At 72.2% G+C, this 101,514-nt stretch carries 96 protein-coding genes (1 of these 96 running past the window's edge); 49 read left to right on the top strand and 47 right to left on the bottom strand.

Features of this window, described 5'->3' with window-relative positions; translation table 11 throughout:
* Window positions 1-132: 132 nt before the first annotated feature.
* The 11 genes from ACFQUZ_RS09125 to ACFQUZ_RS09075 all read right to left on the bottom strand — a co-directional run bounded on the left by ACFQUZ_RS09125 (window position 133) and on the right by ACFQUZ_RS09075 (window position 12,094).
* Window positions 133-507, bottom strand: a complete 375-nt coding sequence (locus ACFQUZ_RS09125; RefSeq protein WP_377440049.1) for a type II toxin-antitoxin system VapC family toxin — start codon at window positions 505-507, stop codon at window positions 133-135.
* Window positions 504-761, bottom strand: a complete 258-nt coding sequence (locus ACFQUZ_RS09120; RefSeq protein ID WP_377440046.1) for a type II toxin-antitoxin system Phd/YefM family antitoxin — start codon at window positions 759-761, stop codon at window positions 504-506. Before ACFQUZ_RS09120 ends, ACFQUZ_RS09125 begins: the two co-directional genes overlap by 4 nt.
* Window positions 762-783: 22 nt before the next feature.
* Window positions 784-2,508 carry a lysine--tRNA ligase gene (gene lysS / locus ACFQUZ_RS09115; RefSeq protein ID WP_377440043.1) on the bottom strand — a complete coding sequence of 575 codons (1,725 nt, stop codon included), beginning with the start codon at window positions 2,506-2,508 and terminating at the stop codon, window positions 784-786.
* 70 nt (window positions 2,509-2,578) lie between these two features.
* Complete coding sequence (locus ACFQUZ_RS09110; RefSeq protein WP_377440040.1) at window positions 2,579-4,072, bottom strand: CoA-acylating methylmalonate-semialdehyde dehydrogenase; 1,494 nt, start codon at window positions 4,070-4,072, stop codon at window positions 2,579-2,581.
* A gap of 5 nt (window positions 4,073-4,077) precedes the next feature.
* A complete protein-coding gene (locus ACFQUZ_RS09105; protein WP_377440038.1) occupies window positions 4,078-5,118 on the bottom strand; it encodes a Gfo/Idh/MocA family protein in 1,041 nt (346 codons plus the stop codon).
* Window positions 5,115-7,088 carry a 3D-(3,5/4)-trihydroxycyclohexane-1,2-dione acylhydrolase (decyclizing) gene (iolD, locus tag ACFQUZ_RS09100; protein ID WP_377440035.1) on the bottom strand — a complete coding sequence of 658 codons (1,974 nt, stop codon included), beginning with the start codon at window positions 7,086-7,088 and terminating at the stop codon, window positions 5,115-5,117. Before iolD ends, ACFQUZ_RS09105 begins: the two co-directional genes overlap by 4 nt.
* Window positions 7,085-8,023 carry a 5-deoxy-glucuronate isomerase gene (gene iolB, locus ACFQUZ_RS09095; protein WP_377440032.1) on the bottom strand — a complete coding sequence of 313 codons (939 nt, stop codon included), beginning with the start codon at window positions 8,021-8,023 and terminating at the stop codon, window positions 7,085-7,087. The genes iolD and iolB overlap by 4 nt, the downstream gene beginning before the upstream one ends.
* Window positions 8,020-8,988 carry a 5-dehydro-2-deoxygluconokinase gene (gene iolC / locus ACFQUZ_RS09090; protein ID WP_377440029.1) on the bottom strand — a complete coding sequence of 323 codons (969 nt, stop codon included), beginning with the start codon at window positions 8,986-8,988 and terminating at the stop codon, window positions 8,020-8,022. Before iolC ends, iolB begins: the two co-directional genes overlap by 4 nt.
* A 4-nt stretch (window positions 8,989-8,992) precedes the next feature.
* Window positions 8,993-9,940 (bottom strand): TIM barrel protein, encoded by a 948-nt coding sequence (locus ACFQUZ_RS09085; RefSeq protein WP_377440026.1) that lies wholly within the window; start codon window positions 9,938-9,940, stop codon window positions 8,993-8,995.
* A 61-nt stretch (window positions 9,941-10,001) separates the two neighbouring features.
* Window positions 10,002-11,345 (bottom strand): 6-phospho-beta-glucosidase, encoded by a 1,344-nt coding sequence (locus ACFQUZ_RS09080; protein ID WP_377440023.1) that lies wholly within the window; start codon window positions 11,343-11,345, stop codon window positions 10,002-10,004.
* On the bottom strand, window positions 11,336-12,094 hold the full coding sequence (locus ACFQUZ_RS09075; RefSeq protein WP_377440020.1) for a DeoR/GlpR family DNA-binding transcription regulator: 759 nt from the start codon (window positions 12,092-12,094) through the stop codon (window positions 11,336-11,338). Before ACFQUZ_RS09075 ends, ACFQUZ_RS09080 begins: the two co-directional genes overlap by 10 nt.
* Window positions 12,095-12,294: 200 nt before the next feature.
* On the opposite strand from ACFQUZ_RS09075, the gene ACFQUZ_RS09070 reads away from it, so the two are divergent.
* From ACFQUZ_RS09070 to ACFQUZ_RS09050, 5 genes are all read left to right on the top strand, one after another.
* A complete protein-coding gene (locus ACFQUZ_RS09070; RefSeq protein WP_377440017.1) occupies window positions 12,295-13,497 on the top strand; it encodes a carbohydrate kinase family protein in 1,203 nt (400 codons plus the stop codon).
* A 39-nt stretch (window positions 13,498-13,536) separates the two neighbouring features.
* Window positions 13,537-14,934 carry an ABC transporter substrate-binding protein gene (locus ACFQUZ_RS09065; RefSeq protein WP_377440015.1) on the top strand — a complete coding sequence of 466 codons (1,398 nt, stop codon included), beginning with the start codon at window positions 13,537-13,539 and terminating at the stop codon, window positions 14,932-14,934.
* Window positions 14,906-15,886 carry a carbohydrate ABC transporter permease gene (locus ACFQUZ_RS09060; RefSeq protein WP_377440013.1) on the top strand — a complete coding sequence of 327 codons (981 nt, stop codon included), beginning with the start codon at window positions 14,906-14,908 and terminating at the stop codon, window positions 15,884-15,886. Before ACFQUZ_RS09065 ends, ACFQUZ_RS09060 begins: the two co-directional genes overlap by 29 nt.
* Complete coding sequence (locus ACFQUZ_RS09055; protein WP_377440009.1) at window positions 15,883-16,707, top strand: carbohydrate ABC transporter permease; 825 nt, start codon at window positions 15,883-15,885, stop codon at window positions 16,705-16,707. Before ACFQUZ_RS09060 ends, ACFQUZ_RS09055 begins: the two co-directional genes overlap by 4 nt.
* Before the next feature lie 72 nt (window positions 16,708-16,779).
* Window positions 16,780-19,524 (top strand): sugar-binding protein, encoded by a 2,745-nt coding sequence (locus ACFQUZ_RS09050; RefSeq protein ID WP_377440006.1) that lies wholly within the window; start codon window positions 16,780-16,782, stop codon window positions 19,522-19,524.
* Window positions 19,525-19,666: 142 nt separating this feature from the next.
* Here the strand turns inward: ACFQUZ_RS09050 and ACFQUZ_RS09045 are convergent, their stop codons facing one another.
* The 5 genes from ACFQUZ_RS09045 to ACFQUZ_RS09025 form a co-directional block, all read right to left on the bottom strand.
* Window positions 19,667-20,128 (bottom strand): hypothetical protein, encoded by a 462-nt coding sequence (locus ACFQUZ_RS09045; protein WP_377440088.1) that lies wholly within the window; start codon window positions 20,126-20,128, stop codon window positions 19,667-19,669.
* A gap of 686 nt (window positions 20,129-20,814) precedes the next feature.
* A complete protein-coding gene (locus tag ACFQUZ_RS09040; RefSeq protein ID WP_377440003.1) occupies window positions 20,815-22,500 on the bottom strand; it encodes an ABC transporter permease in 1,686 nt (561 codons plus the stop codon).
* Window positions 22,497-23,387 (bottom strand): ATP-binding cassette domain-containing protein, encoded by an 891-nt coding sequence (locus ACFQUZ_RS09035; protein WP_377440000.1) that lies wholly within the window; start codon window positions 23,385-23,387, stop codon window positions 22,497-22,499. The genes ACFQUZ_RS09040 and ACFQUZ_RS09035 overlap by 4 nt, the downstream gene beginning before the upstream one ends.
* Complete coding sequence (locus tag ACFQUZ_RS09030) at window positions 23,387-24,127, bottom strand: hypothetical protein (RefSeq protein WP_377439997.1); 741 nt, start codon at window positions 24,125-24,127, stop codon at window positions 23,387-23,389. The genes ACFQUZ_RS09035 and ACFQUZ_RS09030 overlap by 1 nt, the downstream gene beginning before the upstream one ends.
* Before the next feature lie 110 nt (window positions 24,128-24,237).
* Window positions 24,238-24,822 (bottom strand): NADPH-dependent FMN reductase, encoded by a 585-nt coding sequence (locus tag ACFQUZ_RS09025; RefSeq protein WP_377439995.1) that lies wholly within the window; start codon window positions 24,820-24,822, stop codon window positions 24,238-24,240.
* 122 nt (window positions 24,823-24,944) lie between these two features.
* On the opposite strand from ACFQUZ_RS09025, the gene ACFQUZ_RS09020 reads away from it, so the two are divergent.
* Both ACFQUZ_RS09020 and ACFQUZ_RS09015 read left to right on the top strand, forming a co-directional pair.
* Complete coding sequence (locus tag ACFQUZ_RS09020; protein WP_377439992.1) at window positions 24,945-28,445, top strand: BTAD domain-containing putative transcriptional regulator; 3,501 nt, start codon at window positions 24,945-24,947, stop codon at window positions 28,443-28,445.
* Between the two features lie 5 nt (window positions 28,446-28,450).
* Window positions 28,451-28,984 carry a GNAT family N-acetyltransferase gene (locus ACFQUZ_RS09015; protein WP_377439989.1) on the top strand — a complete coding sequence of 178 codons (534 nt, stop codon included), beginning with the start codon at window positions 28,451-28,453 and terminating at the stop codon, window positions 28,982-28,984.
* A 46-nt stretch (window positions 28,985-29,030) separates the two neighbouring features.
* On the opposite strand, the gene ACFQUZ_RS09010 is transcribed toward ACFQUZ_RS09015, so the two are convergent.
* The 3 genes from ACFQUZ_RS09010 to ACFQUZ_RS09000 all read right to left on the bottom strand — a co-directional run bounded on the left by ACFQUZ_RS09010 (window position 29,031) and on the right by ACFQUZ_RS09000 (window position 31,192).
* Window positions 29,031-29,597, bottom strand: coding sequence for a dihydrofolate reductase family protein (locus ACFQUZ_RS09010; RefSeq protein WP_377439986.1), 567 nt, complete (start codon window positions 29,595-29,597; stop codon window positions 29,031-29,033).
* A gap of 226 nt (window positions 29,598-29,823) precedes the next feature.
* Window positions 29,824-30,453, bottom strand: a complete 630-nt coding sequence (locus ACFQUZ_RS09005; protein ID WP_377439983.1) for a LysE family translocator — start codon at window positions 30,451-30,453, stop codon at window positions 29,824-29,826.
* Between the two features lies 1 nt (window position 30,454).
* Window positions 30,455-31,192 carry a metallophosphoesterase gene (locus ACFQUZ_RS09000; protein ID WP_377439980.1) on the bottom strand — a complete coding sequence of 246 codons (738 nt, stop codon included), beginning with the start codon at window positions 31,190-31,192 and terminating at the stop codon, window positions 30,455-30,457.
* A gap of 74 nt (window positions 31,193-31,266) precedes the next feature.
* Between ACFQUZ_RS09000 and ACFQUZ_RS08995 the strand changes: the two genes are divergently transcribed.
* Window positions 31,267-31,923 carry a CGNR zinc finger domain-containing protein gene (locus tag ACFQUZ_RS08995; RefSeq protein WP_377439977.1) on the top strand — a complete coding sequence of 219 codons (657 nt, stop codon included), beginning with the start codon at window positions 31,267-31,269 and terminating at the stop codon, window positions 31,921-31,923.
* 73 nt (window positions 31,924-31,996) lie between these two features.
* On the opposite strand, the gene ACFQUZ_RS08990 is transcribed toward ACFQUZ_RS08995, so the two are convergent.
* Window positions 31,997-33,466: an MFS transporter gene (locus tag ACFQUZ_RS08990; protein WP_377439975.1), complete on the bottom strand. Its 1,470-nt coding sequence runs from the start codon at window positions 33,464-33,466 to the stop codon at window positions 31,997-31,999.
* Window positions 33,467-33,738: 272 nt separating this feature from the next.
* Between ACFQUZ_RS08990 and ACFQUZ_RS08985 the strand changes: the two genes are divergently transcribed.
* The 4 genes from ACFQUZ_RS08985 (at window position 33,739) to ACFQUZ_RS08970 (ending at window position 37,755) form a co-directional block, all read left to right on the top strand.
* Window positions 33,739-34,224: a type II toxin-antitoxin system PemK/MazF family toxin gene (locus ACFQUZ_RS08985; RefSeq protein ID WP_377439972.1), complete on the top strand. Its 486-nt coding sequence runs from the start codon at window positions 33,739-33,741 to the stop codon at window positions 34,222-34,224.
* A 49-nt stretch (window positions 34,225-34,273) separates the two neighbouring features.
* Window positions 34,274-34,690, top strand: coding sequence for a nuclear transport factor 2 family protein (locus ACFQUZ_RS08980; RefSeq protein ID WP_377439969.1), 417 nt, complete (start codon window positions 34,274-34,276; stop codon window positions 34,688-34,690).
* Between the two features lie 90 nt (window positions 34,691-34,780).
* Complete coding sequence (gene mtnA / locus ACFQUZ_RS08975) at window positions 34,781-35,785, top strand: S-methyl-5-thioribose-1-phosphate isomerase (protein ID WP_377439966.1); 1,005 nt, start codon at window positions 34,781-34,783, stop codon at window positions 35,783-35,785.
* 8 nt (window positions 35,786-35,793) lie between these two features.
* The gene (locus ACFQUZ_RS08970) at window positions 35,794-37,755 is read left to right on the top strand and encodes a bifunctional aldolase/short-chain dehydrogenase (protein WP_377439964.1); all 1,962 of its coding nucleotides are present in this window, start codon (window positions 35,794-35,796) and stop codon (window positions 37,753-37,755) included.
* A gap of 31 nt (window positions 37,756-37,786) precedes the next feature.
* Here ACFQUZ_RS08970 and ACFQUZ_RS08965 read toward each other — a convergent pair whose 3' ends face one another.
* Window positions 37,787-38,383, bottom strand: a complete 597-nt coding sequence (locus ACFQUZ_RS08965; RefSeq protein WP_377439962.1) for a dihydrofolate reductase family protein — start codon at window positions 38,381-38,383, stop codon at window positions 37,787-37,789.
* Window positions 38,384-38,589: 206 nt separating this feature from the next.
* Here ACFQUZ_RS08965 and ACFQUZ_RS08960 point away from each other — a divergent pair, with 206 nt between their 5' ends.
* Entirely contained in the window at window positions 38,590-39,756 is a 1,167-nt protein-coding gene (locus ACFQUZ_RS08960; protein WP_377439959.1) for a DUF418 domain-containing protein, read from the top strand.
* Between the two features lie 30 nt (window positions 39,757-39,786).
* Here the strand turns inward: ACFQUZ_RS08960 and ACFQUZ_RS08955 are convergent, their stop codons facing one another.
* Window positions 39,787-40,212: a PaaI family thioesterase gene (locus tag ACFQUZ_RS08955; RefSeq protein WP_377439957.1), complete on the bottom strand. Its 426-nt coding sequence runs from the start codon at window positions 40,210-40,212 to the stop codon at window positions 39,787-39,789.
* A 51-nt stretch (window positions 40,213-40,263) separates the two neighbouring features.
* A complete protein-coding gene (locus ACFQUZ_RS08950; RefSeq protein WP_377439955.1) occupies window positions 40,264-40,977 on the bottom strand; it encodes a molybdopterin-dependent oxidoreductase in 714 nt (237 codons plus the stop codon).
* A gap of 113 nt (window positions 40,978-41,090) precedes the next feature.
* On the opposite strand from ACFQUZ_RS08950, the gene ACFQUZ_RS08945 reads away from it, so the two are divergent.
* Window positions 41,091-41,699, top strand: a complete 609-nt coding sequence (locus tag ACFQUZ_RS08945; protein WP_377439953.1) for a TetR/AcrR family transcriptional regulator — start codon at window positions 41,091-41,093, stop codon at window positions 41,697-41,699.
* A gap of 61 nt (window positions 41,700-41,760) precedes the next feature.
* Complete coding sequence (locus tag ACFQUZ_RS08940; RefSeq protein WP_377439951.1) at window positions 41,761-42,396, top strand: alpha-ketoglutarate-dependent dioxygenase AlkB; 636 nt, start codon at window positions 41,761-41,763, stop codon at window positions 42,394-42,396.
* Here ACFQUZ_RS08940 and ACFQUZ_RS08935 read toward each other — a convergent pair whose 3' ends face one another.
* From ACFQUZ_RS08935 to ACFQUZ_RS08915, 5 genes are all read right to left on the bottom strand, one after another.
* Window positions 42,397-43,371 (bottom strand): glycosyltransferase, encoded by a 975-nt coding sequence (locus ACFQUZ_RS08935; RefSeq protein ID WP_377439949.1) that lies wholly within the window; start codon window positions 43,369-43,371, stop codon window positions 42,397-42,399.
* On the bottom strand, window positions 43,368-45,017 hold the full coding sequence (locus tag ACFQUZ_RS08930) for an HAD-IIIA family hydrolase (protein WP_377439947.1): 1,650 nt from the start codon (window positions 45,015-45,017) through the stop codon (window positions 43,368-43,370). Before ACFQUZ_RS08930 ends, ACFQUZ_RS08935 begins: the two co-directional genes overlap by 4 nt.
* Complete coding sequence (locus tag ACFQUZ_RS08925) at window positions 45,017-46,207, bottom strand: glycosyltransferase family 2 protein (protein WP_377439945.1); 1,191 nt, start codon at window positions 46,205-46,207, stop codon at window positions 45,017-45,019. Before ACFQUZ_RS08925 ends, ACFQUZ_RS08930 begins: the two co-directional genes overlap by 1 nt.
* Before the next feature lie 8 nt (window positions 46,208-46,215).
* Window positions 46,216-47,940 carry a carbamoyltransferase gene (locus tag ACFQUZ_RS08920; protein WP_377439943.1) on the bottom strand — a complete coding sequence of 575 codons (1,725 nt, stop codon included), beginning with the start codon at window positions 47,938-47,940 and terminating at the stop codon, window positions 46,216-46,218.
* A gap of 87 nt (window positions 47,941-48,027) precedes the next feature.
* On the bottom strand, window positions 48,028-48,633 hold the full coding sequence (locus ACFQUZ_RS08915; protein WP_377439941.1) for a flavodoxin family protein: 606 nt from the start codon (window positions 48,631-48,633) through the stop codon (window positions 48,028-48,030).
* 296 nt (window positions 48,634-48,929) lie between these two features.
* Between ACFQUZ_RS08915 and ACFQUZ_RS08910 the strand changes: the two genes are divergently transcribed.
* Entirely contained in the window at window positions 48,930-50,180 is a 1,251-nt protein-coding gene (locus ACFQUZ_RS08910) for a DUF222 domain-containing protein (RefSeq protein ID WP_377439938.1), read from the top strand.
* Window positions 50,181-50,423: 243 nt separating this feature from the next.
* Here ACFQUZ_RS08910 and ACFQUZ_RS08905 read toward each other — a convergent pair whose 3' ends face one another.
* Window positions 50,424-51,374 (bottom strand): GNAT family N-acetyltransferase, encoded by a 951-nt coding sequence (locus tag ACFQUZ_RS08905; RefSeq protein ID WP_377439936.1) that lies wholly within the window; start codon window positions 51,372-51,374, stop codon window positions 50,424-50,426.
* 38 nt (window positions 51,375-51,412) lie between these two features.
* On the opposite strand from ACFQUZ_RS08905, the gene ACFQUZ_RS08900 reads away from it, so the two are divergent.
* Complete coding sequence (locus ACFQUZ_RS08900; RefSeq protein ID WP_377439933.1) at window positions 51,413-52,237, top strand: arginase family protein; 825 nt, start codon at window positions 51,413-51,415, stop codon at window positions 52,235-52,237.
* A gap of 82 nt (window positions 52,238-52,319) precedes the next feature.
* Window positions 52,320-53,486 (top strand): alkaline phosphatase PhoX, encoded by a 1,167-nt coding sequence (locus ACFQUZ_RS08895; protein ID WP_377439930.1) that lies wholly within the window; start codon window positions 52,320-52,322, stop codon window positions 53,484-53,486.
* Window positions 53,487-53,514: 28 nt separating this feature from the next.
* Here ACFQUZ_RS08895 and ACFQUZ_RS08890 read toward each other — a convergent pair whose 3' ends face one another.
* From ACFQUZ_RS08890 to ACFQUZ_RS08880, 3 genes are all read right to left on the bottom strand, one after another.
* Window positions 53,515-54,264, bottom strand: a complete 750-nt coding sequence (locus ACFQUZ_RS08890; protein WP_377439928.1) for a hypothetical protein — start codon at window positions 54,262-54,264, stop codon at window positions 53,515-53,517.
* Window positions 54,265-54,410: 146 nt separating this feature from the next.
* Window positions 54,411-54,785 carry a hypothetical protein gene (locus ACFQUZ_RS08885; RefSeq protein WP_377439926.1) on the bottom strand — a complete coding sequence of 125 codons (375 nt, stop codon included), beginning with the start codon at window positions 54,783-54,785 and terminating at the stop codon, window positions 54,411-54,413.
* 480 nt (window positions 54,786-55,265) lie between these two features.
* Window positions 55,266-55,862 (bottom strand): TetR/AcrR family transcriptional regulator, encoded by a 597-nt coding sequence (locus ACFQUZ_RS08880; RefSeq protein ID WP_377439924.1) that lies wholly within the window; start codon window positions 55,860-55,862, stop codon window positions 55,266-55,268.
* Between the two features lie 88 nt (window positions 55,863-55,950).
* Between ACFQUZ_RS08880 and ACFQUZ_RS08875 the strand changes: the two genes are divergently transcribed.
* Window positions 55,951-57,432 carry an amidase gene (locus tag ACFQUZ_RS08875; RefSeq protein WP_377439921.1) on the top strand — a complete coding sequence of 494 codons (1,482 nt, stop codon included), beginning with the start codon at window positions 55,951-55,953 and terminating at the stop codon, window positions 57,430-57,432.
* Between the two features lie 59 nt (window positions 57,433-57,491).
* Window positions 57,492-58,031: a DinB family protein gene (locus ACFQUZ_RS08870; protein ID WP_377439919.1), complete on the top strand. Its 540-nt coding sequence runs from the start codon at window positions 57,492-57,494 to the stop codon at window positions 58,029-58,031.
* A gap of 57 nt (window positions 58,032-58,088) precedes the next feature.
* Here the strand turns inward: ACFQUZ_RS08870 and ACFQUZ_RS08865 are convergent, their stop codons facing one another.
* From ACFQUZ_RS08865 to ACFQUZ_RS08830, 8 genes are all read right to left on the bottom strand, one after another.
* Window positions 58,089-60,137, bottom strand: coding sequence for a hypothetical protein (locus ACFQUZ_RS08865; RefSeq protein WP_377439917.1), 2,049 nt, complete (start codon window positions 60,135-60,137; stop codon window positions 58,089-58,091).
* A gap of 122 nt (window positions 60,138-60,259) precedes the next feature.
* Window positions 60,260-61,189, bottom strand: a complete 930-nt coding sequence (locus tag ACFQUZ_RS08860) for an acetamidase/formamidase family protein (RefSeq protein WP_377439915.1) — start codon at window positions 61,187-61,189, stop codon at window positions 60,260-60,262.
* 5 nt (window positions 61,190-61,194) lie between these two features.
* Entirely contained in the window at window positions 61,195-62,691 is a 1,497-nt protein-coding gene (locus tag ACFQUZ_RS08855; RefSeq protein WP_377439912.1) for a PLP-dependent aminotransferase family protein, read from the bottom strand.
* Window positions 62,692-62,701: 10 nt separating this feature from the next.
* Window positions 62,702-64,459 carry an MOSC domain-containing protein gene (locus ACFQUZ_RS08850; RefSeq protein WP_377439909.1) on the bottom strand — a complete coding sequence of 586 codons (1,758 nt, stop codon included), beginning with the start codon at window positions 64,457-64,459 and terminating at the stop codon, window positions 62,702-62,704.
* Window positions 64,460-64,530: 71 nt separating this feature from the next.
* Window positions 64,531-65,733: an ABC transporter permease gene (locus ACFQUZ_RS08845; protein ID WP_377439906.1), complete on the bottom strand. Its 1,203-nt coding sequence runs from the start codon at window positions 65,731-65,733 to the stop codon at window positions 64,531-64,533.
* A complete protein-coding gene (locus ACFQUZ_RS08840; RefSeq protein ID WP_377439904.1) occupies window positions 65,730-66,422 on the bottom strand; it encodes an ABC transporter ATP-binding protein in 693 nt (230 codons plus the stop codon). The genes ACFQUZ_RS08845 and ACFQUZ_RS08840 overlap by 4 nt, the downstream gene beginning before the upstream one ends.
* The gene (locus ACFQUZ_RS08835; protein WP_377439902.1) at window positions 66,419-67,510 is read right to left on the bottom strand and encodes a peptidoglycan-binding protein; all 1,092 of its coding nucleotides are present in this window, start codon (window positions 67,508-67,510) and stop codon (window positions 66,419-66,421) included. Before ACFQUZ_RS08835 ends, ACFQUZ_RS08840 begins: the two co-directional genes overlap by 4 nt.
* A complete protein-coding gene (locus ACFQUZ_RS08830; protein WP_377439899.1) occupies window positions 67,507-68,016 on the bottom strand; it encodes a hypothetical protein in 510 nt (169 codons plus the stop codon). Before ACFQUZ_RS08830 ends, ACFQUZ_RS08835 begins: the two co-directional genes overlap by 4 nt.
* A 240-nt stretch (window positions 68,017-68,256) precedes the next feature.
* Here ACFQUZ_RS08830 and ACFQUZ_RS08825 point away from each other — a divergent pair, with 240 nt between their 5' ends.
* Complete coding sequence (locus ACFQUZ_RS08825; RefSeq protein ID WP_377439897.1) at window positions 68,257-68,913, top strand: response regulator transcription factor; 657 nt, start codon at window positions 68,257-68,259, stop codon at window positions 68,911-68,913.
* On the top strand, window positions 68,913-70,073 hold the full coding sequence (locus ACFQUZ_RS08820; protein ID WP_377439895.1) for a sensor histidine kinase: 1,161 nt from the start codon (window positions 68,913-68,915) through the stop codon (window positions 70,071-70,073). The genes ACFQUZ_RS08825 and ACFQUZ_RS08820 overlap by 1 nt, the downstream gene beginning before the upstream one ends.
* On the opposite strand, the gene ACFQUZ_RS08815 is transcribed toward ACFQUZ_RS08820, so the two are convergent.
* Window positions 70,066-72,270 carry an MMPL family transporter gene (locus tag ACFQUZ_RS08815; RefSeq protein WP_377439893.1) on the bottom strand — a complete coding sequence of 735 codons (2,205 nt, stop codon included), beginning with the start codon at window positions 72,268-72,270 and terminating at the stop codon, window positions 70,066-70,068. The genes ACFQUZ_RS08820 and ACFQUZ_RS08815 overlap by 8 nt on opposite strands.
* A gap of 230 nt (window positions 72,271-72,500) precedes the next feature.
* Here ACFQUZ_RS08815 and ACFQUZ_RS08810 point away from each other — a divergent pair, with 230 nt between their 5' ends.
* On the top strand, window positions 72,501-73,196 hold the full coding sequence (locus ACFQUZ_RS08810; protein ID WP_377439891.1) for an SDR family NAD(P)-dependent oxidoreductase: 696 nt from the start codon (window positions 72,501-72,503) through the stop codon (window positions 73,194-73,196).
* Window positions 73,197-73,243: 47 nt separating this feature from the next.
* Window positions 73,244-74,860 carry an MFS transporter gene (locus tag ACFQUZ_RS08805; RefSeq protein ID WP_377439889.1) on the top strand — a complete coding sequence of 539 codons (1,617 nt, stop codon included), beginning with the start codon at window positions 73,244-73,246 and terminating at the stop codon, window positions 74,858-74,860.
* Here the strand turns inward: ACFQUZ_RS08805 and ACFQUZ_RS08800 are convergent.
* Window positions 74,821-75,693 (bottom strand): MFS transporter, encoded by an 873-nt coding sequence (locus tag ACFQUZ_RS08800; RefSeq protein ID WP_377439887.1) that lies wholly within the window; start codon window positions 75,691-75,693, stop codon window positions 74,821-74,823. The two genes, ACFQUZ_RS08805 and ACFQUZ_RS08800, sit on opposite strands and share 40 nt — an antisense overlap.
* Here ACFQUZ_RS08800 and ACFQUZ_RS08795 point away from each other — a divergent pair.
* The 3 genes from ACFQUZ_RS08795 (at window position 75,616) to ACFQUZ_RS08785 (ending at window position 77,834) form a co-directional block, all read left to right on the top strand.
* A complete protein-coding gene (locus ACFQUZ_RS08795) occupies window positions 75,616-75,807 on the top strand; it encodes a CGNR zinc finger domain-containing protein (protein WP_377440085.1) in 192 nt (63 codons plus the stop codon). The genes ACFQUZ_RS08800 and ACFQUZ_RS08795 overlap by 78 nt on opposite strands.
* A gap of 69 nt (window positions 75,808-75,876) precedes the next feature.
* Entirely contained in the window at window positions 75,877-77,187 is a 1,311-nt protein-coding gene (locus ACFQUZ_RS08790; protein WP_377439885.1) for a sensor domain-containing protein, read from the top strand.
* Complete coding sequence (locus ACFQUZ_RS08785) at window positions 77,175-77,834, top strand: LuxR C-terminal-related transcriptional regulator (RefSeq protein ID WP_377439884.1); 660 nt, start codon at window positions 77,175-77,177, stop codon at window positions 77,832-77,834. The genes ACFQUZ_RS08790 and ACFQUZ_RS08785 overlap by 13 nt, the downstream gene beginning before the upstream one ends.
* Before the next feature lie 23 nt (window positions 77,835-77,857).
* Here ACFQUZ_RS08785 and ACFQUZ_RS08780 read toward each other — a convergent pair whose 3' ends face one another.
* Complete coding sequence (locus ACFQUZ_RS08780; protein ID WP_377440082.1) at window positions 77,858-78,565, bottom strand: prepilin peptidase; 708 nt, start codon at window positions 78,563-78,565, stop codon at window positions 77,858-77,860.
* A gap of 567 nt (window positions 78,566-79,132) precedes the next feature.
* Here ACFQUZ_RS08780 and ACFQUZ_RS08775 point away from each other — a divergent pair.
* From ACFQUZ_RS08775 to ACFQUZ_RS08720, 12 genes are all read left to right on the top strand, one after another.
* A complete protein-coding gene (locus ACFQUZ_RS08775) occupies window positions 79,133-79,699 on the top strand; it encodes a hypothetical protein (RefSeq protein ID WP_377439882.1) in 567 nt (188 codons plus the stop codon).
* Entirely contained in the window at window positions 79,693-80,598 is a 906-nt protein-coding gene (locus tag ACFQUZ_RS08770) for a hypothetical protein (RefSeq protein WP_377439880.1), read from the top strand. Before ACFQUZ_RS08775 ends, ACFQUZ_RS08770 begins: the two co-directional genes overlap by 7 nt.
* Window positions 80,595-81,257 carry a flagellar biosynthesis protein FlgA gene (locus tag ACFQUZ_RS08765; protein ID WP_377439878.1) on the top strand — a complete coding sequence of 221 codons (663 nt, stop codon included), beginning with the start codon at window positions 80,595-80,597 and terminating at the stop codon, window positions 81,255-81,257. Before ACFQUZ_RS08770 ends, ACFQUZ_RS08765 begins: the two co-directional genes overlap by 4 nt.
* A 3-nt stretch (window positions 81,258-81,260) precedes the next feature.
* Window positions 81,261-82,061: a ParA family protein gene (locus tag ACFQUZ_RS08760; RefSeq protein WP_377439875.1), complete on the top strand. Its 801-nt coding sequence runs from the start codon at window positions 81,261-81,263 to the stop codon at window positions 82,059-82,061.
* Complete coding sequence (locus tag ACFQUZ_RS08755) at window positions 82,051-83,595, top strand: CpaF family protein (protein ID WP_377439873.1); 1,545 nt, start codon at window positions 82,051-82,053, stop codon at window positions 83,593-83,595. Before ACFQUZ_RS08760 ends, ACFQUZ_RS08755 begins: the two co-directional genes overlap by 11 nt.
* Before the next feature lie 121 nt (window positions 83,596-83,716).
* The gene (locus ACFQUZ_RS08750; protein ID WP_377439870.1) at window positions 83,717-84,619 is read left to right on the top strand and encodes a type II secretion system F family protein; all 903 of its coding nucleotides are present in this window, start codon (window positions 83,717-83,719) and stop codon (window positions 84,617-84,619) included.
* Window positions 84,619-85,485, top strand: a complete 867-nt coding sequence (locus tag ACFQUZ_RS08745) for a type II secretion system F family protein (protein ID WP_377440079.1) — start codon at window positions 84,619-84,621, stop codon at window positions 85,483-85,485. Before ACFQUZ_RS08750 ends, ACFQUZ_RS08745 begins: the two co-directional genes overlap by 1 nt.
* A 23-nt stretch (window positions 85,486-85,508) precedes the next feature.
* Window positions 85,509-85,718 (top strand): hypothetical protein, encoded by a 210-nt coding sequence (locus ACFQUZ_RS08740; protein ID WP_377439867.1) that lies wholly within the window; start codon window positions 85,509-85,511, stop codon window positions 85,716-85,718.
* A gap of 92 nt (window positions 85,719-85,810) precedes the next feature.
* A complete protein-coding gene (locus ACFQUZ_RS08735) occupies window positions 85,811-86,182 on the top strand; it encodes a TadE/TadG family type IV pilus assembly protein (protein WP_377439864.1) in 372 nt (123 codons plus the stop codon).
* A gap of 20 nt (window positions 86,183-86,202) precedes the next feature.
* Window positions 86,203-86,754 carry a TadE/TadG family type IV pilus assembly protein gene (locus tag ACFQUZ_RS08730; RefSeq protein ID WP_377439862.1) on the top strand — a complete coding sequence of 184 codons (552 nt, stop codon included), beginning with the start codon at window positions 86,203-86,205 and terminating at the stop codon, window positions 86,752-86,754.
* The gene (locus ACFQUZ_RS08725; protein WP_377439859.1) at window positions 86,751-87,188 is read left to right on the top strand and encodes a hypothetical protein; all 438 of its coding nucleotides are present in this window, start codon (window positions 86,751-86,753) and stop codon (window positions 87,186-87,188) included. Before ACFQUZ_RS08730 ends, ACFQUZ_RS08725 begins: the two co-directional genes overlap by 4 nt.
* A 13-nt stretch (window positions 87,189-87,201) precedes the next feature.
* Entirely contained in the window at window positions 87,202-88,392 is a 1,191-nt protein-coding gene (locus ACFQUZ_RS08720; RefSeq protein ID WP_377439856.1) for a LysM peptidoglycan-binding domain-containing protein, read from the top strand.
* Between the two features lie 14 nt (window positions 88,393-88,406).
* Here the strand turns inward: ACFQUZ_RS08720 and ACFQUZ_RS08715 are convergent, their stop codons facing one another.
* Window positions 88,407-89,258, bottom strand: a complete 852-nt coding sequence (locus ACFQUZ_RS08715) for a Rieske 2Fe-2S domain-containing protein (protein ID WP_377439853.1) — start codon at window positions 89,256-89,258, stop codon at window positions 88,407-88,409.
* Window positions 89,259-89,343: 85 nt separating this feature from the next.
* Between ACFQUZ_RS08715 and ACFQUZ_RS08710 the strand changes: the two genes are divergently transcribed.
* The 3 genes from ACFQUZ_RS08710 to ACFQUZ_RS08700 all read left to right on the top strand — a co-directional run bounded on the left by ACFQUZ_RS08710 (window position 89,344) and on the right by ACFQUZ_RS08700 (window position 92,223).
* A complete protein-coding gene (locus tag ACFQUZ_RS08710; RefSeq protein ID WP_377439852.1) occupies window positions 89,344-90,393 on the top strand; it encodes an NAD-dependent epimerase/dehydratase family protein in 1,050 nt (349 codons plus the stop codon).
* Between the two features lie 62 nt (window positions 90,394-90,455).
* Window positions 90,456-91,442, top strand: coding sequence for a DMT family transporter (locus tag ACFQUZ_RS08705; RefSeq protein WP_377439850.1), 987 nt, complete (start codon window positions 90,456-90,458; stop codon window positions 91,440-91,442).
* Window positions 91,443-91,446: 4 nt separating this feature from the next.
* Window positions 91,447-92,223 carry a crotonase/enoyl-CoA hydratase family protein gene (locus ACFQUZ_RS08700; RefSeq protein ID WP_377439848.1) on the top strand — a complete coding sequence of 259 codons (777 nt, stop codon included), beginning with the start codon at window positions 91,447-91,449 and terminating at the stop codon, window positions 92,221-92,223.
* Window positions 92,224-92,285: 62 nt separating this feature from the next.
* Here ACFQUZ_RS08700 and ACFQUZ_RS08695 read toward each other — a convergent pair whose 3' ends face one another.
* Entirely contained in the window at window positions 92,286-93,647 is a 1,362-nt protein-coding gene (locus ACFQUZ_RS08695) for a dihydrolipoyl dehydrogenase family protein (protein ID WP_377439846.1), read from the bottom strand.
* A 124-nt stretch (window positions 93,648-93,771) separates the two neighbouring features.
* Between ACFQUZ_RS08695 and ACFQUZ_RS08690 the strand changes: the two genes are divergently transcribed.
* Genes ACFQUZ_RS08690 through ACFQUZ_RS08680 form a run of 3 tightly spaced genes read left to right on the top strand, consistent with a single transcriptional unit; the run spans window position 93,772 to window position 94,977 of the window.
* On the top strand, window positions 93,772-94,092 hold the full coding sequence (locus ACFQUZ_RS08690) for a hypothetical protein (protein WP_377439843.1): 321 nt from the start codon (window positions 93,772-93,774) through the stop codon (window positions 94,090-94,092).
* Window positions 94,093-94,109: 17 nt separating this feature from the next.
* Window positions 94,110-94,838, top strand: coding sequence for a hypothetical protein (locus ACFQUZ_RS08685; RefSeq protein ID WP_377439840.1), 729 nt, complete (start codon window positions 94,110-94,112; stop codon window positions 94,836-94,838).
* A gap of 4 nt (window positions 94,839-94,842) precedes the next feature.
* Window positions 94,843-94,977: a hypothetical protein gene (locus ACFQUZ_RS08680; protein WP_377439837.1), complete on the top strand. Its 135-nt coding sequence runs from the start codon at window positions 94,843-94,845 to the stop codon at window positions 94,975-94,977.
* 14 nt (window positions 94,978-94,991) lie between these two features.
* Here ACFQUZ_RS08680 and ACFQUZ_RS08675 read toward each other — a convergent pair whose 3' ends face one another.
* Both ACFQUZ_RS08675 and ACFQUZ_RS08670 read right to left on the bottom strand, forming a co-directional pair.
* Complete coding sequence (locus tag ACFQUZ_RS08675; RefSeq protein WP_377439834.1) at window positions 94,992-96,299, bottom strand: cryptochrome/photolyase family protein; 1,308 nt, start codon at window positions 96,297-96,299, stop codon at window positions 94,992-94,994.
* Entirely contained in the window at window positions 96,296-97,213 is a 918-nt protein-coding gene (locus tag ACFQUZ_RS08670; protein WP_377439831.1) for a phytoene/squalene synthase family protein, read from the bottom strand. The genes ACFQUZ_RS08675 and ACFQUZ_RS08670 overlap by 4 nt, the downstream gene beginning before the upstream one ends.
* A 121-nt stretch (window positions 97,214-97,334) precedes the next feature.
* On the opposite strand from ACFQUZ_RS08670, the gene ACFQUZ_RS08665 reads away from it, so the two are divergent.
* The 4 genes in view from ACFQUZ_RS08665 to ACFQUZ_RS08650 are tightly spaced (at most 26 nt apart) and all read left to right on the top strand, a layout consistent with a single transcriptional unit that may run on beyond the window.
* Complete coding sequence (locus ACFQUZ_RS08665; protein WP_377439828.1) at window positions 97,335-98,573, top strand: polyprenyl synthetase family protein; 1,239 nt, start codon at window positions 97,335-97,337, stop codon at window positions 98,571-98,573.
* Window positions 98,574-98,599: 26 nt separating this feature from the next.
* A complete protein-coding gene (gene crtI, locus ACFQUZ_RS08660) occupies window positions 98,600-100,081 on the top strand; it encodes a phytoene desaturase family protein (RefSeq protein WP_377439825.1) in 1,482 nt (493 codons plus the stop codon).
* Window positions 100,078-100,707: an isopentenyl-diphosphate Delta-isomerase gene (idi, locus tag ACFQUZ_RS08655; protein WP_377439822.1), complete on the top strand. Its 630-nt coding sequence runs from the start codon at window positions 100,078-100,080 to the stop codon at window positions 100,705-100,707. Before crtI ends, idi begins: the two co-directional genes overlap by 4 nt.
* Window positions 100,697-101,514, top strand: the 5' portion of a protein-coding gene (locus tag ACFQUZ_RS08650; RefSeq protein ID WP_377439819.1) for a MerR family transcriptional regulator. Its footprint extends 142 nt past the window's final position; 818 of the gene's 960 nt are visible here — the first part of the coding sequence; the start codon lies at window positions 100,697-100,699; its stop codon lies beyond the right edge, outside the window. The genes idi and ACFQUZ_RS08650 overlap by 11 nt, the downstream gene beginning before the upstream one ends.

Genomic DNA, 101,514 nt, shown 5'->3' with positions numbered 1-101,514 from the left:
CGCCCGCATCCGCAGCGAACGACAACGACGATGGGGCCAACCCGCCACCCGCGCAGCCTGAACCCAACACCCCGAACGTTGGTGGTCACGGCACTAGAGGCCACGCCCGCTGCCCGAGGGCGACTCCCCCGGTCAGATCGGAAGTACGGGGACCTCGTACTTCCGGATCCCGGCATCCCGGGTGGCGATGGTGAGTCCCTCGCACCGCGCCTGTGCCACGAGGATCCTGTCGAACGGGTCGCGATGGATCATCGGAAGCCGACCCGCGGCGATGGCGTGCTCTGACCGAATCGGAAGTTCCCGGAACGCGCTGTTCCGGATCCGCTCCGCGAGGTCGGCCGGCTCCTTCAGCTTGCCGATCGCTTGCTTGATCGCGACCTCCCACACCGTCGCGGCGCTGACGTAGATGTCGGGCTCGTGGTCAAGCTGGTCCTTGAAGTCTTCCGACAGGGTCGTGTCGTCGACCAACCACCAGATCACGACGTGGGTGTCCAGCAGCAGGCTCACGAAGGCGCCCCGAAGTCCCGAGCGATCTCCTCGTTCGTCTCGGTCGAATCCCAGTCCTCGGTGGCCACCAGCCGGTCACGGAGAGAGCCGCGACCTTTACGATCCACCCGCCGGATCAATGGGACCACCTTCGCCACCGGGGTGCCCGCGCGACTGATGACGATCTCCTCGCCGTGCTCGACCCGATCGATGATCCGGGACAGGTTGGTCTTGGCGTCGTGGATGTTGAACTGGGCGGCAGCTTCAGCGGACATGGGCACCCCCTTAGCTAACAGGTTAGTCCATGGCGGGCGGGCTGAGCAGCCGCCGCACCCGATCGGCGCCGACGGCGAGCAGCAGCGTGGGCAGCCGAGGGCCGGTGTCCCGGCCGGTCAGCAGCCGGTAGACCAGCACGAAGAAGGTCCGCTGGGCCACCTTCAACTCCGGCGTCGGCTTCGTGTCCAACGGCAGGCCGAGCATCCGCTTCGGTACGCCGTAGACCAGCGCCGTGAGCCCGTCCAGCGACCAGTGGTCGTCCAGCCCGTCGACCAGCAGCCGCAACGACTCCCGCTGCGGCTCGTCGAGACCGGCGAGCAGCTCCGCGTCCGGTTCGTCGCGGACCCGGGTGCGCTGCTCGGCCGGCACCTGGGTGGCCACCCAGTATTGGGCCCGGTCGAGCCGGGGACGCACCTCGTCGAGCGAGCCGATCGGCTGCTCCGGGTCCAGGTCGGCGAGGATGCGCAGCATCTGCGCCTCGTCGCCGGTGGTGATGTCGGCGACCGAGGCGAGCGTCCGGTACGGCACCGGCCGCGCGGTGCGCGGCAGCGTCCGGGACGCGGTCCGCACCGCCCGGTCGTACGCGACGGCGTCAGCGGCCGGTGCGGTGCCCTCGCTCACCTTGCGGCCCAGCGAGTCCCACTCGTCGTACAGCCGCTGGATCTCCTGGTCAAAAGAGATCTTGAACGACTGGTTGGGCCGGCGGCGGCTGTACAGCCAGCGCAGCACCGGCGCCTCCATGATCCGCAGGGCGTCGGCGGCGGTTGGCACCTCACCCCGGGAGCTGCTCATCTTGGCCATGCCGGCGATGCCGACGAACGCGTACATCGGGCCGATCGGCGGCTCGGCGCCGAACACCTCGCGGACGATCTGACTTCCCACCACGAACGACGAGCCGGGTGAACTGTGGTCGACGCCGGACGGCTCGAAGACCACCCCTTCGTACGCCCAGCGCATCGGCCAGTCGACCTTCCACACCAGCTTGCCCCGGTTGTACTCGGCGAGCAGCACCTTCTCGTCGTGCCCGCAGGCGCAGATGTACGTCAGCTCGGTGGTCTCGTCGTCGTACCCGGTGACGCTCGTGGTGTCCCGCTCGCAGACCGAGCAGTACGGCCGGTAGGGGAAGTACCCGCCCGCGGCGCTGCCGTCGTCCTCGGTCGCCGCCCCCGAACCGGCGGCGGCCTCGACCGCGGCGGCCGTGTCGTCGGCGTCCCCGGCCCGCTGCGGCGCCGGCTTCGGCTTGGTCCGGTAGCGACCCAGCACCGCGTCGATCCGGTCCCGCTCGCGCATCGCGAGCAGCACCTGGTCCCGGTACGCCCCCGAGGTGTACATGGCCGTCTGGCTGATGCCCCGGTATTCGACGCCCAACTCGGCCAGCGACTCGATCAACGCGGCCTTGAAGTGCTCGGCCCAGTTCGGGTACGCGCTGCCGGCGGGGGCGGGCACCGAGGTGAGCGGCTTGCCGATGTGCTCGGCCCACGCCGGGTCGACACCGGCCGGCACCTTGCGGAACCGGTCGTAGTCGTCCCAGGAAATGATGTGCTCGCACTCGTGGCCGCGCCGGCGGATCTCGTCGGCGACCAGGTGCGGAGTCAGCACCTCGCGCAGGTTGCCCAGGTGGATCGGGCCGGACGGGCTGATGCCGGAGGCGCAGACGATGGGCTTGCCCGGGACCCGACGCTTCGCCTCGGCGATGACCTCGTCCGCGAAGCGGTGCACCCAGTCGGCCTCGACGCTGCTGGTCACGGCGCAGCACATCCCTTCGAACACAGTCTGTCAACCCGCCGGCTGAAGCCTAGCGTCCCGATGATCCGCCTCAGTCGGTGCGGGGGAAACCGAGATTCAGGCCGCCGTGGCTCGGGTCGAGCCAGCGGGCGGTGACCACCTTGCCGCGGGTGAAGAAGCGCACCCCGTCCGGCCCGTACGCGTGGGTGTCGCCGAACAGGCTGTCCTTCCAGCCGCCGAACGAGTAGTACGCCACCGGCACCGGGATCGGCACATTCACGCCCACCATCCCGACCCGAACCTCCCGCTGGAAGCGCCGGGCGGCACCGCCGTCGTTCGTGAAGATCGCTGTGCCGTTGCCGTACCGATTGGCGTTGATCAGCTCCAACCCGGCGTCGTACGACGGCACCCGGACCACCGACAGCACCGGCCCGAAGATCTCCTCACGGTAGATCGACATGTCCGGTGTGACGTGGTCGAACAGCGTCGGACCGAGCCAGAAGCCACCGGAGTCGCCGTGGAACGGGCCGGTCCGGCCGTCCACCACCAGCGCCGCGCCGGCCTCGACCCCGGCCGCCACGAGCCCGGCGACCCGGTCCCGGTGCGCGGCCGTGACCAGCGGCCCCATGTCGCAGCCCGTGCTGCCGTCGCCGGTGCGCAACCCGCGCATCCGCTGCTCGATCCTCGCCACCAGCGGGTCGGCGACCGGTTCCACGGCGACCAGCGCCGAGATCGCCATGCACCGCTCGCCCGCCGACCCGAAACCGGCGTTCACCGCGGCGTCGGCGGCCAGGTCCAGGTCGGCGTCGGGAAGCACCAACATGTGGTTCTTGGCGCCGCCGAGCGCCTGAACCCGCTTGCCGTGCGCGGTGGCCGTCTCGTAGACGTACCGGGCGACAGGTGTGGAGCCGACGAACGACACGGCCGCCACATCGGGCCCGGTGAGCAGCGCGTCGACGGCCTCCTTGTCGCCGTGCACCACGTTCATGACGCCGTCGGGGAGGCCGGCCTCGGTCCACAGCCGGGCCACCGCCACCGCCGCCGACGGGTCCTTCTCGCTGGGCTTGAGGATTACCGCGTTGCCGCAGGCGATGGCGATCGGCACGAACCACAGCGGCACCATGGCCGGGAAGTTGAACGGGGAGATGACCGCGACCACGCCGAGCGGCTGCCGGATCGAGTACACGTCGACGCCCGTGGACGCGCCCTCGGTGAAGCCGCCCTGGAGCAGGTGCGGGATGCCGCAGGCGTACTCGGCCACCTCCAGGCCGCGGGCGACCTCGCCGAGCGCGTCGTCGAGCACCTTGCCGTGCTCGGCGGTGATCAGGGCGGCGATCTCCTCCTTGCGCCTGTCGAGCAGCTCGCGGAAGGCGAACAGCACCCGGGTGCGGCGGGCCAGCGAGGCGTCGGCCCAGGCCCGCCCGGCGACCGTCGCGGCGGCGGCCACCTCGGCGACGAGATCCGCCGAGGCGAGGTCGACCCGACCGGTGACGGTCCCCGTGGCGGGGTTGTGGACGGCACCGGTCCGCCCGGCCGTGCCGGTCCAGTCCCGGCCGCCGATCAGGTGGGTGATCCGGGTCGGCATGCGACTCACGCTCCTTGCTCTGGACAGAGGTGGCGGGCCGCGGCCCGGTCGGCCAACTCGACCCGGACCGGCCGGCCGGTGGCCAGCGACGCCACCCCGGCCTCGGCCACCGCGGTGGCGGCGTACCCGTCCCAGGTGGTGGGCCCGACGACCGTGCCTCGGCGGCAGGCCCGGACCCAGTCCTGGACCTCGATGTCGTACGCCCGCGCGAAACGCACCCGGTAGTCGTCCGGGATGTGGCCGCCGTAGCCGTTGTCCCGGCGGACCAGCAGGTTCTGGCCCAGCCCGATGGTGGCGCTGCCGAGTTCGGCCACCGCCTCGCAGCGCACCTCGTAGCCGACGTGCGAGTTGACGAAGACCTCGGTGGTGGCCATGCCGCCACCGGCCAGTTGGAAGATCGCGACCTGCGGGTCACGCAGCCCCACCGGTGCCCGGCCGCTGGTGGCCGGGGTGAGCACGGTGATCGTCTCGATCTCCTCGGCGAACAGCCACCGGCACACGTCCACCTCGTGCACAAGCGAGTCGTTGACGATCGACGACGAGTCGCGGAACCAGGGCGGCGAGGTCTTGTTGCGGTGGATGTTGTGCAGCACCAACAGCCGGCCCAGCCGGCCGGAATCGATCAGGTGCTTCAGCTCGACGTACTCCGGATCGAAGCGCCGCATGAAACCGACCTGGACGAGCGGTCGGCCGACCTTGTCCCGTTCGGCCTCCACCAGCCGCAGCGCGGACGCGCTGTCGGTGGTCAGCGGCTTCTCGCACAGCGTGTACTTGCCGTGCGCGAGGCAGGCGAGCACCTGCTCCTCGTGCGCGAACCCGGGCGAGGCGATCAGCACCGCGTCCACGTCGTCGGCGGCGATGAGGTCGAAGGCGTCGGCCGTGGCGCGTACCCCAGGATGGCGCGCCGCCACCTCGGACGCGTGGTCGACGTCGGCGTCCGCGACGGCGACGAGGTCCGCGCCGGCGATCCTGGACGCCAGCCGTTCGGCGTGGTCGGCGCCCATGATGCCGACCCCCACCACCCCGACCCGCAGCGGCGCGGTCACCGCTCCTCCCCGCCGGGCGCCAGCAGCGGTCGCTGGGCCGCCTTGTGTTCGACGTACGCCCGGTGGGCGTCGCGGGTGCTGTCCAGGTCGCTGACCTGGCTGACCGGGACGTCCCACCACGACTCGCTGTCCGGTGCGGGGACGTGCGGGTCGGTCTCGACGTGGATGACGATCGGCCCGCCATCGGCCGGCGCGGCCTTGGCGTGCTTGATCGCCTGTGCCAGCCCGGTCCGGTCGCGGGCCTCGATCACGGTCGCGCCGAGGCTGCGCGCGTTGGCCGCGAGGTCGACGGGGAGTTTGTCGCCGTCCAGCCGCCCGGTGGCCGGGTCGCGATAGCGGTAGCCGGTGCCGAAGCGCTGCGAGCCCAGCGACTCCGACAGCGATCCGATCGATCCGAATCCGTGGTTCTGCACCAGCACCACAATGATCTTGACGCGTTCCTGCACGGCGGTGACCAGCTCGCCCGGCATCATCAGGTACGACCCGTCGCCCACCAGGACGAAGACGTCCCGGTCCGGGTCCGCCCAGCGCACCCCGATGCCGCCCGGGATCTCGTAGCCCATGCAGGAGTAGCCGTACTCCACGTGGTACGCCTTGCGATCCCGCACCCGCCACAGCTTGTGCAGGTCGCCGGGCATCGACCCGGCCGCGCACACCACCACGTCCCGCGGCTCGGACAGCTCGTTCACGCAACCGAGCACCGTGCCCTGGGTCAGCACCCCGGCGGCGAGCCGGCCGGTCACCTCCGCCGGCGGGTCGTACGCGGCGGTCACCCGCGCGTCCCAGGCCCGGACCAGCTCGGCCTGCTCGTCCCGGTACGCCGGATCGACGGCGTACCCGGCCAGCGCGTCCGTCAGCGCCGTCAACGCCTCCCGGGCGTCCGCCACCAACGGCACCCCGGCCAGCTTGCCGGCGTCGAACCGGGTGATGTTGACGTTGACGAACCGCACGTCGGGATGCTGGAACGCGGTGCGCGACGCGGTGGTGAAGTCGGCGTACCGGGTGCCGATCCCGAGCACCACGTCGGCGCTGCGGGCCAGGGCGTTCGCGGCCGAGGTGCCGGTCGAGCCGACCGCGCCCATCGACCGCGGATGCCCGTACGGCAGCGCACCCTTGCCGGCCTGCGTCTCCGCCACCGGGATGCCGGTGGCGTCGCAGAACGCCCGCAGCGCGTCCTCGGCACCCGAGTAGTGGACCCCACCACCCGCGACGAGCAACGGCCGCCGGGCCGCCCGGAGCACCGCCGCGGCCCGCTCCACAAGCGCCGGCTCCGGCAATGGCCGCGGGACGTGCCAGGTCCGCGGCGCAAACAGCTCGACCGGCCAGTCGTACGCCTCGGCCTGCACGTCCTGCGGCAACTCGACGGTGGCCGCTCCGGTCTCCACCGGGTCGGTGAGCACCCGCATCGCGCCGAGCAGCGCCGACGGCAGGTGTTCCGGGCGATCCACCCGGTCGAAGAAGCGGGACAACGGCCGGAACGCGTCGTTGACCGTACGGTCCCCGGTCTCCGGCGCCTCGATCTCCTGGAGCACCGGCCGGGCCACCCGGGTGGCGAAGGTGCCCGACGGCAGCAGCAGCACCGGCAGCCGGTTGACGGTGGCCAGCGCGGCGCCGGTGAGCATGTTCGTCGACCCCGGCCCCACCGACGCGGTGCACGCCCACGTCTGGAGCCGGTCCCGCTGCCGGGCGTACGCCACCGCCGTGTGCACCATCGCCTGCTCGTTGCGGACCAGCACGTACGGCAGCCGATCCTCGCCGCCGCGCAGCTCGTCCTGCAACAGCGCCTGGCCGAGGCCGGCGACGTTGCCGTGGCCGAAGATGCCCAGGCAGCCGGCGAACAGCCGGTGCCGCCGGCCGTCCCGTTCGGTCCACTGGTTGCCGAGGAAGCGCACCACGGCCTGCGCCACGGTGAGCCGCACGGTCGAGGTGCCAGCCGGCCTGTCGGTCAAGATCGGCGGGTCGGTCGTCATCGGTAGCCTCCGTTCAGCAGTCGGGGGTCCACGGCCTGCCCGTCCCAGGTGCCACGGACCCAGGCGTGCGCCGGGTCGTCACAGATCAGCCAGGCCCGCTCGGCGCCCGGCCCGGCCATCACGTTCAGGTAGTAGAGGTCGTAGCCGGGCGGCGCCATCGCCGGACCGTGCCAGCCGTGCGGCACCAGCACCACGTCGCCGGTGCGCACCTCGGCCAGCACGTCGAGCGGTCGCCCTTCGGTGCCGTAGACCCGTTGGTACGCCACCGGATCGGCACCGGAGGCCGCCGGACCCGCCGCCGCGACGGCGCCCGGCTCCGCCCGCAGCTCGAAGTAGTAGATCTCCTCCAGCGCGGTCTCCAGGCCGGGCCGTTCCTCGTCGTGCTTGTGTGGCGGATAGGAACTCCAGTTGCCGGCCGGCGTGACCACCTCGCAGGCGATGACCGAGTCGGCGGCCAGCACCTCCGGTACGCCGAAGTTGCGCACCAGCCGGGACGCCGTTCCGGCGCCGCGCAGCTCCACCGGGACGTCGGTGGCGGGCAGGTGCCGGAACGGCGGGGTGGCCCCCCGCCCGGCGACCGCGCCGCACAGCGCCACCCGGGCCGGCGTGTCGCCGTCGTTGCGCACCGCGAGCCGCGACCCGGGCGGGACGTACGCGACATCGGTGGGGCCGGCGAACACGTCGGCCCGACCGGCGAGCCGCGTCTCGTGCCGCCGGCCGGCGCCGTCCACGGCGGTCACCAGGCAGCCGCCGGACAGCGGCACCACGACCACCTCGCTGCCGTCCAAGTCGAGGCGTGCCGTTTCGCCGGGAGCCAGCTCGGCCACCCGCAGGCTGGTGTGCCGCCAGCCCGGGACCGCGTCGGTGACGGCCACCGGGAACCCGGCCTCGGTGGCGCTGCCGTACGGGCGTACCCAGGTCTGGTTGTCCGTCATGGCCGACCCGCCAGCGCGGCCTCGACCTCGTCCTCGGTCGGCATCGCGGTGGAGCACTCCAGCCGGCCGGCGACGATGGCGCCGGCCACGTTTGCGAATCGCAGGACGCGGGCCAGTTCCCACCCGCCGAGCAGCCCGTGGACGAGGGCACCGCCGAACGCGTCCCCGGCACCCAGCCCGTTGACCACCGGCACCGGGAACGGCGGCACCTCCACCCGCTCGTCGGCGGTAGCGGCGAGCACACCGTCCGGCCCGCGCTTCACGACGGCCAGCTCGACCCCGAGGTCGAGCAGGGCCCCGGCCGCCCGGTGCGGGTCGGTCTCGCCGACCGCGATCTCGCACTCCTCGCGGTTGCCGACCGCGACGGTGACGTGCTCGATCGCGGCCCGGATCGCGGTCCGGGCCTCGGCCGCGTCGGGCCAGAACATCGGCCGGTAGTCCAGGTCCAGCACGGTGTGGGCACGGCGCCCGCGGGCCTGCCACGCCGTGTGGTGGGCGGACCGGGACGGCTCCCGGGACAACCCGGTGCCGGTGGCCCAGAAGACCCGGGCGGCCTTGATCGCGTCAAGTGGCAGCTCGTCCGCCTCGATCATCAGGTCGGGGGCGGTCGGATACCTGTAGAAGTACAGCGGGAAGTCGTCGGGCGGGAACACCTCGCAGAAGGTGACCGGGGTGGGCGGCCCGTCGACGGCGCTGACGAACCGGTCGTCCACGCCGAGCCGGCGCAGTTCCCGGCCGATGTAGCGGCCGAACGGGTCCCGGCCGGTCCGGGTGATGATGGCGGAGCGCCGGCCGTGCCGGGCGGCGGCGACGGCGACGTTCGTCGCGCTGCCGCCGAGGAACTTCTCGAACCGGGTCACGTCCTCCAGCGGTACGCCGTGGTCGAGCGGGTAGATGTCCACCCCGCAGCGGCCCACGGCCACCAGGTCGTACGGGGGCCGGTCGTCAGGGCCTGGTGCCGACATCGCCTCAGCTCCCGGCCAGGTCGAGCAGGTACGCCCGGCTCGCCCGCACGTCCGCCACCGGACCGGCTGCGGACCCGCCCGACGGCCCTGACCCGTCCGGCGATCCGGATCCGTCCGGCGACCCCGACCCGCCGGGCGGACCGGTGAGCACGGTGTCCTGCTCCAGGACGTACCAACCCCGGTATCCGGCCCTTTCCAGCGCGGTGACGATGGCCGCGACGTTGACGTCACCATCGCCCAGGGGCGCGTACATCCCCCCAGCCACGGCCTCGCTGTAGCTCACCTCGCCGGTGCGCACCCGGTCCGCCCAGTCGGCGCGGACATCCTTGAGGTGCACGTGCGCGATCCGGTCGGGTCGGTCGCGCGCCACCGCCACCGGGTCGCCACCACCGACGAGCAGGTGGCCGGTGTCCAGGCACAACCCGATCCGGCTGCCGTCGAGCACCCGGGCCGTCTCGTCGCCGGTCTCCACCATCGTGCCCACGTGCGGGTGCAGCGTGGCCACCAGGCCGTGGCCGGTGGCCAGCGCGTCGATCCGGTCGAGGTTGGCCAGCAGTGTGGCCCAACCGGCGTCGTCCAGCACCGGCCGGTCGTCGTACCCCTCGGTGCCGGTGGCGGCTGCGATGACCACCGTGGACGCCCGCGCGGCCACCAGCCCGGTGATCGCCCGCTCCACCTCCGGCAGCGGGTCGTGGTCCGGCGCGTGCAGCACCACGGGCACGAACTGGCCGACCGCGGTGAGGCCGTACTGGGCCAGCGTGGCGGCCTTGGCCGCGGGGTCGTCGGGGAGGAACCCGTCGGGCCCGAACTCGGTGGCCACCAGGCCGAGTTCCCGCATCTGCCGGAGCACGGTGTCCGGGTCGAGCTGGTAGCCCCAGCCGGGCACCTCGCATACCCCCCAGGAGATGGGAGCGCCGGCCACCCGGTCGGCGAGTGCGGACGGCTGCGTCATCGCTTCCTCCTCTTCGGGTCGGGGCTCCCCGGTCGTCCCGGCGCCGGACAACCGAGGCCGGTCAGCGCAACAGATCGGCCAGGCCCGGCAGCCTCTCCCGGTAGCCGGCCAGCAGCTGGCGCGCGGTGTGCACCGAGTCGACGAGCGGGTGCAGGGCCAGCGCCTTGACCGCCGCCGCAGCGGACCCGCTGGCCGCGGCTTCGATGCCGAGCTGTTCCACCGCCTTGACCTGCTGGACCAGGCCGAGCATCGAGCCCTCCAGCGGCTCGGTGGCGATCGGCCGGGCCCCGGCGGCGTCCACCACGCAGGGCACCTCCACCACGGCGTCGGCCGGCAGGCCCGGTACGGCGGATCCGTTGCGCACGTTGAGGATCATGGTCGAGGCGCGACCGCCGGAGATCCCCGCCATCAGGTCGAGCGCCACCCGCTGATAGCCGCCCCCGGCGACGTCCTCCTGCCGCCGCTCCCCGGCTCCGGCGCTGTCCCGGCTCTCCGCCATGTAGGTCGAGTCGCGCTCCGCCCGGGTCCGCGTCCAGATTTCCAGAGCGGCTCCGGGGCGCCGGGCCACCGCCGCGTAGAAGCCCTCCTGCTGCTGGCGCAGGAACTCGCCACGGGTCGCCGGCGCCTCCCGGATCGAGGCGACGGCCTCCCGGTTGAAGTAGTAGTAGTACAGGTACTCGTTGGGGATCGCGCCGAGTGACCGGACCCAGTCCGGGCCCAGCAGCCGTGCCTCCTCCACCCGCCCCAGCGCCGCGTCGTCGGCCAGCAGATCGGGCAGCCGGTCGACGCCGTCCACCCGCAGCCCGCGCAGCCAGCCGAGGTGGTTGAGCCCGACGTAGTCCATGGTGACCCGCGCGACGTCCAGGCCCAGTGCGCGGGCGGCCCGTTCGCCGAGCCCGATCGGGGAGTCGCAGATCCCGATGACCCGATCGCCCAGCCGGCGCCGCATCGCCTCGGTGACCATGCCGGCCGGGTTTGTGAAGTTGATGACCCAGGCGTTCGGGGCGCGTCGCGCCACCCGGTCGGCGAGGTCCAGACAGACCGGGATGGTGCGCAACGCGTACGCGAGACCGCCCGGTCCGGTCGTCTCCTGGCCCAGCACACCGAGGTCGAGCGCGACCCGCTCGTCCACCGTCCGGCCGGCCAGTCCGGCCACCCGGATCGCGGAGAAGACGAAGTCGGCGCCGTCCAGCGCCTCGTCCAGGTCGGTCGTCGTGCGGACCTTCGGCGCGTCGGGCCGGTCGGCGGCCATCTGCTCCAGCACGGCGTGCACCGCGGCCAGCCGACCCTCGTCCAGGTCGTGCAGCACCACGTCGCGTACGTCCGGGCCGGGCTCCTGGGTGAGCAGTTGCCGGTAGATCAGCGGCACCCGGAAGCCGCCGCCACCCAGAACGGTCAGTCGCACGCCTGGATGACCTCCGTGTCCGCCTCGGCGAACGCCGTCAGCGTCCCCGGATCGACGGCATCGTTGGTGACGATCACGTCGACGTCGCCGGGTCCGCACACCGGGAGCAGCCCCGACCCGGGGAACTTGCCCCGGTCGGCCAGCAGCACGGTCTGCTCGGCGGCCGCGATCATCGCCTTCTTGACCGGCACCTCGACAAGCGTGGTGTCCATGACCTGGCCGTCCCGGCGGATGCCGCTGGTGCCGAGGAAGAGCCGGTGCGCCCGGAGTTGGCGAAGCGCCTCCTCGGTCAGCATCCCCACCATGGACAGGTAGTTGCGTCGCAGGATGCCGCCGAGCACCAGCAGCTCGACAGCCTCGTCGTCGCGTAGTTCGTCGACGACGGCCAGGCTGCTGGTGATGACGGTGATCCGGCGGCCGCGCAGGTGTCGGGCGAGCCGGGCCGTCGTGGTGCCGATGTCCAGCAACAGCACCTCGCCGTCGCGGACGAGATTCGCGGCGCGGCGGGCGACGGCCTCCTTCTCGTCCGGCGCGACGGCGGCCACCTCGGCGAAGGGCACCTCCTCCACCTGGACGGTGCCCGCCCCGCCCCGGATGCGCCGCAACGCACCGTGGGCGGTCAACACCTGCAGGTCCCGCCGGATGGTGGAGGCGCTGACTCCCAGGTCAGCCGCGAGCGTGGAAACCGAGACGACTCCGGAGGACCGGACCCGGCGCACGATCTGCTCGTGCCGACTGACTGGAAGCACGGGTAGAAGCTAACACCGGCGTACGCACCGGACAACCAACAACGATCAGTCGTACGCAGTTGTGCGCAGAACCGCGCACAAAGGGGCTTGCCTTCCCCGGCTCGGCGGAGCACCATGCACAGGCAAGACAGGTGAGACCTGGACACGGACCGATGAACGAGCTTCCCGCAGCAGGCACACTCATCCGGAAGTGAGCAGAAGTGAGCAGGGCAGTACGCAGCGCCGCTGACGCCCCGAGTTCTCCGCAGGACACCCCCTCGGCCGACGCGCCCGCGCACGACCGGCCGTCACCGGACAAGCCCCGGTGGGATCCGCTGGCCGGGATCCGGCAGCGCGACCTCGCGGCGATGGATGTCTTCATGGCCGGCACGGTGTTTCTCGACATCGTCTTCACCGGGCTACCCAGCGCGCCGAAGCCCGGCACCGAAGTGTGGGCCGCCGGGATGGGCTCCGCACCCGGCGGCATCGCCAACCTGGCCGTGGCTGCCGCCCGGCTCGGCCTGCGCACCGGCCTGGCCGCCGGCTTCGGCGACGACGCCTACGGCGACTTCTGCTGGCGCACCCTCCGGCAGGAGGGCGTGGAACTCACCGGCTCCCGGCGGTTCACCCACTGGCACACCGCGGTCACCGTGTCCATGGCGGTCGACCGCGACCGCAGCATGGTCACGCACGGTCATGAGCTTCCCGTACCGGTCGACGAAATGATCGGCCGACCGCCCCGCTCCCGCGCCGTGGTGGCCAGCCTCGGTGACGTCGCGGGCGGCATCGAGTTGCCCGGCTGGGCCCGGCGGGCGCGGGCGGACGGCGCCCTGGTGTTCGCCGACGTCGGCTGGGATCCGTCCGGCACCTGGAACCCGGGCCTGGCCGATCAGCTCGCCGAATGTCACGCGTTCATCCCCAACGCGGTGGAGGCGATGTCGTACACGCACGCCCGCACCCCCGAGGCGGCCCTGCGCCGCGTCGCGGACTGGGTGCCGCTGGCCGTCGTGACGCTGGGGGGCGACGGCGCCATGGCGATCGACGCCACCACCGGCGAGGAGGAACGGGTGCCGCCGCTGCCCACCGTCGCCCTCGACCCCACCGGCGCCGGTGACGTGTTCGGAGCGGGGCTGGTGCTCGGCACCGTCGCCGGCTGGCCGCTGCGGGAACGGCTGCTCTTCGCCGGCCTGTGCGCCGGGCTCGCCGTCCAGCACTTCGGCGGTTCGCTTGCCGCACCCGGCTGGGGCGACCTGCTCGACTGGTGGCGGCACACGACCGAGATTGCCGCCACGGGCGACCCGACGGCCGTGGAACTGGCCAACCGGTACGGTTTCCTCCCCCATCTGCTGCCCTCGGGGCCGGTGTGCGAGGTACGGCGCGCGCATGCGACGCTGGCCCGCTACTCCGACCATGACGCCGGGTGACAGAACGAATACCCTATCCGCCCCCAAAAGGAGCAATCCATGTCTCGATCACCGAAACGGCCGCGCCGGCCACGAATACCGGCCCGGCTGCGGGTCGTCGCCGGACTGGTCACCGCGCTGGGCGTGCTCGGCGCGGCGGCCTGCGCACCCGGGTCGGACTCCGAGAAGCCGTCCGGCGGCGGTGACGACCGGGCCGTGCAGACCGATGCCGCGAAGCTCGGGGACGTCACCCTGACCGTCTGGGACCAGGAGGTCCGGGGCGGCCAGGACGAGCAGATGAAGACGCTCAACGAAGCCTTCCACGCCAAGTACCCGAACATCACCATCAACCGGGTGTCGCGCTCCTTCGACGACCTCGGCGCCACGCTGCGCCTCGCGCTGTCCGGGAACGACGCTCCGGACGTCGTACAGGCCAACAACGGCCGCGCCGACATGGGCACGTTCGTGCGGGCGCAGCAGCTCGTCTCGCTGGAACCGTGGGCCAAGGCGTACGGATGGGCGGACCGCTACCCGGACAGCGTCCTCCAGTACTCGCGCTACTCGCCCGACGGCAAGACCTTCGGCGAGGGCAACGTCTACGGGCTGCCGCAGGTCGGGGAGATCGTGGGCATCTTCTACAGCAAGGACAAGCTGAACACGCTCGGCATCCAGCCGCCGAAGACGTGGGCGGAGTTCACCGCCGCACTGGCCACCGCGAAGCAGCGCGGCGAGATCCCGTTGCAGCTCGGCAACCTGGACAAGTGGCCGGCGTTGCACGTCTTCGGCACCATCCAGGGCCAGCACGTCCCAGCCGACACCATCACCACCCTGGGCTTCGGGCGCTCCGGCGCGTCCTGGACCACGCCGGAGAACACCAAGGCCGCTGAGGAACTGGTCACCTGGGTGAACTCGGGCTACTTCAACGACAGCCCGAACGGCACCGACTACGACAAGGCGTGGCAGAACTTCGCCGCCGGTCAGGGCGTCTTCCTCATCGCCGGTTCCTGGCTCGGACCGGACCTCGGCAAGGCCATGGGCGACAAGGTCGGCTTCGTCGCACCGCCGCCCGGCCCGGACGGCAAGGTCGCCGCGACCGGCGGCACCGGCCTGCCCTTCACCGTCACCAGCAAGGCGAAGAACCCGGACGCCGCCGCCGCGTACATCAACTTCATCACCAGCTCGGAGGCGATGTCCACGCTCACCAAGACCGGCAACATGCCGGTGGTGGAGACCGCCGAGCAGCAGAAGCCCGGCGGCGTCCAGGGGGACGTCTTCACCGCCTTCGGGAGCACCACCGAGTCCGGCCGGCTGGTGCCGTACCTGGACTACGCCACCCCGACGATGGGCGACACCCTCGGCGCGGCCCTGCAGGACCTGATGGCGAAGAAGATCAACCCGCAGCAGTTCCTCCAGAAGCTGCAGGACGACAATGCCAAGTTCCTCGACGGAAACGGCTGACACCGCGGCACGGGGCGGGACGGTCCCCTCAGGACCGTCCCGCCACCACGGACGCGGTAATCGTGCCCAGCGCCGACCCGGGAGACGGTCGGGCTGGTTACCCCTGGCGTACCTGCTGCCCGCGTTCGCGGTCTACGCGGCCTTCCTGCTCTACCCGCTGATCCGCTCCGCGCAGTTCTCCCTGTACGAGTACGACGGGGCCACCCTCGGCACGTTCGTCGGCCTGGCCAACTACGCCGACGTGCTCGGCGACCCCGACCTGCGGGCGTCGTTCGGGCATGCGCTGGTGCTCATCGGCTTCTACGCGGTGCTGCCGGTGCTGCTCGGCCTGCCGCTGGCCGCCCTGCTCACCCGCGCCAAGGTACGCGGGCTGGCCTTCTTCCGTACCGTCGTGTTCCTGCCGCAGGTCGTGGCCATGGTCGTGGTGGCCGTGGCCTGGCGGCGGATCTACGACCCGGACGGGCCGCTGAACGGCGCGCTGCGCGCGATCGGGCTCGACGGCCTCACCCGCGGCTGGCTCGGCGACTACACGCTCGCCCTGCCGGCCGTCGGTCTGATCGGCACCTGGGTGCAGCTCGGCCTGGTCACCGTCCTGCTGATGGCCGGCATGAGCCGGATCCCGTCGGAACGGTACGAGGCCGCCCGCCTCGACGGTGCCAGCCCGGCGCGCGAGTTCTTCGCGGTCACCCTGCCGGCCGTGCGCGGCGAGGTGGCGGTCGCGCTGACCCTCACCATCATCGCCGCGCTGAAGACCTTCGACCTGATCTACGTGACCACCAGCGGCGGGCCCGGCAACTCGACCTCGGTGCCGTCGTACGAGGTCTACCGCCGGGCGTTCGAGCTGGGCGAGGTGGGCTCGGCGACCGCCGTTGCCGTGGTGCTGACCGCGCTGATCTTCCTGATCAGCCTCGGGGTCAACCGGATCGCCGACCGGGAGAGTGGCTCAGAATGATCTCCAGGGGTGAGCGGGCCGCCAACTACCTGATCCTGTTCGCCTTCGCCGCGTACGCGCTCTGGCCGGTGCTGACCATCCTGATGGCGGCGCTCGGCCCGGACGACAGCGCCACCGGATCGGCAGGTGCCGGCGTGCTCGGCGTACACCCGGAGAACTTCACCGCCGCGTGGCGGCAGGGCCGGTTCGGGCAGTCGATGCTCACCAGCGTCACGGTCTCCGCCTTCGTGGTGACCTGCGCGACGGTGTTGTCGGTGATGAGCGGGTACGCCTTCGGCACCATGCCGTTCCGCGGCCGCAACGTGCTGTTCTACCTGTTCCTGCTCGGCATCATGGTGCCGGCCGAGGCGATCGTGGTGCCGCTCTACTTCGACCTGCGCACGCTCGGGCTCACCGACACCTTCTGGGCGATCGCGCTGCCCCAGGTGGCGCAGTCGGTGGCGTTCGGCACCTTCTGGATGCGCGCCTACTTCCGGGCCAGCCCGCCGTCGATGGTCGAGGCGGCCCGGCTCGACGGCGCCGGCTCGTGGACGATCCTGTGGCGCATCCTGGTGCCGCTCGGCCGGCCGGCGGTGACCACGCTTGTCGTGCTGACCTTCATGTGGACCTGGAACGAGTTCCTGATCCCGCTGGTCATGGCGCCCAGCGGGGAGTTGCTGACCGCACCGCTCGGGCTGGCCTTCTTCCAGGGCCAGTACACCTCCGGCTTCACCCTGCTCGCCGCCGGCGCGGTGCTCGTCGCCGCCCCGGTGGTCATCCTCTACCTGTTCCTGCAACGCCGCTTCATCCAGGGCATGCTCGAGGGCGCTGTCCGCGAGTAGGCCCGGGATTTCGGCACCGGCACCAGCGCACCACCAGTACGGGCACCAACTCCCCCACATACTGGAGGCAGCATGCGAGTCCGCTCATCCCGAACCGGCCGGGCCACCGCCGTCCTGACCGTGGCGGCACTGGCGGCGGGAACGTTCCCCGGCGCACCGGCCACCGCCGCCGGACCGCTTCCACCGAAGCCGTCCACCTCGGCCGGTACCCCGGTCGACCTGGACGTCCTGTTCGTCGGGGCACACCCCGACGACGAGGCCGGCACCCTGTCCACCCTGGGGCAGTGGCGGGAAACCAATGACATCCGTACCGGCGTCGTCACCATCACCCGGGGCGAGGGCGGCGGCAACGCCGTCGGCCCCGAGGAAGGTCCGGCCCTCGGTCTGCTCCGCGAGGGCGAGGAACGGCGGGCCGTCGGCAAGGCTGGCATCACCGAGGTGTTCAACCTCGACAAGGTGGACTTCTACTACACCGTCTCGGCCCCGCTGAGCCAGCAGGTCTGGGACGAACGCGACACGCTGGCCCGGGTCGTCCGGCTGGTCCGGCAGACCCGGCCGGAAATCCTGATCACCATGGACCCGGCGCCGTCACCGGGCAACCACGGCAACCACCAGGAGTCCGCCCGGCAAGCCATCGCGGCCTACTACGCCGCCGCTGACCCGAACGCGTTCCCCGAACAGCTCCGCGACGAGAGACTCAAGCCCTGGGCGCCGGCGAAGATCCTGCTGAACCGGGCCCGTGGGACCGGCCCGACCGGACCGTCCTGCGTGGACACCTTCGAGCCGGTCGACCCGTCGCAGGACATCTACGGCGTCTGGTCGGGCGCCGTTTCCCAGCGGCAGGGCCGCACCTGGGCCGCCATCGAACGGGACGCCCAGCGGGAGTACGCCTCGCAGGGCTGGGCCGGCTTCCCCGACGTACCCACCGATCCGGCGCAGCTCGGCTGCGACCGGTTCACGCTCGTCGACTCCCGGGTGCCGTACCCGCTCGCCGGCACGCCGGCCGCCGCCGCCCCGACCGCCATCCTGGACGGTGCGCTCACCCGGCCGGCCGGGACCGTGCCGCTGGGCACCACCTTCTCCCTCGACGCCCCGTTCGACGTCCGTCCGGGCGAGCCGCTCACCGTCACCGCGACGGTGACCGCGGCCAAGGCCGGGAACCTCGGTCGGTCCACGGTGGAGTTGACGGTGCCGGACGGGTGGACGGTCAGCGGTGACGGTGCGCTCGGGCGGGTACGCCCCGGTGCCACGGCCACCGCGACCTTCACCGTCACGCCACCCGCCGGCGCCGAACCGGGCTCCCGGGCCCGGATCGAGGCAACGCTGGCCACCGCCGCCGGTGCCGGGCACACCGCCCACCAGGTGGAGATCACCCCCGATGTACGGGTCCAGCAGCAGCTACTGCCGCAGGTGGGCGAGTTCGAGTCGTGGGCGGCCGAGGTCGGCGTGGCCCAGTTGCGCGGCTTCGTGCTGCCGGTGCTCACCATCGGCTCCGGCGGTTCCCGGTCGATCGCGTACACCGTGACGAACCACAGCGACACCGCCCGGTCCGGCACCGTCACACTGGACCTGCCGGACGGGTTCACCGCCGACGCGGCGAGCAGGCCGTTCACCGGGCTGGCGCCCGGCTCCTCGGCCACCGTCACGTTCGTCGTGACGAACACCGACGCCGCGCTGCCGACCAGCAACACGGGGGGCGACTACGCGTACACGGTCACGGCCACCACCGAGGGCGGCGGGACGTCTGTCACCAGGCCGGCCCTGGAACTCGTCCCCACCACCACGATCGAACCGGCGGGGACGGCTCCGGTCGTCGACGGGGTGCTCGGCGACGGCGAGTATCCCGGTGACCCGCTGGACATCTCCCGCGTCTGGGAGGGCAGTGCGTGTGACTCGGCCGCCGACTGTTCGGGCACCGCGCGGCTGACCCGCAGCGGCGACACCCTGCACATCGCGGTTCAGGTCAACGACGACGTGCGAGGCACCGCCCTGGCCACCGCCGACTGCAAGCGGCACTGGCGTACCGACAGCGTCGAGATCGCCCTCGACCCGCGCGGCACCAGTGAGAACACCTCGACCACGATGAAGCTCGCGGTGTTGCCGTTCACCGCCGAGGGGCCGGCGTGCGCGCTGCGCGACGCCGACAACCACCAGGGCCCGGCCGCCGAGACGGCGCCGGGTGTGCGGTGGGCCAGCACCGTCTCCGACACCGGGTACGTCGTGGAGACGGCGATCCCGCTCGCCGAGTTGCCCGACGCGGTCCATCCGGACCGGCTGGGGCTGAACATCCTGGTGTACGACTCAGACACCCAGGACAAGACCGGTCAGACCCGGATCGGCTGGTCGACGTGGGGTGGCGTGCAGGGCGACCCGTACCGGTGGGGCGTGGCCCGGCTGGCGGACCTTCCGGCGCCGCCGGACCGCCCGGCGGACGAGCCGGTGATCCCGAGCGACGCGCTGGCCAGCGTGGACTCGCCGCAGAGCATCGAGCAGGCGGTCCGGATCGACGTACCGCTGTCCGGTGGACCGGCCGCGCCCCGCGACCAGAGCGGCTGGGTCACCTCGGCCCGGGTCGGTGAGGCCGGCGGTTCCGGCGTCACGGTGCGGTTGCGGGCCACCGGCGCCGGCTCGGCGCACGTGTTCGTGGTCGACTCGGCCGGGGTGGTCGGCACGCTTGTCGTGCCGGTGGCCGGGGCGGGTCGGGTGACGGTGACCGTACCGCTGACCCGGGCGCTCGGCGCCAACCCGCGGGCGCTCGCGGGCTGGGCCGCACCGGACGGCGCGGGCACCCTCGCCTCGCAGCTCAAGGTGGGCTGACCGGCTCGCCACGCGCATCGACCCGATTCGCGGACCGGCAGTGTCGACATCGACTCGGTTCGCGGGCGAGATCGACTCGGTTCGCGGGATGTCGGGGGGTTGCGGTCGCCGCAACCCCCCGACACGCCGCACATCGCGACGATCAACGCGGGTGGGATGCCAGTGGTTCCGTCGACCCGGCCGCCAGGGCGTCAGTGACGTGCCGGATCGCGTCGCGCATCAACTCGCCGTACCCGTCGTCCGGCAGTGCGTCCAGGAACTCCCGGGCGGTGGCCAGGTGCTGGTGCGCGCGCTCGGTGTCGCCCAACCGGCGGTGGCAGTCGGCGAGGTTGAGGTGCAGCGACGGCAGGAACGCCCGCACCTGCGGAGCGTGCGGATACTGTTCGGCCCGCTCGTCGATGCGGCCGGCGACCGCGGCCAGGGCCCGCTCGTCCCAGCCGAGTTCCGCCTCCGTGGTCTCCTGGAGATCGGCCAGGTAGTGCGCGATCGTGCAGCGCTGGAAGGCGTCGCCGGCCTGTGCCCAGAGCGCGGCGAGCGTCTCGCGGGCCTCGGCGCGCTGCCCCGACCGCCCGAGCGCGACGGCGGCACCGATCTTCGCCATCATCTCGTCAAGCCCCTGCGTGGGCGGCCCGGCCGCGGCAGGCTTGGACGGCTGGGGCGCGGCCGGCTCGGTCGCGGCGGGCTGGGTCGCGGCAGGTTCGTTGGTCGTAGTCACGCAGCCACCATGAGCCCTCGACCAGCTCGAAGGTCAAGTTCCGACGCAATACTGATGACTACGTAGTGCGACGTTGTTCGACCCTCAGTCAGAGGACGCGTGTCCCTTTGCGCTGCTGTAGCCCGCGCAACACCCGCGCCAGGCTCGCTTTATTGTCTATGGCCAATGCTACTGAGCAAGGGATCGAGTTAGCGCTGAGTAGCTGTTGCGAATGGCACAGCATGCCCGAAGGGCGACGAGAGACAACGTCCGCCCACGCGACGTTGAGGAGCAGGATCCACTTCGATCATTCTGTCGATAGACCAGGGCTCGTAAACGCCACGCTAGCCGTGATCGACTCAATGTCGGCGAAGCGGGGCGGTCCCGCCCTCAGCGACACCCCTACATCGCCGACAGTGAGTCGACCAATGCCAGGACGCTCGTTTGATCCGACGTGACACACTGTCCCGACGGGATCGAGATCTTGGACAAATTCCGTCCAGATAGGACGACATCTGTCCAAGATCCAGCTGTCTCCGGGTCAATCGGTTCGTCTTGCCGGACAACGTGGACGGACTGCGGTTCCGGCAGAGGCATCACCGGCGGGCGTGCCGGATCGAGACCACGACGGTCGCGACGGCGAACAGGCCACCGGCCAGTCCCACCACGGCGAGCGGCGGCGGACCGGCGGGTTGCCCATCAACCCGCAGCGCACCGAGCACGTCGACCGCGGCGATGTCATTGACGATGGCGTACCACACCGGCAGGTAGAGCACCTGGAACAGCCGGTTGGTGCGGCTGAGCACACCACAGGCGATGGCGAGGGACGGCACGAACAGGCAGCCAGCCGCCCATGCCACCGCTGCTGCCCGGTCGGCCGCCAACGCCATCCGCGCCGCCGGGCCAAGTCCGACCAGGACGGTCACCAGCAGACCCGCCGTCCACTCGGCCGACAGCCGGACGCGTATCGCTGGGTATCCGCCGAATAGCGCGTCCACCCCGTATGCGACCGGCTGGGTGCCGAGTCGAGCCCAGAGCAGAATCGGCCAGATGCCCGTCGCGAGCAGCATTGGCCCGGTAGCCACCGAAAGCGGCAAGACCAGGGCGAGGACGGTCAGCACCGCCACGCCAAGCCACCACCACACCGACCCCGCACGGGTCAGGACCCGCAGTTCACCGGCGAGCACCCGGCCGAACGCGTGCCCGGACCGGGGTGCGGTCATCACCCGGGGCAGGTGCCCGGCAAGACCGCCGACCGGCCCACCGGGCGACGCCGGTACCACCGGCGCCGGCGCCGGGACCAGCGGAGGCGACGCCGGGACCGCCGGAGCCGGCGCCGGGCCGACCGGGACCGGACCCGCGCCACAGGAACCCGGAGCCGAGCCCACCGGAGCCGAGCCCTCGGGACCCGGAGCCGTGCGGCCCCGGCCGCGGGCCGGATCGAAGCGGCCGAACCAGAGGGCCGGCAGCATAGCCAATCCGGCCGCGAGCGCGATCAACGCACCGCGTTGCGCGAGGAACTCCGTGGTCACGTCCAGCCCGGACCAGGCGAACGGCCGGGGCGGCTGGTCGAGGTACATCAGGCCGATGCCGAGTTCCTGCACGGGCAGCCGCTGGGCCGCCAGGTCCGCGCGGACCGACTCGGCGAACGGTCGCACCCCCAGGCCGCCGAGCGGCGCGGCCGGCGAGGCGGCCACGATCAGCCCGATCATGGCCAACAAAAACCACACGATGTTGCCCAGCCCGGCCCGCAGCACCGGCACGGTCTCGAACAGCACCGCCATCGCCGCGGTGGCGGCCAGCACGGGGACGGTCAGCAGGAGGTACGGCAGCACCAGCGCCACGGGATCGACGGTCCGGGACTCGCCCCGGGCCACCTGCATCACGCCGGCGGTAAGCACCAGCATCGCGGCCATCGAGCCCAGCACCATCAGGTTGCTTGTGAACTTGCCGAGCAGGTAACCCGTGGTGCGCACCGGGCTGGCCGCGAGCAGTTGACCGACCCCGCTGGTCCGGTCCCGTTCCACCGCCACCCTGATCGCGTAGAAGCCGCCCAGACTCAACCACAGCCCGCCGGCAAGCGCGGTCACCGTGCCGACGTAGGCACTGTCGTAGCTCCCCCGGTACGCGCCGAGGCTGACGACCGTCCAGCGCGCGTCCGCCGCGGGCACGGCCACATAACCCAGCAGCACCGCGGTCAGCAGGATCATCAGGTACGCCGGCCGGCGTACCCGTTCGCGGAAGTCGGCGAGGGCGATGGCGCCCACCACGCGCGGCCTCATCGACCGGCTCCGCTCGGAAGGCCGGTGCGGGCGGTGACCACGGCGAGGTAGGCGTCCTCCAGGTCGGGCGCCACCGGGCTCGCGTCCGGGCCGGGCGGCACCGGCGACACCAGCCGGACCCGGACCCCGGCCGCCGTCCGCACCAGCCGGCTGACCACGTGCCGGGCCTGAAGCCGGGGTACGTCGGCCGGGGCGACAAGCGCCTCCCACACCTGACCGTCGACCGAGTGGAGCAGTTCCTCCGGGCTGCCTCGGCGCAGCAGCCGACCGCCGGCCAGCACGGCGATGTCACCGGCGACCGACTCGATGTCCGAGACGATGTGCGTGGAGAGCAGCACCACCCGGTCGGCGGCCAGGTCGCTGAGCAGGTTGCGGAACCGGACCCGCTCCTCCGGGTCCAGGCCGGCGGTCGGCTCGTCGACCACAAGCACCGCCGGATCGGCGAGCAGGGTCTGCGCGATGCCGACCCGGCGCAGCATCCCACCGGAGTACGTGCCCAGCGGTCGCCGGCCAGCGTCACTCAGGTTGACAAGTTCCAGCAGTTCGTCGACCCGTCCCCGGGCGGAGCGGGCGGCCAGTCCCTTCACGGCGGCCAGGTAGGACAGAAACTCCCGGGCGTTCAGGTGGGGATAGACCCCGAAGTCCTGCGGCAGGTAGCCCAGGGTTCGACGTAGCGGATCGGGCCGGGCCACCACGTCGGCGCCCTCGAACAACACCCGACCGGTGGACGGACGGGTGACCGTGGCGGCGATCCGCAGCAGCGACGACTTGCCCGCGCCGTTGGGACCGAGCAGTCCGACGAGACCGGGGCCGAGCCGCAGCCTCACCCCGTCGACCGCCCGCTTCCCACCCCGGTAGACCTTGCTGATGTCGATCAACTCCAGCATCAACCGGCCCTCCGTACCCGGCTGGCCCGGCCCTCGCCGGCCACGGCGGTGATTACCCGCGCGCTGCTCGGGTCGCTGGGGATGCTCCCCGTCCCCGCGCGCTCCGCCAGCCGGTACGTCTCCGGGCCGTCGGGAACCGTGACAGTGACCGCGCCGATGTCGGCACGCGCCTCGACCCGCCGGGGTGCGGCGGCGAAGGAGAGGGTGACGCCACCCTCGGTGGACCTGGCGACGACGTCGGCCGAACGCGCCCCCGTGACCTCCACCGCGTTGTCGGCGCGCAGGCGCAGCCTGCCGCCGGGTTCCTCCACCCGAAGCCAGCCGTCGGTCACCGAGGCGGTGAGATCGACGCCCGGCTTGACCGCCCGCACCGGTCCGCCGGCGCTTGCCACCTCGATCGCCACCCCGGGTGGGACGTGCACGACGTACCGGCCACCGCAGTCGGGGACGATCCCGCTACAGGTGACCGACAGTCGCAGCGTCCCGTCGTCCATCGACCACCGCGCGTTGCCGTCCCGGGTGGCCTTCCCGGTCAGGGTCCGGTCCACCCCGATGGTGCCCGCCGGTCCACCGACCAACCGCAACTCGGCGCCGCTGTTCTCGATCGCGAGTGCCGTGCCGGTGAACGGGAAGTCCCGCCCGGCCGCCGACTCCTCGTCGATCGCCGCGAGGTCCCCGCAGCCGGTCACCGCGATCAGAACGGCGCTGGCCAGCGCCGTCCGGATTCCCAGTCGTTCCATCCCACTCCCGTCCCGTACTTCCACTGCCGGTCCGGGACCAGCAGATCATCGGGCGGGGGTGGCGGGCACTGGCGCCAGTGGGCCGGATCGGGGTATGGCCAGGCATACTCTCAACCCCGGTACGGGCGGGCGGCGCGGGCATCCCGCAACGCGTACGCCCACCAGGTGAGCTGGTCGAGCGCGGCGCCGGCGGCGATCCGACAGTCGGCGGACGGCTTCGGCCAACTGCCGTCCGCCGCGAACAGATCCCAGTAGCAGGGCAGGATGACGGTGTTACGAATGGTCACCGCGTTCAGCTCGGTGAACATCTGCCGCAACTGTTCGACGGCGTACCACCCGCCGGAGTCCCGGCCGTACGCCACCACGGTCACCGGCTTGGCCCGCCACGGCTCGTCGTACCAGTCGATCATCAACTTCAGCGGCGCCGGCACACTGCGGTTGTACTCGGGGGTGACCACCACGAACGCATCGGCGGAGGTCAGCCGCGGCGCCAACCGGCGTACCGGCTCGGGGGGCCGCTCGTCGCCGTCGCCGAGCGCCTCCGGCAACTCGGCCTCGGCCAGATCCACGAGGTCCACCGTGAGTTCCGGCCGGCGCCGGGCCTGCCGGACGAACCAGTCGGCCACGGTGGGACCGAACCGCCCCCGCCGGGTACTCCCGATGATCACCGCCACCCGTAGTCGGTCGTCGGACATCCCGCACCCTCCTCGTCGCACCCGCCGGCACCTCCACACGATCGCCCCGCCCGCTTACGGTCGCCTTCAGCTCGGCTTCAGCCGTCCCCGGCCGGCCGGGCCGGTTCTCGTACGCTGGGCCGATGCGATTCGGGGTGTTGGGCCCGTTGGCGGCCTGGACCGACGCCGGCGAGGCGGTCACCGTTCCCGGGCTGAAGGTGCGGGCCCTGCTGGCCGACCTGATCGTGCACGCCGGCCGGCCGGTTTCCACCGACCGGCTCGTGGACGACCTCTGGGGTGACGGCGTACCGGCCAACCCGGCCGGGGCGGTCCAGGTACGGGTGTCCCAGCTTCGCAAGGCGCTGGCCGACGCTGAGCCGGGTGCGCGTGACCTGGTCGTGTCCCGCCCGCCCGGCTACCTGCTCCAGGTCGACGCCGGAGCGGTGGACGCCGGGCGGTTCGCCGCGCTCACCGCCCGGGCCAGGACCGTCGCCGATCCGCGAGATCGGGCGGCGTTGTTCGCCGACGCGCTCGCGTTGTGGCGGGGACCGGCGTACGCCGACTTCGCCGACGAGGAGTTCGTCCGCGCAGCGGCCAACCGGCTGGAGGAACAGCGGCTCGCGGTCCTGGAGGAGCACGCCGAGACCCGGCTGGAACTCGGCGAGCACAGCGCGCTCGCCGCGGAGCTGTCCGACCTGGTGGAGCGGCATCCGCTGCGGGAACGGCTGCGGGCGGCGCAGTTGCTCGCCCTCTATCGTGCCGGTCGGCCGACCGAGGCCCTGGACAGCTTCCGCGACCTCCGGGAGCGGCTGGCCGACGAGTTGGGCCTGGACCCTGGCCCGGGCCTGGTCGCCCTGCACCGGTCGATGCTCGCCCAGGATCCCGCGCTGACCGCCACCGGGACGCCACCGGCGAACCGGCCGCCGACCAACCTGCCCGCCCCGGTGACCGCGCTGATCGGCCGGGACGAGGCGATCGACGAGGTGCGGGCCCTACTCGCGAAGGGCCGGCTGGTCACGCTCGTCGGCTCCGGCGGGGTGGGCAAGACCCGGCTCGCGATCGAGACGGCCCGGCAGCTCCACGACGAGTACGACAACGGGGTATTCCTCGTCGAACTCGCCGGCCTCGACCGGGCCGCCCCGCCACCACCGGGACCGACACCACCCGGGCCGACGACCCCGGGACCGACACCGCCGAGACCGACGACCCCGGAAGCCACGGCACCGGGAGCCACGGCACCGGGACCGATGACGCCAGGACCGGGTCCGGGATACGCGCCGGCCGAGGCGGTGCTGGCCGTGCTGGGTATCCGGGATGCCGCCGACGGGCAGCCCGGCTCACCGACCGAAACGCTTGTGGCGGCGTTGCGCGGGCGCCGGAAACTGCTCGTGCTCGACAACTGCGAGCACCTGGTTGAGGAGGTGGCGGACCTCGTCGACCGGATCATGCGCGGCGCGGAGGGCATCTCCGTGCTGGCCACCAGCAGGGAGCCGCTCGGCCTCGCCGGAGAGGTGCTCTGGGACGTACCCCCGTTGACGGTGCCGGAGCCCGGTGCGGACGCCGCGGCCTGGGCCCGGTCCAGCGCCGTCCAGCTGTTCGTGACGCGGGCCGCCGCCACCGCGAAGGGTTTCGCCCTGGACGCCGAGACCGGGCCGGCCGTAGCGCTGCTGTGCCGCCGGCTCGACGGCATCCCGCTGGCGCTCGAACTCGCGGCCACCCGGGTGCGGGCGCTGGGCGTGCACGGCCTGGTAGCCCGGTTGGATGACCGGTTCCGGCTGCTCGCCACCGGTCACCGCGGTGCGCCGCACCGCCAACGCACCCTCACCGCGATGGTCGACTGGAGCTGGGACCTGCTCAGCGAGCCGGAACGGGTGGTCCTGCGCCGGCTCGCGGTGCATGTCGACGGCTGCACGCTCGAATCGGCGGAGGCGGTGTGTGCCGGCGACGACGTCGAGACGTACGCGGTGCTGGACCTGCTGGCCCGGCTGGTTGACCGATCCCTGGTGGTGATGGCCGAAGGCGGCGAACCGAGGTACCGGCTGCTGGAGTCCGTCACCGCGTACTGCCTGGACCGACTGGCGGAGTCCGGCGAGACCGACCGGATCCGCATGCGGCACGCCGGCCACTACACCGAGCTGGCCGCCCGCTCCCGGGCCGGGCTCACCGGCCACGGGCAGCGGGAGTGGCTGCGCCGGATGGACGCCGAGTCGGCCAACCTGCGGGCCGCGTTCGACCACGTGGTGCGGCGCGGCGCCGCCGAGCCGGCGCTGCGGCTCGCCACCGGCCTCGTGTGGTACCGCCAGCTGCGCGGCCGGCTCGTGGAGGCGGCGCGCGCGCTGGACACCGCGCTGGCGCTGGCAGACGAGAATGCCGTGGGCCGTGGAACGGTCACCGGTGCCGGTGGTGGGGGCGCGATGGCCGGCGATGTCGGCGGGGTGCCGGCGGCGCTGCGCGCCGACGCGCTCGCCTGGCGCGCCGGTCTCGCCGCCATGCAGGGCGAGGTGACCGACTGGCTGGTCCGGCGCGATGAGGCGCTGGCCGCGTACGCGACAGCCGGCGATCCGCACGGTCTGGCCCGCGCCCAGTGGTTCCTCGCCCACGTCGGCACCGACCTGAGTGATGTCGACGGCGGCACTGCCCTGCTCACGGCCGCCCTCGCGACGTTCCGGGATCTCGGTGACCGGTGGGGCGAGGCGGCGGTGCTGAGCGTGCGGGCGAAGCTGGCACACGCGGCCGGCGACACCGGGTCGCTCACCCGGGACGCGGCCCGCAGCGCGGAGCTGTTCGACCAGCTCGGCGACCGGTGGGGAGTCCTCCAGGCGACCGAATGGCTCGGCAGCCTGGCCGAGATGGCGGGCGACCATGACCGGGCGCTGCGCCTGCACCGGGAAGGACTGGAGATCGCCGAGGAGTTGGGTCTGTGGCCCGACGCGGTCGGCCGGCTCGGCTGGCTGGGCTGGACCTGCGTGCAGCTCGGCGACTACCCGGCCGCCCGCGCCTGGTGCGAACGGGCGCTGGCGATGTCCGAGGAGCACGGGTTCCGCTTCGGTCGGATCCTCCTGGAACTGGTGCTCGGCATCGCCGCAAGGCGGGACGGCCTGCTCGACCTGGCGGAGACACACCTGGGTGGGCTGGAACGGGGTGCGTCAGCCGACGACCCGCCGTTGTACCTGTCACTGGTCCTCACCGAGTTGGGCTTCGCCGCCGAGCTGCGCGGCGACGCCGCCGAAGCGGTACGCCGGCACACCGCGGCCTTCACCACGGCCGGACAGCTCGGCGGCCCTCGTGACGTCGCGTACGCCCTGGTCGGTATGGCCGGTGCGCTGTCGGTGGCCGGCGAGCACCGGTCGGCGGCCCGCGTGCTGGGGTCCGCCGAGGCAGCCCGCAGGTCCGGTGGGCTACCGGCCGGCCCCGCCGAGACGGCCGACACCGACCGGATCGTCGGCGCCGTCCGGGCGGCGCTCGGTGACGCCGACTACGCGATCGAGCTGGAGCGCGGCGGCGCGCTCACCCCCGAGGAGGCCCTGCGGCTGGCGACGGTCCGCGCCGCACACTGGTCTTCTGCGGCGTCCGGGCACTGCGCCGAGCACGCGTGTCCCGCCGAAGGCGAGCGTCGCACCGACTCGGCCGATCGGCTAAGTTGATCACCGTGCGACACTTCGGATCCGACATAGTCACCGTCGCCGACCAGCTCACCGAGGCGTACGTCGAGGTGTTCAGCGGTCCACCGTGGAATCACCGGCACCCGGCCGACACAGTGGACTTCCGCAGGCGGTTGGTGGAGGACGCCCAGCGGCCCGGATTCCGGGCCATCCTGTCCTTCTCCGATCGCGGCGAGGTGGACGGCTTCGTCACCGGCTGGCCCACCCGACCCCCGTTCCGCACCGACCGCGCCTACGGCAGGGTGCTCGACCGGCTCGGTCCCGACCGGGTCGAGGAGCTGCTGGTCGGCGCCCTCGAAATCGACGAACTGGGAGTACGACCGCGGGCCCGCGGCACCGGCCTGGGCCGCCGGCTGCTGACCGCCTTCACCGCCGACGCACCCGAGGGGCGGGCCTGGCTGCTGACCTGGAACCAGGCCCACGACACCCTCGCGTTCTATCGCCGGATCGGCTGGCCGGAGCCCGCACCCCGGCCGGGCCGGGAGACCGACATCGTGGTGTTCGTGTCTCCGTCGCCCTGACCGGGCCTGGTGCTGCTCACGGTCGTCGGGGCCTGGCGGGTGACCGTCACGTGGCCTTGGCCGCCGGGCGGTAGGAGACGATCACCACGCCGGAGCTGAGCGTCTGCGTGTCGGCCAGTTCCAGCTTCGGCGCGGCCTTGTCGATGGTGAACTGGTTGGAGAGGCTCTCCCCTCCGACGAACACCGGGTGGATCCAGAACCGGGCCTCGTCGAGCAGACCGTCGCGCAGCAGGTCGTACGCGAGCGGCCCGAAGCCGTACATCAGGATGTCGCCGCCGGGCTGCTCCTTGAGGGCCCGCACCTCGTCGAGGGCCTGGTCCCGCCGGATGATTGTGGAGTTGGTCCAGTCGGCCGTCTCCAGGGTGTCGCTGACGACGTACTTCGGCATCGTGTTCATCTTGACGCCGAACTCGCCGGTCTGCTCCTCCATGGTCGGCCAGCTGGCGGCGAAGCCGTCGTAGGTCCGCCGCCCCATCAGCAGCGCGTCGCAGGTCTGCAACAGACCGAACGCGTACGCGCCGGCGTCCTCGCTGAAATACTCCATGGTCCAGTTCTGCGGGTCCTCGATGACGCCGTCGAGGGAGACGTAGGTCGAGGCGATGATCTTGCGCACTGTGGTCCTCCGGTATTCGTCCTGGCTACTTGCCGAGACCACGATGCCAGCCGCCGCTTCAGGTCCCCTTTCCGTCGGCTTACGACCGGCCGAACCGCACGGCCCGCACCGTGGCCATCCCGGGACGACGTGGCCACGCCACCGCGCCGACGTGGCCACGCCACCAGACCGGCATGGCCACGCCACCCGGACCGAACTGGCCTCGCATCCCGACCGGCATCGCCCGTTACCCGGTCGATATCGCGGCGCGTAGCCCGAGGGCGACAAGTACCACCCCGCAGGTCCGCCGCGCGATGGCGGCGAACCGTGCCGAGCGGACGGCCCGCCCGACCCGGGCCAGCACCACGGTCCAGCCGACCAGCCAGGCCGCGATGAGCACGGCGTGCGCGGTGGCCAGCAGCAGGATCTGGTACGTCACGGCACCCCCCGGGTCGACGAACTGCGGCACCAACGTCAGGTAGATCGAGGCGGCCTTCGGGTTGAGCACGTTTACCAGCAGTGCCTGCCGGTACGTCGAGCCGCGCTCCCGCACGTCGCGGTCCTGGGCACCGCGGTCCGCTGAGCGCGCACCCGTCGACCCGCGCCACATCCAGATGCCGAGCCCGACCAGGTAGCCGGCGCCGACCAGGCGTACCACGGTGTAGAGCTGGCTGGACCGCATGACCAGGGCGGACAGTCCGACGGCGGCCAACCCGGCGTGCGTGTACAGGCCGGTGACGGTGCCGGCGATCACCGGGCCGCACTGGCCGACGCCCCGGTCGGTGACCCGCTGGACGAGCAGGGTGAGGCTCGCCCCGGGAGTGGCGACCAGCGGAAGGACGGCGATTAGGAACCCGCCCGCCACCAGCACCGTCACCTCACGCCACCACCCGGTAGTGGGTGACGAAGCTGCCGTCGTCGCCGAGCACGTGGTACGCGAGCCAGGGTGGCGCGTCGGTGTCGGCCGGCCGGTCACCCTCCCAGGGCATCCGCAACGCCCACGTGATCGCGGGCGCCACCAGGAGCGGACGATCGGCGAAGGTGGCCGCGGCGGCGGTGTGCGCGTGCCCGGTCAGCACGGCGACGACCCGCGGGTGGGCGTGCAGCAACGCCGCGAGGTCGGCGGCTGGGCGCAGCGGCCAGGTGTCCGGCAGGGGGTGGTGCATCCGTACCGGCGGGTGGTGGAAGGCCAGGAACGCCGGCAGGTCCGGATGGCGGGTGAGCTGGTGGTCGATCCATTCGACAGTCTCTGGCGCCAATTCCCCGTGCGCCTCCCCGGGGACCGTCGAGTCGCACATCAGGATCACCGCGTCGCCGACCCGGTGCAGGCGATTGACGGGTTCGTCGGCGGGCGGTTCGCCGAGTAGATGCTCGCGCATGGGCGCCCGGGCGTCGTGGTTGCCCGGCGCGAAGAGCACCGGGACCGGCGCCGTGAAGATCCGCGCCGCCGTCACGTACTCGTCGGGCTCGGCGTGGTCGGCGATGTCCCCGGTGACCAGGATCGCGTCGACCGGCCGGGGCAGGGAGCGCAGGTGGTCCATCACCCGCTCGGCGCGGTGCTGGGTCCGGTCGGTGCCGTCCAGGTGCGGATCGCTGACGTGGGCGAGTACGAGCATGCGGTGGCCTCCCGTGACGTCTCTAACGCTAAATAATGTTTAGGCGTTAGGCACGTTAGCGTATTGTTGGCCGGGTGATCAATCTGTCGCTGGGCCTGGCGAGCACGATCCGCCACGACGGTCACGGCGGGGTGGCCGACGACCTCGTCGAGCCGGCCGGCCTCACCGCCTGGGTACGCGACCGCGCCCCACACCTCGGCGACTGGGCGGCGGGCTTCGCCGCCGACGAGGAGGCACTGGCATCGGTGGTCGCCCTCCGCACCGGGGTCCGGGCCCTCTTCGCGTACGCGGTGCGGCCGGGACCACCGAGTCCCGCCGACGCGCACCGGTTGCTGCCGCTGCCGGCGGCGCTCGACCGGGTCAACTCCGCCGCCGCCCGGGTCCTGGTGACGCCGCGCCTGACCTGGGTGGACGGCGACGACCCGGTCGGTCGGCCGGTGCCTGCGGGCGCCGACCCGCGGACCGCACTGCTCGCCGCGCTGGCCCGGGCCACCATCGACTTCCTCTCCGGCCCCGACCGGCCCAACCTGCGCGCCTGCACGGCGCCTCGCTGCGTGCGCTACTTCGTCAAGGGCCACGGCCGGCAGGAGTTCTGCAAGCCGTCGTGCAGCAACCGAGCCCGGGCGGCCCGCCACTACCAGCGCCAACAGGCCGCCGTGGCCACCGTGCCGGCGGGCGTGGCGACTGAGCCCGGCGGCCGGGCCTCCAGACCCGTCGACCGGGACCGTTGAAGGACCGGCCGCTCGGGCCAATACCGTGGTCGGCGCGCTTGGTCAGGGCCGACAGCGACGCCGGGACCGGAGGCTACCGGAGGCGATCGACGGCGGGGGTGGGCTTCCTGTCATCCTGCTCGGTTCGGCCGGGTTGCCGAATCCGCACTGTGCCAGGCATGACCAGGACGACCGCGATGGCCGTCAGCACCAGAAGGGCCGCGGCAGTCAGTAGTGCGGCGTCGAACCCGGCCACGGTGACCTCGGTCGCGTTCCGGTCGGGCGCCCTGCGGAGCGCGCTCGCGGCGGCGGTAGCGGCGATGCTGTTGAGCAACGCGGTGCCGATCGAGCCACCGATTTGGGTCACGGCATTGACGGCGGCGGAAGCGGCACCGGTGTCCTCGTCGCCGACTCCACTGGTCGCGGTGGCGACCGCGGGGGTGATGGCGCACCCGAGGCCGAGACCGATCAGGATCTCCGCCGGCAGGAACCGGGTGAGATAGAGCCCTGCCGTCCCCGGCGTGATACCGATCAGCAGCGCCATTCCGGCTGCCATCACGAGAAGCGCCGGAACGATGAGGTGACGTGCCGCCAGCCGGGGGGTGAGCAGGCCAGCGATCAGCGTCGAGCCCACCCCGATAGCCAACGCCAAGGGCAGAAAGGCCAACCCAGCCCGGATCGGTGAGTAGCCAAGAACCTGCTGGAACCAGTAGGTCAGCACGAGGAAGAACCCGAACAGCGCCAGTTGCGGCAGCCCAACCGCGAGGAACGCCCCACCTCGTGTCCGGTCTAGAAGCACCCCGAGCGGCAGCAGAGGCCGAGCGGCTACCCGTTGCCCGCGGACGAACACCACAAGCATCGACGCGCCGAGCGCCAGCAGGGCGGCGACGAGCGGGTCAGTCCAGCCCCGGCCCGCGACCTCGGTCATGGCGAAGACCAACGCCGTCATGCCGAGCACGCTGCTGAACGCGCCCATGAGATCGAGCCGTACCCGGCGAGCCGGCCGATCAGCGCTCATTCCCTTGACTCCGATCAGAGTGCCGATCACGATCGGGACGTTGATGAGCAGACACCAGCGCCAGTCGAGGTACTGGGTCAGGGTGCCGCCGAGCAGAAGCCCGATCACCGCACCCGCTCCGGTGAGCGCTCCATAGACACCGAATGCGATTCCACGCTCCCGTGGCTCGACGAACGTCGCCGAGATCATTGCCAACGCGGCGGGTGCGAGCAGGGCGGCAAACACGCCCTGGGCGGCGCGGCCGGCGAACAGCAGTCCGGCGGTCGGAGTCAGACCGGCAAGCGCTGACGCCAGCGCGAAGCCAATCAACCCAAGCGCGAACGTCCGTCGCGGACCGATCATGTCGCTGAGTCGTCCACCGAGTAGCAGCAACCCGCCGAACGCCAACGCGTAGGCGGCAACCACCCAGCTACGAGACGCGTCGCTCATCCCCAGGTCGCGCTGGAGGGAGGGCAACGCGATGGTCACGACCGTCGAATCCAGGACCACCATGAGCTGCGCCGATCCGGCTGTCGCGAGGACCCACCAACGGCGATCGGATGCCACCACATGTCCTCCCCGAGGACTAACTTACCGTTGTTAAATTACTAGAACAATGTACTGGCAGGGACGCGCGCGGTCGCGCCATTTATGGGCTCGACCCAGCACCAGTTCGCCCGCCACTGCCCCGACCAGGAAATCCGCCGCGCACACCCGCCATGTCGGAAGTCGGCAGCAGCGGGCGGTGAACTGACCTCGGGCCTGTGCCCGGCGCGGGGCCTTCCTTACCGTCGAGGCGGGCCGCTGGCTGTTTCCGGAAGGCCGGTACGCTGCCCGCCGTGGCGGGACTCTGGCGTGGTGTGGCGGCGACGGTCAGTCGGGTGACCCGGCGTGGTGCGATGACGCGGGGGCCGGTCCCCGCCCAGCCGGCGCGTCGGCGCCAGGTCGCCGCCTTGCAGCGGCGCCAGCTCAGTTACGCGCCGGAGTTGGACGGGCACGCCGACCCAGGTGAGATCGTGTGGACCTGGGTGCCGTACGAGGACGACCCGCGCCAGGGCAAGGACCGCCCGGTGCTGGTGGTCGGCCGGTCCAGCCGGACGCTGTTCGGCCTGATGCTGTCCAGCCAGAGCGACCGGGACGGGCAGCGACACTGGCTCGCGCTGGGCCCCGGCGCCTGGGACCGGGACAACCGACCGAGCTGGGTCCGGCTGGACCGGGTGCTGACCATGCGCGAGGACGGCATCCGGCGCGAGGGGGCGGTGCTGGACCGGGCCCGGTTCGACCGGATCGGCGCGGCGCTGCGGTCCGGATACGGCTGGCGCTGACGGTATTCTGAATCGGCTCCCATCGACGTACGACGAAGTGGGGTCGACGGTGTCCGAACAGAGCCGGGTGGACGAGCAGAGCCAGGTGTCCCAGCAGAGTCGGGTGGACGAACTGCACACCGCTGAGCGTCGACTCCAGGCCGCGCAGCTCGCCAGCGACGTGGCGGAGCTGGACCGGCTGCTGGACGACCGGCTGATCTTCACGCTGGGGCCGGACGGCCGGTGTTACACCAAGCAGGACGACCTCGCGGTGCACAGCACCGGTCAGCAGGCGCTGACCAGGGTGGTCGAGGAGGAACTGCGGGTGCTCGTGGACGGTCGGACCGGGGTCACCTGGTTTCTCGGCCAGATCGAGGGCACCTTCGCCGGCAACACGTTCGCCGCCCGGATGCGCTACACCCGCACCTGGCTCTACGACGACAACATGGGCTGGCGTCTGATCGCCGCCCACGCCAGCTCACTCTGACGCCGTCCTCGAGTAGCCGCGCCGAGGCGGAACATTGCCGCCCCGCCGCGGTCGCGGCTAGGTTGTGTCCACCGACCCCGGAGGTGGCTGGTGCGGACCATCGACTGGCGCGCGGACCGGATCGTCCTCATCGACCAGACGCGACTCCCCGGCGAGCTCACGTACCTGGAGATTTCCTCTGTGGACGACCTGGTCGACGCCGTACGCCGGTTGGCGGTGCGGGGGGCGCCGGCGCTGGGCGTGGCCGGGGCGCTCGGGGTGGCGTTGGCCGCCCGGACCCTCGACGGTGATCCGGACGCCGTCCGGACCGCCGCCGCGACGCTACGCTCGGCCCGCCCGACGGCGGTGAACCTGGCCTGGGGCGTGGACCGGGCGCTCCGTCACCTGCACCGCGGCCCGGACGCCATCCTGGCCGAGGCGCTCGACGTGCTGGCCGAGGACGTGCGGTGCTGTCGGGAACTCAGCCTGCGCGGCGCGGACTGGTTGGTCCAGACCGTCGGTCGGCCGGTGACCGTGCAGACCCACTGCAACGCCGGCGCGCTTGCCTGCGTGGAGTGGGGCACCGCGCTCGGTGTGGTCCGCGCGCTGCACGAGCAGGACTCGCTGGGTCACGTGTACGCCTCCGAGACCCGTCCGCTGCTCCAGGGCGCCCGGCTCACGGCCTGGGAGCTGGCCCGGCTGGGCGCCCCGCACACCCTCGTGGTCGACTCGGCCGCCGCCACGGTGCTGGCCCGCCGGCTGGCCCGGGCGGTGGTGGTGGGCGCTGACCGAATCACCGCCAATGGCGACGTGATCAACAAGGTGGGCACCTATCCGCTGGCCCTCGCGGCGGCGCAGGCCGGCGCTCCGGTGCTGGTGGCCGCCCCGGAGTCCACGATCGACCTGGCCACCCCGACGGGGCAGGATGTCGAGATCGAGATCCGCGATGGGACGGAGATCGTCTCGGGGAGCGGTCCGCGCACGGCCCCGGCCGGCACGGAGACGCTAAACTTCGCGTTCGACGTCACCCCCGCCGCCCTGGTCGCCGCGATCGTCACCGAGCGGCGGATAATCCTGCCGTCCGCCGGCGGCCGCCCCGACGAACCACAGCCCTGAGGAGCCGGATGCGCGACCGCTGGAACCCGTCCGACGCCCCGCCCGCGACGGACCCGCTCGGGCAGCTCGTGTACGCGTCCCGACTCATCGGTCAGGATCCGGGTCTGGTGCTGCACGGCGGGGGCAACACCTCAGCCAAGATCACCACGACGGACGTGCTCGGCGAGCCGGTGGACGTGCTGTACGTCAAGGGCAGCGGATGGGACCTGGCCGACATCGAGGTCGCCGGCTTCGCGCCGCTGCGCCTGGCCCGGCTCCGGGCGCTGCTCACTCTCGACCAGCTCAGCGACAGCGACATGGTCAACGAGCTGCGCTGCGCGTCGCTGACCGCCTCGGCGCCGACGGCAAGCGTCGAGTCGCTGCTGCACGCGCTCCTGCCACACCCGGTGGCCCTGCACAGCCATGCCGGCGCGCTGCTCGCGCTTACCAACCAGCCGGACGGCCGGGCGGTGGTCGAGGAGGTGTACGGCCCGGACGTGGTCGTCGTGCCGTTCGTGATGCCCGGTTTCGACCTGGCCCGCCGGGCGGCCGAGATCGTCCCCACCGAGGTCGGCCCGGACACGGTCGGCCTGGTGTTGCTGAACCACGGCCTGTTCACCTTCGGCGGGGACGCCGAGGAGGCGTACCGGCGGCACATCGACCTGATCTCCCGCGCCGAGGCTTACCTGGCCGATCGGGCCCGGCCGGCGCCGAGCGCCGCTGAGCGCCCGGTCGTGGACCCGCTGCGCCTGGCCCGGCTCCGCCGGGAGGTCTCCGCCGTGGCGGAGACGCCGATGCTGCTCGGCCGGCACGAGGATGCCGCGATCCGGGCGTTCGTGACGCGGCCGGATCTCGCCTCGGTCGCCGGTCGCGGTCCGGCCACCCCGGAACACGTCATCCGGACGAAACGGCTCCCGCTCATCGGTGACGACGTGCGGAGGTACGCGGCGGACTACCGCGACTATGTCGAGCGGCACCGGGAGCGGCGGGCCGAACCGGTGCGGATGCTCGACCCGGCGCCCCGGGTGCTCCTCGATCCGGAGTTCGGCCTGCTCGCCACCGGCCGGCGTCCGGCCGAGATGCGGATCGCGTACGACGTCTACCGGCACACCATCGACATCATCTCCGCCGCCGAGGCGATCGGCACGTACCAGGCGCTCTCCGCGGCGGAGATGTTCGACATGGAGTACTGGGAGCTGGAGCAGGCCAAACTGCGTCGCAGCGGCCCAGCTCCCGAGTTCGCGGGCGAGGTCGCGCTCGTCACCGGCGCCGCGTCCGGCATCGGCCGGGCCTGCGCGGACGCGCTGCGCCGGCGGGGAGCGGCCGTGGTGGGCGTCGACATCGCCGAGGAGATCACCGGCGCCGACGCCGACGACTTCCTGGGCGTACGCGCCGACGTGACGGACCGGGTGGCGCTGTCGTCGGCGGTGGACCGGGCCGTCGAAACCTTCGGCGGCCTCGACATGGTGGTCGCGGCGGCGGGGATCTTCCCCAACAGTCGCCACCTCGCCGACCTGGACGGCCCCACCTGGGACCGGACGTTGGCGGTCAACGCCGGTTCGGTTGCCAGCCTGTTCGGGCTGACGCACCCGTACCTGGCGCTGTCCCCGCGCGGTGGCCGGGTGGTGCTGATCGCCTCCCGTAACGCGCCGGCGCCCGGCCCGGGTGCCGCCGCCTACTCGGCGTCGAAGGCGGCGGCCGTCCAGGTGGCCAGGGTGGCCGCGCTGGAGTGGGCGCCCGACCGGATCCGGGTCAACGTCCTGCACCCGGACGCGGTCTTCGACACGGCGCTCTGGACGCCGGAGCTGATCGAGGACCGGGCCCGGCAGTACAGCCTGAGCGCCGAGCAGTACAAGCGGCGGAACCTGTTGGGCACCGAGATCACCAGCGCCCGGGTGGGCGAGGTGACGGCGGCCCTCTGCGGCGAGGCGTTCGCCGCCACCACCGGCGCCCAGATCAGCGTCGACGGCGGCAACGAGCGGGTGATCTGAAGCCGCCGGAGGCTCAGCGACTGCCGGAGGCTCAGCGGACGACCTCGTACCGCAGGTGAGTGACGCCGATTCCCTCGACAACCCTGGTCGGGCCGACCAGCTCCACCGGCACCGTGGCCAGTTCGCTGAAGAACGGGGTGCCGGAACCCAGGAGGACCGGCGCCAGGTCGACATGGATCTCGTCCAGCAGCCCGGCTTCCAGGCACTGCCGGGCGATGGTGCCGCCGTTCACGACCACCCAGCTGTCCCCGGCGAGTTCCCGGGCCGTGGCGACCGCCGCCTCGATGCCCTCGGTAACGAAGACGAAGTTCTCGTCGGCAACCGGCCGGTCGGTCGGCGGCCGGTGGGTGAGCACCACGACCGGCACGTCCATCGGGTGCCGGCCACCCCAGCCGTTGGTGGCGTCGTACAGGTGCCGGCCGACGACCAGGGCGCCGGTCCGCTCGTTCAGCTCTCGCAGGTGCTCGGCGCTGGCCTTCGAGGTACGTAGCGTCATCCCCGGCATCGCGGTGGGGGTCTCCACGTCGCCGTTGCCGTACCACCGGAACAGGTGGTCGAACCCGGACTCGTTGGGGCCGGAGATGTAGCCGTCGATGGACATCGTCGCGCCGGTCATGACCTTGGACATCGTCTCGCTCCTGTCGTTCGCGTTTTGCCGTCACCCATGCGTCGACCGGGGAGCGGCCCGGGAGGACAACTTCCGGCAGAAACTTTCGGCCGGATCCGCCGAACGGTGTACGCCGGGTTCATCGCGCGGGGCGACGCTTTCGACGCGGCTCGACGGAACGCTGAGGAGGCCGGAGCGGGGGCTGCGGCATCGGGGAGGGAAACACCATGAAGGCGACCACCGCGTGCACGCCGACAGCGACCACGAGATCGAGCCGGCTGGTCCTGCTCGACGTGCTGCGCGGGGTGGCGATCCTCGGGACGCTTGCCACAAACGTCTGGGTCTTCGCGCACCCGGACGGCGAGTACGCCCTGGTCGCCGACGCCGGCGCCATCGCACCGCTGGCGGACTCGCTGGCCGAGACCGTGCTCCGGTTCCTCGCCAACGGCAAGTTCCTGGCGATGCTGACCATCCTGTTCGGCGTGGGTCTGGCCATCCAGCACCGGTCGGCGGTGCGGCGCGGGGAGCGCTGGCCCGGGCGGTATCCACGCCGGGCGCTCCTGCTGTTCGCCGAGGGCACCCTGCACTACCTGCTGATATTCGCGTACGACGTGCTGATGGGGTATGCGGTGACCGCGCTCCTGGTGGCCTGGCTGCTCGGCCGGTCGTCCCGGGTGCGGAACGCCGCCATGTGGCTGGCGGGTGGCGTTCACCTGACCCTCATGCTACTCGGGACGGCGGCCCTGCTGGCCGCTCCGGCGTCCGCGTCCACCTGGACCGTGGACGAGAACCTGCTGCGCACCGACAGCTACCTCAACCAGGTGTGGATCCGGCTGGAGCACGCCGGGCTCCTGCGCGCGGAGCCGATCTTCGCGTTCGGTCTGCTGGTCTTTCTCTTCCTGCTCGGAGTGCGGCTGTTCCGGGCCGGGGCGTTCGCCCCCGACGAGCGTGGCCGCCGGTTGCGGCGTCGACTGCTCTGGGTCGGTCTGGCGATCGGCCTGCCGCTGAACATCGCCAGCACGGTCGCCGGACCCGATCTGGTGCTTGTCGACCGGTACGTCCTGCCGCCGCTTGTCACCCTGGGCTACCTGGGCCTGATCGGCACGATCCTGGACCGGATCGCCCGGCCGGGGCCGGTGTCGACAAGCCTCGCCGCGCTCGGCCGGACCGCGCTCTCCGGCTACGTCCTGCAGAACCTGCTCTGCGCGATCCTCTGCTATGGCTGGGGCGTCGGGCTCGCCACGTCGTCGCTGCCCCGCCCGTGGTGGGTCCTCGGTCTGTGGTTCACGGTAAGCGTCGCTCTCGTCGTGCTCGCCCGGGTGTGGTTGCGACGCTTCGACCACGGACCGCTGGAGGCCGTCCAACGCCGGCTGCTCGCGTCGCGATCGGCCTGAGAGCGGCAGCGCTCGGCCTGGGGATCCGCCTCACCGGGTGGAGACGATCGTTCCCTGCGCCGCGGCGCAGAGCACGGCCTCCCCGTCCTGGACGACGAACAGGTCGCACCGGCAGAACGCCTGGCGCCGGCTGGCGTGCACGACGGTGGCCCGGGTCCGGAGCAGGTCACCGGCGGCGGGCCGGAGGTAGCTGATGGTCAGCCCTCCGGTGAGCACACTCGGCCCGAGCACCGACCCACCGGCGAAGGTCAGCGCGTTGTCCGCCGCGTAGCTCAGCACGCCGCCGTGCAGGTAGCCGTTCTGCTGGCGCAGTTCGTCCCGCGCCGGCAGTTCGAGGACCGCCGTACCGTCGCCGAACTCGGCCAACCGCGCGCCGAGCAGCACGCTGAACGGTTGCGCGGCCAGCAGCCGGCGGGCCGCCGCCAGGTCGACGGGCGGATTCGCGGGCTCCGTCACTGTCTCCTCCTCGCTGTCGTCCGGGCCGCTTTCCCCGGTCAGTGTTCCCGGTCAGTGTTTCCCGGGCGGGACCGGATATCGGTCGTAGCGGCGCCGGACCCGAGGTTGGCTCCACCGCCACACCGGGCGCCACAGCACGCCGGGCAGGCCACGGCTGCGTTCCTCGCGCGCCACCCGGGCCCGTGGGTGAGCCAACCAGCCGGCCGAACCGGAGTCGTACCGGGTGCGGAAGTCGATCGCGGCGACGTGCCGCACACTCTTGTAGCCGTAATGCTCGGGCGCCACCAACCGCACCGGCGCGCCGGCGGCGAGGTCGAGCGGCGCGCCGTCGAGGGTGTCCGCGAGCAGCACGTCCGGGGCCGTGGCGTCGTCCAACCGCAGGCAGGCCCGGTAGCCGTCCAGGCCGGTGAGGGTCACCCACCGGACGTCACGGTGTGGTCGGACCAACTCGGTGAGGTACGCCAGCACGGCGGCGAACGGCACGCCGCCCCAGCACAGCCCGGTCGCCGTCCAGGTGGTGACGCAGTGCAGATCGGCGCGGAGGGTGGCGCGGTCGGCCAGCCGCATGACCTCGGGGACGGTCAGTTGGGTGGGTCGGCGGACCGTCCCGCCCACGGTGATCGTCGGGAGCGCCGGCGGGGCCGGCACCATCGGGGCGAACCAGGGCAGCCCGAACCGGCGCAGCGGCGCGATCCGTTGCCCCGTCGGCAGTGCGGGAGCGGCGGATCGCGTGGGCGACGTCGCCTCCCGGGGTCCCTCGGACACACCGCCAGACTAGAGCAAACGCTCTAGAGTGTCCGCTCTAGAGTGACGTGGCTCACCACGGACTCCCCACCGACCCGCTCGGGTCGGCCCCCGGCCGGGCGTACATTCGCGACATGCCGACCGGCCGACCCCACGCCCGCCGGACCCACTCCGACGAGCAGATCCTGGCGGCCGTACGCGATCTCCTGCTGGCGCACGGCCCACGCGGGGTCACCACCGCGGCCATCTCGCAACGCAGCGGCGCACCCACCGGATCGCTCTACCACCGGTTCGGGTCCCGCTCGGTGATGGTCGCCGAGTTGTGGATCCGCACCATCCGGCGGTTCCACGCCGACCTGTTCGAGGCCACCTCGGCGGCGGAGCCGGGGTTACCCCGGGCACTGGCCGCCGCCCTCGCCGTGGTCGACTTCGCCACCCAGCATCCGGAGGACGCCCGGCTGCTGCTGGTGGCCAGCCGCGCCGACCTGGACGCGGACGCCTCCCTGCCGGCCGAGCTGGCCGAGGCGCTGCGCACCCTGAACGACCCGGTGACCGCGCTGCTCAAGCAGGTCACCACGGAGCTGTACGGCAGTGTCACCCGGGACGGCGTGGACCGGGTGACGATCGGCACGATCAGCCTGCCCTACACGGTGGTCCGGCACCGCCTGCTCCAAGATGGGGACCCGGCCGACCTCCGGCACCTGGTGGAGACCGCCGCCCGGGCCGTGCTCACCGCGCCCTGATCGGTTCGGCGCCTGGCCGAAAGTCGAACGGGCGTACGAACAGCGCGGTACGCTGAGCCACATGAGCCAGCTCGCGTACCAGCCGTCGATGCTCGACCTCGGTGACGACGGCCCCCGGCTCGGCCGGCTGGCCGGGCAGATCCGCCGGCATTCGCTGAGCCGGGGCGCCTGGGTGGACCACCTGCCCGGCTGGGTGCGGGGATCCGACGCGGTGCTGGACACCCTGCTACACGAGGTGGACTGGCGGGCGGAACGCCGGGTCATGTTCGACAACGAGGTGACCGTGCCCCGGCTGCTGCGCTGGTACGACGGACACGAGCCGTTGCCCCACCCGGTCCTCACGGCGGCCCGCAGCCGGTTGTCCGAGCACTACGCCGCCGAACTGGGCGAGCCGTTCGTCACCGCCGGCATGTGTCTCTACCGCGACGGCCGGGACAGCGTCGCCTGGCACGGCGACACCCTCGGCCGTTCCGCGCACGAGGACACCATGGTGGCGATCGTGTCCTTCGGGTCGCCCCGACCGCTGCTGCTCCGCCCGCGCGGGGGTGGCCCCAGCCGGCGGTTCCCGCTGGGCCACGGCGATCTGATCGTCATGGGTGGCTCCTGCCAACGGACCTGGGAACACGCCGTCCCCAAGACGACCCGGGCGGTGGCGCCCCGGGTCAGTGTCCAGTTCCGCCCGGTCGGCGTGGCCTGATCAGCGCGATCCGCACATCTCCTCCTTCAGCAGCCGGTCCCAGTCGTCCAGGAATCGGGCCAGGCCGTACCGGTCGAGAGCCACCCGTCGCCCCCGCTCGCCCAGTTCCCGGGCGGCTGCCGGCTCGGCGACGAGCCACCGGGCCGCCGCCACCAGGTCGTCGACCCGGGTGGACACCACCCCGGCGCCGTCCGGGATGGCCCGGGCCGCCTCCGTGGCGCCCAGGGCGATCACCGGCACCCCGATGGTCATCGCCTCGATCAGGCTCAGTCCCAGCGAGGTCCACCGGCACAGGTGCAGGTACGCGCGGCGTCGGGCGATCCGCTCGTGCATCGGTCCCTGCGCCAGGTCCTCGTACGCGGTGACCCGGCGACCGATCGGGCCGAGCGCCATGGGCAGCGCGTCAACCCCCATGCCGTACACGTCCAGCGGGGCCACCTCGGCGAATCGCGGCATCAGGTCGGTGCCGGTGACGCGGCCCCGGCGGACCGGCTCGTTCGTGACCACGGCGAATCTCTCCAGGTCGCCGGTGTAGCCGGCGGCCGGAGGCACCACGCCGTGCTCGACCACCGTGGTTCTGGTCCCCCCGTTGTCCCAGAACAACTCGTTGAAATGCGTGACGTGGACGAGGACCATGTCGTCCCGGTCGGCCATGGGGTGCCGGGTGTTGGGAACGTCACCTTTGGGAGTGTTGTGCTCGACGTAGATCGCCGGCAGGTCCCGACCGGGCCGGCGGCCAAGCCATTCGGTGGCGAGTTCCAGTTCCTCGGGGCGTTGCAGGACGACCACGTCCACGTCAGCGGTGGCCAGTTCCTCGGGAGGAACCTCGATGACGGTGTCCGGCCAGGGGTAGGTGCGGGCCCGGCCGAGACCGTACGGTCCCCGGTCCGGGGTCACCGGCACCAGGTAGCGGTGCGGGCCCCGCACGAATGCGGTGCTCCAGGAGCCGTGCACGTGCCAGAACAGGATGTTCATCGTCCTTGCCTCCCGTCCGTCGATGCCAACCGGGCCACGGCCCCGACCACGTCGGCGGGGTCCACTCCGGACAGGCAGGGATGTCCCGGAACCGGGCAGCTCACCGCCCGGGTTTCCCGGCAGCCGGCGGTGGCGTCGCCGAGCCGAACCACCGGCACCCGGTAGGGCGCCCACTGTCCGAACGGCACGGTCGGCGCGAAGAGGCTGACCACCGGCGTGCCGACGGCCGCCGCCAGGTGTGCCGGTCCCGTGTTGCCGGTGACCAGGCAACGGGCCCCGACGAGCAGTTCGGCGAGGTCGGCGAGTGAGGTCCGCCCGCCGAGGTCGTACGCGCCGGCGGCGGCCACCGTCGCGGTCAGTTCCCGCTCACCTGTCGATCCGGTCACCAGCACCCGGTGACCGGCCCGGGTGAGTGACGCCACGATCGCCTCGTACCGCTCTGGTGGGCAGGCGCGGGCGGGCACCGAGGCACCCGGATGCACCACCACGTAACCGGTGGCGGCGTCCGCCGTGACGGCTCGCATCGCGGCGGCGTCCGCCGTGGCGGCTCGAATCGCGGCGGCGTCCGCCGTGGCGGGCAGGGTCACCCGCAGCCGGGGGTCGTCCTCCGGCGCCAACGCGAAGCCGGCGGCCACCGCCAGGGAGAGCGCCCGTTCCGGCTCTGGAATTCCCACCGGTACCCGATGGCGTACGTCGAGCAGCGAACCCGGATAGTCGTCGCTGACCGCGCTGACCCGCGGTATCCCGGCCATCCGCAGCAGCAGTGCCAGCGGCAGCGGCGACTGGTGGAAGGAGGTGAAGATCACCGCCTCGTCCAGTTCGTACCGGGCGAGGGCGGCGACCAGGCGCGCGGGCTCGGCCGGGTCCACCGGTCCCGGCGCCGGGTCGATCCACGGCAGTCGCCACTCGATCAGCTCGTCGACTCCGGGTAGCAGTTCGGCGGCTGCCCGCCCGCGCGGCCCGCAGAGCATGATCACCCGATCGGCGTGTGCGGCCACCGCTCGGATCGCCGGACCGGTGAGCAGTACGTCGCCGGCCGAGTCGCTGCGGGCCACCAGCACCCGCCCCGCCCGGCGGGCCACCGCCGTGGGCAGCGGGGTGACCCGACCCTGCCGCTCCAGGATCCACTCCACGGCGGCCGGCAGGTCGGCGGCCACGGCCGGCGCCTCGGCCACCTCCTCGGTCCTGGTCACCGGGGTCGGCACCAGCACTCCGGTGGCGCCCGCGGCCAGGGCGGCCGTCATGTCCCGACCGATGTCGCCGACGACCGCGCAGCGCCGCGACGCGGTGCCGAGCGCTGCGGCGGCGGTGTGCACCAGGCCGGGGGCCGGTTTCCGGCAGGGGCAGCCGGCGTTCTCGTCGTGCGGGCAGACCTGCCAGGTGTCGAACGGTCCGAGCAGGTCGGTGACCCGCTCGTTGACCCGGCGCAGATCGTCGGCGGTGAACAGCCCTCGGGCCAGTCCGGACTGGTTGGAGACCACACCGAGTCGCAGGCCGGCCGCGCGCAGCCGGTCCAAGGCCGCCCGGGCCCCGGGCACCGGGCGGACCTTCTCCGGGTCACCGTTGTAGGGCACGTCCTCGATCAATGTGCCGTCCCGGTCGAACAGGACGGCGTCGAAGAGCGGGCCGGGTTGGGTCCGGCCCATCAGGCGTGGTCCTCGCCCGCGCCGATCCGACCGCGCGGCAGATCGGCGCGGGCCGTGTCTCGGGAGCGCCACCAACCGGCACACCAGTGGCCGACCGCCAGCGGCGGGATCAGCACGGTGGTGACGAGCATGGTGGTGACCTCGGCGCGGGTGCGCGGGCCGGGGGCGATCCGGGCCCACGCGAACTCGGCGGTGCCGGCGGCCCAGCCGGCGGCGGCGAGCGCCGTCACTCCGGCCAGCGCCCGCCGGTTGGCCGATACCGTACCGACGGCCAGCGCCAGCCCGCCGGCCACGGCCACGGCGCCAGCCGTGGTCATCGCGACATGCCGGCGCCGCCGCCCGGCCGGCACGTCGAGCACCTCCCGCCAGCGCGGCCCGTAGCTCCGGCGCAGCAGCGCGTCGTCGGCGTTGCCACGCTGGGTACGCAGGCTGATCCAGGGGCCTTCCGGCCGTACCGGATGCCGGACGGTCCGGTCCCCCCGCACCAGGCGCCAGCCGGCCCGGCGTACCCGGTAGGCGATGTCACTGTCCTCCCGGAATGCTCGCGGGAACCGCTCGTCGAAGCCGTCGACGGCGGTCAGCGCGGCGCGGCGGTAGGCCATGTCCGCGGTGACCCACCGGCTGTCCGCGAGCCCCGAAGTGACCCGTTCCCAGTCGGTCGGTCGCCGTCCGGTCGGTAGCGGCACCACGATCCGACCCTGCACACCCCCGACGTCACCGGGCACGTCGAGGTCCGCCACCAGCCGCCGCAACCAGTCCGGGTCGGGCAGCACGTCGTCGTCCAGGAACGCCACCCATGGCTGCCGGGCCGCCCGCCAGCCGACGTTGCGGGCCGCCGCCGGCCCGCCGCCGGTCCCGGTCAGCACCTTCGCGTACGGGGTGAGCGCGGCCGGTACGGCCAGCGCGGCGCCGTGGCCCGCCCGGTCGTCCACCAGCAGGATCTCCAGGTCGGCCAGGACCGGTTCGGCGAGGTCGGCTGGCTCCCGCCGCGCCGTGCCAGCCTGCCGCGCCGTGCCGGCCTGCCGCGCCGTGCCGGCCTGCCGCGCCGTGCCGGCCTGCTGGGTCGTGCCGGCCTGCCTGGCCGTACCGGCCTGCTGGGTCGTGCCGGCCTGCTGGGTCGTGCCGGCCTGCTGGGTGGCGAGCGCGTCGAGCAGCATGGACAGGCTCGGCCGGCCGATCGTGGGAATCACGATGCTGATCATCGGTTGGTGGCCAGGTCGGCGCGGCGTACCGCGAACGGGCCGAGGGCGAGCAGGTCGATCGGCGCGGATCCGAACAGCTCCATCGCCTCGCGCGGGGTATCCACCATCGGTCGACCAGCCGTGTTGAGCGAGGTGTTGATGACGACCGGCAGCCCGGTGAGCCGGTCGAACTCGGCAAGCATCTCGGCGACCAACGGCTCGTTCTCGGCGCTGACGGTCTGCACCCGGGCCGTGCCGTCCACGTGCACGACCGCCGGAATCCGGTCGCGCCAGGAGTCGCGTACCCGATGGACGAACAGCATGTACGGGCTCGGCAGCATCCCTTCGAAGATCTCCGCGGCTCGCTCGGCGCGGACCATTGGCGCGATCGGCCGGAACTGCTCGCGCCCCTTCACGTCGTTCATCCGGGCGGTGGTGTCCGGCCTACCCGGGTGGGCGAGCAGTGACCGGTGGCCGAGCGCGCGCGGCCCGTACTCGCTGCGGCCTTGGAACCAGGCCACCAGGCCGTCGGCCGCGAGCGTCCGGGCGGCCTCGGCGGCGATCGACTCGGGGCGTGTGTAGGGCAGCGCGGCCCGCCTCAGCTCGGCCTCCAACTCGTCGTCGGACCAGCCGCGGCCGAGGTCGGCACCGGGCATCGGCACCGGCCGGTCGCCGCCGGTGGCGGCGACGTGCAGTGCCGCCCCGAGCGCCGTGCCGGCGTCACCCGCCGCCGGTTGCACCCAGATCCGCCGGTACGGACTCTGCGCGGCGAGCCGGGCGTTGGCCACGCAGTTCAGCGCCACCCCGCCGGCGAGGGTGAGGGTCGACGGTCCACCGGCGGCCTCGTGCAGCCAGCCGGCCAGGTCGAGGATGACCTCCTCGAGCCGGGCCTGGACGCTGGCCGCCAGATCGGCGTGCTCGTCGGTGAGTTCGGCCTCGGCCGGACGCGGCTTGGCCAGGCTGCCCCAGTCGATCCGCTCGATGGTGAAGCCGCCGTCGTCGGTCGTCCGGACCAGGTCGCGCAGCAGTCCCAGATGCCGGGGCTGCCCGTACGAGGCCAACGCCATCACCTTGTACTCGTCGCTGGAGTGAACGAATCCCAGGTGCCGGGTCAGGTCCTCGTACAGCAGGCCGAGCGAATGCGGCAGTTGCTGGGCGGCCAGCTCGTGCAGGACGCCGTCCCGGTAGACGCCGGACAGGTGGCTGGCCGCCTCGCCCCGGCCGTCCAGGACCAGGACCGCCATGTCGTGGCCGGTACGCTGGGAGTCGCCGACGGCTGGGTTGCCGTCGGTGGCCGGGTTGCCGTCGGTGGCCGGGTTGCCGTCGGCGGCTGGTGCGGCCAGCCCGGCGGACGCGGCGTGGGCCACGTGGTGCGGCACGAAGCGGACGATCCCGGAGTCCAGGCCGGGCAGCGCCGCCGCGAGGAACTGGGGAGCCCGCTCGGCGTACCTGACCCGCAACCAGTCCCAGGGGTCCTCCAGGCCGAGTTCGGTCGGGTCGCGAACGAGGGCCGGGTCGAACGAGTACGCCACCGCGTCGAGATCCTCCGGGCGCAGCCCGGCGGCGCTGAGACACCAGGCGGCGGACAGTTCCGGCAGCTCCCACGCCGCGAACGGCACCGGACGCTTGCCGTGCTTACGCCGGCTGAACCGCTCCTCCTCGGCGGCCGCCACGACCCGCCCGTCGATGACCAGCGCGGCGGCCGGATCGTGGAAGATCGCATTGATTCCCAAGACCCTCATGAACGTCCAGCTACCCCTGCTTCTCCGGAGTAACCGCACGATCAACGACTTCTCGGATAGGCAATATGTCCGCTCTCGGACCCGATGTCACTCGGGTGGCGCCGACATCGGTTTTCCGTCGAGGGCCCGGGCCACCGCCACCAGGTTCGCCGCCATCGCCCGACCGGTCCCGGCGGACCAGTCGTGGCCGCGCTGCTCGTCCAGGTAGTTCGGGCCGGGGCCGGGACCCGCGTGCCAGTACGTCCACGCCTGCCCCGGGATCGTGTAACCGATGTCGACGAGCGCACCACAGATCTCGCTGATCACATGGTGCGCGCCGTCCTCGTTGCCGGTGTTCACCACCCCGGCGACCCTGTTGTACGCCACGGGTCGGCCGCCGTCGTCGGTCTCCGAGATCATCGCGTCCATCCGCTCGATCACCCGCTGGGCCACCGAGGACGGCCGGCCGACCCAGGTGGGCGAGGCGACGATCAAAATCTCGCTGGCCAGGAGGGCGTCGTGGATGGCCGGCCAGGCGTCCCCCTCGCCCAGATCGGTAAGTACGCCAGGCTTGATGTCGTGATCCACAGCCCGGACGACGTCGACTGTGACACCCTGGCCCCGGAGCGCGTCGATCACCACGCCGGCCAGCGCCTCGGTGTTGGACGGCTCCGGGGACGGCTTGAGCGTGCAGTTGATGACGAGTGCGCGCACGATTCCTCCGCAGGTCGTGGTCTCGGTTGTTCCGGTGGCTCTCGTGGATTGACGGCGTGGCCGGTTGGTTGTCGGCCACCTTCCGAAGCCGTACCCGTGGATGAGCGCGGCAACCCGGCGTGGCGTCCGCGATCGTGGAGTCCGGCCACGGTCCCGGCCCGGGGGTCGCCCTGCGGGGCGGGTCCGAGAGCCGCAGAATCCACCCTGCTTTGACCGATTCACGCCAATACGCAGAATCAGCTGGCGCGATCTTCACAAAGCGTGATCATGTCGTACACGCGTGCGAACGTAGCCGCGTGCGGGAGGCCCTGGCGACATTGAGCGAGACGGTCGATGACGTTCTCGTCGGGTCGGCCTGGGCGCTCAGCGATGCTGAGTTGCTCGCGGTGTTGGACATGGCTGGAGCGCTGCGGCGCAAGGTGGACGCGTTGGTGCTCGGCTTGGTACACGAGGCCGACGGCCGGGGTTTGCCTCAGCGGCAGGGTGCGACCTCGACGACGGCGTGGTTGCGGCATCGGCACCGGATGACCGGTCGGGCCGCCCGGCTCGCGGTCACCGACGCCCAGCGGTTGGACACCGCGCCCGACCCGCTCCGGCAGGCGGTGACCACCGGTGCCGTGTCGATCGACCAGGCCCGGGTCATCGCCGACACCGTGGCCACGGTGCGGAAAGAGGCCGGTGCGGTGGCAGCGGACAAGACCGTCGGGATCCTGCTGGACTGGGCCCGCGAGTTCGACCCCGACGGTCTGCGGCGGCTCGCCCACCGGATCCTCGACCACGTCGCTCCGCACCTCGCCGAGGACACGCAGCGCAAAGCGTTGGACGCCGAGGACGCCCGGGGGCGGCGTGACCGCTACCTGACCCTGTCCCCGACCGGCGACGGCCGCCTCCGGCTGTCCGGCCTCCTGGATAGAGAAACGTCGGCCCTGCTCCGCACCGCGCTCGACCCGCTCACCAAGCCCCACACCCGCGACGACACCCGCAACCCCGGTCAACGCCGCCACGACGCCCTCGCCGACATCTGTCGACTGACACTGCGCACCGGCGACCTACCTGACTCAGGTGGGGAACCCACCCAGGTGGTGGTCACCACCAGCTACGACCCCCTCACCCACACCCTCCGCCCCGGACTGCTCGACACCGGTGACGCCGTGACCGCCGAGTCGGTCCGCCGGCTCGCCTGTGACGCCGGCATCCTGCCGGCCGTGCTGAACGGTGACGGTCAGGTCCTGAATATGGGTCGGCAACGACGCCTGTTCACCGGCGCCGTCCGCCGCGCCCTGGCCTTACGCGACGGCGGATGCGCCTTCCCCGGCTGCGACCGACCACCACGCTGGACCCAGGCCCACCACATCGTCCACTGGACCGACGGCGGCCCCACCAACCTCGACAACGGCGTCCTGCTCTGCGGACACCACCACCGCACCGTCCACCACGACGGCTGGCAGGTCCAGCCAATCCCCGGCGGCCGACCACACTTCATCCCCCCACCCTGGATCGACCCCCAACAACACCCCCGACACAACACCTACCACCAACGATGCTGAACGGGACCGGACCCGACGACATCAACCGCCACACGGCGACACGGCGACACCGCCACACCGCCCACGCTGCGGAACCGCCACGCCGCCACACCGCCCACGCTGCGGAACCGCCACGCCGCGACGCCACCGTGGAACCATCGGCGGACACCGACCCGGAGGCCGCCACGCCAGGCCTGGAACTCGGCAGCACTCACACCGCACGGACATGCCCGCAGAAGGTACGACCGGATCGGCAGCGAGGAGCTACCCGTGGTGCCAGGGCAATTCGACGGGGATCACTGGCGGTCGCCCGGCGACGATCTCAGCCAGCAGCTCCGCCAGGCCGAACGGGTACACGGTTTCGGTGGTCGCGCCCAGATCGGCCACCGTCCACCAGCGATAGCCGGCGTAATGGCTCCGCTCAAGTTCGGTGAGCCCGGCCGGGTCGACCTCGTGGCTGGTGACCCGGTGCAGGAAGAAGTCGTCCCGGAACAGGCCGCTCAACCACAGATCGGCGTGGCCGCCGCTGTACGCCACGGGCGTCAACTCCTCGGCCGCCGCCCGGAGACCCAGTTCCTCCGCCAGCTCGCGGACGGCTGCCGCCGGCAGGCTCTCCCCCGGCTCCACACCGCCACCGGGCGTCAGCCAGATGTGCCCGGAGTGCGGGTCGCCGGCCACCGTCAACGACCGGATCAGCAGGACCCGGTCCGCGCTGTCGACCACCAGCACGCGGGCGGAGCGCCGGACGTAGGCGGGGGTGAGCGGCTTTGCCATCCGGAGGTAGGCGCTGCCGTCCCATGCGGCTGCCTGTTCGACGAGCCGGTAGCCGTTGGCCGCATAGAACGGTTTGGCGTGCAGCGCGACGCCCACCCTGACCTCGTCGGCTCCGGTGCGGTCCTGGTAGTCAGCCTCGACCCGCTGGAGCAACCGGCTGGCGATGCCCCGCCGGGTGAGGTCCGGATCGACGTAAACGTGGCGCACCCGGTCCCCGCGCCAACCGGCGAGCCCGACAACCTCCGTACCCACGCGGGCCACGAAGAGCTGACGGTCCCGGATCATCCGCCGCAACTCGTCCTCATCCACATCGCCGAGCAGCGTCTCGACCTCCGTTGCCGAGTAGGCGGACGGCGCCTGTGCCGCCAAGGCCGCGTACCGCACCGCGATGAGGCGAGGCAGGTCGGAGGGGTCAGCGACGTCAATCCGGATCTCCACCACCGATGCACGGTACCGGGGTACGGCGTTACGGTCGACGTATGTCGATCCTCGTCGCGCCGTACCATCTCGACGAACATCTTCCGGAGCTGGACCTGTTGCTGCCCCCCGGGACGGCGGCGGAGACCGTGGTGCCCGACCTGCCCGCGGGTGACGCGTGGCGCCGGCTCGGTGACTTGTACGACGCGGTGGCCCGTGCGGTCGACCGGGATGCCCGGGCCGGCGCGGCGCCGACGGTGGTTTCGGGCGACTGCATGGTGTCGCTCGGCGTCCTGGCCGGGCTGCAACGGGCGGGTCTGGACCCGGCCGTGGTCTGGTTCGACGCGCACGGCGACGTGCAGACGCTGGAGACCACCACGTCTGGCTATCTCGGCGGCATCCCGCTGCGGATAATGACCGGCTACCGCCCGGACCTGATCTCCGAGCGGCTCGGGCTGCGTGCCGTCGACGAGGATCGGGTGCTCTTGGTCGACGCCCGCGACCTGGATCCGCCCGAGGTGGACTACCTGTCCAGCGCTCCGATCCGGCGGTCGTCGGTGGCAGCCCTGGCCGCTCCGGACCTGGCCAGCCCGGACCTGACCACGCCGGACGTGGCCAGCCCGGCTGCCCGGGGCGGGGACATGCTGCCCGACGGACCGTTGTTCCTGCACGTCGACCTGGACGTCGCCGATCCCGCCGAACTGCCGCCGCTGCGCTATCCGGCGGTTGGTGGACCGTCGTTGACGACGGTGGTGGCGGCGATCCGGCGGGTCCTGTCCAGCGGACGGGTCGTCGGATACGACATCGGCTGCACCTGGCTGCCCGGACACGAGGTATCCAGCACCTCCCGGGCGCTGCTGCTCAGCACCATCGTAGACCCCGTCTGATCATCCACCGTTCCCGAGGAATTTAGTGCGGTCGATGGAATTGCGCACTAGCGTGAGGACACCCCACCCCCGGAGGTGTCCCATGGAACGTCGTACCGTGCTACGCGCCGCCGTTGTCGGAGCCGGCACCGCCGCCTTCTCCGGAGCCCTGTGGCAGCAGGCGTTCGGCGCCGTCGCCCAGCCCGGCCCCGGGCCGTACGGAACGCTGCTCGCCGCCGACGTCAACGGCATCCAGTTACCGACCGGCTTCGCCAGTCGGGTGATCGCCCGCTCTGGACAGCGGGTCCCCGGCACCTCGTACACGTGGCACTGGGCGCCGGATGGTGGCGCCTGCTTCCCCAGCGGCACCGGCTGGATCTACGTGTCCAATTCGGAGATACCGATCTTCGGCGGAGCCGGTGCCGTACGGTTCAACGCCGACGGTTCGGTTGCCTCGGCGTACCGGATCCTGTCCGGCACCAACGTCAACTGCGCGGGTGGCGCAACCCCCTGGGGCACCTGGCTGTCCTGTGAGGAGGTTCCGCTGGGTCGGGTGTTCGAGACCTGGCCGGACGGCAGCCGGTCCGGCGAGGAGCGCACCCGGATGGGCCGGTTCACCCACGAGGCGGCGGCGTGCGATCCGGACCGGCGGGTGGTGTACCTGACCGAGGACGAGGACGACGGGTGCTTCTACCGGTTCATCCCGGACACCTGGGGGGACCTCCGCACCGGGCAAGTTCAAGTCCTCTGTGGACCGTCAGATCCGGTGACCGGCCCGGTGACCTGGCGGGACATCCCGGATCGGGACGGCTTTCCGATCGCCACCCGGCACCAGGTCGCCGCGGCACGGCATTTCGACGGCGGCGAGGGTTGCTGGTATGACCGCGGCGTCTGCTACTTCACCACCAAGGGCGACAACCGGGTGTGGGCGTACGACGCGGTCCACGAGGTGCTCGATCTGGCGTACGACGCGGCGCAGGTGCCCGGGGGTAACGCGCCGCTCACCGGGGTGGACAACATCACCGGCGCCGGTTCGGGCGATCTGTTCGTGGCCGAGGACGGCGGAAACATGGAGATCAACGTCATCACGCCGGACGGCGTGGTGGCACCGTTCCTGCGGATCCTCGGGCAGGGCGAGTCCGAGATCACCGGCCCGGCCTTCTCCCCGGACGGCAGCCGGCTCTACTTCTCCTCCCAGCGCGGCACGTCCGGCGCCGATGTGGGCAGCGGCGGCATCACCTACGAGGTACGCGGCCCGTTCCGCCGCTGAGCCGGCCCGGTCCGCCGCCGGAGCCGGCTCAGTTGACCCGCAGTGCCCGCCAGCGAGCTGCCAGCCGGCCCGGCGACGTCCGGGTCGGCACCCGGTCGGCCGCCTGGCGGGTCACCGGCACAGCGGCGGCATTCGCCGCGTACGCCTCACGGCGCAACCGCTCGGCGGCGTCGGCCGCCCGCTCCGCCTCCAGCCAGGCGGCCCGCTCCTTCTCGACGGCGGCCTCGTGCTCGGCCAGCCGGTCGTTCCGGATCATCTGGAGCAGGAACCGCTCCTGGTCGACCGGATGCCGGCGCGGGTCCCAACCAGGCCGGTGCGCCAGCGCGTCCGCCAACCGGCCCACCGACAGCTCGCCGCGCCAGTGTGCGGCGATGGCGGCCCGGTGCAGGTACCGCTCCCGGTCGGCGTACTCGGCCGGGGTCTGCGGCGTGTGGGGGACCGGCAGCGCCGCCGCGGCGGCGACCCGGCGCAATGCCTCGTCGGCGGACAGGTACGTCTGCCAGGCCGACTCGGCCGCGTCCTCGGTCGTCACCCAGCGTTCCCGGGCCAGACGAGCGGTTTCGGCGGCCCGGTCCGCGGCGACCATCACCTCGTCGGCGTAGCGGAGCAGATCCCGCTCCTCGGGGGTGGGCGGTCCGGCGGGCCGGACGGCGTGGGCCGGGCGGATCGGCTGAACGACCAGGACCGCCATCGCGGCAAGGCCGAGCACCAGGAGGACGAGCCAGATGATGGCGGCACGAGGAACATCGAGCATGATCAGGGAGAGCGCGGTTTCCATGGGGGCACCTCGGGATCGACGCGGGGAAGGCGGACGCGGCGGACGGCGTCCAGCACCGGGCCGGAACCGCTACCGCGATCCCACGGGTCCGCGCGAGAAACGGCGGAACGGGGATCGGCGAAGGGCGACGCGGGTGGTGGGACGCCTCAGCGTCCGGGCGGCGCCCGCTCGCCGACCGACCGCGCCGCGTCCAGACCGACAAGATCGGCGACGGCTGCGACGGGAACCACCGCGTCCGTGATCTGCCGGTCGGTCCGGTGGTCGCGGGGAGCGGCCGTCGTCTGCCGCTCGGTTGCCCGCTCGTCGCTCAGGTCGAGGGTGGCGCCGTCGGCGACGGTCACCCGGGCCGGTTGGGTCGCGGTCGCGGGGCCGGAGGCCGGGCTCGCGACGACGGCCGGCACGGCAGCCGTGCCGGCACCCAGCGCGAGCGCCAAGGCGGTGAATGCGGTGGCCGCCAACATGGCGATCGACCGCATCAGCCAACGCGTCACCCACGATGCGGGGGTGAGCGCGACAGTCATGTGGCCAAACCTACCGTGTGGGGCGGGCAGTCGCACGTGGAAAGTCACCGTCACGCGTATCATGCGCGTCACGCGTATCCGCCAGGCCGCCAGCTCGGTCGTCGCCGGCAGGAACGCCATCACCGCCGCTGAGGGGAACGCCGGCACCGCCAGCGGCGGAAACGCCATCCACGCGGATCAATCGGCCGGACCGCCAGGCGAGTGCGGCCGCGCCGAGCGCCACGACGGCGCAGGCCGGAATGGAGACCCGGCGCCACCTCATGGACCGCGCTGCTCGACAGCTAGAACGGGCGATGGGTCGGGTCGGGTTCCCCGGTACGTCATAGGCGTACGCAGCGTGCTGGCCGGAGGTACGTTGCCCGCCGCGTGTGGTGCGTGATGTCGCTGCGAGCCACCTGCCGCCGCGCGGTCCCGCGCTCGATTATCTCGTGTGTTTCTGATCGGCTATCTCGTGTGTTTCTGATCGGCAGGTGGCGCGCCTCAGGAACCGGGCGAACGTTCGTGTCGATACAGCCTCTCCACGTACGTGGTGAGGATCTGGCGGGCTTCGTCGCGTTCGATCTGGCCGAGGAGAACCTGAACGGTGAGTCCGTCGGCGAGCGCGAAGATGCTACGTGCCTCGCGCTCGACGTCGACTGTGGCGCCTGTGGCGCCGACTATCTCCCGGATCAGGCGGGTGAGCACGTCCACCATCGACCGGTGACCCTCCTGGAGGATCCTGGACATGTTCGGCGTTACCGCGGCGCGGGCGACGAACGCGAGCCAGACCCGCGCCTCGGGTCGCTTGTCCACGTCGAGCAGGGCTAGGTCGACCGCCACGCGCGCCAGGGCAGCGGGTGCCGGCTGAGTGGTAAGCACCCGCAGTCTGGCGCTGAAGTTCTCGCTCACGCGGGCCATGGTCAGGGTGAGCATCTCGTCCTTGTCACGGAAGCAGCGCTGGACGGCGCCCAGGGAAACGCCGGCACGTTCGGCGACGTCACGCATGGTGACACCCTCCACGCCCTGCTCATCGGCCAACGCGCACACCGCGTCGATCATCTGGTGCCGCCGTCCGCGGTAGTCCACCTTTCTGGGCATGCCTCTCCGTCCGCCGTCACGTCCACCCGACCCGGCACGAGTGTACGATGCGATACGCTTGTATCGAATCACGACCGAACGGGGATGCATGAACACCGAGTTGTGGAGCTGGACCGCCGAGAGAATTGCCGCCGGTGTCGCCGCCGGCGAAGTCCGCGCTGCCGAGGTCGTCGAGAGCCATATCGCGCGGATCGCCGAGGTGAATCCGGTAATCAACGCGGTGACGCAGCCGCTGTTCGAGAGCGCGCGTCGCGACGCCGCAGAGATCGACCGGCAGCGCCGGACCGGCCGGCGGCTGGGACCGCTCGCCGGCGTGCCGTTCACGGTGAAGGAGAACATCGGCATCGGCGGAGTGCCGACGACAAGCGGCCTAGCCCACTTCCGGGACATGCGGTCGACAGTGGACGCACCTCCGGTGGCGCGGTTGCGAGCGGCGGGTGCGATCCCCATCGGACACAGCAACATGCCCGACCTGACGCTGGGCGGGATGCACCCGCGAAGCGAGCTGTTCGGCGACACCAGGAATCCGTGGCACCTCGGCCGCACCCCGGGCGGCAGCAGCGGCGGCGACGGCGCCGCCGTGGCGTCCGGCATGGCGCCGCTGGGATTGGGCAACGACTCGGGCGGGTCGGTCCGTATTCCGGCCGCCTTCTGCGGCGCCGCCGGCCTCAAGCCCAGCTACGGACGCTTTCCCGCCGACCATCGCATCGGCCCCGATGACCCGACTCTGGCTTCGCAGCTCATCCCGGTCGACGGTCCGATCGCCCGGACGATCGGTGACCTGCGGCTGGCGTTCGAGGCCCTGGCCGGAACCGATCGTCGGGACCCACGCGCCGTCCCGGCACCGGCGTACGGCCCCCCGACCGAGACGCCGCTGAGGATCGCGGTCGTCACCGACCCCGGCGGTCAAGGAGTGCACCCCGAGGTGCGGGTGGCGGTCAGCACGGCCGCAGACGCCCTCCGGGGGGCCGGACACGACGTTCAGGAGATCGCGGACGTCCCCCGTCTCGCGGAGACGGTCGCCGCGTACGGGCACATGATCATGACGGAGTTCGCACTCGTCTGGCCGCGTATCCGTGCCATTGTGCCCGCCGCCAGCCGCGCCTACATCGAGATGTCGATGGCGCGGACCCAGCCAGTCGATCTCCCCGGGTACGTGCGGCTGACGGCCTTGCGGCTGAGCCTCCAGCGGGACTGGGCCGAGCTTCTCCACCGGTACCACCTCGTCCTCGGTCCGGTCTTCACCGAGCCGCCGGTCGAGCCCGGCCTCGAATCGGCAAGTGCGGACGGACACGAGCGGGTGACAACGGCGATGCGGTTGTGCAGCGCGACAAGCTTCGTGGGCCTGCCGGCTGTGGCCGTGCCGGCCGGGGTCTTCGACGGACTGCCGATCGGAGTCCAGCTGATCGCGCCGATGTACCGGGAAGACCTGTGCCTGACCGGCGCGGAGGCCATCGAACGCCGGCTCGGTGGGCTGACCCCCGTCGAACCCCGGCTCGACACCGCACCGGCATCCGCGCCGGCATCCGCACCGGCATCCGCGCCGGCATCCGCACCGTCCCCGACCTGACCGGCGGCGGCCGGCGCGACCGGCGCACCGCCCCGACGACTTTCTTAGCTGGAGAAGCGATGGATCTCGGCCCCCTGACGGCATCCCCTCGCCAGTTGTTGTGCTGGCAGTTCGACCTGACCTGGTCGCTGTTCGAATACCACCTGGAACGGCTGGAACCGGCGGACTTCCTGTGGGAGCCCGTGACCCACTGCTGGACGGTCCATCCGGACGGTGCCGGTCACTGGCGGCCGGACTGGGCCGACACCGAGCCCGAGCCCGTGCCGGTTCCCACGATCGGCTGGATCAGTTGGCACATCGGGTGGTGGTGGACCGTGACCATCGACCACGCCCGGGGGCGGACACCGCGGGAGCGGACCGAGGTCACCTATCCGGGAAACGGACCCAACGCTGTCGCGTGGTTACGTGACCTCCGCACCGAGTGGCTGGCCGTGCTGGATCACCTCAGCGACGCGGACCTGCACACCCCGGCCTCCTTTCCCTGGCCGAAGGACTCCGGGCTAACGGTGGCCCACATGGTCGCCTGGGTGAACACGGAGCTGATGAAGAACGCCGCCGAGATCGGCCAACTTCGGCTGCTGCGTGCCGCGTCCGGCTGACCGGGTGGCGTTCCAACTGTCTCGTGGATGCTGGTCGATCCATGGGACGGACGGAATCTAACCCGTAGGCGCCGGCTCGCCGGCCGGGGTCGAAGCGACGGCGGCAGCCGGCGACGGGGCTGGCCGTGCCGCCGCCACGACGGCCCACGGCACCCAGATCAGCTCCAGCAGGATCCGCGGCCACACCGGGCCGACCGGGATGACGGGCAGCATGACCAGCCCTCGATCGACGGCGCCGAGCAGCGCGAACACGCCGAGCGCCAGGGTCGACCAGCCAAGACCGCGCCGGCCCGTGCGACGCAGCGCCAAACCCACACCGAGCCAGCCGAGACCGAGCAGGGCCAGGCCCAGCGGGGTCAGCCAGGTCCCCTCGTACGCGGTGCCGAACACGCCCACCACCAGTCCGCCGAGCGCGACGCCGCTCGCGGCGATCCATAGTGGATTCTGCCGACCCAACCGCGTCCACAGAACCAACAACACCACGCCCAGCAACACCGCCTCGCCGGTGGCGGCGCGTACCTCGACCCGGTCCAGCCCACGCGCCCCGAACCAGTCACAACTCGCCGGGAGCCGGCGGTCCGACAACGAATAGTCGGCACAGACGTACAGCTTGAGGGTCTTGCCGGGCTCGGCGACCGCGCGGTTGACGCCAAGGCCGGCCGGCATCTCATCGGCGCCGCAGCGCGGCAGGACCCGCGGCTCAGCTCCGGCCGCGGACCGCTGCCAGCACGAGCCGCGCCCCTGCCCGTCCCACCAGAAGTCCATCCCGTTGGGCGCCCGTTCGCCGGACGGCGACACGCCGAGCCGGTTGCCGAGGTAGCGGTTGTGGTGGGAGGTGTCGAACTGGTCCGCGAACCCGGTGTCCCCCCGGACGAAGCCGGGCACCCAGGACGTCACGAAACCGGCGTACGCGTGACCGTACACCCAGTTGTCCCGCCAGATGTTGTAGTTGCCACCCGGGTTGATGACCCCCGTGCCGGCCGGCACGCCGACCGCCGGGCACACCACGCCGTCCTCGTAACCCCGCTCGGCGTACGGCTTCGCGCAGGTGCCATCCCGGACGTACCGGTAGTAGTCCTCGTTGTTGTCGCCGATGACGTTCCGCTCGAACTTGGCGTGGTTCTGCGGCATGCCGGGGTGGTCGGGGAACGCCGAGTCGGTGGCCACCCCCGCGGTGTTGTTCGTGAACTCGTTGTCGTGCGCCCACACCGAGTCTCCGGCCGTTCCCGAGTAGCCGAGCAGGTTGTGGTGCGACTTGCAGCCCGTGATCTCGATGGCGTACCGGTCCACCTGGTGACCCCGATCGGCGTTGATGTTCGAGGCCGCCCCCGGATAGACCCCGGAGTCACCGTTGCCGTACGCCTCGCAGCCGGTGTAGAGGCCGTGGTCGTCGGCGAAGGTGAGGAAGCCGTACTCGTCGTTCCAGCGGCCGATCGCCCGATCGATGACGAACCCGTCGGTCTCCAGGATGTAGACGGCGTTGAAGGTGGTCCGCTGGGCGGTCAGGTTGCGCAGGTAGAAGCCGTTGGCGCGGTCCGCGCGGATGGCGTTGAGCTTCTGGTACTGCGCGTCCACCACCACGTCCAGCGGGTTGGCGCCGGTCCCCTCGATCTGGAGGTCCCGCTTGCCGATGACCGCCACCAGATTCTGCACGTGCGGGCAGGCCACCTGCTGTTCGTACGACAGGACCTGGTAGAGCCGGTTGCCGGACCAGGGCGCGTCCAGTCCGGCGCAGGCGCCGGTGGGCGGGGCGAGGCTGGGTTCCTCCTGATAGACGCCGGGCAGCACCAGGATCCGGGTGCCGGGCAGCCGGGCCGCGTCCACCGCGTCCTGGAGGTGACGGTAGCCGGAGCGCTGGCATTCGTCGTACAGCGCCTGGTTGCTGGCGCGCAGTTCGGCCGGGAAGCCGGCGATCCGGGTGGCGAAGTCCGCCGCGTCCGTCTTGCAGACCAGCAGCCGCGGGCCATCGGTGCGGTACGTCGGCACGCTTCCGGTGCCGTCGGGATAGACCGGCCGCCGCTCGTCGTGTGCGGCGGCCGGGGCCGCCGACGCCAGGCCCAGAAGCAGGAACGCGCCGACGACAGCGAGCCTGGTCAATGCCTTCATGGCCGGAGATTAGAGGAATTCTCGCGTTCTAACCATCCCCCACCGAGTTGGTTCACCGGCCGACCACCGGCCGTCGACCACCGGCTGCTGGCTGCTGGCTGCTGGCTGCTGGCTGCCCAGGATCAGGCGGTGAAGACGGCGTGCGACAGGGTCATGCCGACGTTCCACACACCGGCATCGACGATCTCGAAGATGCGGAGGTCACCCGCGAGGCTGCACAGGAGGTAGGCGTCCTGCCGGGACAGCCCGCGTTCCCGGCCGAGAAGGTCGATCATCCCCCGGACGGCGATGCGCGCCCCCGCCATGAGATCCGGGTCGATGCCCATGGTGCCGTAGTAGCCCGCGACCGCCTCCCGCGTCGGAGCCGGTGGCGGCGGAACAGTGAACTGAGGAGTGCTGATGCCGTGCCGCACCAGGGTGAACCGGAGAGTGGCCGTCATGTCGGTTTCCAGCGCGTTCACGCAGACCTCGCCGTCGCCCTGGGCGGCGTGCGGATCACCGCACGAGAACATCGCGCCCTCGTGCCACACGGGCAGAAGGAGTGTGGACCCGACGGTGAGGTGGCGGGTGTCGACGTTCCCGCCGCCCCCGTGCGGCGGGAAGGGCGAGGCGCGGACGATGCCGTGTGGCAGCGTGCCCATGACACCCAGGAAGGGGCGGATCGGGATCCGCACCCCGGGCACGAGTTCGGTGGTGTCACCGTCGGTGAGATCGAAGTAGCGCAGGAACGGCGCGTGTGTGAACTCGGGAAGCAGTCCCATTCCGGGCAGCACGCCGCACCATCCCCAACCGCCGGGACGCAGGTCGAGAACCTGGATGGCCAGGGAGTCACCGGGGGACGCGCCCGCCACGTGCACCGGGCCCTGGAGGTGATAGACAGTGGCCGGGTCGAGGGCGGTCCGCCCGAAGCTGACACCCCGGTGGATCTGCCGGTGGCCGGCCATCTTCAGATCGAACCGCACGATGTCACCAGAGCGGATGCTCAGCGCCGGTTCGAGGGTCGCGTCCCACTCGTGGTGGACCGCCGCGGGGTCCATGACATGCTCGGTCATCGCGTTCACACCCGGGTGCCGCTGGCGAAGGTGGGGCCACGGTCGAGGGCGTCGGCCAAGGCGGTGAGGGCGGCGTCGAGGCTGGCCAGCTCTGCCGCGTTACCCAGGCACAGCCGGATGCCACGGGCGAGCGCGGCGGTCGGACCGGACGGGTCGGCGTGGAAGAACGACGTCGGGCCAAGGTCGACGCCGAGGCGTGCCGCCGCGGCGACGACCTCGGCCGGTGTCCATGGTTCGGCGAGGTCGAGCCACGCGTGCAACCCGCCGGTACGCAGCGAGCGCACGGCCGGGCGGCCGGCGAGCAGTCGCTCTGCCGTCGCGAACCGATCGGCCAACTCGGCGCGCTGCCAGGCGAGCATCCGTTCGGCGGTGCCGTCGGTGAGCCAACGCCGAGCCAGCGCAAGGGCCACCGGCGCCGGGTTGAAGATGCTGGCGCGCACCAGCGCACCGAGCCGGTCGGTCAGCTGGGCCGGCGCCACGATCGCACCCCACCGGAGTCCCGGCGTCACGGTCTTGGACAGGCTGCTGAGGTGCAGCGTCCGTTCGGGTGCCAGCGCCGCGAGCGGAAAGGGCCGGTCGTGCTCGGGTGCCAGGAGCCCGAAGACGTCATCCTCGATGATCGAAAGGTCGCGTCGGCGGGCGACCGCGATGACCTCCCGTCGACGGGTCGGGGACAGCGTGATGGCCGTGGGGTTGTGCGCCGTCGGCATGAGATAGACCGCGGTCGGGCGGCGGGCATCGAGCGGGGCGCCACTCATGGCGGCGGCACCCGCCGGATCGGCGCCCACCGCGGCCGCCTCGTCGAGCGCCGCGGGCAGGATTCCGTGCTCGTCCATCTCGACGCCGACCACGCGCAGGCCGAGCAGTTGTGCGGCCACCTTCACCCCGGGATAGGTGAGCGCCTCGGTCAGTAGGGTGCCTCCGGGTCGTACCACCGCGCCCAGCGCGACGAGGATGGCGTGCTGGCCGCCGTGGCAGATCACCACGTTGGCCGGGTCGGGCCGCCAACCGCCGAGCGACAGCCAGTCCGCGGCGACGGCGCGGTCGGCGGGGCCGCCGATGTCGGCCTCGTAGGAGAGCAGCCCCGACAGGTCCGCGGCGTCCGCGGTAGCGCGCAGGCTGGCACGCAGCAGGTGCTCGTGTTCGCCGCGGGCCGGGGCGTTTACCGACAGGTCGACGCGGGCTGGCGAATCGGTCCCCGGCCGATCGCGCAGCGAGGGGATGCCGGTGATGAAGGTGCCACGGCCCACCGTGCCACTGATCAGACCGCGTTGCTGAGCCTCCCGGTAGGCACGGCTGATCGTCGGAACCGCGACGCCGAGTTCGCTGGCGAGAGCCCGGTGGGTGGGCAGCCGGTCTCCCGGCCGGAGCCGACCGCCATCGATGCCGGCGGCGATACCGTCGGCGATGCGCTGGTAGACCGGCCGGGCGTCGTCGACGGCCACGGCTCGCCCGGCAACTTCGAGCAGGACCGGATCGGTGGGCGGCACGGTGCGACTCACGGCACCATCCTCACAGGTCGAGCATGACGCTGGTGCGGGGGCGGGCGCAGCAGACCGCCACCTTGCCGGGGGTGACGACGTCCATGGGCTCGATGACGTAGTCCACCTCGCCGTCGTCGAGGCGGGTGACACAGGTGTTGCACAGCCCGGTGCGGCAGGAGGCTTCGGGTCGCAGCCCAGCCCGCTCCGCCAGCGCGAGGATGCTGAAGCTGCCGCTGCGCCACGGAACCGTGATGCCGGACCGGGCGAAGGTCACCAGGATGGGTCTGCCCTCGTCGTCGCGGGCCTCCGGCCCGCTGTCGGTGGACTCGTCGGCACCGAACAGGGTCGTCGCCGCGCCGAAGAACTCGTAGTGGACGCGGTCCCGGGAAACACCGCGGTCCAGCAGGCCGGTGATCACATCGGCCATGAACCCCACCGGACCGCAGACGTAGAAGTCGGCGTCGAAGGTCGGCAGGATCCGGTCGAGGGTGGCGGGGGTCAGCCGACCGGCGGTGTCGAAGTCCCGGCCGGGCACGTCGTGCGGTTGCGGGCGGCTGAACAGCAGGTGGCTGTGCAGGCCGGGTCGGCCGGCGACAACCGCCCGAACGTGCTCGCGGAAGGTCAGTTCCCGCGAGGAACGGGTCACGTGCACGAAGTACCCGTCCCGGGCGGGCCGGGCCGGATCGCGGTCCTCCGCTGCCAGGGTGTCAAGCATCGCGAGCATGGGGGTGATGCCGATCCCGGCGCTCAGCAGCACGACCGGACGGCGGCCGGGACGCAGGACGAAACGCCCCCGGGGGGCACGCGCCACCACGGTGGCTCCCACCGCGATCGTGTCGTGCAGGTGGCCGGAGGCGAGGCCAGGACGTACGTCGACCGAGCCGGGCGGCGCCGGCTCGCGCTTGACGGCGACGCGGTAGCCGAGGCCGTCGGCACTGCGTCCGGCCAGGGTGTACGTGCGGACCACGGGCCGGTCCACGCCGGGCACGTCGAGGACGAGCGTGAGGAACTGGCCCGGCTCGAAGTCGGGTAGCCGTTCACCATCAGGATCTGCGAGGTCCAACACCATGACGTCGTGGCCCTGACGGGCACGGGCGGCGACCACCAGAGGCCGATCCCCGCTCCACGAATGGGCCCTGGTGACCAACCGGTCGGCGAGCCGGCTGAGTTTGGCACGCACCAGGCCAGGCAACGCGGTCGCGGACAGCACGCGTGTGAGCTGGCCGGGATCGGGCTCGTCGCGGTGCAGGATCCGCGCCAACTCCGCCACGGTCAACCCGTCCGGACCGTGGTCCAGCAACTCGATCCGGTCGCCGGCCCGAACCGTCCCCGGACGCAGCACCTTGCAGAAGAAGCCGACGCGGCCGCTGCGCAGGTAGCGCATCGGCATGTCCGGTTCGTTCAGCCGCACCGCCATCTTGCGGCACGGGATGCGAGGCTGGGTGACCTCCAGCACCGCGTCCCCGACGCGCAGCCGATCCCCGATCAGGATCTCGTCCTCCGCGGGTCCGTCGATGGTCAACTGTTCACCGAACATGCCGGGCGGCAGCTCGCGCTCCAGTTCCCGGGACCACGCCTCGTAGTGCCGGCGTTGGTATAGCAGTACGGCCCGGTCCGGGTCGGCGGCGTCGTCGACGTGGTCGTCCCCGACGAGCCCACCGGCCTGGATGCGCCCTTCGGCCGCGATGGGGCGCTTGTCGAAGCCGGTGATGACCGTGTCGTCCTGGACGTTCATCGGCGCGGCGCGGCCGGCATTCACGGAGAGCAACGCACCGAACTCGATCATGCCAGGGACGCTACTAGTACAAACGCCTTCCTGGCAATATTGTCATAGTTACAATGATTCGACCTGGCTATTCAATTGGCCAGCAGTGCCTCCGTTGGAGACAGCCGGGCAGCCCGTAGCGCGGGATACAGACCGGCGAGCGTGCCGATCACCACCGTGGTTGCGAGCCCGCCGAGCGGCACATAGCCCGGTATCGCGACCGGCCAGCCCCGGGTCGCGGCGTACCCGGCGGTGCCCGCGACACCGACCAGCAGCCCGGCCACCCCGCCCAGGGCGGAGAGCAACAGCGCCTCACCCAGGAACTGGATACTGATGTGGCCGCGGGTGGCACCGAGCGCTCGGCGGAGCCCGATCTCACCTCGCCGTTCCAGCACCGAGATGACCATCGTGTTGGCCACGCCGATGCCGCCCACCAGCAGGGCGACCGCCCCGACTCCGAGCAGCAGACCGGTGAAGGTGGCGGTCGCGGCCACCCGCGCGAGCAACGCGTCGGACGGGCGGCTCACCGTCACCTGCTCCGGATTGGCCGGGTTGACGGTGCGCGGCAGCACCTCCCGCACCGCCGCGACCGAATCGTCAGTGGCACGCACGTACAGCGTGGTGGCGTGGCCGTCGGAGCCGAGCAGTCGTCGCGCCACCGGCCAACCGACCAGGGCCGAATTGTCCAACTCAGTCGCCAGCGGCGCGGCATCGAGGATGCCGATGACGGTGAACCAGTGGCCGCCCAACCAGACACGCGCATCCGGGCCGGCCCGACCGACGCCGAGCGAACGGGCCGCCTCCCGGCCGAGAACGGTGGTCGGATAGCTGGCGGTGGCCTGGTTCAACCACACGCCGTCCACCACCGACGTCCCGACGGTCCTGGGTAGATCGTCGTGCGCGGCGAGGACGGTTATCCCGCCACTGCGGTCGGGATCGATCTGGTCGGTGCGGTAAACCCGGGCATCGCTCACCCGGCTCGTGGCCGAGACCATCTGGACCGGTCCGACCCGCGCGGTCATCCCCAGCGCTGTCAGGGGAAGCTTGGCGTTCTCCCCGGACAACGTCTTCCCCGGAGCGACGGTCAGCAGGTTGGTGCCCAGCCGGGACAGTGTGGCGTCCAACTGGGCCCGGCTGGAGGCGGCGATGCCCAGCACGGCGACCATCGCTCCGATGCCGACGGCGATGCCCAACGCGGAGAGAACCACCCGCAGCGGTCGTGATCGCAGCCCCGCGGCGGCGACCCGGAACAGGTCCCGTCCGCTGAGTCGGGCCGGCGTGACGTCGTCGGTCATCGGGCGCCACCCCCGACCGCCGGGATATCGGCGGTGATCCGGCCGTCGACGATCTCCACCCGGCGCGGCAACTCGGCCGCCAGGGCGGGATTGTGCGTGATCACGATCACCGCCGTGCCGGACCGTTTCAATCCGGTCAGCAACTCCATCACGTCATCCCCCGAGCGGGTGTCGAGATTGCCAGTTGGCTCGTCGGCCAGCACGATGCCCGGCGTGCCGACGATGGCCCGGGCGATCGCCACCCGCTGGCGCTCGCCGCCGGACAGTTCGTGCGACCGGTGCCGCAGCCGGTGTCCGAGCCCCAGCTCGACCAGGACACGTTCGGCTCGCCGCCGCCGGTCCCGCAACGGCACGCCAGCGTAGAGCAGGCCATCGGCGACAACGTCCCGAGCCGGGACCCCGGTGGTCAGGTGGAACCGCTGGAACACGAAGCCGATCCGGCGCGCGCGCAACGCGGAAACCTGACGGTCGCTGAGCGCGCCGGTGTCGCGGCCGTCCACCCGTACCCTTCCGGTGGTGGGCCGGTCGAGGGTGCCGAGCAGGTGCAGCATGGTCGACTTGCCGGAGCCGGACGGGCCGACGATGGCCATCAGCTCGCCCGGGAGGACTCGCAGCGAGACGTCCCGCAGCGCCGCCACGCCACCCGGATAGGTGCGGGACACCCCGTCGAGTTCGATGGCCGGGGTCATGACGGGGCCGCCTCGACGACCGTTCCCTCGGCCAGTTCCGGGCCGCTGACCTCCACCAGTCCTCCGGCGAAGAACCCGGTCCGGGCCACGACGATCCGGCTCGACTCGCCGTCGAGAACCCGTAGCCCGTAGCCGCCCTCGCGGACGGCGACCAGCGCCGCGACGGGCACCGCGAGCACGTCGTCGCGCCGTTCCCGTGGTAACGCGACGCGTACCGGGGTGCCGTCCAAATCACCCAGTGCCTCCTGGTTGGTTACGGAGCAGGTGATGGAGACGGTTGGCTCCGGCGCCTGGGCCCCGCCCTGCCGACCGGATCCCGGCGCGGGCTCCTCGGCGGTGGCGACGCTGCCGACACGGGTCACGGTGCCGGGGGTGGTACGCGAGTCGGGCAGGGTGATCGTCACCCGCTCGTCGCGGGACACGAGCGACCGCTCCGCGACGTCCAGATCCGCGGTCACCACCCGCACCGTCCCGGTGTATGACAGGACCACCGTGTCCGGGGTGACCGCCCGCCCCGCGTCGACGGTCACCTGCGCGACCCGCACGTCCGCCGGCAGGAACACCACCCGGCCGAGTTCGACCACGCCGGTTTCGGCCAACCCCGTGTCCCGTTGCCAACGCCGCACCGCGGCGGCGGTGGCCGAGGTGTAGGCGTCGTCTGCGGTGAAGGCGGTGTAGCCGAGACTCCGGAGATTGCGCTCCAACTGCCGCACGTCGCCGCCGCTGGCACCCGGCTCCAGCGTCCGGTAGGCGGGCTCCGCTCCCAGCATCAGCAACACCGGTTCCGCGTCGACCGCGTACAGCGGATCGCCGCGACGCACGGTCGAGCCCTCGGCGGCGACGCTCGTCACGGTGCCGGCGAGCCGGTTACGCAGCGGCCTGGGCGTGCCGTAACCGATCTCACCATCGATCACGAGGGTGTCCACCAGGTCGGTCCGGACGATGGTCGCGGTGGCGGCCGGTGGCGGACCCGGCCGGGCAGCCTCGCCGGGGTCCCGCTCGGCGACCCACCCGACACCACCCACGACCAGGGCCGCCAGCGCGATTCCCACCAGCACCGACCAGCGGCGGCGGTGCGTCGCCATCATCTGCCGCCCGTCCCGGCTTTGGCGTCCCGGCCGCATTCCTGGTCGGCCGCCTGGTAAGCCGGGTCGTTGAGCAGGGACTTGGGCAGTTGCAGACCCCGCTCCGGATCCGGATCCGGAAAATCGGTGAGCCCCCGGTCTCGCATACAGGCGGCGTAGGCCCGCAGCGGGCCGAGGTCGGCCGTCCCGCCACCCGCGTTGGTGGGCAGGTACTGCCGGCAGTTCTGGGCGGCCGCCTTGTCCTGCGGCCGGTCCTCGAGCTCGACGTTCTTGCCCTGCTCGGGATCGGCGACCTGCACACCGTGCGAGCGAAGGCAGGCGAGGTACTGGCGCTGCCGCTCCGCCGGGTCCGCCGCCGGAGAGGCACCGGTGTCGGCTGCCGGCGAGGCGGCGCCCGCTCCGGCGCTCGCGATCCCACCCCCGTCGTCGCCTCCGCCACAACCCGAGAGCCCCAGGGCCACCAACAGGAGTGCACCGACGACACCCAACCGCGCTCTTGACGTACGCATAACCGCCCCCTCTGGTCATTGGTCCGGCCGCCCACGGCCGGCCATTAAGCCAACCCGGAAAAACTATCGAAGCGTGGGTTAGGAAAGGGTTAGCAAGAACATAAGGAAATTGTTAGCGCGGCCGACGCAACGGCTTCCTGGCCCGCAGGATGCGAATTCCGGTGCGGGCGTCCACGCCGGTTCCGGGCTATATTTGCCTCGACGCTGCACGTGGGCGAGAAATTGTCACGGGAGGACACGGTGCGAGTTCTGGTCGTCGAGGACCACCGGTTGTTGGCGGACGCCATCGCGGAAGGACTGCGGGGTGAGGCGATGGCCGTCGATGTCGTCTACGACGGTGCGGCGGCCAGTGAACGGGCCGCGGTCAACGACTACGACGTGATCGTCCTCGACCGGGATCTGCCGGGGACGCACGGCGACGACGTGTGTCGGGAGGTGACCGGGTCGGGGCGAAGTAGCCGGGTGCTGATGCTCACGGCGTCCTCCTCGGTCCAGGATCGCGTCGCCGGGCTGTCCCTCGGGGCCGACGACTACCTGCCGAAACCGTTCGACTTCGCCGAACTGGTGGCCCGCGTGCGCGCCCTGGCCCGCCGGTCGGTGCCGCCGGTGGCCCCGGTGCTCAACCGGGCCGGGATTCGCCTCGACCCGCATCGCCGGGAGGTACGCCGGGGCGACACCGAGATCAGGCTGTCCCGCAAGGAGTTCGCCGTACTCGAGGAGTTGTTGCGGGCGGACGGCGCCACGGTCTCCACCGAGCGGCTGCTGGAGAAGGCGTGGGACGAGAACGTCAACCCGTTCACCAATGTCATTCGGGTGACCTTGGTCGGCCTGCGCCGAAAACTGGGTGATCCACCGGTGGTGGAGACGGTGCATGGCGTTGGATATCGGGTGCGTTGATGCGTCGGCACCGAATCTCGATCCGCACCCGGTTGACCGCGCTCTACGGAACCATGTTCTTTCTGTTCGGACTGTTCCTGGTCGGTGCCGGCTACCTGCTCGTCCAGCACACGCTCAGCACGGGGTTGCGGGACATCAACTCGGCCATGATGCTCGACGCGAACAGCCTGCCCGACTTCAAACGCGACTATTGGCTGGACCGGCTGGCCGAACAGCGCGAGGCACAGGACTCCGCGCAGCGGAACCTCTTGTTCACCTCGCTGGCCGCCACCGCGGCGCTGGGACTGTTCTCGGTCGGGGTCGGTTGGATAATGGCGGGTCGGGTGCTGAAACCGCTGCATGTCATCATCGCGACGGCTCGGGGGGTGGCCGAACGCAATCTCGGCGAGCGGATCCGTCTCATCGGCCCGGAGGACGAGCTGAAGGAACTGGCCGACACCTTCGACGAGATGCTCGAACGCCTGGATCGGGCCTTCGACGGTCAGCGCCAGTTCGTCGCGAACGCGTCACACGAACTGCGGACCCCGCTGGCCGCCAGTCGCACCGTCATCCAGGTCGCGCTCGGTCGCCCCGACGCCAGCGCCGACACCCGGCTGCTCGGTGCCACCCTGCTCGACATCAACGACCAGCAACGAGCCCTTACCGACGCGCTGCTGGTGCTGGCTCGGAGCGACTACGCGCGGATCACGCCGCGCCCGGTCGACCTGGGCCAACTGGCCCGTCGGGTCAGTCAGGAACTCGGTGGGGAGGCCGACGCGGCAGCGGTCCGGTTCCGGTTGGACCTGCGCCCCACCGCGGCCAACGGCGACGCCACCCTGCTGGAGATCCTGCTCCGGAACCTGGCGCAGAACGCGGTCCGGCACAACCATCCCGGGGGGCACGTCGACATCAAGGTTTGCCCAGGGGAACGGGACACGGCCCGACTACAAGTCAGCAACACCGGCTCGGCGGTGCTCACCGAGGCGGACATCCCGGTCATCTTCGAACCATTCCGCCGGCTCGGCGCCCCGCGTACCGGAGCCGGACCGGGCGCTGGCGCCGGCCTGGGCCTGTCGATCGCGCGTTCCATCGTCGTCGCCCACGGCGGCCGGATCACTGCGGCGCCGAGTCCGGAAGGCGGCCTGACGGTACAAGTCGTGATACCCGCGCCGGTCAGCTGACCCGTCCCGCCAACTCCGGTGCCCGCTCCTCGGCCGCCTCGTCGTCGTGGATCGCGTCGGTCTCCTGGAGTCCCGCCCGCTGCTGGAGTCGCCGCAACGGTCCCGGCGCCCACCAGACGGCGTCCCCGATCAACCGCATGACGGCCGGGACCAGCAGCATCCGGACCACCGTGGCGTCCAGGATCAAGGCGATGATCATGCCGACGCCGATGAAGCGCATCATCGCCACGGTGGCGAAGGCGAACGCGCCGGTCACCACGATCAGCAGGAGCGCGGCCGCGGTGATCACCCGTCCGGTCCGGGCAAGCCCGGTGGTGACCGCGTCGACCGTGGCCGCGCCGTGGGCTCGTGCCTCCACCATCCGGGAGAGCAGGAAGACCTCGTAGTCGGTGGACAGGCCGAACACCACGGCGGCCATCAGCACGACGATACCGACCTCCAGCGGTGCGGGAGTCACCCCGAGCAGGTCGGCGCCGTGCCCCTCCTGGAACAGCCACACAAGCGTGCCGAAGGTGGCCGACAGGCTCAGCACGCTCATCAACACCGCCTTGATCGGCAGCAGCACCGACCCGAAGGCCAGGAACATCAACACGAAGGTGGCCCCAACCAGCAGCAGCACCATCCACGGCAATTGCGCGGCGGTGGCGTCCAGGCTGTCCACATTGCGCGCCGTCGTGCCACCGACAAGTAGCTCGGTATCTGCCGGCGGGTCGAGGGCGCGGATGCCGGCGACCGTGTCCCGCGCCTCGTCGGTGAGCGGGTCGGTGCCGGTCAGGGTGGCGGTGAGCACGGCGACGTCCTTGCCGGCACCGGCCGGCGTCACCGCCTCGACTCCGGTCACCTCGCCGACCTCGGCCGCGAAGCGCTGCACGGTGGCCTGGTCAGGCGTACCGCCGGCCGCGCCACGCAACACCACCTGCACGCCGTTGCCGCTCATCGCCGGGAACTCGTCCTTGACGGTCTCGATCGCCTGCCGCGCCGGGTCGCTACGCGGCAGCACCCGCTCGTCCACCTCGCCGAACTGGACCTGGCTGATCGGTGCGGCGAGCACCAGCAGACCGGCCAGGATCGGCAGCACCACCAGGACGGGCCGGCGCATGGTGAACCGGGCCAGCCTCGCCCAGCCGCCGGTCGCCGGGCCCGCGACCTGGCTGGCCGGCCGGCGCCGGCGTACCGACAGTTTGTCGATGCGCGAGCCGAGGATGCCGAGCAGGGCGGGGAGCAGGGTGAGCGAGACGAAGGCGGCGAGGGCGACCGCGGCCATCCCGCCGTACGAGAGCGACTTGAGGAAGCCCTGCGGGAACAGCAGCAGTCCGGCCAGCGCGATGATCAGCAGCGTGGCGGAGAAGACGACCGTACGGCCGGCGGTGGCGACCGTGTTGCGGACCGCTGCGCGCCGAGGTCGACCGGCGGCCAGTTCCTCCCGGAACCGGCCCACCATGAACAGCCCGTAGTCGATCGCCATCCCGAGCCCGAGCAGGCTGGCCACGTTCACCGCGAACGAGTTCACCTCGGTGTTCAGGGCGATGAGGTGCAGCACGCCCAGCGAACCGAGCACGGCCATGCCGCCGACGAGCACCGGCAGCAGGGCGGCGACCACCGAGCCGAAGATGACGACCAGCAGCACGAGCACGATCGGCATGGAGACCGCCTCGGCCCGAGTGAGGTCGGTTTTTGACCGTTGCGAGGTGGAGTCCTGCAGCGCGGCGGCGCCGCCGATCTCCGTCCGCACGCCCGCCACGTCGAGGTCGTCCTTGATCTCCCGGTACGCCGTCAGCTTGGCGTTCGCGTCGTCGCCGGCCAGATTGATGACGGTGAGCGCCCGTGTCCTGTCCGGGGTGGCGAGTTGCGGGGCGTTGCCGCCGAAGTAGGAGGCGACCGTGTCGACCTGACCGGCGGGCAGCGAACGCAGGACGGTGGTGATCCGTTCGGCGACGGCCGGATCGTCCACGCTGCCGCTGTCGGGGATGTGCACCACGAGGACGTCTCCACCCTGAGCGCCGAGGGCATCGGCGACGGCCGTGGCGGCCCGGGACGATTCGCTGCCGGGATCCTCGTACCCGCCCTCTGTCAGTTGCCCGAAGACTCCGAGGCCCCAGACGCCGGAGGCGACCACGGCGGTGACGATCACGGTGAGCACGGTCCAGCGGAACCGGTAGGCGAGCGAGCCCCAGGAAGCGAACACGATGGTCCTCAAGGTCAGGAGTTTCCGGCATCGAATGACTTCTGTCATCGACTGACGGAACGGAGACCTTTCCCACCGTAGGGGCAGAGTCGGCCCGGGGCCATCCGGAGAGCCGATCAGGTGAGCGACCTAACAGACGTCCGGGCACGGACCGGGACGCCCCACCGGACCGATTGACCGATCCGGCCGCACGGGGCCAGGCCGGATGACAACCTGCAAATGGGGCGACGATCGGAGCGGTCATGGGCACCAGCACGTACGTGGTGGACGGCGGCACCAGCGGACTTGGCCTGGAGGTGGCCCGGATCCTGAGCCGGACCGCCCGGGTCGTGGTGCTCGGCAACATCCCGGAGGAGATCACCGCCGTCCGGGGCGACCTGGGCTGCGACGCCGTCGTGTGCGACGTGTCCGACCCCGACCAGGTGCGCCGCGCGTTCGACACGATCGTCGAGCGGTACGGGGTGATCGACGCGGTGGCCCACTGCGCCGCCGTCTGGGCCGGCGGCCATCTCGAGGACCTCTCCGTGGATCGGATCCGGACGGCGGTGCGGGTGAACGTGCTGGGCACGGCCTTCCTGCTGCGCGAGGCGCTGCTGCGACTGCGGGAGCAGGGCCGGGGCAACATCGTGTACGTCGGCGCGGTGGCCACCGAGATTCCCCGCCCCGGCATCCCGCTCTACCGGGCCACCAAGAGCTTCGGCAGCAGCCTCGTGGAGTCGCTTGCCGAGTCGACCGGATCCAACGCCGTCAAAGTGATGGAGCTGCATCCCGGACCGATGCACACCAGGTTGCAGGAGCGGGCCGGCGCCGAGTTCCTCGACACGGTGTTCGCCACCCCCGCGCAGGTCGCCGCCGAGGTGGTCCGGCTGCTCACCCTCGAACCCGAGGAGCTGTACGTCTCGGGGCAGAAGGTGCTGCGCGCCGACGGCAGATGGTGACCGCGAGCGGCCGATGGTGACCGGCCGATGGCGAAGGTGACCGGCCGATGGTGAGCGCCGGGCCGGCCGACAGCGAGCCGCCCCCCTCGGCGTGGTCACCGCTGCGGGTGGCCGCGTACCGGAACCTCTGGCTGGCGTTGCTGGTTGCCAACATCGGCACCTGGATGCAGACCGTCGGCGCGCAGTGGCTGCTGATCGACGAACCCAACGCGTCCACCCTGGTCGCGATGGTCCAGACGGCCAGCATGCTGCCGATCCTGTTGCTGGCCCTGCCGGCCGGGGCGCTCGCCGACACGTTCGACCGGCGGCACCTGCTGATCGCCGTGCAGTGCTTCGTGGCGGCCGTGGCGGTGCTGCTGGCCGCGCTGACGGCGGCGGACCGGATGCCGCCGGCGCTGCTGCTCACCCTCACCTTCGCCTTCGGGGTGGGCCAGGCACTGACCCTGCCGGCGTGGGCGGCGATCATCCCGGACCTGGTCCCCCGGCACTACCTCCAGTCGGCTTCGGCGCTCGGGGCGATAAGCGTCAACGCGGCCCGCTCGGTGGGACCGGCGGTGGCCGGCGTACTGATCGCCCGGACCGGTCCGGCCCTGGTGTTCGGGCTCAACGCGATCGCGTTCGGGATCTTCGCGTTCGTCCTGCTCCGCTGGCGCCCCGGCGACGCCCGCTCGGTCGAGGTGCCGGAACGGTTCACCGCCGCGCTGCGGGCCGGCGGCCGGTACGTCCGGCATTCGCCGATCGTGCAGCGGTTGCTGCTGCGCGCGCTGCTGTTCCTGGTGCCGGGCAGCGCGCTGTGGGCGTTGCTGCCGCTGGTGGCCAACCGCCGGCTGGGACTCGGTTCCAGCGGGTACGGCGTCCTGCTCGCCGCGCTGGGCGTCGGCGCGATCGCTGGCGGGCTGGTCCTGCCGGTGGTCCGGCACAAGCTGTCACCCAACCAGTTCCTGCTGATCACCGGACTGCTGTACGGCCTGGCCCTGATCGTCGTCGCGGAGGTCCCTGTCACGTGGGTGGTCCTGCTGTCGCTGGTGCCGGCCGGGCTGGCCTGGGTCGTGGTGCTGTCAAACGTGAACGCCGAGATCCAGCTCTTCCTGCCGGGCTGGGTACGCGCCCGTGGGCTCGCCGTCTATCAGGTGGTGTTCGCCGGCGGACAGGCCATCGGCGCGTTGGTCTGGGGCGTCGTCGCGGACGTCACCGGGCTGGTGGTAACCCACCTGGCCGCCGCGGCGCTGATGGTGGCCGGCGCGTTGACCGTGCGGTTGTGGCCGCTGCCCGACCTGCGGGCCGACGACCGGGATCCGGTGACCTACTGGCCGGATGTCCGGCTGGCCCACGAGCCGGATCCGAGCGTCGGGCCGGTGCTGGTCACGGTGGTCTACCGGGTCCGCCCGGATCGCAAGGACGAGTTCGTGCACGCGATGGAGCAGGTGCGCGCCTCCCGGCAACGCACCGGCGCGACCCGCTGGGGGCTGTTCCACGAGGGTGAGTCACCGGACCGCTACGTGGAGGTCTACCAACTGGCGTCCTGGGACGAGCACCTGCGCCAGCACGGCGGGCGGTTGACCCGGGCCGATCAGGAGGCCGAGGAGCGGGCCCGGGCGCTGGCCGACGGCGAACCTGAGGTGGCTCACCTGCTGCCCGCCTCGGCCAGCCCGGATTCCGACTGAGCGGGGGCGGTGGGCTCCGGGACGGCCGCGTCCTCGGGCCGGATGATGGACCGGACCCGGCGCGCCAGCATGGGCAGGGCGGACACGACGAGACCGGCGGTGCCGACGGCCACCCCGGCCCGGGAGCCGAACGCGCTGCCCAGCACGCCGCCGGCCGCGCTGCCCAGCGGCAGCGTGCCGTAGATGAACAGCCGGTACCCGGCGTTGGTGCGGGTCAACGCGCCGGCCGGGGCGACCACCTGGCGCAGTGTCACCGACAGCACGTTCGCCACGCCCAACCCCGTCCCGCTGGTCAGTTGGACGGCGGCGAGCCCGACCGCCAGGGTGTTCCCGGTGCCGGGAAGCAGCGCGATCAGCAGCGGCGTACCGCAGGAGAGGCCGAGCGCGGCGGCGAAGGCCCGGCCATAACCCAGCCGGGCGGCCAGCCGCGGCGCGAGCATCGTGCCGGCGAAGGCGCCGACCCCGGCGGCGCTGAGCGCCAGCCCGAACGCGCCCGGCGTGAGTCCCCGGTCGGCCACCGCGTACACCACGAGGTTGACGGTCAGGATCTGCGCGGCCGCGTTGTAGGTGGCGGCGTGGCCGGTGAGCGCGCGGAGCACCGGGTTGCCGGCGAGCTGCCGCAGGCCGGCGAGGATGCCGACGCCGGCTTCGGATGGTGCCGGCGGCGGCTCCGGTCGCCGGGCGGCGGCCACGCCGAGCGCGCTGAGCAGATAGCTGACCGCGTCGACGGCTATCGCGCCGGCCGGACCGACCAGCTGGACCAGCCCGCCGGCCAGACCCGGCCCGGCGACCTGCGCCGCGGTGCTGCCCGGCTCAAATCGTGCGCCGCGCACCCATGCCGGTGGGCGTACTACGACCACAGCCCGGCCGGCCGCAGCCGCTGGTGCACGATGAGCATCTGCGGTAGCCGGGCCAAGATGCGCGCCTTTCGGGCCGCCCGGAAGTAGTGCTGGGCATACCCCGGAACGCCTGGTAACCGGCTGGGTCCGGCCCGCACCCGTGGATACGGTGCTCGGGTGCCCATCGATCCTCCCGATCACCTGCTCGCCGCCCTCGGCCGCCGCCGGTTCCCGATCTCGGCGTGGCCGTGGCGGGCCGCGCTGTACGTGACGACGGGCGTGCCGCCGGCCGCCGGCTGCGCCCTCGTGGTGCTGCTGGCCGCCCTGCCCTGGCTCGTCGTCGGTCGCCGGCTGGCCGCCGGCACTCCGCCGCCGCTGCCGCTGGCGCTGTTCCTCGGCATCGCCAGCGCCCTCGTCATGGTCGCCGGGCTGGCGCTGGCCCGGCCGGTGGCTCGGATCGAACGCCGGCGGCTGCGACTCGTCGACCGGCGACCACTCGGCCCGCCGACCGACCCGCGACCGGTGGCCGATCGGTCGCTCCGGTCCCGGCTGACCGACCCCGCCACGTGGCGCGAGGTGGCATACGCGATCTGCCTGGGCACGGTCGTGCCGGCGGCGTACGCGGTGGTGGCGGTGCTGCTGGTGGGAGAGCTCTCGCTGCTGGCCGGCCCGTGGCTGGTCGGGGACGGGCCGGTCGCCCTCGGCATCGCCACGGCGCGCACCACCGGCCAGGCCGTCCCGTACGCGATCGCCGGGCTGCTGCTGCTCGCGCTGACGCCGTACCTGCTCGGCCTGCTCGCCACGGGACAGGCGGCGCTGGCCCGGTCGCTGCTGTACGACGACGGCGAAACCCCGGCCCTGCGAGAGGTCGCCCGGTCCCGGGACCGGCTCGTCGACGCGTACGAATCGGAGCGGCGACGGATCGAACGGGATCTGCACGACGGGGCCCAGCACCGGGTGACCAGCCTGGCCCTGCAACTCGGGATGGCCCGGCTGGACGTGCCGGCCGGTTCCCCCGCCGCCGAGCCGCTGGCCCGGGCGCACGACCAGGCCAAGGAGCTGATGGTGGTGCTGCGCGACCTGGTCCACGGCATCCGCCCGCAGAGTCTGGCCGATCTCGGGCTGCCGGGCGCGGTCGAGGACCTCGCCCGACGGTCCGCGATTCCGGTCACCGTCCACAGTGGTGGTAACTGGGTCGGCCGGTTGCCGGAACGGGTGGAGAACGCGGCGTACTTCGCCGTATCCGAGGCGCTGGCAAACGTCGCCCGGCACAGCGGCGCCGACCAGGCGGAGGTGACGCTCGACCGGACCGGCGGGACGCTGGCCGTCGAGATCAGGGACGCCGGGGCGGGTGGCGCCGATCCCGCCCGGGGAAGCGGACTGACCGGGCTCGCCGACCGGGTCGCCGCGGAGTCGGGGCGGCTGCTGCTGTCCAGCCCGCCCGGCGGGCCCACGGTGGTGCGGGTGGAACTGCCGTGCGACCGGTGATCCGGGTGGTACTCGCCGAGGACGGGGTGCTGCTGCGCGAGGGGCTGGCCGGCATGCTGCCCCGGTTCGGGTTCGAGGTGGTGGCCGCCGTCGGGGACGCCACCGGGTTGCTGACCGCCGTCGCGACGCACCGGCCCGACCTGGTGGTCACCGACATCCGGATGCCTCCGGACTTCCGGGACGAGGGCCTGCGCGCCGCCGTGGACCTGCGCGCCGCCGATCCCGCGCTGGCCGTCGTGGTCCTCAGCCAGTACGTGCGAGCCGGGTACGCGTCAACGTTGCTCGACTCGGGCGACGGGCGCCGGATCGGCTACCTACTCAAGGACCGGGTCGCTGACGTCGAAGACTTCGTCGGGGCGCTGCGCGCGGTGGTCGGTGGCGGCACCGTCATCGACCCGGAGGTAATCCGCGCGGCGTTCCGGCAGCCCCAAGATCCGCTTGGCCGGCTGTCCGGCCGGGAGCGGGAGGTGCTCGCCCTGATGGCGGAGGGACACTCGAACGGCGCGATAGCCCGACGGCTGTTCGTCACCGAGGCCGCCGTCGGCAAGCACGTCGGCAACATCCTGGCGAAGCTGGGGCTGCCGCCGACCGACGACAGCAACCGGCGGGTGCTCGCGGTGCTCACTTACCTGCGCGGGACGGGTTGACGTCGGGCCTCCCGTGCTGCCGGTCAACCGGCGAGCAGCCAGGCGACCGCGGTGCCGAGCACCAGGAACGGTCCGAACGCCAGCTCACTGGCCCAGCGGACCCGGCGAGCCACGAGCAGGAACAGCGCGGACAGGCCGGAGACGGTCACCGCGACCAGCAGTCCGAACAGCACCGCCGGCCAGCCGACCCAGCCCAGCAGCACGCCGGTGCCGAGCGCCAGCTTGGCGTCGCCGAGCCCGAATCCACGCCGGCCGAGCAGCAGCGTGGAGGCGGCGAACAACGCCGCCACCAGCAGACCGGCGCCGCCCGCCCGCAGCCAGTCGGCCGGCCGGCCGTCCCCGGCGAGCATTCCGCCGCCGAGCAGCAGCCAGGCACCGAGCGCGGCCGGATAGGTCAGTCGGTCCGGCAGCCGGTGCACCGCGAGGTCGATCAGGACCAGCGGTACGGCCCACAGCGCCCACCAGGCGAACGCCGCGGCGGGCAGCACCGGTCCGGTGAACGCGAGCCAGCCCGCGAGCAGCAGCACGCCAAGGGTGAGCAACTCGACGACGTACGGGGGCGGACCTGTCCGGGTCCCGCACGCCGCACACCGCCCGACCGGTGACCACGGTCGCGTCGGGAGGGGGAACCGGAGCGGACGTCCGCACTCTTCGCAGTCGCGGCGGTCGGGCCGACCGGTGGGTACCGCGTAGCGGATCGCCAGCCACCGCTGCCCGGGCGTCACGGCCAGCCCGGCGAGGAGCCGGGCCGACCGGGACGGCCTCGGCGGGGACGGCGCCGCCGGCCCGCCGGGCGGGGGCGGCGCGGCCGGGGGCACGGACGGCGCGGCCGGCGGCACGGACGAACGATAAGGCTCAATCACCATTAAATCTTTCCAGATGTAATGTTCGGTCAGCAGGACATCGCATTGATAGTCAACAAGATCTTATGTCGCTGAAATGGCGAATGAAGTCACCGTCCGTGTAAACGTAAATTGCCTCTGTCGCAATGCCGGACACCAGCCTATGCTCCCCCTTTGGATGACGCGCAAGTGCCGGGACCGAGCGGGATCGGCCGGCGGCGACAGACAGTTGATGCGGATATCACCCTGCACAGGGAGGGCGACGATCGGAACTTCGGGTCACGCGTTGGCCCGGCGGAAATTCGCATGTGTCGGACGGTCGATGCGACGGTGGCGGAGGAGCGGGGCGCGTCCGGTCTACTCAGTCCATTAACCGCCGGGCATAGCTGCGCAATTTTCAGCCAGGCCGTGACGGTTCCTTTCGGGGCTTCCCGAATCGGTTGGAGGAGGAGTTCGGTGCGGGCAGCACACTGGACCCGATGCGCGGCCGTCGTGATCGCCGCCGCGCTCGCCGGCACCGCGGCCGGTTGCGGATCGCCGGACAGCCCGGCCGCGATGACCGGCGGCGCCGCGCCAACGGCCGCACCAACGGCCGACGACGCGCGGACCACCGCGGCCAAACAGCTGGCCCTCGACGCGTACGGCGGTTATCTCGCGGCGTCCCGTACGGCGGAGCAGAAGGGCGACCCGTTCCATCCTGATCTGCGCAAATACCTCGCCGATCCGTTGCTCACCTCGGTCCGCGTGACGGTCCGGGACGTCAAGGCACACGGCGCGACACGGACCGGCACCCTTCGGTCGGATCCGACGGTCACCAGCGTCAGCCTCGACGCGCAACCACCGACCGTGGTGATCCAGGACTGCCTCGACGCCTCCGGCTACCGGCTGATCTACCGGAAAAACTCCGCGCCCGTGCCCGGTTCGGCTGGCGGTCGTTACCTGGTCACGGCGACCGCCACCCGCTATTCCGACGGTCGGTGGCTGATCAGCTCCGGCACCGCCTTTCGGGACCAGCCATGCTGACCCGCCGAGCACGCGCGCTCCTGGCCACCGGCGCGGTCCTGGGCCTGCTGGCCAACGCACTCGCCGCACCCGCCGTAGCCGCCAAGGATCCAGGGGGCGCCTGCCCACCCGCCCAGGTCGACTGCCACGTCTGGGATGACAAGCCGGGCCGTCCCGGCGGCCCGGGCGGGGGCGGGGACACCGGTGGAGGCAACGGCAACGGCGGCAGCGACCCGGCCCGCAAGTGCACCCGCGACGGCACCCCGGTGCCCTGCTACGACCCGCTGCAGGGCTGGTTCAACCAGTCCGACGGCTGCTACTACCGGCTCGCCGAACCGCCCACCACCGCCCCGGACGGGCGGCAGGCGTACACGATGAGCTGTCTCAACGGCACCAGCACCGCGTGGCTGGACGCGCCACCCGGTGGCTTCGGCGCGCCCCCTGACCCCGCCGACCTGGCGGCGGAGGCGCTGGCCAGGCTGACGTTGGCTCGGCCCCGGCTGGGCATCGCCCCGCGGTCCGGCAAGTCCGGCCTGGTCGGGCTCCCGGTCTGGTTGTGGATCCCGCCCGTCGCGCCGTACTACGTCTCCCCGGAGGAGCCGCTGCACGCGTCCGCCGAGGACCGGGGTCTGCGGGTGGACATCTGGGCCAGCGTCGAGAAGGTGGTCTGGGACATGGGCAACAACGACTCGATGACCTGCGACAACCCGGGCTCGGCGCACACCGACCAGGCTGGGCCGTCGCCCACCTGCGGATATCCCGGCTATCGCAGGGCCGGAAAGTACGAGGTGGTCGTGACAACCCACTGGCAGGTCCGCTGGGAGGCGAGCAGCGGCGAATCCGACGTCCTGCGCCCGACCCGACGCAGCGAGGTCGCCGAGGTGACGATCAACGAGCTCCAGGTGGTGACGGACAGATGAGCGTGACGACCGCGCACGACACCGGGCCGGTCGAGGCCCCGATCACGCCGCCGAAGATCCTCCGACAGCGGCGAACCCGACCCGGCCTGCTCGGCCTGGCCATCCTGCTCATCGCCCTCGGCGGCCTCGGGGCGGCGTTCGCGGTCACCTCGGTCCGCGCCACCGGAACCTACCTGGCGGTGGCCCGGGAGGTGCCGGTGGGCACCCAGCTCACCCGGGACGACCTGGTCCAGGTGCAGGTGGCCGGCGGGCAGGGATTGAGCCCGGTGCCCGCCGGCCAGGTCGAGTCAGTGCTGGCCAAGCGGGCCGCGGTCCGACTCGTCCCGGGCACCCTGCTGACCATGTCGCAGCTGACCGAGAAGCCACTGCTGGGTCCCGGCCAGCAGCAGGTGGCGGTGAGCTTGAAAACCGACGCGGTGCCGGCCAGGGCGCTTCATCCCGGAGACCAGGTCCTGCTGGTCAGCACGCCGGAGAAGAACGCGCGGGAGACCGGGTTGACGGCCGCCGGCACCCGCTTCGAGGCGCTGGTCATCGACTCGGCCAACACCGACAAGACGACGATCGTGCTCTACCTCGCCTTGGCGGTACGGGACGTGCCGGCGGTCGTGTCCCTGCAGGCTCAGGACCGGCTTGCCGCCGTCCTCGTCGGATCGGCCTGACGGATGGCGATCATCGCCTTGGTCGCGGGCAAAGGCTCGCCGGGCGTCACCACGACGGCACTGGCCTGCGCGTTGTCCTGGCACCGGCGGGTGGTGCTGGCCGAGTGCGATCCGGCCGGCGGGTCCATCATGGCCGGTTACCTGACCGCTTCGCTGGACGGCCCGCGCGGCATCGGCGAGTTGGCCGTCGGTGAGCTGCGGGACGGCAACCTCGACACCGCGTTCTGGGGGCAACTCATCGACCTGGACGCCCCCCGGCGGGAACGCCTGCTGCTGCCCGGCGTGGTCGACCACGCCCAGGCGGGCAGCGTCACCCCCCTGTGGCAGCGGTTCGCGGACTTCTTCGTCACCCTCGACCGCGGCGAGCCCGGGTACGACGTTCTCGTCGACTGTGGCCGCCTCCAGGTGCCCAACGCGCCGTGGCCACTGCTGCGGGCGGCGGCCGTGGTCCTCGTGGTTACCCGGGCCCACCTGCCCGACCTGTCCAGTGCCCAGGCCACGGTCAAGGCGATCGAACGGGACCTCACCGAGCACCGGGTGCCGGCCGGTGCGCTACGTCTGGTCCTGGTGGGTGACGGCAACGGCCGGGCGGAGGTCAGCCGGACGCTGCGGTTACCGGTGATCGCGCAACTACCGGACGACCCACACTCCGCGTGGGTGCTCGGGCACGGCGGCACGGTGCGTGGCCGCCGGCCGCTGCTCCGCGCGGCCGGGTCGCTCGAAGTGCCGGTCCGGGCCCTGCTCGACCGGCGCCGGGCCCGGCTGAGTTGGCCGCTGCCCGCGGAGGTGCCCGATGCGGTTTGAACCGGTGTCGCATGATCCGCGGGCCCGGAGCGCCACCTCGACGGTGCCGCCGATTCCACCCAACGGCCGGCACTACCGGCCGGCCGATCCGACCGTACCGGCGTCCATCGCACCCGCTCCACCCGCGCCGCCACCCGCGCCGCCCCGCTCCCGGACCGATTTCGCACTGGTCCGGGAGCTACGCCGGGAACTCAGCGAGCGGCTCACCCAGTGGCAGCGCGGACGGGAGTTCACCGTCGCCGAGGAGGACGTGGAACGGACCCGGCTGGCCGCGGCCGTGGTCACCGAGTATGCCGACAGCGTCCGGCGGGCCGGCACCCCGATGGACGCCGTCGAAGAACGGACGCTGCTCGACCAGGTGACCGCCGAACTGGTCGGACTGGGTCGGTTGCAGAGTCTGCTTGTCGACAACACGATCGAGGAGGTCCACATCCTCGGCTGCGACACCGTACGGATCACCCGGCACGGTGGTGGCGTCGAGTGGGGCGAACCGATCGCCGACAGCGACGAAGAGCTGGTGGAGATCCTTCAGGCGGCGGCCCGACGAGCCGGCGCCACGGAACGCTCGCTGTCCACCTCCAAGCCGACCCTCGACCTGCAGCTGCCCGATGGCAGCCGGCTGGCCGCCGTCTACCTGGTCAGTCACCGTCCGTACGCGGTGCTGCGCAAGCACAACACGCTGGACGTGTCGCTTGACGACATCGCCGGCGGCCGGGTCGACCTCGACGAGATGATCGATCCGCTGATCCGCGACTTCCTCCGGGCCGCCATGCGCGCCGGGCTCAACATCATGGTCGCCGGCCTGGCCGGTGCCGGGAAGACCACGGTGATCCGGGCCCTGATGGGTGAGATTCCGGCCGACGAGCCGTACGTGCTGCTGGAGGAGAGCCGGGAACTGCTGCCGGCCCGCCGACGACTCCGGCACCGCTCGGTGATGAGCTTCGAGGCCAGGGAGGGTCACGGCGAGCGCGGACCGGACGGCCGGCCGGCGGGTGAGGTCAGCATCGCCGACCTGATCCCGCTCTCGCTGCGAATGGGGGTGCTGCGCATCATCGTGGGCGAGGTGCGGTCCCGGGAGATCGTGCCGATGCTCCAGGCGATGACCACCAGCCGGGGATCCATGTGCACCATTCACGCCCGCACGCCGGCCGGGGTGAGCGACCGGATCATCGAGCTGGCCCTGTCACACGGTCGGGACATGACCGTCGAGCAGGCCCGCCGGATGGCCAGCAACGCGCTGGACCTGATCGTCTATGTCACGGTCGAGGACGAGACCCCGATCGGTGGGCGCAAGTACCGCTTTGTCTCCCACATCGACGAGATCATCGGAGGCGGGGGTGACGGCAACCGGATCGTCACCACATCGGTCTTCGGGCCCGGTCCGGACGGCCGTGCGGTGCCACGGCACCTGCCCGAGCGGGTCCGCGACCAGTTGGCCCGGGTCGGCTACGACACCCGCCTGTTGTCCCGCTACATCGAGGCGGGCGTCGGTTCCTGGCGCCGCCCTCGACACAGCCGCCTGGGGGTTCGGTGAGCGCGAGGAGTGAGCCGGGTTTGCGAGCCCCGCAGTCGCGAACGAACGGCGACCCGGTGAGCGCGAGGAGTGAGCCGGGTTTGCGAGCCCCGCAGTCGCGAACGAACGGCGGGCCCCTCCAATGAGACTGCCCGCCCAGGTGGAGTTGATCGCGGTGTTGGCCGGCGCCGCGTGCGTGGCCGGTGTGGTGCTGGCCGTCGTCGCCGTGGTCGGCACCAGACGACCGGCACCGACCGGTTCGAGACACTGGCTGCCGCGGCTGTGGCGAGGTCGCAGCCCGAACCGCCGGGACCAACGCCGGCACCAGGCGATGCTGATCGCGGCCGGTCTGGCTGGGGCGGGAGCGTTCCTGCTCACCGGCCTGCCGGTGGTCGGCCTGCTGGTCGCCGCCGCGGTGCCGGGGGCACCGTGGCTGTTCACCGTGGGCAAGGCCGAACGCCAGGCGATTGCCAGGATCGAGGCGGTGGGTGAGTGGACCCGCCGGATCAAGGACGTGTCCGCCACCGGTCAGGGCCTGCAACAGGCGATCATCGGTACGGTCGCGTCCGCGCCTGACGAGATCGCCGAGGAGGTGCGGCTGCTCGCCGCTCGGTTGCAGGCCGGCTGGCTGGGTCGGACGGCCCTCTTGGCGTTCGCCGACGACATCGGTGACCCGGTCTGTGACCAGGCGGTGGCCGCGTTGATCCTGCACCTGACGGATCGCGGCGAGCGGCTCGGTGACGTGCTCGGCTCCATCGCGAGCGCCGCTGCCGCCGAGGTAGCCACCCGGCGCGAGGTCGAGGCGAAGCGCACCCAGCCGCGCTTCGCAGTCCGCTTCCTCACCGCGATGACACTGCTCGTCCTCGCGTACGGGCTGATCAACCCGGGTTACATGGCGCCGTACCGCGAGCCGGCGGGCCAGTTCGTGATGGTGGTGCTCGGCGCGGCCTTCGTCGGTCTGCTCGCCTGGGTGCGGGCGATGAGCCAGCCTCCGGCGCCCGCCCGGGTGCTCGCGGCTCCCGATCCGGAGGAGGTGCTCGCGTGATCCTCAACGGGCAGCTCACCCTCGCCGTCGGCGGTGGCGCGCTGGCCGGCCTGGGCGCCTTCCTGCTCATCCGGGAGATCCTGCCGGCCACTCCGGCGCTCGGGCCGGCGCTGCGCCGGCTGCATCAGCCCGCCATGGTTGGTCGCCGACCGGCTTCGTCCCGCCGTACGGAGTGGCTGGGCGGTCTGGCACGGTGGTTACGTCCACCGACCAGGGACCTGGCGCTCCTCGACCGGACCCCCGAGCAGTACGCGCTGTCCGTGCTGCTGTCCGGACTCAGCGGTCTGGTGCTTCCGCCGCTGGTAGGAGCCGGGCTCGCGACGGTGGGCGTCGGGCTGCCGGTGGCCCTACCGGTGGCCGCCGGAATCGGCCTGGCTGTCCTGTTCGGACTGATCGCGCACCACGACGTGCTGGCCAAGGCCGAGCGGGCCCGGCGCGAGTTCCGCCGGGCCATCTGCACCTACCTCGATCTGGTCGCGTTGCAACTGTCGGCGGCGCACGGCCCGGTGCAGGCCCTCGAACGCGCGGCGGCGGTCTGCGAGGGCTGGGTCTTCGAGCGGATCCGGGAGGCGCTGCGGATCGCCCAGCTCCAGATGCACTCGCCCTGGGACGAACTGCGCGCTCTGGCCGACGAGATCGGTGTCGCGGAGTTGGGTGACGTCGGCGCCATCATGCAGTCCTCGGGCGCGGAGGGCGCGCAGGTGCACGAGACGTTGCGGCAGCGCGCCGACTCGCTGCGCGACCAGATCCGCACCGACAACCTGGCCCGAGCCGAGGCGGTCACCGCCCGGTTGGACGTGCCCGGCGCGTTGCTCGTCTTCGTCCTCATGGGATTCGTCCTCTATCCGTTCGTCAGTCGCATCTGACGAGTTCCCAGAAAGGTCCCCCGATGGTCAGACCCCTCCTGCTCATGCTCCGCACCTACGTCGCCGCCTGGCGGCCACCCGACCCGGATCGTGGCGACAGCCCGGTACCCACCGCGATCATCATCGCTGGCCTCGCGGTGTTGGCCCTCGGCATCCTGCTGGTCGCCAACGAGGCGATCGACGACTGGACCACGTTGATCCCGGGTTCCGGCGACGCGCCCGACAACACTTGATGCCAGGCCCGTACCCGCCGGATCGCCGGGCCGGACCACCGGCCCGGCGTCCCGGCGCGGCCGGACCGGGCGGCCGCCGGAGGTCGTCGCGCGTGGGATCGGTCGACCGGGGAGCGACGCCTGTCGAACTCGCCATCCTGCTGCCGACCATCCTCATCCTGCTGATCGTCTCGATCCAGGCCGCGTCCTACTTCCTGGCCCGGACGCTGGCCTTCAACGCCGCGCAGCTCGCGGTCAACTCGGCCCGGCCGTACACCGGCTCCAAGGCGGACGGAGAGGAGAGCGCGCACGCCTTCATCTCGGCGGCACCGGGGTGGCTGACCGGCGCCGAGGTGAGCGTGGAGCGCACCGACACCGAGGCCACCGCCGTGGTGACGGGTCAGGTGCTGTCGCTGCTGCCCGGTATCGAGATCACCGTCCAGCAGACCGCGCACGGGCCCGTCGAACGCTTCACAGAGGACTGACTCATGACAGGACGGGCGGAGTGATCCGGCGGGCGGCCCGGGACCGGTCGGAGGGCGGCTCGGTATCCGTGGAGGTGGCCATCCTGGCGCCGGTGTTCATCCTGCTGCTGGGGCTGGCCGTCGTGGCCGGTCGGGCCACCGTCGCCCGCAACGTGATCGACGCGGCGGCACACGACGCCGCCCGTGCGGCTTCGATAGCACGCACCCATGAGCAGGCGCTGGCCGACGGCGAACAGGCCGTCGAGGACCTGCTCGCCGAGCAGGGTCTGAACTGCGTTCCGGCGGCCTCGGTCACCCTGGCCGGGCGGCTGCCGGGTGCCCAGCCGACCGACCCGGCGATCTCCCTGGTCGACGCGTTCGACTCGGACCGGGTCGGCAACCTCGTCTTCGTGGTCGCCACCGTCTCCTGCACCGTTTCGTACGCGGATCTCGGCCTCCCCGGCTTTCCGGGCAGCGTGGGCATCGAGCGCAGCTTTGTCTCCCCGATCGACCGGTTCCGCGGTCGGAGCCTGGGGATGGCACCGATCGGCGCGGTCACGCCACCCGGGACGAGTTCCGGAGGTGGCCTGTGAAGACCCCGGACGCCGGGCGGGTCAGCGTCTTCCTGGCGATCGGGCTGCTCGCCGTCTCTGCCGTCATCGGTCTGTCGGTCGACGGGGCGGGTCGGCTCTTGACCGAGCAGCGTGCGCACACCGTCGCCGCCGAGGCGGCCCGGACCGGTGGCCAGGCTATCGACGAGGGAGCGGCGATCGACGGTGAGCGGAAAGTGCTCGACCAGGTACGGGTGAAAGCCGAGGTGGCGGCCTATGTCGAGGCCGCCGGGGCGGAACTCGTGGGAGAGCCGCAACTGGGGACGTCCAGCGGTGGCCAGCCCGGCGAGGAGCGGCAGACGGTGGCGGTCACCGTAGCGCTGGAGTACGAACCGGTCATGTTGGGTCTTTTCGGCATGGAGCCGAGCCGGCACGTGGCAACGGTCCGGGCCGAACTGCTTGACGGACCACCGTAGGAAGGAAGGCAGCATGTCCCCCTCGGGTCGTTCGGTCCCGCGGCGCGCCGGGCAGGTCGTCGCCGGCCTCGGGGCACTGGTGGCGCTGCTCGGTCTGCTGGTCGGCGGGCCGGTCGCGTTGATCACTTTCGCCGGCAACCCGTTACCCGACCACGTCCCCGGCCTGGCCGAGATCGGCACGGCGCTGACCAGCCGGGACGACGGCCAACTCTTCGTCCGCGCACTGGCCGTCGTCGGCTGGTTCGGCTGGGCCACCTTCGCGCTCGCCGTCCTGGTGGAGGTGCCCGCCCGGATGCTGCGCCGACCCGCGCCGCGGCTGCCGGGCATGCGTCGCCAGCAGCGGGTCGCGGCCACGTTGATCGGCTCGGTCGCGTTGATCCTGGCGGCAAGCCCCGCGGTGGCCGCGACGGCGAGCGTGGCGGCACCGCCCACGTCGTACGGCGTCGTGGCCCACGAGGCGACCGCAGCCGACATGACCACAAGGGACATGGTCGCGCGGGGGTACGCGGCACCATACGCGGACCGCGGCGCCCCTGCCGCCACTCCGCCGGCATGGCGGTCGGACGGTCGGACCGGTCCGTACGGCACACCGAGGCCCGCCGCGCGGCACACCCCCGCCGGGCCCGCCCCGGCCTGGCTCGCCTCGTCCGGACAGACCGGGCCAGCGGCACCGGTCTACCGGGTCGCCGTCGGCGACTACCTGGGCCAGATCGCCGACCGTTATCTCGGCGACTTCGCCCGCTACCGGGAACTGGCTCGGCTCAACCGGATCGCCGACCCGAGCCTCATCCGGCCCGGGCAGTTGCTCAGGCTGCCGCCGGGCGCGATCGACCATGGCCGTCGCCCGCACGCGACCGGGCGGCTGATCCGGCCCCCGGCGGCACCACACCGGTCCGCACCGGTGCCACCGCCGGCCATCGAGCCCCCGGTCACCCAGCCACCATCCGCTCAACCATCAGCCGCCCAACCACCGGTCCAGCCCGGCCCGGCACCGGAACGGACCGGCGGCGCTCCGCTGTCCGTCGGAGCCTCCCGCGCGGCCGAGGTGGGCGCGGTCAACCGGCCACTGGCCGTCTCGGCGGTCCTCACGGTCGCCGGGATGGTGGGCGCCCAGATCGGTGCGCTGTTGGGTCTACGCCGCCGGCCGACCACCGACCGCGGGTCCGCGGCCGAGACGGGCCGGCACCGCCGACCGCCCCCCTGACGATCCGGTCGACGTCAGGGCAGCCGGGTCTCGATCACGCCAGCCACCACGCGTACGGGCAACACCTGCTGGTCGGTTCCGGCCGGTCCCTGCACCACCTGGCCGTTGTCCAACCGGAATCGACTGGCGTGCCAGGGGCACTCCACGCACGCCCGGCCGTTCACCGTGACCACCTTGCCCGCACCGAGCGGACCGCTCTGGTGGGCGCAGCGATCGAGCATGACGGTCAGCGACTCGCCGTCCCGGTAAAGGACCACGTCCACGTCGTCGACGGTCCGGGAGACGAGGGTCGAGTCCGGCACCTGGTCCAGGTCGGCGACCGGTCGCCAGTCCTCGGACAGTCGGTGCGTCTCCGCGACGCTCTGATTGACCTGGGCCGCCTGCTTGTACGCCAGATGCCCGCCCAGGTACGCCCCGCCGCCCGCCGCGGCCAACCCCAGGTAGGCCAGGGTCCGGCCGACGCCGTGCCGGCCGGCCAGCCGGGCGGCGAACGAGCCGGCGTACAGCGTCACGCCCGCGATATTGGCCGCGGCGTGCACCAGCCCCACGCGGCGCTGCTCCCGGTTCAGCGCGGCCCAGTCGTTCCATCCCGCCACGGCGGCCGGCAGGGCGGCAGCGGTGCCGACACCGACCAGCACGGTGGCGGCCCGGCGTTGCCCGGGCAGCAGGTCGAGGATGGCGGCACTGCTCCAGGCACCGACCGGCACCTGGACCATCGCCGGATGCAGCGGGTGCCCCAGCCAGACGCCGTGCAGCACGTCCCGGAGCCGCTGCGATCGGAGCACCGACCCGACGGCTCGCTGCGCCCACTCGGAGGCCGCGTCGAGTCGGGAGGCACGTTCGAGTTTCGTCAGCAATTCGCGCACGATGACCGGATTCCCCCGTCAGGCCGCGGCAAACCGCCCGGCCCTATCCGGGGCATGCCGGCCGGTGGCGCGGGTAGAAATGGCAATGCGGATAGCCATCACCGGGGCCACCGGGAACGTCGGCACGGCCCTGCTCCGCCGGCTGGGTGCCGAGGACGACATCAAGGTTCTCGGGCTCGCCCGGCGGGTTCCACGCCGGGCGGCCAGCCCGTACGACGGGGTGCGGTGGATGTCCGCGGATCTTGGGGATCCGGGCTGCGTCACCCCGCTGATCGAGGCGTTCCGAGGGCTCGACGCGGTGGTGCACCTGGCCTGGCAGGTGCAGCCGAGTCACCGCCGGGCCCGGCTGCGCCGGACCAACCTGCTCGGCACCCGGCATGTGGTCCGGGCGTTGCGCGAGGCCGGGGTGCCCAAACTGGTGTACGCCTCCTCCGTGGCCGCGTACAAGCCCGGCCCAAAGGACGAACGGGTCGACGAGGACTGGCCGGTGACCGGGGTGGGCGGCTCGGGATTCAGCGGCGACAAGGCGGCAGTCGAGGCGTTGCTCGACGGGGTGGAGTGGGAAGATCCTGGCCTCCAGGTGATCCGGTTGCGCACCACACTGGTCCTGCAGTACGTCGCCGGTGCGGAACTGACCCGGTACTTTCTCGGCGGCCTGACCCCGGTGTCGCTGCTACGCCGGGGGCGGCTGCCGATTGTTCCGGCGAACCGGCGGCTCCGTGGCCAGGTGGTACACGCCGAGGACGCGGCCGAGGCGTACCTGCGGGCATTGCGCAGCGACTGCCGCGGCGCGTACAACATCGCGGCGGAGCCAGTGCTGGACGCGGCGGTGGTGGCGGCGGAGGTCGGCGGCCGGGTGGTCCGGATGCCGTTGTCGCTGATGAGGATCGCGTCGAAGCTGGCCTGGCGGGCCAAGCTGATCCCGACGGAGCCCGGGTGGCTGGACCTGACGGCCGCCGCACCGCTTGTGGACTGCTCGCGGGCCGAGCGGGAACTGGGCTGGCGACCCGCGCGGGACGGCCGGGAGACGATCCGCGACCTGGTGCGCGGTATCGCCGCGGGAGCCGGCACGGCGAGCGCGCCGCTGCGCCCCAGCCCGCGCTACGCCCGGCAGTCCGGCCGCCGCACCGCGTGAGCGGCCTCTGCGCGACGGGAATTCGGTAGCGGACCTCGGTCGGCACCGGCAGGGTTTCCTTCGTGTACGAGGTAGTCACGCGATCGATGCCGGTCCGGTATCCGGGCGCCAACCTGCTGGCGGCTGTCACCCGATCGGGTGCGGTCCCGCCACCGTTGCTCATGTTGCTCGGGATGGTTTCCACTCAGGTGGGCGCCGCGGTGGCCAAGCTGCTATTCGGTGCCACCAGCCCGGGTGGGACGACCCTGCTGCGGCTCGGTTTCGGCGCCCTGATCCTGGCCCTGCTGGCCCGGCCCGCCTTGTGGCTGGGTTGGCGGACCATGGGCCTGGTGGTCGCGTTCGGGCTCGCCATGGCGGTGATGAATCTCAGCTTCTACGCGGCGTTGAGCCGGGTGCCGCTGGGGGTGGCGGTCACCATCGGCTTCGCCGGTCCGCTGCTGGTGTCGTTGGTCGCGAGCCGCCGTGCGCTGGACGTGCTGTGCGCGGTGCTCGCCGGGTCCGGAGTGCTGCTGATCAGCGGCGTGTTCGGCGTTCACGTGGACCGTCTTGGTCTGCTGCTGTGCGTCGGCACCGCCGCCGGTTGGGCGGGTTATGTGTTGCTCGGCAAGGCGATGAGCACGCACGTGGGTGGCAGTTCCGGCCTGGCCCTCGGGATGGCGGTGGGGGCGCTGGCGGTGCTGCCGTTCGGCGTTTCCGGCAGCGGCACGGACCTGCTCGACCCGTGGATCCTGGTGCTGGGTGCGGGGGTGGCGGTGCTCTCCTCGGTGGTGCCGTACACGGCTGAGTTGGCCGCGCTGCGCCGGATGCCGGCCCGCGTCTTCGCGATCCTGCTGAGCCTCGAGCCGGCGATCGGCGCGCTTGTGGGTATGGTGCTGCTGGGTGAGCTGCTGGCCTGGTCGCAGGTGCTGGGGGTGGCGTGCGTGGTGGGCGCCGCGCTGGCGGCGACGCTGATCTCCACGAGTGTCCGTCGCCGGCGCCGGGGCGACCCGCCGGCCGGGCCGAATTCGCCGCCCAACCCTGGCGGGCCAGGTCCGCGGGGGTCATGCTGACCCGATGGGGGTACGGGTGGAGCACGCCGGTCCGGTGACCACGGTGATCCTGGACCGGCCGGAGAGCCGAAACGCGGTCGACGGACCGACGGCCCGGGCGCTGGCGGACGCGTTCCGCGCCTTCGAGGCCGATCCGACGGCGGCGGTCGCGGTCCTCTGCGGCGCCGGCGGCACGTTCTGTTCGGGCGCCGATCTGTTGGCCATCGGCACCCCGCGCGGCAACCGGGTGGCGGCGGACGGGGACGGTCCGATGGGTCCGACCCGGATGGCGTTGACCAAGCCGGTGATCGCCGCCATCTCCGGGTACGCGGTCGCCGGCGGCCTGGAACTGGCGCTCTGGTGCGACCTGCGGGTGGCCGATTCGGACGCGGTGCTCGGCGTGTTCTGCCGCCGGTGGGGCGTGCCGCTGATCGACGGCGGGACGGTGCGGCTGCCCCGGCTGATCGGGGAGAGCCGGGCGATGGACCTGGTTCTCACCGGTCGACCGGTGCCGGCCGTCGAGGCGTATGAGATGGGGTTGGTGAACCGGCTCGCGGCGCCCGGCGGCGCGCGGGCCGTGGCCGAGGCGTTGGCCGCTCAGATCGCCGCGTTTCCGCAGACCTGCCTGCGTAACGACCGGCTGTCGGTGCTGGCGGCGGCCGGCAGAGCCGAAACGGAGGCGATGGCGACCGAACTGGATCACGGCATGTCATCGCTGGCCGCTGACGCGGCTGCCGGCGCCGCCCGCTTCGCCGCCGGCGCGGGCCGGCATGGCACGGCCGACCGGGATGCCGCGAATTGAGTTGATCGGGCCGGTTGCGCTCCCCCCACAGTAGACCCGATTCGTCGGGTCCGGCTCCCGGCCTACCCCAGCCGGCGAAGCGCGTCCTCGATGGCCCGGTGGAACGTCGGGTACGCGTAGATCATGTGCCGTAGCTTCTCCACCGGCACCTCGGCGTGCACCGCCACGCTGAGCCAACCCAGCACCTCGCCGCCGGCGGGTCCGACCGAGGTGGCGCCCACGATTGTCCCCCGCTCGGCGTCGGCGATCAGTTTGACGAAGCCCTCGTTACCCGCCTTGTGGATCCAGCCGCGGGTCGAGGAGGGCAGCGGCGAGTTCGCGGTCCGCACCTCGATGCCCTTCTCCCGGGCCTGCCGCTCGGTCAGTCCCACCGCACCCACCTCGGGATCGGTGAAGGTGACCCGGGACAGGGCGCGATAGTCGGCGCCCGGGCCGTCCTCGCCGAGGATGTCCCGGACCGCGATCCCGGCCTGGTACATGGCGACATGGGTGAAGGCACCCTGTCCGGTCACGTCACCGACCGCCCACAGCCGGTCACCGACCCGCATCCGCTCGTCCGGCGCCAGGAACCGCTGGTGCGGGTCGAGGCCGACCGCGTCGATGCCGAGGTCGCCGAGGCGCGCCGACCGGCCGGTGGCAACCAGCAGCCGCTCGCCGCGCACCCGCTCACCACCGGCCAGGTGAACGGTGAAGCCGTCGTCGCCGTGGCTGACCCGCTCGGCCCTGGCGCTCGTGTGGATCTGCACTCCGTCGGCCCGGAGGGCGGCCGCCACGACCTCGCTGGCCTCCGGCTCCTCGATGGCGAGCACCCGGTCGTACGCCTCGATGATCCGCACCTGGACCCCGAACCGGGCGAACACCTGGGCCAGTTCCAGCCCGATGGCGCCGGCTCCGAGAATCACAAGTGACCCGGGCAGTTCGGCGCACTCGATCGCCTCGCGGTTGGTCCAGTACGGCGTGCCGGCGAGACCGTCGATCGGCGGCACGGACGGCGCGGTGCCGGTGCCCACGACGACCGCGCGTCCGGCGTGGTAGGTGTCGGCACCCACCCGGACCCGGCCGGGGCCGGCCAGCGTCCCGCGTCCCCGGACGAACCGGCCGCCCTTGTCGGTGAACCGGCGAATGGCGACCTCGTCGTTCCAGTTGTCGGTAGCCTCCTCGCGGATCCGCCTGGCCACCGGCGCCCAGTCCGGCGTCACCGTCGCCGCGCCGGCCAGGTCGTCGACCCGACGCGCCTCGGCCAGCGCGTTGGCCGCCCGGATCATCATCTTGCTGGGGATGCACCCCCAGTACGGGCACTCCCCGCCGACCAGCCCGTCGTCGATGCCGACCACCGACAGACCCGCCTCGGCGAGCTTGCCCGCCACCTCCTCGCCACCCACTCCGAGCCCGAGGACGACCACGTCAACCCGTTCGTCAGTCACCCGGCCAGCATCTCCCACACGATCGCTCCCGACCAGTCACGTACAGCGACGCCACGTCAGCTTCGAGCCCCGCGACGCGGCGGCTTGACCACCGCCGATCGCTGTCGAGCTATGGTCCTTGACGATGCGTGACGAGGAGAATCTGGACCCGGTCGGGCAACTGGCCGACCTGAACCCCGCCGAGGTGGGCCTTGCCCATGTGATCGTCCTCGACTGGTATGACGGCCCGGTGGAGGGGTTCGCCCGCTTACGCGGTGTCGATGGTTGTGAAGACCCAGCCGACGGCCCCGTCCGGGTGCCCTCTCCCATCCGCTCGCACAGGCCCGGGGACCGCGCCGACGAGGTGATCGCGTCACTGGCCGCCCACGCGAGCACCGGCGCGGTGTATGTCCAGTCCGATGACCTCAGGATCGTCACGGCGACCTGGCCCGCGGTGAACAGCTAGTTGAGCAGGTACGTGACGTGTTGAGCGAGACCTCCATGGCGTACGACCTCTACGCGCCACTGTGGGCCCTGGTCGAGGTCGGGGCGATAGCCGCGAACGGATGCGCCGCACCGCCGTCGGGCGCCGTGGTCGACCACGTGAGGTCACGCGCCGAGCAGATCGAAACACTGTTGGACAACGTCCGATCCCTTGGATCCTTCGCCCCTGAAACGATCGCGATCTTCAACGGGCAGGGCGGGTGGGACAACGACGCGGAGTTCGAGCCGGAGGCGATGGCGGCCAAGCTGCTGCTGTACTCCGGTTACCTGGCGGAGCATCCGCTCGACTGGCGTGACACCGAATCCATCCGGCAGCTGGTGGCGGCCACGACCGACCGGCAACTGGTGTCCGTCCTGGACGCCCTGGTCGGCATCGCCATCTCGGGAGGCATGGATGCCGACACGGCTGCCGGTCGGGTGGCCGAGGCGTTCCGGGCCGCCTGTGTGCTCGTACGACGGGAGCCCTCGACGGAGTTGGCGCGGGCGGTGCGGCACTGGCGTGCGCACCACCTGCCGCCGGTGCTCCGCCCGGACTCCCCCACACAGGACGAGACGAAAGCCAAGCTACGCCACGTGCTCCGGCGGCTGGAAGACATCGCCCTCCCGGACTCCGCGCCGGCCGATCCGCCGGGGCGGGGAAGCGGTCGGGTTCGGCCTCAAGGACCACGGCATCGCCCTCAGCGACCTGCTCAACGCCGCCGAGGGTAGCCCCGTGCCGAGGGCGGTCACCGAAGCCTTCCCGGACGTGCGCCAGGAGGACTGGGATGCCCTGCTCCGCCTCAACACCCTGGTCTTCGTCGCGTTGGAACGACCGCTGGACTCTCCGGACCGACCCGTGGGGCACTGACTGGTTGACGAGTTCTAGCCGTCGTATCCGGTCAGTGGTGGCGGATAGTCGAGCTGGCGGCGGACATCGGGCGGGAGCTTCCACGGCTCGTGCACGGCCTTCCCGGAAACACTGGCCAGCTCGGGGACGTACCGCCGGACGTACTCGCCGTCCGGGTCGAAGCGGTGCGCCTGGCGGATCGGGTTGAAGCCGCGGTGTGGCCGGGTGTCGGTGCCGACGCCGGCCACCCACTGCCAGTTGCCCGAGTTGTTCGGCACGTCACCGTCGACCAGCCAGCGATAGAAGACGTCCAGCCCAGTCCGCCAGTCGAGCTTGAGCTTTTTGGTCAGGTAGCCGGCGGTGATCAGCCGGGCCCGGTTGTGCATCCAGCCCTCGGCCCGCAGCTGCCGCATCCCGGCGTCCACGATGGGCACCCCGGTGCGTCCCTCGGCCCACGCGGCCAGCGCGTCGGCGTCGGTCCGCCAGTCGGTGTCGTTGCGGCTCCGGATCGCCGTCCGGGACAGGCCCGGGTTGGCGAGCGCCAGTTGGTAGTAGAAGTCGCGCCAGCACACCTGGCGGACGAACTCGCCGTCCCGGTCGGGCGCCGCGCGCGCCACCGACAGCGGGGACAGGCAGCCGAAGCGCAGGTACGGGCTGAGCCGCGAGGTGCCGTCGCCGGCCATGTCGTCGTGCCGCTCGGCGTACCGGTCGATCTCGGTCAACCAGTCGCGAAGCCGGCGGCGACCGGCGCGCTCGCCGCCGGTGGGCAGGCCGGGCGAGTCGGCGCGCGGCGCGCCCGGCAACCGTCCCGCGGGCAGGTCAGCGGGCAGGTGGACCGTCCGGGGCGCGGGCGCCTCGTCGCGCCAGGTGGTGGCCAGCCAACTCCGGTGGTACGGGGAGAAGACCCGGTAGTGGTCCCCGCCGCCGCCCGGGGTCAACGCTCCCGGGTCGACCACGGTGATGCCGGGAAACAGCTTGAGCAACAGCCGGTGCCGTTCGCACTCGTCCCGCAGCCGGCGCTCCCGGCGCCGCGCGTAGTGGCTGACGTCGGCGGACAGCGCGACGCCCCGGGCGCCGACCTTCCGGGCCAGCCGGATGGTCTCGGCGACCGGGTCGCCGCGGCGGACCACCAGGTCGCCGCCCCGCTCCTGGAGCGCGTCCCGCAGGTCGGCCAGGCTGTCGTGCAGGAACCGGTGCCGGTTCGCCGCCAGCCCGGCCAGCTCCGGGTCCAGGACGAACAGCGGGACCACCCGGTCGAAGGTGGCGCACGCGGCGGCCAGCGCCGGGTTGTCGTGCACCCGCAGGTCGCGGGTGAACAGCACGACGGCGGTGCCGCCGCTCACCCGGCGCCCCGGGCCGGCCCGGGAAGCGGCACCGGCGCTCCGGGGCGGGTCAGCAACGAGCGACCGGCCACGGCCAGCCGCCGGCGGTTCGGCACGACGGCACGCCGGGCGAACACGTCGAAGCCGGCCGCCGCGATCTCGTCCAGGATGCCGCCGTAGAGCGCGTACGCGGTCCGCATGCACGCCTGGGAGGCGGGTTCCAGCAGCAGGATGCCGGGAGCGGCGGCGGCGTAGTGAGCCTGGGCGCGGCTCACCTCGAACTCGATCAGCTCCCGGACCCGCGGTGGGGACACCTGCCGTCGCGCGGCGTCAGTCAGGTCGTCCCGGTCGACGCCGAACTTGGCCAGGTCCTCGTCCGGCAGGTAGGTGCGGCCCCGGTCGAGGTCCTCGGCGACGTCCCGGATGAAGTTGGTGAGCTGGAAGGCGAAGCCGAGCTGGCGGGCCGGTTCGCGGGCGGCTGCCGGGTCGCTGCTGCCGAGGATCGGCAGCATCATCGTGCCGATCACCGCCGCCGAACCCTCCATGTAGTCGAGTACATCGTCGTAGGTGGGGTACGAGGCGACCGTGAGATCCATTGCCATGCTGCGCAGGAACGACGAGAAGTCGGCCCGATCGAGGTCGAAGGCGGCGATCGTGTGCAGCACGGCGGGCAGCAGCGGGTCGTCCACCGGCGCGCCGTGCAGTCCGGCGACGAACCGGTCGGACCAGTCGGTCAACCGGGCGGCCCGCTCGGCGGGCGGCAGGTCTCCGGTGCGGTCGACGATCTCGTCGGCGTACCGGGTGAAGCCGTACAACGCGTGGACGTGTCGGCGTTTCCACCTCGGCAGCAGGCGGGTCGCGAGATAGTAGGTACGACCATGCCGTTTGTGCAGCTCACGGCAGCGTTCATAGGCGGCGGCGAGGTCCGTTTCCACCGGCCCTCCTTCTGATCGGCAGGGCTTCCCCTGGTCGGCGGCCGGACCGCCGAGATCCCACGCGCGCCCAAATCGACGCACCAATCGACGCAATGTCTGACCTTAGGGTACGCTCGGCCGCGTGGCCAACGAAGCCGTTGCGGGTAACGCGATCCCCCTGGCCAGACTCGCGCCCGCTGCGACGCCCACCACCACGACCGCCGCGCCGCCCGCCGTCATGTCCGCCACCGCCACCGTCCGGCCGGAGACCGCGCTGGCGCTGCACACCGGCGACGACGTCGAGCCCGGCAGCCACGTCGACATCCGTCGGGCCATCGAGGACACCCTGACCGCATTCCTGGGCGGGCAGGTCGACGAATTGACAGGCATCGACCCGGCTGTCGGCGAGTTCGCACAGGTCGCCCGGGAGGCGGTGCTGGCTGGCGGCAAACGGATCCGGCCGACCTTCGCGTACTGGGGCTGGCGGGGAGTGGTTGGCGAGGGCAAGCCGATCGGTCCGGTCCTGCCGGCGTTGGCCGCCCTGGAACTCCTGCACGCGTTCGCGCTTGTGCACGACGACGTGATGGACGCGTCCGCCACCCGCCGGGGCCGGCCCACCGCCCATCGGGTGCTGACCGCTCAGCACCTGGCCGCCGGGCGGGACGGTGACGCCGCCCGGTTCGGCGAGGCCGCCGCCGTGCTCGTCGGCGACCTCTGCCTGATCTGGGCCGACCGGCTACTCGGCCACGCCGGCCTGTCGCCGGGCACCATCCTGGAGGCCCGACGCTGCTACGACCAGATGCGGGTGGAGACGGTGGCCGGGCAGTATCTCGACGTGCTCGGGGAAACCGCCGCCCGGACCTGGTCGGTGGACCGGGCACTGCGCGTCGCGCGGTACAAGACCGCCAGCTACACGGTGCAGAGCCCGTTGCTGTTCGGCGCCGCCCTGGCCGGCCTGCGGCGGGACGCGGCGTTGACCGGTGCCTACTCCCGGTACGGACTCGCGGTCGGGGAGGCGTTCCAACTCCGCGACGACCTGCTCGGGGTCTATGGTGACCCGGACACGACCGGCAAGCCGGCCGGCGACGACCTGGTCCGCGGCAAGCCGACGGCGCTGCTCATGCTCGCCCGAGAGCTGGCCACGCCGGTGCAACGGGCCGCGCTGAACGAGGTCGACCGGGACGATCCGCCGGTCGCCGCCGGGCGGATCCGCGAGCTGGCCGACGTGGTGACCGCGACCGGTGCCGTGGCACGGGTCGAGCGGCTGATCGACCAGCGGGTCGCGGAGGCACTGACCGCGCTGGACGGGGCGGCGATCGGCGCCGCCGCCCGCCGGGCGCTCGGCGACCTCGCGGTGGCCGCGACCCACCGGCGGGCCTGACGAATGCGGTACGGGAGGTGAGCGACGTGCGGACGGTTACCGGGCGTACCGATCATGTGGTGGTGGTCGGCGCCGGACTCGGTGGATTGGCCTGTGCCCTGCATCTGGCGGGCAGCGGCCGGCAGGTGACGGTGCTGGAACGGGAACCGGTGCCGGGCGGGCGGGCCGGCCGGCTGACGCTCGACGGCTACGAGTTCGACACCGGTCCTACCGTGCTGACCATGCCGGACCTGATCGCCGAGGCGCTGGGGGCGGTCGGCGAGGAGCTGGCCGACTGGTTGGACCTGACCCCGCTCGATCCGGCGTACCGGGCCTACTATCCGGACGGCTCCACCCTGGACGTCATCACCGACACGGTCCGGATGGCCGGGGAGATCTCCCGGGTGTGCGGGCCCCGCGAGGCCGACGGCTACCTGCGGTTCGTCGACTTCGCCCGGGAGCTGTGGCGGCTGGAGCGCGCCGACTTCATCGACCGGAATCTGGACGCGCCGACCGACCTGCTCACCGGCAACCTGCTGCGGCTGCTCGGCAGCGGGGCGTTCCGCCGCCTCCAGACCAAGGTCGACCAGTTCTTCCGCGACCCGCGTACCCGCCGGATCTTCTCCTTCCAGGCGATGTACGCCGGGCTTGCGCCGCACGACGCGCTCGCCATCTACGCCGTCATCGGATACCTCGACTCGGTGGCCGGGGTCTACTTCCCACGCGGCGGCATCCACGCGGTCCCCCGCGCGCTGGCCGGCGCCGCCGAGAAGCACGGCGTGCAGCTCCGGTACGGCACCACGGTGAGCCGGGTGGCGACGGCGAACGGCCGGGCCACCGCCGTCGTGACAAGCGACGGTGAGCGGATCGCGGCCGACGTGGTGGTGCTCAACCCGGATCTGCCGGTGGCGTACCGGGATCTGCTGCCGCCGGGCCGGGCCCGGCGGTTGACCTACTCCCCGTCCTGTGTGGTGCTGCATGTGGGCTCCCGGCAGGGCTACTCGACAATCGCCCACCACAACATCCACTTCGGCCGGCCGTGGAAGCGAACCTTCACCGAGGTGATCAAACAGGGCCGGCTGATGTCCGACCCGTCCCTGCTGGTCACCAACCCGAGCCGGACCGATCCGTCGATGGCGCCGGCCGGCCGGCAGTCCTACTACGTGTTGGCCCCGGTGCCCAACCTGGCGAAGGCCGATCTCGACTGGCGTGGCGACCTCACCCGGAGGTACGCCGACGACCTGATGCGCACGCTGGAGGAGCGCGGGTACGTCGGGTTCGCCGACGGCGTCGAGGTACTGCGCACGGTCACCCCCGCCGACTGGGCCGATCTCGGGATGGCCGCCGGTACGCCGTTCGCCGCCGCGCACACGTTCCTCCAGACCGGGCCGTTCCGGCCGACCAACCTGCATCGAGGGCTGTCCAATGTGGTATTCGTCGGCTCCGGGACGCAACCCGGCGTCGGAGTACCGATGGTGCTGATCTCCGGCAAGTTGGCTGCTGCCCGGGTCACCGGCGGTGAGCGGTGACCGGATCGCGGGAGGAGCACCTGGTCGAGTTGGTCGACGAGGACGGTACGCCGACCGGCTCGGTAAGCGTCCGGGAGGCGCACGAGGCTCCGGGCCGACTGCATCGGGCGTTCTCGGTGCTGCTGCTCGATGACGCCGGTCGGGTGCTGCTGCAACAGCGGGCTGCCGCCAAGACCCGCTTTCCCCTCCGCTGGGCCAACTCGTGCTGTGGACATCCGGCGCCCGGGCAGCCGCTTCCCGAGGCCGCGAACCGCCGGCTGCGCGAGGAACTGGGCGTCGGCCCGGTCCCACTGACCCCGTGCGGTGTCTATCTCTACCGCGCCGACGATCCGGCGACCGGGCGGGTCGAGTTCGAGTACGACCACGTGTTGCGCGGTGCCCTGTCCACGGCGACTCCGCTGCTGCCCGACGACGCCGAGGTCGCCGACGTGCGGTGGATGACACCGGCCGAGGTGCTCGCCGAGCTGGCGACGGATCCGACCCGGTACGCGCCCTGGCTCGGTGGCGTTCTGCGTCGGCTGATCGGCTCGGGTGCCGCGGCCGGGACGTCGGACCCGGCCGGGGCGTCCGATGTGGCCGGCATGTCGAACGCGGCAGAGGTGGCGGAGCGGTCAGGTGGCCGATGAGGTCCTGAGCGTGGGGGCAGTGGCCCGCCGCCTCGGGGTGGCCGTCACCACGCTACGCACCTGGCACCAGCGGTACGGCCTCGGGCCGAGCGAACACCTCCCGGGACACCATCGGCGGTACACCGCCGCGGACCTGGCCCGGCTGGAGATCATGCGCCGGCTCACCGCCGAAGGGGTCAGTCCGGCCGAGGCCGCTCGATGGGCCCGGCGCGCCGGTGAACCCTATTCGGCCGAGTCGGCCCGACCTCGGCGCCGGGCCGGCGCGCGGGGCACCAGCCGGACGGGTGAACCGACGATTCCGCTTGGGCGTGCCACACCCGCGGCGCACGCCCTCGCCCGGGCCGCCGGCCGACTCGACCAGGACGGCATGGGTACGGCGATCGGCCGGGCGATCGGGACGGACGGCGTGTTGACCACCTGGGACCGCCTGTTGCGTCCGGTGCTGGTCGGCATCGGTTCCCGGCACGCCGAGACGGGCGGCCTGATCGAGGTGGAGCACCTGCTCAGTCGGTGCGTGTCCGAGGCGTTCGCGGCGGTGCCGAGGCCACGGACGGGACCGGCCCGGATCCTGCTGGCCTGCGCCGACGAGGAGCAGCACAGCCTGCCCCTGGAGGCGTTGGCGGCGGCGCTGGCGGAAGTCGGCGTGCCGTGCCGGTCGCTCGGTGCCCGGGTGCCGGTGGCAGCGCTACGCACGGCGGTCGACCGGACGACCCCGGCCGTCGTCACGGTCTGGTCGCACGCCCGGGTCACCGCCGATCCGGCCCAGTTGGTCGCGGTGCTCACCAGCCCACACCGGCCGGTGCTGGT

Origin of the sequence: Plantactinospora sp. GCM10030261 (assembly GCF_042666615.1) — a bacterium.
In the GTDB taxonomy this organism is placed as follows: Bacteria; Actinomycetota; Actinomycetes; order Mycobacteriales; family Micromonosporaceae; genus KBS50.
This window is presented reverse-complemented; position numbering and strand designations above follow the sequence as displayed.

What these genes read in the sequence shown, in the direction of transcription:
- ACFQUZ_RS09120 (WP_377440046.1), bottom strand. Translation starts at nt 761, where the DNA reads ATGTCCGCTGAAGCTGCCGCCCAGTTCAACATCCACGACGCCAAGACC.
- ACFQUZ_RS09110 (WP_377440040.1), bottom strand. Translation starts at nt 4,072, where the DNA reads ATGCCGACCCGGATCACCCACCTGATCGGCGGCCGGGACTGGACCGGC.
- iolD (WP_377440035.1), bottom strand. Translation starts at nt 7,088, where the DNA reads ATGACGACCGACCCGCCGATCTTGACCGACAGGCCGGCTGGCACCTCG.
- iolB (WP_377440032.1), bottom strand. Translation starts at nt 8,023, where the DNA reads ATGACGGACAACCAGACCTGGGTACGCCCGTACGGCAGCGCCACCGAG.
- iolC (WP_377440029.1), bottom strand. Translation starts at nt 8,988, where the DNA reads ATGTCGGCACCAGGCCCTGACGACCGGCCCCCGTACGACCTGGTGGCC.
- ACFQUZ_RS09085 (WP_377440026.1), bottom strand. Translation starts at nt 9,940, where the DNA reads ATGACGCAGCCGTCCGCACTCGCCGACCGGGTGGCCGGCGCTCCCATC.
- ACFQUZ_RS09065 (WP_377440015.1), top strand. Translation starts at nt 13,537, where the DNA reads ATGTCTCGATCACCGAAACGGCCGCGCCGGCCACGAATACCGGCCCGG.
- ACFQUZ_RS09060 (WP_377440013.1), top strand. Translation starts at nt 14,906, where the DNA reads ATGCCAAGTTCCTCGACGGAAACGGCTGACACCGCGGCACGGGGCGGG.
- ACFQUZ_RS09055 (WP_377440009.1), top strand. Translation starts at nt 15,883, where the DNA reads ATGATCTCCAGGGGTGAGCGGGCCGCCAACTACCTGATCCTGTTCGCC.
- ACFQUZ_RS09050 (WP_377440006.1), top strand. Translation starts at nt 16,780, where the DNA reads ATGCGAGTCCGCTCATCCCGAACCGGCCGGGCCACCGCCGTCCTGACC.
- ACFQUZ_RS09045 (WP_377440088.1), bottom strand. Translation starts at nt 20,128, where the DNA reads ATGATGGCGAAGATCGGTGCCGCCGTCGCGCTCGGGCGGTCGGGGCAG.
- ACFQUZ_RS09040 (WP_377440003.1), bottom strand. Translation starts at nt 22,500, where the DNA reads ATGAGGCCGCGCGTGGTGGGCGCCATCGCCCTCGCCGACTTCCGCGAA.
- ACFQUZ_RS09035 (WP_377440000.1), bottom strand. Translation starts at nt 23,387, where the DNA reads ATGCTGGAGTTGATCGACATCAGCAAGGTCTACCGGGGTGGGAAGCGG.
- ACFQUZ_RS09030 (WP_377439997.1), bottom strand. Translation starts at nt 24,127, where the DNA reads ATGGAACGACTGGGAATCCGGACGGCGCTGGCCAGCGCCGTTCTGATC.
- ACFQUZ_RS09025 (WP_377439995.1), bottom strand. Translation starts at nt 24,822, where the DNA reads ATGTCCGACGACCGACTACGGGTGGCGGTGATCATCGGGAGTACCCGG.
- ACFQUZ_RS09020 (WP_377439992.1), top strand. Translation starts at nt 24,945, where the DNA reads ATGCGATTCGGGGTGTTGGGCCCGTTGGCGGCCTGGACCGACGCCGGC.
- ACFQUZ_RS09000 (WP_377439980.1), bottom strand. Translation starts at nt 31,192, where the DNA reads ATGCTCGTACTCGCCCACGTCAGCGATCCGCACCTGGACGGCACCGAC.
- ACFQUZ_RS08970 (WP_377439964.1), top strand. Translation starts at nt 35,794, where the DNA reads ATGCGCGACCGCTGGAACCCGTCCGACGCCCCGCCCGCGACGGACCCG.
- ACFQUZ_RS08965 (WP_377439962.1), bottom strand. Translation starts at nt 38,383, where the DNA reads ATGTCCAAGGTCATGACCGGCGCGACGATGTCCATCGACGGCTACATC.
- ACFQUZ_RS08960 (WP_377439959.1), top strand. Translation starts at nt 38,590, where the DNA reads ATGAAGGCGACCACCGCGTGCACGCCGACAGCGACCACGAGATCGAGC.
- ACFQUZ_RS08945 (WP_377439953.1), top strand. Translation starts at nt 41,091, where the DNA reads ATGCCGACCGGCCGACCCCACGCCCGCCGGACCCACTCCGACGAGCAG.
- ACFQUZ_RS08940 (WP_377439951.1), top strand. Translation starts at nt 41,761, where the DNA reads ATGAGCCAGCTCGCGTACCAGCCGTCGATGCTCGACCTCGGTGACGAC.
- ACFQUZ_RS08935 (WP_377439949.1), bottom strand. Translation starts at nt 43,371, where the DNA reads ATGAACATCCTGTTCTGGCACGTGCACGGCTCCTGGAGCACCGCATTC.
- ACFQUZ_RS08930 (WP_377439947.1), bottom strand. Translation starts at nt 45,017, where the DNA reads ATGGGCCGGACCCAACCCGGCCCGCTCTTCGACGCCGTCCTGTTCGAC.
- ACFQUZ_RS08920 (WP_377439943.1), bottom strand. Translation starts at nt 47,940, where the DNA reads ATGAGGGTCTTGGGAATCAATGCGATCTTCCACGATCCGGCCGCCGCG.
- ACFQUZ_RS08900 (WP_377439933.1), top strand. Translation starts at nt 51,413, where the DNA reads ATGTCGATCCTCGTCGCGCCGTACCATCTCGACGAACATCTTCCGGAG.
- ACFQUZ_RS08895 (WP_377439930.1), top strand. Translation starts at nt 52,320, where the DNA reads ATGGAACGTCGTACCGTGCTACGCGCCGCCGTTGTCGGAGCCGGCACC.
- ACFQUZ_RS08890 (WP_377439928.1), bottom strand. Translation starts at nt 54,264, where the DNA reads ATGGAAACCGCGCTCTCCCTGATCATGCTCGATGTTCCTCGTGCCGCC.
- ACFQUZ_RS08885 (WP_377439926.1), bottom strand. Translation starts at nt 54,785, where the DNA reads ATGACTGTCGCGCTCACCCCCGCATCGTGGGTGACGCGTTGGCTGATG.
- ACFQUZ_RS08880 (WP_377439924.1), bottom strand. Translation starts at nt 55,862, where the DNA reads ATGCCCAGAAAGGTGGACTACCGCGGACGGCGGCACCAGATGATCGAC.
- ACFQUZ_RS08875 (WP_377439921.1), top strand. Translation starts at nt 55,951, where the DNA reads ATGAACACCGAGTTGTGGAGCTGGACCGCCGAGAGAATTGCCGCCGGT.
- ACFQUZ_RS08870 (WP_377439919.1), top strand. Translation starts at nt 57,492, where the DNA reads ATGGATCTCGGCCCCCTGACGGCATCCCCTCGCCAGTTGTTGTGCTGG.
- ACFQUZ_RS08865 (WP_377439917.1), bottom strand. Translation starts at nt 60,137, where the DNA reads ATGAAGGCATTGACCAGGCTCGCTGTCGTCGGCGCGTTCCTGCTTCTG.
- ACFQUZ_RS08860 (WP_377439915.1), bottom strand. Translation starts at nt 61,189, where the DNA reads ATGACCGAGCATGTCATGGACCCCGCGGCGGTCCACCACGAGTGGGAC.
- ACFQUZ_RS08850 (WP_377439909.1), bottom strand. Translation starts at nt 64,459, where the DNA reads ATGATCGAGTTCGGTGCGTTGCTCTCCGTGAATGCCGGCCGCGCCGCG.
- ACFQUZ_RS08845 (WP_377439906.1), bottom strand. Translation starts at nt 65,733, where the DNA reads ATGACCGACGACGTCACGCCGGCCCGACTCAGCGGACGGGACCTGTTC.
- ACFQUZ_RS08840 (WP_377439904.1), bottom strand. Translation starts at nt 66,422, where the DNA reads ATGACCCCGGCCATCGAACTCGACGGGGTGTCCCGCACCTATCCGGGT.
- ACFQUZ_RS08835 (WP_377439902.1), bottom strand. Translation starts at nt 67,510, where the DNA reads ATGATGGCGACGCACCGCCGCCGCTGGTCGGTGCTGGTGGGAATCGCG.
- ACFQUZ_RS08830 (WP_377439899.1), bottom strand. Translation starts at nt 68,016, where the DNA reads ATGCGTACGTCAAGAGCGCGGTTGGGTGTCGTCGGTGCACTCCTGTTG.
- ACFQUZ_RS08820 (WP_377439895.1), top strand. Translation starts at nt 68,913, where the DNA reads ATGCGTCGGCACCGAATCTCGATCCGCACCCGGTTGACCGCGCTCTAC.
- ACFQUZ_RS08810 (WP_377439891.1), top strand. Translation starts at nt 72,501, where the DNA reads ATGGGCACCAGCACGTACGTGGTGGACGGCGGCACCAGCGGACTTGGC.
- ACFQUZ_RS08805 (WP_377439889.1), top strand. Translation starts at nt 73,244, where the DNA reads ATGGTGAGCGCCGGGCCGGCCGACAGCGAGCCGCCCCCCTCGGCGTGG.
- ACFQUZ_RS08770 (WP_377439880.1), top strand. Translation starts at nt 79,693, where the DNA reads ATGCTGACCCGCCGAGCACGCGCGCTCCTGGCCACCGGCGCGGTCCTG.
- ACFQUZ_RS08765 (WP_377439878.1), top strand. Translation starts at nt 80,595, where the DNA reads ATGAGCGTGACGACCGCGCACGACACCGGGCCGGTCGAGGCCCCGATC.
- ACFQUZ_RS08760 (WP_377439875.1), top strand. Translation starts at nt 81,261, where the DNA reads ATGGCGATCATCGCCTTGGTCGCGGGCAAAGGCTCGCCGGGCGTCACC.
- ACFQUZ_RS08755 (WP_377439873.1), top strand. Translation starts at nt 82,051, where the DNA reads ATGCGGTTTGAACCGGTGTCGCATGATCCGCGGGCCCGGAGCGCCACC.
- ACFQUZ_RS08750 (WP_377439870.1), top strand. Translation starts at nt 83,717, where the DNA reads ATGAGACTGCCCGCCCAGGTGGAGTTGATCGCGGTGTTGGCCGGCGCC.
- ACFQUZ_RS08740 (WP_377439867.1), top strand. Translation starts at nt 85,509, where the DNA reads ATGGTCAGACCCCTCCTGCTCATGCTCCGCACCTACGTCGCCGCCTGG.
- ACFQUZ_RS08720 (WP_377439856.1), top strand. Translation starts at nt 87,202, where the DNA reads ATGTCCCCCTCGGGTCGTTCGGTCCCGCGGCGCGCCGGGCAGGTCGTC.
- ACFQUZ_RS08710 (WP_377439852.1), top strand. Translation starts at nt 89,344, where the DNA reads ATGCGGATAGCCATCACCGGGGCCACCGGGAACGTCGGCACGGCCCTG.
- ACFQUZ_RS08700 (WP_377439848.1), top strand. Translation starts at nt 91,447, where the DNA reads ATGGGGGTACGGGTGGAGCACGCCGGTCCGGTGACCACGGTGATCCTG.
- ACFQUZ_RS08690 (WP_377439843.1), top strand. Translation starts at nt 93,772, where the DNA reads ATGCGTGACGAGGAGAATCTGGACCCGGTCGGGCAACTGGCCGACCTG.